This window comes from Achromobacter sp. FW305-C-30-7 (genome assembly GCF_058783105.1).
In genome coordinates this window covers 112892-226260 of sequence record NZ_JBYSYI010000003.1, presented here as the reverse complement: position 1 = coordinate 226260, position 113369 = coordinate 112892, and the positions used below count along the sequence as shown (strand labels likewise).

Below are 113369 nucleotides of genomic sequence, written 5' to 3'. Positions count from 1 at the left end.
GTCATCGACCTGCTCATGGAGCGGGCCACCCAACACCTGCAAGATGCGCTGGTCCGCGCGGACCTGGAGACGCCGCCCCATGCGGCAGCGCTCCAGCGCCTGACCGAAGCGATGGTCCTGGGCCGGGAGTACTACCTGTTCTGGAATCACGCCCAATGGGTCCGCGTGATAGATGCAAGAAACGAGGACGTCAACGCACCGATACCCTCGTTCTACGGGGATGCCTTGGAGACCTTCTTCCTGAGCGGTCAGAAGGCTGGCGTCTTTCGTATAGATGTGCCTTCCCTGTGGCTGGTCAGGGCGTACGACTCCCTGCTGTACGCGGCGATGGATGCCGCTCAGCGCGGGGAAATTGCGCCACTCGGCATGACTTCCATGGTGCAGAAGCTCTTTCTGGAAGGGGCGGCCAACGCGGCCTCTTGATCCGAGCCAGCACGATCTACTCATGCGTGCGAGCCGCTCAGCCCCCCCGGCTCCAGTATCGCGCCCTCCCGTCGCAGCGCCTGCTGCAACGCCCCGACTTCGACCGAGCGGCTGTCGCAGTTTGCCGACAGCGCCATGGCGGCGGCGATACCCGCGGCTTCGCCCATGGCCATCGATGGCGCGGATACGCGGATCGATGCTTGCGCCTCATGCGTGGACGACACGCAGCGCCCGGCCACCAGCACGTTGCGCAGCCCGGCCGGCGTCAGGCAGCGATACGGGATCCGACAGTACTCGCCGGGTTCCAGGAACTTCCACACGGTTTTCAGGCCCTGCGCATGGACTTCCACGGGCCAGGCGTTGCAGGCGATCCCGTCTTCAGGCTTCGCGGCGCCCAGGACTTCTTCCGCTGTCAGCACATGGTCGCCTTCGATCAGCCGCGTTTCCCGGATGCCGATCTGCGCGCCGATATCGATGATGCGCGCCCGCGAGAAACCGGGCATGTGCTCGCGCAGCACGGATTCGTACAAATAGGCCTGGCGGCGCCCTTCTCTTTCCGCCTCGGACAACTGCATCGGATCGGTCAGGTCGAATGGCTCGCCGTCGCTGCGGGCGACGCGGGTCGCGTTCAGGTGCACCACCCCTTCTATCGGGTTCGGATATAGCGCGACCATGGTGCGTGGCAACGGCGTGCCGGCCGCGACGATCGCGGCCATGCGTTCGCCGACCTCGTCCCGGCTCAATTTGCCGAACGTTTCCACATCCACGGGCGCCATGCGGAACATGCTGGAACCGAACTGCGTGATCCCGCCCGAACCCAGCTCGAATGGCGCGCCGGCACGCGCGGCGATGTCGCCGTCGCCGGTACAGTCGATGACCATGCGCGGCCGCACCGCATGGCGTCCACCCTTGTTTTCCACAAAGACGGTGGCGACCCGGCCGTCTTCGGCGGCAACGTCGGCCACCCAGGAATGGAACATGACCTCCACGCCATAGGCTGCCATCATCTCGTCGGCCACCAGGCGCACGCTGGTGGGATCGTAAGGCAGCGACGCGGCTTGGGACCAGCGTCGCGGAGCCGTCACGGCATCGCGCTGCTTGAGCCGGTCCACCAGTTCACCGAACAGGCCGTCGACGACGGGAATCAGGTCATCGGGCGTGACCGCCCAGACGCCGCAGAAGCCTCCCAGCGTGACAGCCGACACCGTGCCGCCCAGAAAGCCCCAGCGTTCCAGCAGCAGCACTTTGGCCCCCGCCCGGGCTGCGGCGGCCGCGGCGGCGATGCCCGCCACGCCGCCTCCGGCCACCAGCACGTCGGGTTCTCCCAGCACGGGAGTCTCGCGGGCCGGCTCCCTGACAGTCTTTGGGTTCATGCGAATTTCTCCCTCAGCGGACGCGCCTCGGCGCGCACGGGTTCAATACGGTTTCCGCTTTCCGCGTCGAACAGATGCACGCGGCTCCAGTCCAGGCTCAGGTTCACGCGGTCGCCGGCGCGGTAGCGCACCTCGCTGTCGAGCTTGACGCGCAATGAGACACCACAGGCCAGGAGGGTGACCACCTGTTCCGTGCCCAGGCGCTCCACCAGTTCGATCGCCGCTGGCAATCCCTCCTCCCCTATCCGGAGATACTCGGGCCGTATGCCCAGCGTCAGGCTGTTCGGCAACGGGCCGTATCCCGAAGCGGCGCGGTACCGGACCGATCCGGGCAGCACCTGTCCGTTGATGGCGAACCCTTCCCCCGCGGGCTGCGCCGTCACCAGATTGATGGCGGGACTGCCCACGAAACCCGCGACAAACGCGTTGGCCGGGGCGTCGTAAAGATCGTCCGGCGTGCCGTCCTGCTGGATCCTGCCCTGGTTCATGACGATGACGCGGGTGCCCATGGTCATCGCCTCGACCTGGTCGTGCGTCACGTAGATGAAGGTGCGCTTCAGGCGCTGGTGCAGCCGTATGATCTCGGCCCGCGTATGGGAGCGGAGCTGCGCGTCCAGGTTGGACAGCGGCTCGTCCATCAGGAAGACGGACGGATCGTGGATCATGGCGCGCGCCAGCGCCACGCGTTGGCGCTGGCCGCCCGAGAGTTCACGCGGTTTGCGATGCAGCAGGTGGTGCATGCCCACGGCTTCCGCGGCCTTGGCGGCCTGATCGCGATGCGAGCGTTTGCGTTCCCGCGCCGCAGGGATCAAGCCTCGCAACAGCGGTATCTCGTAGTACCAGGGCATGTCGCGCATGCGCAGCGGAAAGCTGATGTTGTCGGCCACGCTCAGGTGGGCATAGAGCGCGTAGCTCTGGAACACCATCGCGATGTCGCGGCGGCGCGGCGGGAAATCCGTCACGTCGCGCGCGCCGATGCGGATACGCCCGGCGCTCGGCTCCTCCAGGCCTGCGATCAATCGCAGCAAGGTGCTCTTGCCGCAGCCCGAGGGCCCCAGCAGCACCACGAACTCGCCGGGATCGATGGACAAGTTCAGGTCGTGCAGGACGGCGTTGTCGCCGAAGCGCTTCGCGATCCCGTCGATCTCGATCCGGGAGCTAGGCTTAGACAAGTGCATAACGGACATTTTTCACCTGCGTGTCGTCCAACATTGCCAACATGCCGCGCTCCTTGCCGATGCCGCTTTCCTTGTAACCGCCAAAAGGAGCATCGACGGCCGCCTTGGCGCCATGGTTGACGCACACCGTGCCGGCCTGGATCTTGCGCACCAGGCGCATGGAACGGGCCGCGTCGCGCGTGAAGACGGCGGCCGCCAGGCCAAACGGTGAATCGTTGGCGATCCGCACCGCGTCGTCCTCGGTGTCGAAGGCCATGACGGTCTGCACCGGGCCGAAGATCTCCTCACGCGCCACTCGCATGGTGTTGTCGGCCTCCAGGAACAGGACGGGATCCATGTAATAGCCTTTGCTCAGCTCCGGCCGGTTGGCGAGGTCCACGCCGCGCACGGTCCGCACGCCTTCCTCGCTCGCCACCTGCAGATAGGCCTGGATACGCTTGATCTGCGTGGCGTTGACGATGGGCCCCATTTCCGTGGCTTCGTCGGCGGGCCGGCCGATCCGGACCTGCGCGATCCGCTTGCCCAGCTTCTCGATGAATTCGTCGTGAACCCGCCGCTCGACGACCAGCCGCGTGCAGGCGGCGCATACCTGCCCGGTATTGCGCGTCATGTCGTTGTAGGCGGTGGTGACGGCGGCGTCGATGTCGCTGTCGGCAAACACGATCAAGGGCGACTTTCCGCCCAGTTCCAAGGTCAGGCGCTTGATCGAATCCGCCGCCGCGCGGAAGATCTTGCGGCCCGTCACCGTGCCGCCGGTAAACGAGATCTTGGCCACGCCCGGATGACGCGCCAGCGCGTCGCCCGCTTCCTCTCCCGTACCATGGATGATATTGATGACGCCCGGCGGAATGCCTGCCTCCAGGGCGGCCAGGCCCAGCTCGGTGGTGGACAGCGGGGTGACTTCCGAGGGCTTGATCACCACGGTATTGCCCGCCGCCAGCGCCGGCGCCAGTTTCAGGACCGCCAGGCTGACGGGATAATTCCAGGGCACGATCAAGCCGCATACGCCCAGAGGTTCGCGCAAGGTGAAGTCCATGATGGTGGGATCGGAAACATTGATCGTCTCTCCGCCCATGCCCAGCAGCACGCCCGCGTAATACTCCAGCGTCGGCGCCAACCCTGCCATCGACGCCCGCGATTGCTTGATGGGCTTGCCCACGTCCAGCATTTCGATCTGCGCGAGCATCTCGGCCCGGTCGTTCAGCGCGGCCGCCAGCCGCAACAACGCCTTGCTGCGCTCCTTGGGCGTCATCCGGCCCCACGCGCCCTCGAAGGCCAGGCGGGCCGCCTGCACCGCGCGGTCCACGTCCTCGGCCCCGGCCTGCGCCACCTGCGCCAGGATTTCCCCGTTGTCCGGATTGATGCTGGCGAAGGTCGCCCCGGAAGCCGCGGGCACTTCCTGGCCGCCGATCAACAAGGGGTACGGCTTCTGGCGCAAGGTCTTCGGCAATGCCTGATCCATTTTGGTCTCCTATTGCTAGCCCTTGACCGATCCAGAGGTCAGGCCGCTGATGAAATAGCGTTGAAAGAACAGGTACAGGAAAATGATGGGAATGGTGGTGATGGTTCCCATGGCCATCATCTGGCCGTCCGTGACCGAGTAATCGGCCGCCAGCAAGCCGACAGCCAGGGGCAGCGTGCGCATGCTGTCGGAGTTGATGATGATCAGCCCGAACAGATAGTCGTCCCAGGCCAGGATGAAACAGAAGAGAAAAGTCGCCACGATGCCCGGCAGGGCCACCGGCAGCACCACGCGCCACAAGGCGCCGATGCGGCTGGCGCCGTCCACGATGGCGGCCTCTTCGATTTCCGGCGGCACTTGCGCGAAGTACCCCTTGAGCACCCAGACCGAGAACGGCACGGCATAGGTCGCCACCGCCAGGATCAACCCCAACCTCGTGTCCAGAAGCCCGAGCTTGCTGAGCAGCAGATAGAACGGCAAGGCCAGCAGGATGACGGGCACCAGGTAGATCACCAGCACGAAGGCGCCCAGCACCCGCTTGCCCCTGAACTCGAAGCGCGACAAGGCGTAGCCTCCAAGTATCGCCACCACGGTGCTGAAGACCGCCGTGGCCGTCGAGACGATCAGGCTATTCAGGAAATAGACGCTGAAGTTCTTCTCCAGCCAGGCGGAGCGCAAATGCGACCAGTCGATCGTGGCCGGTATCCACGACGCTTGCGGAGAATAAATTTCGGCCGTGGGCTTGATCGCCGTCAACACCATCCACACAATGGGAAACAGCACCGCGAACGTGGTCGCGATCACGGCAGCGTAGGCAAAGAGCACGCCCGGAGTCGGCTTCCTAAGCATGGCGGTTCTCCCTCAGCGCCCTCGCATAGACCACGGCGACCGCCATCAGGACGATCAGCAGCAGCACGGCCAGCGCGGAGGCCTGCCCGAACTGATGCGCGCCAAAGGCTTTCAGGTACACCAGGATCGGCAGTATTTCCGTCGAGTCCGCCGGTCCGCCGCCCGTCAGCAGCCACATGAGCGAGAAGTTGTTCGCGATCTGCATGGTGCGCAACAGCACCAGGGTGGCGATGATCAGCTTCAGGTTCGGCAACGTCACGTACCAGAACTCCCGCAGCGCTCCAGCCCCCGAGATGCGCGCCGCCTCGTATTCGTCCTTGGGTATGCCCTGCAAGGCGGCAACCACCATGATCAGCACGAACGGCACGCCGCGCCACAGGTTGATCAGCAGCGCGCTGGCCATGGCGGTGTCCGGCTCCGACAGCCAGGGCAAGGTCGCGCCCCAGTCGAACCCCAGGTTCCGCAGCGTGACATTGACAATGCCCGATTGCGGATTGAGGATCCAGCGCCATAGATAGGCGATGACGGCCACCGGCATTACCCAGGGCAGGAACAGCGCCGCGCGGAAGAAATTGCGCCCGATGACGAGCCGCTCCAGGATCACGGCCAGCCCCACCCCCACGATGATCTGAGAAGAAACCGAGCCCGCCACCCAGACCAGGGTATTCCACGCCGCGATCCAGAACCGGGGCTCCTTGAGGACCGCAACGTAGTTGTCCAGGCCGACAAAGCGCCCCAACCCCAACCCCAGCTGGGCTTCGTAGAAGCTCAGGAATATGGAGTACAGCAGCGGCACCAGCGTCAGCGCCGTCAGCAGGATGAGCGCCGGCGCCATCAGCAGATAAGGCAGGCTGTGCCGGGCCAACCTGGGACCCGGCCGCCACGGAGATATGGCGGGCGCATTCATCACAGCATCCGCTGGTACATGGACTGGATCTCGCCGCGCGACATCTTGCGGCAGTTGATCAGGGTGGAGCGGCTGTTCTCCGCCAGTTCCGACAGGCGTTCTATCATTTCGGGCTTCACGCCCAGCGGCGCCAGCGAACGCGACACGCCGATCTCGTCGCGCAAGGCCGTCACGCGCTCCAGCAGGGCCCGGGCGGCGGCTTGGTCGTCCGCGTCCTTGCCTGCCGCGCCTATCGCCCGCCCTATCGTGGCGTAGAGGTCCGGCCGCGCCTCCAGGTTGAACGCCATGACGTGCGGCAGGATGGCCGACAGGCTCTCGCCGTGCGTCACATCCAGCAGGGATTCGACCGGCGTGGACAGTCCATGCACGGCATCGTTGCCCTTGCAGGAAATGGCGATGCCCGCCAGATGGCTAGCCAGCATCATGTTCTCGCGCGCCTCCAGGTCGTCTCCCTGCCGCACGGCGCGCGGCAGGTTCTCCATGACCAGGCGCATCGCCTCCAGCGCCAGGACATCGGCAATGGGATGCTGGCTGCTGTTCGTATAGGCGCCCATGGCGTGGATCAGCGCGTCCATCCCGGTAGCCGCGGTCATGCGCGCCGGGACGCTCGCAGTGATCTCGGGATCCAGCACCGACAGCACGGGCCGGCAGCGCAAGCTGCGGATCAGGTACTTCCGGCCATCGTCGTCCTTCACCATCGCCGCCGAGGTCGCCTCGCTGCCGGTGCCGGATGTCGTCGGCACGGCGAAGAACGCAACCGGTTCTCCTGGCAGATGGTCCACGCCGTGGGTCACCTGCTCCACGATCTCCTTGCCCGACAACAGGGTCGTGGCCATAGCCTTGGCGGCGTCCATGGAGCTGCCGCCGCCCAAGGCCAGCAAGCCGTCGAACGCTTCCGAGCGCCAGAGTTCGACGCCTCGCCGCACCTCGGTCATCGTGGGGTTGGGCTGCACTTCGCCGAAGATGCGCGCTTCGATGCCGTCCTTGGCCAGGGTCCGCGCGACACTGTCCGCCAGGCCGCACTTGACCAGCCCGGCATCGGTGACGATCAGCATGCGCCGCACATTCATGGCCTTCGCGCGCGCACCCAGCTGGCTCAACGCCCCGCGCCCGAACACCATGTCGCGCGGCCATACGGTGGAGAAATTCTTCATTTCGCGTTTCCTCGTGGGGTTAGCCGTTCCTGGGGCGCAGCAAGGCGCCGACTTCATTGATGTCCTGGACCTTTTCCAGCGTGCGCAGCGCTTGCGCGGCCTCGCAGGCCTGGGAATAGGACAGCACGTCCTCTGCGCCTTCCATGAATTTCTCGACGTGGTCGAAAGTCCGGTCGCGCGCGCCCAGCAGCTGCTTGCGCTCCTCATGCAGCACTTCGCCGTCCTCCATGTGCAGTTCGACCCGCGAGCCGTACTGGTAGTCCTTGTAATAGGCCTTCTGCATATCAGGATCGGTGCGGTATTCGACGATGCCGTGCAGCCGCGCGATCTCGGGGTCGAAGATCCGCTCTTTGAGGAACTGCTTGTAGGTGAGCTTGCCGTCGATCAGCGCGGCGGCCACGGCATAGCCCGCGTCAAAGCACAGGCCCATGTGGCTCAACCTGTCGTCGCGGATCAGTTCGCGGATGTCCGGTTCGAAGCCGTGGTAGCGGCCGCTGACGTAGATCGTGACGCCGGGGCATTGAATGACGATCTTGCGGATCCTGCGCATCGCCTGCGGCCCGAGCCGGGCGTTGAGCGTGATGGCCGATTCGATCGCCGCCAGGTTATAGGCGCAGGACGGATAGCGCTTGGTGTTCAAAGTCAGGGTGTACCAGTCCTGTCCCAGGCCCTTGAGCAGTTCGGCATGGTCCACCTCCTCGGACACCGTGGCCAGGTAGCCGGCCGGATGCTCGATCATGTCGAGATTGCCGATCAACCCTTCCTTGGCAAGATTCGCCGAAACGATGCCCCACATGGCCGGCAGACCGTTCACCAGCACCTTGGAATCGCTGGCCCAGCCCAGGAAGCAGTTCTCCATCGCCAGATAGGCCGAATGGCTGACCGACCGCGCCAAGGCAATGGGATCGAGCTTCATCAGATGGCCGGCGACCAGGGAGGCTTCGGCCTGATGGTTGGGCATGCCGTTGCCGAGATACGCGCCGCGCTGGATCGCCCGCGAGGTGCGGCCCGCGATCTCGTTGCCGATCACGACCGCCGTCACCACGTCGCGGCCGCTGCTGCGGCAGGCTTCGCCGCTGGCAAAGGCCGTGGGCACGACACAGGCGCCCGTGTGGCTGATCAGGACCCAGTCATCCCATTCGATGATCTGGCCCGTGCCCGCGTTGTAGAGCGCCGCGGCCGGCGCCGGCACCTTCTCGGGCAGGCCGAACAGGGTTGCGACCTCGCCGCTGCCCAGGATCCGACTACCCCTGCGCAAGGATTCCGCGCCCGGCATGCGTGAGCCGGCGAGACAGGAGCCTATCGTGGCGAGGATCTGGTCCTTGGCCGTCGTGGCGACCGCCTCGGGCAGCGCCTCATAGTTCAGGCCGGCTACGAACCTGGCGTATTCCATGGTGACCGGTTCGCGCACCAGTCCCTGCGCTTGCTGCAATTCCGACGCGCCCATTCATGCCTCCAGAAGCAAAAGTGCCTGCATCAGCATGGACAGCTGCATGATGTAGCGGCGTTCATGCTTGGGAAAATTGCTGCGGCCGCCCAGCACGACCGTCATCACCGACCACTTGCCGCAAAACACCTGCTTCCAGTCCGCGGCGCCCATGGCGATGGTCGCGTATGCGGGCTGCGCGGGGTCGGCCGGACGGATCTCGGCCGTGCTGGCCGTCAGCTTCACGCTCATGGCAGGTTCGCCGGCGCATTCGAAACGGAACTCGCGTCCCAGCGCCCCTTCCAGGCGGCGGCTCATCAATTGGTATCCATTGCGCTCCCAGCGTTGCGCGAGCGCGCGCAACCCCGTGCCAAGGATGGTGTCATCCTGCATGCTGTTTCTCCGATGGATGGAAAAGCGGGAGAGGAGTCCCTCTCCGGAACGTCAGTCGAATATTTCCTGCAGTTCGCGCTGTATGGCCTGGGCGGTCTGGGCCGAGTCCTGCTTCTTGGCCAGGTGCATGTTCAGGTTGCGCTCCACGATGCCCTTGGAGCCCACCAGCCCGCCCTTGGGATTCTGTCCATACCAATCGATGCCCGAGTAGTAGCCCGAATGATTGGAGAGCAAGGTCTTCACGACATCGGGGTACGCCTTCACCGAGCCGACCCGGTCGAAGTACATTTCGACGGCCTGCTTGTCGTCGTACAGCGCCAGCCCCCCCAAAGCGCTGGCCTCCAGTCCGCGGGCATACTGCTCTGTCTCATAGAGGAACTGCACGAACTTCTTGGCCTCGGCCTGATGCTTGGACTTCTCGAAGACCGACCAGCCCTTGTTGTTCTGCATGGTCAGGGCCAGCCCGGCGTCGGACGGTATCAGCGCCCCGACCTGCCCCGCCTTGCCCGGATTGGCGTCGTGGAACTGGCTCAGCGCCACGGGCAGGGAGATGGCCATCGCCGCGGTGCCGGTGGCAAAGCTGCGGTTCACTTCGGCGTAGGCCGCGTTCAGGGACCCCGGCGGCGTGTACTTGAAAAGCTCGGTGTAGATATCGATGGCCTTGCGGCCCACGTCGTTGTCGAACGCAGCCTTGCCGTCCTTGGTCAACAGATGGCCGCCATTCGAATACAGCACCAGCTCGAAGTTCTGACGTACCGTCCAATCGTTCTTGCCCGCGATGGCGATGCCGTACTCCCCTTTTTCCGGCTTGTGCAGCACCTTGGCGGCGTTGACGATGTCTTCCCAGGTCTTGGGATCGGGCAGCCCCGCCGCCGCGAACTTGTCCTTGCGCCAGAACAGATAGAACGGCTGGCGGGTATACGGCACGCCCAGGTACTTGTCCTTGTAGCGCCACGCGGACAGGCCGTCGGGATGGAACTTGTCCCGGCCCAGCGCGTTGACCACGTCGTCCATGGACGCCAAGGTCCCGCCGGGAATGTCATTTACCCAAGCGGAGAACGCGAAGAACATCCAGGTGATGTCCGGTTGGTTGCCCGCGGCGATCGAGGCTGGCCATTTGATGTAGGCATCGTTTGGAGACATCTGGACGATCTCGAAACTGACGTTTGGATTGGTCTTGCGGAACTCCGCGGCGGACTTTTCCAGCCAGGTCTTGTACTGCGCCCGCGAGTCGGTGAACCAAAGCGTCAGCTTCACCGGGTCCTGCGCATGGGCCATGGGCGCGGCAAGTGATACTGCAAACAACGCGGCCGTGAATGCGCGCCGGATGGAACCAAATAGGGTATGCATGCATGCCTCCTTTAGTTATCATCTTGGTTCATCTAATGAACCTTTGTATCGCTCTTTAAACCCATGCTAGTGGGCAAATCATGAACATGCAAGAACAAGTTGTTCTGCACCGCAGCGAAAGCATGGCCGCGGACGTCCTTGAAATCATTCGTTTTTCTATGCCGGCACCGGCGTGCCAGGACGGCGCGCCCTCCCATTTACACTAGGTGCCCACGCGTGGGAAGCATCAACACCAAGACGCTTATGCGATAGTCTTTGCGGCAACAATAAGTCCGCAAAATCGGAGATACCGTGACCGTTTCAAACCGCTCGCTTTCGCGAGGCCTCGCCATCGTCCGCGTTTTCAATGAAATCCCCTCGCCGTCTCTCACCGAGATTGCGACACGAGTAAATCTGACCAAGGCGACCTGCCTGCGCTTTCTGCGCACCCTGCAGGACGAAGGCTATGTCGGCCACGATGAGGAATCCAAGCGCTACCAATTGCGGCCGCTGGTGCTGGAATTGGGCTATGCGGCGCTATCCAGCCTGTCCCTGCCGCTGATGGCGGAGAGCGAAATGGAGGTGCTGGCCGACGCCGTTGGCGGCTCGGTGCATCTGGGGTTGCTGGATGGCGACGAGGTCGTGGTGGTGGCCCGCTCCATCGCGTCCCTCGAAACCCGCAAGCTGGTCACGATGAACATCCATGTCGGCAGCCGCCTGCCTGCCCACTGCACCGCGATGGGCCGCATGCTGATCGCGCAATCCGAGGACATCGATGCGCACGTCGCCGCCATGGACATCACGCAGATGACGCCCAAGACGCTGGTCCATCGCGGCAAGCTGACGAAGGAAATCAAGGAATCCAGGAAGCGCGGCTGGTCGCTGGTAGAAGAAGACCTGGGCCTGGGCTATTCCGCCATCGGGACGCTGGTGGAAGCAGGCGCCCAGCGGTATGGGCTGGCGGTGTCCGTGAACACAAAGGACTACACGCGGGACAGGCTGGTCGCCGAGGTTCTGCCGCTACTGGACGCCGCCGCCAACCGGCTGCAAAGAGCTTTCCGCCACGGCAAATCCTGATTGGGGCATGCGGCCCCGACGGCTTCAAGGCTGCGCGCCGGTAGCCTTGGCCACGTATGCCGCCAACGTCTCGATCTCCTTGTCCGACAGAGTCGTATATGCCGGCATCTGGCCAATGCCGTTGCGGATGGCCGTCTCCACGCGCGCCGCGTCGGGCTTGATCTCATCGAGCTTGGGGCCGATGGCCCCGCTGGATTGCGCGTCATTCAAGGTGTGGCAAAGCGCACAGGCTGGCGCCGCGCCGACGAACAAGGCGCGGCCCGCTTCCATGTCGGGTTCGGCCGCCCGCGCGCCGGCATGCAGGCTGGCGCCCAACAATGCAGCGCAAAACGCGTGCTTCCAGGGCAATGCCAGGGCTTTCGCCGTCATGCCTTGACCGCCACGGCCACGGCGTGATCGCGCCAGCCGTTGTTGATGTAGCCGCCGGAATTCTGCGGCCGTTCCTCGTCCTGCACCCTACCCTCGGTATCGGTCGCCCGACTGACCAGCACGTGTTCGCCGGCCGACAATTCGACCGGCAATGCGAACTGGCGCCAGGCATAGCGCCCGAGGTCCGGGCCGACCAGTTCCGCTTTCTGCCAGTTCTTGCCGCCGTCGGTCGAAACCTCGACCTGCTTGATACCGTTGGTGCCGCCAAACGCCACCCCCTGCACCACCACGCGCCCGGCCTTCAGAGTGGCAGCGGCCGGATTGGGCGTATTAATCCACGACTTCACGCCCATGGCCCACACCGAGGGTTGGCTGGGATCGCCCTTCTGGCCCGGCGGCGCAAGGCGGTAGCCGGTCTGCTGGATAGCGGCGGGGCTTTCCTTTTCGGTGAAGGCCAGCCGCTTGATGTACTTGACGCTGTTCACGCCGGTGTAGCCCGGCACGATCAGGCGCAAGGGGCCGCCGTGGGCCAGCGGAATCGGCTCGCCGTTCAGTTCCCACGCCAGGAGCGCATCCCGCATCGCTTCCTTGGGCACCGAACGCTCGACCATGACCATGTTCGGATCAAGGCCGTCCGGCAGCTTTTCGCCGCCGGTGCCGGTCATGTACACGGCTGCCGCCGCCAATCCGCCGCAATGCTCGACCAGCACGCTTACCGGCACGCCGCTCCAGATCACGCAGCCGGCCGCGCCGACCTGCCAGGGCGTGCCGCTGGGCTTGTTCGGGAAATAGCCGCGACCGTTGCCCGAACACTGCAGGACCATCGCCAGCGTCTGCAAGCCCATGGTCTTCAGTTGCCCCACGCTCAGGGACATGGGCTTGGCCACTCCCGCGATCTCGATGGTCCACGCGTCCCGATCGGCCACGATTGCCTCGTCCGGCGGCGGCAGGTTGTTGCGCACATAGAGTTGGCGCAAAGGCGTGACCACCCCGCTGCCGAATGCCTCGCGCCGCGTTTCTATGGTGTTGGCGCTGTGCACGATCATCGCGTCGGGCTGCTTCCACGCCGCGTAGGCGGGCAATGGCTTGGCAGCGGAGGCCGGAGCCGGTGGCGCAGCCGCGCCGGGGGCCGCCTTCTGTTCCGCGGCCAAGGCCGCGCGTCCCAAGCTTGCTGCGGCCAAGGCACTCGCGCCGCCGGCCAACAGGCGCCGGCGCGCCGCGCTCTCGATCAGGGATGAACGCATCGCAGTCTCCTCGTTGGGGTCGGGAATCGTTGTTGTTCCCGAACCCTGCCGGCCTGCTTCAACGTGGCTGTTTACCCCGCACCCACGTGTCCCAGGCCGCCAATAGTTATGCCTGCGATGTTGGTTGAGCGCCCCTTTCGTGTCAATTAGTTATTTGCAATACGCGGCCCTAGTTCATTTGGCTAGGGCAAGCCGCGAGCCTGCCGGGCCGCCCTCTAGACCTGCCGGGCCAGGCTGTACACCGAGGCCGGCGGCAGATTCAGCGGCACGAAACCGACCTTGCGCGCCCGCAGGCCGCAAGCTTCGAGCACGCCCGTGGATATCGGGCAGCGCACGCCATAGGTGAACAGGGCCATCGATCCCTCGGCAGGCAAGGCATCGAACACGGCGGCCAGCAATTGGTGATGATGCGCCTGGCTCATGTTGCGCAACGGCAGGCCGCAAATCGCGGCGCCGATCCCTTCAAGCTCCGGATGGCTCTTGCGGGAAAGATCCTGCGCCGCCACCTGCAGCACCGCTGCGTCAGGAAACTGCGTCCGCAAGCTGGAACTCATGGCCGAGTCCTGCTCGACCAGCACCAGCCGGGCCGGGTCCACCCCGCGGCGCAGCATTTCACGCGTGAAAACGCCCGTGCCGCAGCCCAGTTCCAGGACTTTGCCCGCGCTGGGCGGAATGCAGGCGGTAATGGCCGCGGCCAGCGCCGGGCCGGACGGCGCCACCGCCCCTATGGCGGCGGGATTGGACAATAGCGCCCGGACGAACTGCGTGCGCTCCCGTAGCCAGCTGATCGGTGAGCTGGCTGCAGGTTTGTGCGGAACAACGGTTTTGTAGGATTGCGTGGAATGCATGGGGGCCTCAGTCTCCTGGATCGGGAATTCCGTGCGACCCCGAAACCTTAACTGCGCCAGGCCATGCACGCACGCAACCGTCGGTAAGCACCCTTGTCAATTCGACCAGGGGCGGTCTCGCCTGAATCAGCGCGGCGCTGGACGCAGATTCAAGGTATCGGCCTTCTCGCTATCCACCTTGGCGCGGCTGAACGCCATGGGGAAATACTCGCCGGTCGCCCAGTCCTTTAGCAGGTTCTGGTAGTACGGGCTGCGCGGATCGGCCGACTGCCCGGGCACGTTCTGCACGCGCGAGTTATCCCAGTCGGCCACGTCGATCACCTGGCGGTAGGACGAGCCGCTGATCTGGCGGAAGTCGCTGGCGCGGAAGGTGCCGCGATGCACCGTGTCGTTGTCGCCGCCGACCGGATAGCGCGGTGTGCCATAGGCATTGGCGGTAGCCGGGGGCAGGAAGCTGGCCAGGCTGTGCTCGAACTGGATGTGGTGCAGCTTGCCCCACTGCCATTGCGATGAGTCCGGACCCAGCTTGGCGCGCAGCTTCTGCATGCCGTCGTTCAAGGCCTGGAGCAGCAAGGCATCGCGGCCCTGCTGCGGTTGCGGGCCAAAGGCGCTGTCCGGCGTCGCCAGCTTCTCCAGCGTTTTCGCGGTGGACAGATTGCCGAACGCGGCGCGGCCGTTGGCAGGCACGTACAGCTCGGTCACGCGCTTGACCACTTCGGGCAGCCAGAACTCGTAGACCGTCGCCGCGCGCGACTCGGTGCCGACCCGCGCATCCCAGTCCTTCAACAAGCTCAAGGCCTGCGAGGTTCCGGAATCGGCCGAATTCAGCGATTTCGCGTAGCCCGTCAGGGTACGCGCCGGGATGGACAGATTGTCATACTGCAGCGCCTGCGAAGCCTGCACCGTCTGGCCCTTGCTGTCGGCAAGCACTTCGCGTATGCGCTGCACGCGGTAGGGTTCCGCCCAGGTGCGCGCGGACATGTCCTTGTAGCGGTAGTCGGCCGGCAGGTTGTACTCGTTGGCGGTGGCGACGTAGCCTTCCGGCGGGTTGTAGGCCCGCGGCAGCGCATTGCCGGGCAGGACGCCGCGCCATTCGAAATCGCCGTTGCCCGGCACGGGCAGCATGCCGGACCAGTCGGCGCGCGGACGTATCGGCGCGATGCTGCCGCCGAACCAGCCGATATTGCCGTCGACGTCGGCGTAGACCATGTTCTCGCTGGGCGTGTAGTGCTTTTCCATGCCGGCGACGAACTCGTTCCAGTTCTGCGCCTGGTTCAGCCGCAGGCTGGCCAGATAGGCCGCGGTTCCGGGGAATTCCAGGTAGGCCGCGCGCAAGGCATAGGCCTTGTGGCGTACAGGATCCACATGGATGACCGGGCCGTGGCGGGTGAATTTCAGCTGGCGCACCGCCGCGCTCTGTCCGCGCACCGGGATGGATTCGTCGACCTGCCGCATCTTCTCCCAGCGGCCCTTATAGCGGTATTCGTCGGGCCTGGCCGGATTGGTGTCGTAGACGTACAGGTCTTCCTCGTCGCCGAAGGCGAAGATGGTCAGCCCGAAGGCGATGCGGTCGTTGTGCCCCATGGACACGCCGGGCAGCGCCGGCTCGCCGGCGCCGATCACGTTCCAGCCGGGCGCGTTCAGGTGCACCATGTAGCGCAGCGACGGCATCGTGATGGAACGGTGCGGATCGCCCGCCAGGATGGGCTTACCTGTGGCCGTGTGCTGCCCGCCTATGGTCCAGTTATTGCTTTCATAACGGGTCGCCATAGGATCGAAAGCCGGGTCCAGCGAGGCCAGCATGCTGGCCGACAATTCGCGCGCGAGCTTATCGCGGTCGGCGGCCGCCAGCGGGCTGCGCGGGAAGTCGGCGGCGACGAACTTCTGGCCGTTGCGCGCCAGGTTGTAGTTGGCCAGGACCGTGTTGTCGATCTGGCGCACGTCCAGGCCGGCCGGCACCTGCAGGGCCAGCGGCGGCTCGAAGGTGCTGAGTCCCTGCACGGCGTTCAGGCCCAGGGCGGCGACCCGTTGCGCCATCCTGACCTCTTCGCTGAGGTTGCGCGTCAGGCCGTAGATGCGGATGAGCGAAGTCTCGGGGCTCCAGTAGCCGGGTTCGGTGCCGGTCAGCTTGAATTCCGGCGGCATCTGCTCGGGATGCGCCTTGACCCAATCGACATAGGCGTTGATGCCCGCAGCGAACGACGTGAGGATGGCCTTGCCCTGCGGATGGTAGCTGGCGAATTCAGCCTGCATGTCGCCGCGATACAGGAACAAGCGCGCCGCGCGGTCCTGCTCGACAAAGCGCGGGCCGAACTGTTCGGCCATCTTGCCCTCGCCCTGGCGGCGCCACAGGTCCAGTTGCCAGAGGCGGTCGCGCGCCGCGCTGAAACCCTGCGCAAAGAACAGGTCATCCTGGTTCTGCGCGTAGATGTGCGACACCCCATGCCGGTCGCGCACGATCTCCACGGGCTGGGACAGCCCCTTCATGTCTACGGTTTCTTTCTTGCCTCCGGGCGATGCGCAGCCTGCCAGCACTGCAATCAGCCCGCTCGCCAGCCATGCGGCGGCCCTGCGATTGAACGTACGCATTGACTCCTCCTCGGATTTATTTATCTTCTATCTGCCTGCCGGCTTCGAGGGGGCCATGCCGCCCGAAGCGACCGCCAACAATATGTACAGCCAAATCACGGGTTCGTGGAACGCTGTTTCATTTGATCAGCTTAGTCAGAATATGTAACCAGTGCCGGACCGCGTCGCGGTTCAGGTAGACGTAAACGCAGGGGCAGAGAATGGACCGCATAAGAACTTGCAGGAGACATCATCATGTCTCGGAGACTATTGCTCGCCCTGCCCGTCCTGGCGCTGGCCCTGCACAGCGCCGCCTCGGCAGCGGCACCGGCGCCCGATATCCTGCTGGGCGCTTCCGTTCAACTGACCGGCCCCGTCGCCAATACCGGCCGCTACTACCGCGATGCCTACCAGATGGCGGTGGACCAGATCAATGCCGCAGGCGGCGTCAAGATCGGCGGCGCCACCCACAAGCTGGCGCTGAAGATCTACGACAACCAGTCGGACGTCAACCTGAGCGTGCGGCAGTACACGCAACTGGTGACGCAGGACAAGGCCAATCTGCTGCTGGGCCCTTTCGCCAGCAATTTCGCGCTGGCCGATTCGGCGGTTTCGGAAAAGTACAAAGTGCCCATGGTCCAGGGCGGCGGCGCCTCGGACCAGATCTTCTCGCGCAAATTCAAGTACATCTTCGGCACCTTGGCGCCGGCCAGCAACTACTTCGGCAGCACTGTGGAGATGTTGAAGGCGCTCAAGCCCGCGCCCGCCAGCGTGGCGCTGCTGTATGCGGATGACGCTTTCGATGTCTCGGTGGCCCAGGGTACCCGCCCGCTGCTGAAGGCGGCGGGACTGCCCGTGGCGATGGACGAGCGCTACAGCACCAACGCCACCGACTTCAACTCGCTGCTGTCGCAGATCAAGAGCAAGAACGTGGACGCGGTGCTGGTGGCGGGGCACGAGACCGAGATCCTGAACTTCGTGCGCCAGGCCAAGAGCCTGGCCGTCGCACCCAAGATGTATTCCTTCACCGTGGGCGTGCCGTCGGAGGATTTCCGCAAGGCGCTGGGGCGCGACGCGGACTACGCTTTCGGCATGACCGCCTGGCTGCCCTCGGCCGCGCTGAAGGACCGCTGGTTCGGCGATGCCGAGCAATTCGCCCGCGCCTACAAGGCCAAGTACGGCTATGACCCGGACTACCATGCGGCCTCCGGCGTGGCCGACGTCGAAGCGCTGGTCTATGCCATGGAAAGTGCCGGCAGCGCCAAGCCGCAGCCAGTGCGCGATGCCCTGGCCAAGATCAAGTTCGACAGCTTGTATGGCCCGGTCGCCTTTAACGCGCAGGGGCAGATCGACCTGCCTCAGGTGGTGATCCAGGTGCAGGGCGATCAGTTGGCCGCGGTCTACGGCGCCAAGGGCTTCATCACGCAGCCCAAATACCCGATGCCGGCCTGGAACGCGCGCTAGGGCCGGCCGGAGGACAGGATGGATCTGCTCGCGCAAATCCTCGTCAACGGCATACTGCTGGGCGGACTGTATGCCGTGATGGCGCAAGGCCTGGCGCTGGTCTGGGGCGTGCTGAACATCGTCAACCTGGCGCATGGCGCGTTCATCATGCTGGGGGCGTACGCGTCCTGGTACCTGTACAACGACGCGGGCGTCGATCCCTTCCTGGGCTTGCCATTGACGGCGGCCGCCATGTTCCTGCTGGGCTACGCCCTGCAGCGCGGCCTGCTGAACCTGGTGGTGCGCGCGCCCATGTTCAATACGCTGCTCATCACCTTCGGCCTGGAGGTCGTACTGACCTATCTGGCGCAGTTGGCATTCTCGGCCGACTTCCGCACCATCAACCCGCCCTACGCCGGCGACAGCTACGCACTGGGTCCCGTCACCTTGCCCATGGCGCGGCTGGCCGCCTTCGGCGTAGCGCTGGCGATCACGCTGGGCATGTGGCTGTTCCTGCTGCATAGCCGCCTGGGCCGCGCCATCCGCGCCACCGCGCAGAACCTGGTGGCGGCCAGGCTTTATGGGGTGGAGCCGCGCCACCTCTACGCGGTGACCTTCGGCCTGGGCCTGGCGTTGGCGGGCGCGGCGGGCGGGTTGTACGGCACGGTCTCGCAGATCAATCCCTACATCGGCGCCACGCTGACCGCAAAGTGCTTCGCCATTTCCATCATCGGCGGATTGGACAATCCGCTGGGCGTGATGGTGGGCGGCCTGTTCCTGGGCATCGTGGAATCGCTGACCACCTTGTACATAGGGCCCACCTACGCCGACGTGGCCAGCTTCGGCATCCTGGTGCTGGTGCTGCTGGCCAAGCCCAGCGGCCTCTTGGGCAGAGCGGCATGAAGGCGCCGCGCCTGCTGCTGGCATTGCTGGCGCTGGCCGTGCTGGCCGGCGTGCCCTGGTATGGCTCGGACGTATTGGTGCAATTCGGCATCAATACCCTGCTGCTGGCCGTGCTGGCCCAGGGCTGGAACATCATCGGCGGGTACGCCGGCTACGCGTCCTTCGGCAACTCTGTCTTCTACGGCCTGGGCAGCTACGGCGTGGCCATCGCCATGGCGCAGTGGGAACTACCCTTCGCGGCCGGGCTGGCGCTGGGCGCCGCGCTGGCGGTGGTCTTCGCCGTGCTGCTGGGCGTGCCGGTGCTGCGGCTGCGCGGCCATTACTTCGCCATCGCCACGCTGGCGCTGGCGCAGGTCATGACGGCCATCGTCTCCAACATCGGCTTGGCCGGGCAGAACATCGGCCTGGTGCTGCCGCCGCTGAACAACGATCCGCTGTTCTATGAACTTTCCCTGGGCCTGCTGACGCTGGCCACGCTGACCGTCGCCTGGCTCACGCGCAGCCGCTTCGGCTTCGGACTGATCGCGATCCGCGAGAACGAAGAAGGCGCGGCGGTCATGGGCGTGAACACCACGCTGTACAAGGTGACAGCGTTCGCTATCTCGGGGGTGTTCAGCGCCCTGGCCGGCGGCATCCATGCCTACTGGATCACCTTTCTCGATCCGGAAAGCGCCTTCGACATCAGCCTGAACGTGAAGATGATCATCATGGCGGTGTTCGGGGGCGCGGGTACCGTGCTGGGTCCAGTAGTGGGCGCATTCTCGCTGTCAGCCATTTCCGAACTGCTGTCCAGCGAGATCACCAGCGTGGCGGGACTGTTCTTCGGCGCGGTGATCGTCGCGGCGGTGGTGCTGATGCCGCGCGGATTGGCGGACTTGCTGCGGCACGCGCGCAAGTCGGGCTGGCGCTACTTCATCGACAACATACGGGCGCACCGGCTATGAGCGCGATCCTGGACCTGCGCAATGTGACCCGGCGCTTTGCCGGGCTGGTGGCCGTGAACCAGGTCAGCTTTACGCTGGCCGAGGGCGAAATCCTGGGCCTGATCGGCCCCAATGGCGCGGGCAAGACCACGCTGGTCAGCCTGATCAGCGGCACGCTGGCGCCCAGCGCAGGCGAAATTTTCTATCAGGACCGGCCGATAGGCGGATTGCCGGCCTATCGCCGCGCCCGCCTGGGCATAGGCCGGACCTTCCAGATCATGCGACCCTTTCCCGGCCTGTCGGTGCTGGACAATGTGGCGGTGGGCGCCTTGTTCGGCCACGGCGGAGGCCAGCCCAAGCTGGCGCTGGCGCGCGAGCAGGCCCGCGCCTGCCTGGACTTCGTCGGGCTGGGCCGCGCGGCGGAACAGCGTGCCGAAGAACTGGGCGGCCCGGGCCGCAAGCGGCTGGAACTGGCCAAGGCCCTGGCCATGCAGCCCAAGGTGCTGCTGTGCGACGAGGTCATGGCCGGGCTCAACCTGGTCGAGATCGACGAAGTCATCGAGGTCATCCGCAAAGTCCGCGACAGCGGCATCAGCGTGCTGGTGATCGAACACGTCATCAAGGCCATCAAGAGCCTGTCGGACCGGCTGCTGGTGCTGCATCACGGCGAAAAAATCGCGGACGGCGCGCCCGACGCGGTGCTGGCCGATCCCGCGGTGGTGCAGGCCTATCTGGGCAAGAGGCGCGCATGAGCGACGCCGCCGCCCCGCTATTGAAGGTGGAAGGGCTGAGCGCAGGCTATGGCGAACTGCCTGTGCTGCGCGACATTGCGCTCGAAGTCCGCCGCGCCGAGATCGTGGCGCTCGTCGGCAGCAATGGCGCCGGCAAGACCACCTTGCTGCGGGCGCTATCGCGGGTGCTGCCCTGCACCGGCAGCATCGTGATGGACGGCCGTCAGCTGTCGCGCGCGGCGCCGGACGAGGCTTTTGCCTGCGGCATGGTGCAGGTGCCCGAGGGACGCCAGCTGTTCGACCGCATGACGGTGCAGGACAACCTGCTGATGGGCGCCTACCGCCGCAGCGGCAAGGCGGATGTCGCGCGCGACCTGGAGCGCGTCTACGCCTACTTTCCGCGGCTGTCGGAACGGCGCCGCCAGCTTGCCGGCAGCATGTCCGGCGGCGAACAGCAGATGTGCGCCATGGCGCGCGCCCTGATGGCGGCGCCGGTGCTCATGATGATCGATGAAATGAGCCTGGGCCTGGCGCCGGTGGTGGTCGAGCAGTTGATGGGCGTGCTGGCCGACATCCGCCAGGAAGGCGTCACGGTGCTGCTGGTGGAGCAGGACATCCATCTGGCGCTGACGGGCGCGGACCGCGGCTATGTGATGGAGACCGGCCGCATCGCGCTTTCCGGCCCGGCGCAATCGCTGCTGTCCGATCCCAAGGTGCGGCAGGCCTATCTGGGAATCTGACCCGCCCGCCGCGCCCCTTGCGCCGGCCTGCTTTCGAGCCTAAATTGATTGATGTCGCCCGCCGTCTGGCCCTTGCAAGCGTGCGGCGCGAATGGCGTCATTGGGTTGTTTTTCTGTCTTTTGTTCCACCAAGGAGCGATGCGATGAAAGTGAAACACCTGTTAGGTCCGGCAGCGCTTGCGCTGTCATTGCTGGCCGCCGCGCCGGTGGTGGCCGCGCCCACTGAGCCTGCGCCCATCATCACCGGGAAGCAATGGACAGAGTCCGACGCAAACCTGAAAAAGGCCTACCTGCTGGGCATGGCCAATATCATTCAAGTGGAGCAAGCCTATCAGCAACGCCGCACGCCGGCGGCCAACCAGACGCTGATCCCGCGCTTCGCCCAGGGCCTGCAAAGCCACACGCTGGACTCCGTGCGCGAAAGCCTGGATAGCTGGTATGCGGCCAATCCAAGCAGGATGGACCGGCCCGTGGTGGAAACGCTCTGGTTTGAAATCGTCGCGCCCGCGGCGCCAGCCGCTCCCGCCACTCCCGCCAAGCGCGCCCGCTAGGAGTCAGCCATGAAAGTCATCCGATCGATTGCCATAGGCCTCATGATGGGGTCGCTGGTTGCCTGCACCAACATGAGTTCCAAGCAACAAGGCACGCTGTCGGGCGCGGCCATCGGCGCCGCCGCCGGCGCGGGCATCGCCGCCATCGCGGGCGGCAGCGGCTGGACCGGAGCCGCCATCGGCGCCGCCGCCGGCGGCATCGCCGGCAACATCTACGGCGACAAGCACTAAGCCTCCAGCGCCTGCGTCTGGACCAGTCCCGGGCCGCCGCCCGGGACTGCGGCTACAGATTGCCGGTGGACTTGCCGATCCGCCAGTACACGCCCCCGCCCGTCATGCCGCCGTCGACCGGCAGGTCCGCGCCGGTGATGAACGAAGCCTCCGGCCCCAACAGGAACATCACCGCCGCCGCGATCTCGTCGGCGTCCGCGCCGCGCGACAGCGGCGTCGCATCGCGGTTGCCTTCATAGAACAGGCGCGCCCGTCCGGCGTCGTGCACCGCATTGGGCTGCATGATCATCGGCGTTTCCACCAGGCCCGGGCATACCGTGTTGACGCGTATGCCCCGCCCCGCCAGTTCCAGCGATGCCGCCCGCGTCAGCCCGCGCAAGGCCCACTTGCTGGCGGTATAGGCCGCGCTGAAATAGCCCGTGAGCCCGGCCGTCGACGAGGTATTGACGATGGCCGCGCCCTCCGGCATCAATCCAGCCAGATTGCGGATCGCGAGGAACGGCCCGTCCAGGTTGATGTCCAGCAGGCGCCGCCATTCGGCGTGCGTGGTCTCGGTCACGGTCTTGCGCAGGGTCACGCCGGCGTTGTTGACCAGGCCGTAGAGCGGCACGCCCGCCTGCGAAATTTCTTCGGCCAAGGTCAGCCAATCGGATTCGCGGGCCACGTCCGCCACGCGGATGCGCAGCCGTTCGGCATCCGCGCCCGCCGCCGCGCGCAGGTCTGTCCAGGTCGAATCGCTATCAGGCAAGACGTCCAGCGCGTAGACGGTTGCGCCGGCCTGCAACAGGCGCAGCGCCTCGGCAGCGCCCTGCCCCCGCGCCGCGCCCGTAACGACCGCCGCCTTTCCGGTCCAATACGATTCCACGCCGTTCCCGGTCCTCATGTCTTGGAGACTCCGCCGTCAACCATCAGCACGTGGCCCGTGACATAGGCCGACGCCTGCGAGGCCAGGTACAGCGCCGCATCGGCGATCTCCGACGGCTGGCCGACGCGCTGCACCGGCAGGCGCTCGACGTATGCGGCATAGGTGGCGGCATCGCCGTGCATCCAGCTGCTCATCGGCGTTTCGATGAATCCGGGCGCGATGGCGTTGACGCGCAGCCCCTTGGGACTCCATTCCAGCGCCAGGCACTGGGTCAGATGGGCCACGCCGGCCTTGGCAGCGGCATAGTCGGCGCAGTTCGGGCGCGGCTTGACGCCGGCATAGCTGGACAGGTTGATGATGGCGCCGCTGCCTTGCGCAATCATGTGCCGCGCGGCCGCCTGGGCACCGAAGAACGTGCCCTTGAGATTGATGTCCATGGTGCGCTGCCATGCGGCCTCGTCCAGGTCCAGGGCGGGCATGCGGGCCATGAAACCGGCGTTGTTGACCCACACGTCCAGCGCGCCGTATTGCGCGGCCACCGCGTCGGCCAGCTCGCGCACCGCTTGCGCCTGGGTCACGTCCAGGTCGCGGCAATCCGCGTCCACGCCGGACAGCGCTTCCAGGTTCAGGTCGGTGGCAACCACGGTCGCTCCCTGCTGGCGGAACGCCGCCACCATGGCGCGCCCGATGCCGCCCCCGGCGCCCGTGACGACCGCGATTTTTCCTGCCAGATCCGGATAGTTCATGTTGCTCATGTGATGATGGATGTATGAAAGTTCAGTTGAATGCCGCGCGCTTGGCGGGTTTGTTGCCAGTGGCGGCGTCCGCCTCATCGCCTGGCAGGCGGATGTCGTTCAGGTCCATGCCCGCCGTTTCCTTGATGAGGAAGGCGCCCGCGAAAGCCATCAGCCCCAGCGCCCCCACGTAGGCCGTATAGACCCAGTCCAGTCCCTGGGCGCCCAGCCAGGCATTGATGTAGGGCGCCGTGCCGCCGAAGATCGCGACCGACAGCGATGAAATGAAGCCCACGCCCATGGCGCGCGCGCCGGTCGGCACCTGCTCGGCCACGACGGCCGGGAAGATCGCGGCCAGCAGCGCCCAGACCAGCAGGCCGATCAGTTGCCCCACGAACAGGGTCCAGGGCTGGTCGGTCACGATGTGCGATACCGGGAACACCGCCAGCGCCACGCCCAGGCCGAAGGCCATCACCATGGGCTTGCGGCCATAGCGGTCCGCCAGCCAGCCGCACACCGGCAGCCACAACAGGCACACCAGCTGCGCGATCAGGCTGGCCGTGTAGGCGCCCGATGGATCCATGCCCTTGGTCGCGATGGCCGTGGCCGGCGCGAACGTGACCCAGGTGTAGTAGGTGGCGTTGGACGCGGCGGCGATCATCACGATGTTGCGGGCGATCTTGAACGCCTGACGGGCCGAGACCTTTTGCGCGCCACCCTGCTCCGTCCTGTGTTCGAACACCTCGCTCTCGCTGGCGCTGCGGCGCAGGAACAGCGCGTAGACGCCCAGCAGCGCGCCCACGCCGAAGCCCACGCGCCAGCCCCAGGCCTCCATCGCCGGCTTGCCCAGCCAGGAGGTCAGCAACGCCGCCAGCGCGGTGGCCGCCATGACGCCGATGGTGACGCTGACGAACACCGAGCTGGACCACAATCCGCGCTTGGCCGGCGGCGCAATTTCCGCCACATAGGTATAGGCCACGCCGGACTCGCCTCCATGCGCCAAGCCCTGCATCAGGCGGCAGATGAACAGCAGCACCGAAGCCATCACGCCTGCTTGCTCATAGGTGGGAAGCAGCGCGATCGCCAGGCTGGTCAAGGCCAGCAGGCACATGGTCAGGACCAAGGTGAACTTGCGGCCGTAGCGGTCGCCGATGCGGCCGAACAGCCAGCCGCCGATCGGCCGCGCCAGGAAACCGCCGGCGAACACCGCCAGCGTCGCCAGCAGCGCCGAACCGCGGTCAGACGGATCGAACAGGTTCATGGCCAGATAAGCCGAGAACGTGCCGTACAAGGTCCAGTCGAACCATTCCAGGGCATTGCCCACGGCCGCCGCGCGCAGCGAAGCGTGGCGGCGTTGGCGGTCCTGTGTCTCCATCATTATTGTCGTCGTCATTTTTTTTATCCGTGCTTGTCTCAACCCAGATGCTGCGCGAACCAATTGGCCGCGGCGCTGCTGGTGCGTTCGAAATGTTCCGTGTAAACCGAGTAGTGGCCGCCAGGCAGCAGCAGCAACTCCTTGGGCTGGTGCGCCGCGTTGAACGCGTCCTGCTGCAGGTCGGCCGGCGTCAGGCCGTCGCCGGTGGCGACGATCATCAGCAGCGGCGTGGGCGCGATGCGGCGCACATACATCCCGGGCTCATAGGCGCGAGCCAATTCCAGCGAACGCAAGGTGACTTCGTTGACCCATGCCGGGCAGCGGCGCGCTTCACCGGTCATGTAGTTGTAGGAATCCGGACCCGGATAGGCGACCGCCGCGTCGGGGTCGGCGTCGACCATGCGCAGCGTGGCCGGCGGCTGGCCCGCGTCGCGGGCCTCGCGATCCGCTTCGAACGCGGCCTGCAGCGCCTGCGCCTTGTCGTAGCGCACGCGCCGTTGCGCGGCCGAGAAGCCGCTGGTGGTGGGGACCTGGCTGACTACGCATTTGACGCGACGGTCTATGGCCGCAACCGTCAGGGCATGGCCGCCGCTATAGCTGCTACCCCAGATGCCGATGCGTTCGCGGTCCACTTCCGGGCGCCGGCGCAGATAGGAAATGGCGGACCGGAAGTCCTGGATCTGCCGCTGCGGATCGATCTCCTGGCGCGGCATGCCTTCGCTGCGGCCTAGATGACGGAAGTCGAAAGTCAGCGCGGCCAGGCCCTGGGCCACCACGGCGGCTGCGTACTCCTCCAGGTCTCCGCCCGCCACCATGGACCAGCCGTGCGCGAGCGCGACCGCCGCCACGGGACCAGCGGCATTCGACGGCAGGTAGAAGGTGCCGCGGACCAGGTCGCCTTCAACCATGAATTCAATCGGCTCTGCCGATCCTTTTGGACCTGACCTGTTTGGCATAGATGGACTCATGCCTGTCTCCTTGTCGCTCATCAATGAGCTAAGCTTTTATGAACAGGTCGAATTCTGCCCATCGGGCCACGCGCGAACAAGCGCTATTATTCACGCCATCAATCGTTATTTCCGATTAATAGAAGAACTGTCAATTTCCCCTCAGGTGCCCTGAAGCCATGGATCTACGCCAATTCGATTGCTTTCTGGCCGTCGCGGACAAACTGCATTTCGGCCGCGCGGCGGAGGCGCTGCACATGAGCCAGTCTTCCGTGTCGGAGGCGGTCAAGGCCTTGGAGAAAACGCTGGGCGCCCCCTTGTTCGAGCGCAGCAGCCGCCGCGTCGCGCTGACGCCGCTGGGCGAAACCCTGAAGCTGGGCGCGGGGCCGGCCGTCGTCATGTTGAAAGCCGCGCTGGACGACTGCAAGCGCCAGGCCGCGGGCAAGCCGCGCCATCTGCGCATCGGTTTCCTGGGCGGCGGCTTCTACGAGCTATACCGGCCCCTGGTCTCGGAATTCAAGGCGGCGCATTCCAACGTGGAGCTGGAGTTCGTGGAACTGACCTACGTCACCCACTACGCGGCGGTGGCCGACGGCTCGGTCGACGTGGCGTTCTGTCGCTTGCCGCTGGGCGCGGACGGCCTGTGCCATGGGCCGATAGTGCTGCGGGACCAGCGCATGCTATGCGTTCCGCTGGACCACCCGTTTGCCGCGGCGACCTTGCTGGACCCCGAGCTGCTGGCCGAGGAACGGCTGGTGCGCATGGTGCCGGGATCGGTCAACCAGGAATGGCAGGACTACCACTTTCCGCGCCATACCCCCAAAGGCAAACCCATCGGCGACGGCCCCGTGGTGCGCACCATCCGCGAAGGCATCGCCGCCGTGAACACGCGCGAGGGCCTGCTGATGCTGACCAAGCGCGCCGCCAGCTACTACGCGACGCCCGAGATCGCCTTCGTGGAGATAGACCTGCCCGCCATGCCCTCGGCCCTGGTGCGGCGGGTGGACGACCACCGGCCCATCCTCCAGGAACTGGAAGCCTTGCTGCTGCGCATTGCCGAGCGCCATGGCGTGGCGGCCTGATCCGGACCCTGAGGCCCGGATGGCCGCCAGGTTTCGAAGCGGATCAGCGTTGCGAATCCAGCGTTTCGTTGTTCTTCACCACTTCCTGCGCCTTCGCATAGCTTTCGATCAGCAGCTGGTAGGCCGGGAACACCTTGGTGTAGACCTCGGCCCACTGCATGGCGTCTTCGCGGTTCCAGGTCTTCTGCAGCTCGGAGGCCACGGCGGCCGTGTCCATGGGCACGACGCCAGCCTGCACCACGCGCGCCAGCGTGATTTCCTGCGCCATCTTGGTGTAGGTGCCCGAGGCGTCGATCACCGCGAACACTTTGTAGCCGTCGGCGACCGCGCTGATGGCCGGGAACGCCATGCACACGCTGGTAATGGTGCCGGCGATGATGAGCGTCTTGCGGCCGGTGGCCTTCACGGCGGCGACAAATTCGGGGTTGTCCCAGGCGTTGATCTCGCCCTTGCGCGCAATGTATTGCGCATGCGGCGCGTTGGCGTGGATCTCGGGAATCAGCGGGCCGTTCGGGCCTTGCGGCACGGAGGCGGTGGTGATGACCGGCATCTTCGTCAGCGTGGCCATCGAAGCCAGCGCGCCGGCGCGGGCGCGCAGCTCGGGCATGGGCATGTCGCCCACGGTCTGGAACAGGCCGCTTTGATGGTCGATCAGCAGCATGACGGCGTCGGCGGGATCGATGACGGGACGCTGGCCGTTGAAGTTGGCGGGTGCGGACATGGTGTACTCCTTGATTGAAAATCGACGGCGGTGTGCCGAATCAGAAGCCTTATGGCTGCACAAATAATAAAAATAGAACAAAATTGGCGAAAGACCCGTTTTTTGTTATCAGAGTCCTATTTTTGGATGTAAAGGAACGCGATGCAGGACCTCAACGATCTTTTCTATTTCGTGCAGACCGTCGAGCACCAGGGCTTCGCGCCCGCCGGACGCGCACTGGGCATGCCCAAGTCCCGCCTCAGCCGCAGGCTGGCCCTGCTGGAAGAACGCCTGGGGGTGCGGCTGATCCAGCGCTCCACGCGGCACTTCATGGTCACAGACATCGGCCAGACCTATTACGAACGCTGCAAGGCCATGCTGGCCGAAGCCGAGGCCGCGCAGGAAGTGATAGACGCGGCCCAAGTCGAACCGCGCGGCGTCATCAAGCTGACCTGCCCCATCGCCCTGCTGCATACCCATGTGGGCGGAATGCTGGCGGACTTCATGCTGAAGTACCCGCGCGTGGTGATACAGCTGGAAGCCACCAACCGCCGGGTCGACGTGCTGGGCGAAGCCGTGGACGTGGCGATACGCGTGCGGCCGCCTCCCCTGGAGGACAGCGACCTGGTCATGCGCGTGCTGGCGGATCGCGGGCAGAGCCTGGTCGCGAGCCCCGCGCTGGCCGCCGAATGCGGGCAACCGGCAACGCCGGACGACCTGGGCGCCTGGCCCAGCCTGGCGCTCGGCTCGCCCAACCAGGCCTATCGCCTGGAGCTGTACAAGCAGGACGGCCAACAGGCCACGGTCTCGCTGGCCCCCAGGATGATCACCACCGACATGATCGCCTTGCGCAACGCGGCGATGGCGGGCGTCGGCGTGGTGCAGTTGCCCACGCTGATGGTGCGGGACCAGCTGCAGGCGGGACAACTGGTCCGGCTGCTGCCGGACTGGGCGCCACGCCGCGAACTGATACACGCCGTGTTCCCGTCGCGGCGCGGCCTGCTGTCGTCGGTTCGGGCGCTGGTGGATTACCTGGCGGAGCGCTTCGGGCGGCTGCAGGAGGACTAGCCCGCTTCATTCATCGTTCCGATTTCAGGACAGCAAGGGCGAAAAACGCCGACTACCGGCCCCATCGTCCTTAATCTATCTTCCTCGCCTGGTCACTACTCCCGCTTTCGGCGTCCGCACGCGCCGGCCGCAGCCCAGGCAACTTGAACTTCCACCATTTCGCACTCATCCTGCTGGCCGCGCTGGCCGTCGGCACCGCGCAGGCCGCCGCAACCGCGCTGCCGCCCATCGACCCCTGGCGCTATTCCGAGGACTACAGCTACCTGGACGATCCCGCCCAGCGCAGCGGCGCCTGGGACGAGGCCGGCAAATGGATCCGGCTGGGAGATTCCGCAGTGCTGACCTTGGGCGCCGAATTGCGGGCGCGCTACGAGCGCTACCGCAACAACGAATTCGGCGATGCGCCGGTACCCGACGAGGGCTACCCGCTCTATCGTTTCCTACCCTACGCGGACCTGCGGCTGGGCTCGCGGGTCCGCGCCTTCGGCCAGTTGAGCCTGACCCACGCGCAGCGGGATGCCGGTTCCATTGGTCCGCCGGATGACACCGGCAACGATGTGCTGCAGGCTTTCGTCGACGTCTCCTTGCCCGGCGATGCGGGAACCTGGACTGCGCGCGCGGGCCGCCAGGTCCTGGCCTATGGCAGCGAACGGCTCATCTCGGCTCGCTACGGGCCGAACGTGCTGCGCTCGTTCGACGGCGGCGCGCTCAGCTGGCAGGGCCAGGACCTGCGCGTGGACGGTTTCTACGTGCGTCCGGTGCGCAACGACCCGGACGACTTCAGCGACCGCGCCGATCCGCAGCGCAAACTGGCCGGCCTTTACGGCACCTGGTCCGAGCCCGCAGGCGCCGCCGGCCTGGACGCGTATCTGCTGTCGCTGTCCAGCGACTCGGCCCGCTACAACCAGGGCAGCGGCCCCGAGACCCGCAACGCGCTGGGCACGCGCTACTTCGGCAAACGCTCGGACTGGCGCTGGGACTTGGAAGCGGTGTACCAGTACGGCAGCTTCGCCGGCGCGCCGGCGCGGGCTTGGTCACTGGCCAGCGACGTCAGCTACACCTTCCGCGGCGCGCCGTTGCAGCCGCGCCTGGGCCTGAAAGCCAACATCATCAGCGGGGACCGCGACCCGGACGATCCCAAGCTGCAGACCTTCGCCGTCTTCTTCCCCAAGGGCAAGTACTTCGGCGAAGCGGGCCTGATAGGCCCTTCCAACCTGATCAATCTGCACCCTTCGCTCACGCTGGACCTGGGGTCCGGCTGGACGCTGGGAACCGCGGCCATCTTCTACTGGCGCCAGAGCCTGCGGGACGGCGTGTACGGCGTGGCCGGCAATCTGCTGCGCCCGGCCGGCTCCAGCCGTTCGCGCTACATCGGCACGCAGGCCGACGTGGTGCTGGGCTGGGAGGTGTCGCGCCACCTGAGTTTCGAAGCTGCCTACTCGCTGTTCCGGCCCGGAAGCTTCATCCGCGATACGGGCCGCGCCGAGACCGTCCATTTTCTTGGCCTGGAAGCGCTATGGCGCTACTGAGCCCCATCGATGACCGGAGACCACCCATGAAAATAACCAACACCCTCGTCCTCGCCCTGGCCGCCGCGCTGCCCTACGCCGCCCACGGCCACGATGCGGACCTGGTGCTGCGCAACGGCCACATCATCACCATGGACGCGGCAGCGCCGCGCGCGACCGCCCTGGCGATCCGCGGCGAACGCATCGTCGCGGTGGGCGGCGACGACGCAGTGGCAGAGCACATCGGCCCGGCCACCCGCGAACTGGACCTGCAGGGCCGCACGGTGATACCCGGCCTCATCGACACGCACATCCACGCCATCCGCGGCGGCCAGACCTATGCATTCGAAACCTATTGGTACGACGCGCCCAGCCTGGTCGACGCCCTGGGCCGGCTGACGCGCGACGCGGCCCAACGCCCGCGCGACCACTGGGTCGCCGTGGTCGGATCGTGGCATCCGCGGCAGTTCCGCGAACGCCGCGCGCCCACGCGGGCCGACTTGGACCAGGCGGTTCCGGGCCATCCCGCCTATGTGCAGTACCTGTACGACTACGCCCTGCTCAACAGTCGCGGCATCGAAGCCCTGGGTCTGGACCGCGTCGAGCCGCCGGAATTGCACGGCATCACGGTCGAGCGCGACGCGCAGGGCCGCGCCACCGGCAGGCTGCTGGGCGGCATTGGTCCGTTCAACGCGCTGTTCGCCCGCCTGAGCAACACGGCCGACCGTGCCGCCGGGCTGCAAGCCTTTCTGCGCGCCATGAACGCGCGCGGGCTGACGGGCTTCATCGATCCGTCGGCCGGCGCCGCCGAGGCCTACGAGCCGCTCTACGCGCTGCGCGACCGCGGCGCGCTCACCGTGCGCGCCGGCTACCGGATCTCGGCCATGCGCGCGGGCGGTGAGGCGCAATGGTTCCGCGAGATCATGGCGTTCCGCCCGCCGCGCCATGACGATGGCCAGCTTGCCTTCCTGGGGCTGGGCGAAAACCTGGTGTCCGCCATGAACGACGGCGTGCGCATGGGGCCGGGGTTCAACCCTCCGGCAGAAGCGCGCCAGGAACTCGCCCGCATCGCCCGCTACGCCGCCGAACGCCGCATTCCCCTGGAGATCCACGCCTACACCGATGATGCCGCCAGCGCCATCCTAGATGTGTTCGAGGAAGTCGGCCGCGACCACGACCTGCGGCCGCTGCGCTGGTCGATCGCCCACCTGAATACCGGCTCGCGGCGCACGCTGGAGCGCATGGCACAGCTGGGGCTGGCCTATACGGTGCAGATGGGTCCGTACTTCGAGGGCGAGGCGATACGCGCCGCCAATCCCAAGGGCGCGGAGCAGGATTCGCCGCCGGTGCGCACGGCGCTGGACCTGGGCCTGCCCGTCGCCGGCGGCACGGACTCCACCCGCATCGGCGTGGCCGGCGTCTGGCAGGCGGTCGAGTACCACGTCCACGGGCAAGCCATCGGCGCCACCGTGCAGCGCCAGCCGGACAACCTGCTGACGCGCGAAGAAGCGCTCGCTCTCTATACGCGCCAGGCCGCCTGGCTGGCATTCGACGAAGACGACCGGGGCCAATTAAACGCTGGCAAGCTGGCCGACCTGGCAGTGCTGGACCAGCCCTATCTGACGATGCCTGCCGACCAGATCCACGCCATCAATTCCGTCCTCACGCTGCTGGGAGGCAAGGCGGTGCACGATACCGGCGCGCTGCCGGCCGCGTCCGCGCGAGCCGGCAGGTAATCCGCAAAAGTGCGGTCACGCTGCCGACGCGGAGCCGCGCATCGTTTCATACCGGTTCATGGTTGAGCGCGGGAACCGCCTCCGCCTTCTCGGAGGCTTCGCCCAAACGCTCCCAGATCGCCTCGGCCACCGTTGCCGGCGCGATGGCGGCCATGTCGCCATCCACGGTGGATTGAAGAGGATGGAGCCAAGGCACATAGCGCATCGCAGGGGTAGCCCCGAACAATCCTATGGTCGGCAATCCGTGGGCCGCTGCAATATGCATGCCCATACTATCGTTGGACACAAATACCGAACAGCGCGCGATCAATGCCTGACTCTCGCATATGTCCGAGGCCTGCCGTGTCGCGTCCAGCACGACCATGGACTCCGGCAGCAAGGCGCAAATCTCTTGCGCAATATGCTGGACGTCGCGGCCGCCCACCAACATGAAACGCAGCCCGTTGTCCCGCGCATGCAAGATCCGCGCCACCTCGGCGAACGCTCGGCCGCTATAGCGTTTGCATGGCACTGAGCCATTCAAACCGAATCCGATCATCCGCGACTGTGTCTGACACAATTGCATGGCCTTGCTGCTGGCCGACGCGGTACAGAACAGCGAAGGGTAACGCGGCTCATACTGGTAGCCCGCCTTGGCATACAGCAACGGCAGCCATGTATAGAAATCAGGATGCGGGGTCCCTTTGCGGCGCACCCAGATCCGATGCGTAAGCAGCGCCCCAAGATGCGGTTGATGCATGCGCACGAAACCGATGCGCTGTGGAATCCCCGCCAAGCGGGCCGCCAAGGCAACGTGAGTACGGAAGGTAAAGAAAAACAGGGTGTCGTAGGCGTGGTCCGCCAATACCTGGCTCAGCCGTGTTACACGTTCCCAACCTCGTAGTCGATGCTCTGATCGCACCGATACGACTTCCCGCACGTAGGGCTGAGCGCGAAACAGTTCCTGCGCCGACTCGTCCTGAGTCATCAGCAATGAAACAGTCCCTCCAGTTTGCTCGGCGAGCGCCCGGACAAACACCATGCTGAGCACACCGTCGCCGATACCGCCGGAAATATAGATCGCACAATTGCGCGCGGAGCTGCACGAGACGGAGGGGGTTCTAGACATAACATCCAAAAAATGTACCCACTGCTGCGGGGCCGTGCGCAAACGGTGCTCGTTCGTGCACGGAATATCGTGTCTGTGAGAGCCCTTGAGAGGTCCGGGGCGCGACGGCACGGTTCAGCTGAGAGTCAGCCAGAACACTGTGACACGTCATGGTTACAGGAATAGCGTGCAGACCCTCTCGAGAAGAGAAAGTTGGCAAGGAATTGTGAGCGGCCCGACGCCAAGGATCAGGCCGCCAGTGCTGTCCGGTTCGACGAAGACGGCCGCGGCCCCGCAGTACACGCGGGGCCGCGCGGCGCCACGGTCAGAACGAGTGGCTGATACCCACCTGGAACCCCTTCGAGTTGGCGCCCGGCACGCCTTCCGGCGCGACGTCACCGGTCACGAAAGCGGCGTTGCCGTCGTTCTTGATGAACGAGGCCGCCGTGTACAGCACCGTGCGCTTGCTGAGCGCGTAGGTGTAGCCCAGCGCAAACTGCTGGGCGTCGTCGCCTTCGTATTGGCCGCTCTGGGTGGAACGCGAATACGACAGCTTCACATGACCGCCGCCCACGGGCACCGACGCGCCCGCCAGGGCCACGTGCTGCTTGTCCGGCCCGATCTTCTGCAGCAGATAGTTGGCGAACAGCTTCACCACGCTGAAGTCATAGCTGGCACCCAAGGTTGCCGTTTCGTAGTGGTCGCCGCCGCCCATCGAGGTTCTGCCATAAGCCGCCGCAACGTTGAGCGGACCGGACTGGTAGCCCAGCCGCCCGCCCGCATAATCGGCGCCGCGCAGATCCTCTTCGCGCGCATAGTTCAGGTGCCCATATATGCCGCCGAGCTTCTTGGGCAGGAAGTACGCCACCATGTTGCTGGCGCGCGAGAGCGTGGTGGCGCCTTCCAGCCCCAGAGGCCAGCCCTTGATGATGTTGCTGCTGCCGCCCACGCCCACGGTGCCGAAGGGCGAGAACGACGACACGTTCCAGAATGCCGCCGTGTAGTCCCGCCCCAGCCGCAGCTCCCCATAGCGGTCGTTGCTCAGGCTGATGGTCGAGCGCCGGGTCCAGTTCAAGCCTTGCGGGCCGCCCGAGGCCGGTAGGATCGGCGCCTCCAGCCAGAAGCCGACCGAGTTGCCATTGCCCAGGCTCTCCGTGCCGCGCATGCCGATGCGGCTGGGCAGCATGTAGCCGCCCTGGTCCATGCCGATCTTGGACGTGCTGCCCGCCGAGGCGCTGGTCACGTTCAGATCGATATGGCCGAACAGCGTCAGCGACGACGATTGCGCAAACGCCGGACCGGCCAGCGCACAGGCGCCCAGCAAGCCGATTTTTCTAAGTATTGACATATCCCCCCTACCCCCCGCCTCAGTTGCCTACGCGTATGCCAGCGCCGCGGATCAGGCTGCCGGTGCTTTCCATTTCGCGGCTGATCAGCTCGGCGAATTGCTGCTGCGGCATCGGCGCGGGCTCGGCGCCCAGGTTCTCGAAGCGCTCGCGCGTGGTCTCCGAGCGCAGCGCCTGTTCGGTACCGGCATGCAGCTTGGCCAGGACCCCCGGCGGCGTCGCGGCCGGCGCGAACATGGCTACCCAGAACTGCTGATCCACGCCGCGGTAGCCCGCTTCCGCGGTGGTCGGCACGTCCGGCAGCGCCGGCGTACGGCTGTCGGCGCTGATCGCCAAGGCGGTCAGCTTGCCGGCCTTGACCATGGGCAGCGCCAGCGGCAGCGGCAGGAAGAACCAGTCCACCCGGCCGGCGATCACGTCGTTGACCGCCTCCGGCGTGCCACGGTATGGCACGTGGATCGCCTGGATGCCGGTCGCCGCCCGGAACTTCTCTCCGGCGATGTGCGCGCCGCTGCCGCTGCCGGACGAGCCGTAGGTGTACTGGTCGGGTTCCGCGCGGGCACGTTCCACCAGGTCCTTCAGCGATTTGAAGTTGCGCGCGTTCGACGCGACGATCACGTTCGGCATCGACGCCAGCATGGTCACGGGCGCGAAGTCCTTGAGGGTGTCGTACTTGAGGTTGGCGTAGAGCGACTGGTTCGCCACATGGGCGGCGGAATGCACCAGCACGGTGTAGCCATCGGCCGCGGCGCTGGCCACCATGGTGGCGCCCAGCACGCCGCCCGCGCCCGGCCGGTTCTCCACCACCACCGGCTGACCGAGTTTTTTCTCCAGCTGTTCGGCCACCGTCCTGCCTATGACGTCGGTGGTCGATCCCGCCGTGAACGGCACCACCATCCTGATGGGGCGCGCCGGATAGTCCGGCTGCGCCAACAGCGTGGAGCTCAGCCCCACCGTGCCGACCAGCGCGGTCGCGTATTGAAGGAAATGCCTGCGATGCAGTGTCATGGTTTGTCTCCTGATGTTCTTCTGCTGCGCGAAAAAAAGCCGATCGCCCAAGACGGACAGGCGATCGGCCAGATAAGACTTGCGCCGGATCAGGGCGCGAGCACGGGCCTGTCCTGCGCGCCCTCCAGCACCTTGACGTAGGCCTCGCGGGCCTGCGCCAGCGGCACCACGGCGTCCGGGTTCACCGGAAAGGACTGCAGGCTGCCGTCCTCGAAGCCGGGCAGCAGCGCGCGGAACACCTCGGCGCAGCGGGCCGAGTCCAGCTTCAGACTGTCCACGCCGATCAGTTGCAGGTCGCGGCGGTAGAAGGCCTGGATGTCGAAAGGCACGTTGCGGTCAGGCGTGGAAATGACGATCTGCCGGCCGCCCACCTTGAGCGATTCCAGCGCCGCGGCGAAGTACGGCGAGCCCACCGTGTTGTAGGCAATATCGGCGCCCACCTGGCCGGTCAGTTCCATGACGCGCTGGGCGATCCCGTCGCGGCTGCCATCGATGACCGACACGCTCGACATCGCGTGGCCGACATAGCCTTCGCCGCCGCGCTCCACGCCGATCACCCTGGCGCCGACGCGGCTGGCCAGCTGGATGGCGGCCTGCCCGACCTTGCCGTTCGAGCCGAACACCACCACTGTCTGGCCCGCGCCGGACAGGCCGGCGCGGCGCAAGCCTTCGTAGGCGGTGACGAAAGGCACACCCGCCATGGCGGCGCTGGCCGCGGGTATGTGCGCGGGCCTGCGCACCAGCGCCGCAACCGGCAGCAGCAGGTAGCGCGCGTGGGTGCCGTCGCGCGTAATGCCCAGGTCGCCGCCCGTGCCCCAGACTTCCTGCCCGATCCATTCGCCGGGGCCGGCGATGACCTTGCCCGCGTAGTCGCGTCCGGGCGTGCGCGGCCAGATGGCGTAAGGCATCATGCCCATCGCCGCCTTGACGTCGCTGGGATTGATGCCGGCGGCGCTGACTTCCACCACGGCGTGGCCTGCGGGCGCCTGCGGTACGGAGATGTCGACCAGGGTCGGCTGCAGGTCGGCGACGGCTGAGACGCGTTCGATCACGCGCAGGGCTTGGGTTTTCTGGCTCATGTCTGTCTCTGGATTCTGGTTGTTGCGGGCAAAGGCTGCCCTGGGCGCGGCATGCCGCACCGGGGTTGAGGACTGATGGGAAAGGCGCAATCAGGAGAGCGGCGGCTTGGGCATGCGGGTTTCGCCCGGTTCGAGCTTGAGCTCCACCTCCAGGCGATAGCTGCCGTCGCCCGACGGCTCGAACTTCCGCAACAGCGAACCGACCGCGCCGAACGCCGCGTCGCTGTATGCGTAGGCGTCATTGGCGTCGAAGATCTGGGTGGTAAGGACTTTATGGCCGGCGGCCGATGCAATGAAGTGCAGATGCGCGGGCCGCATGTGGTTGCGCTGCTGCAAGGCCAGCAGGTCGCCGCAAGGGCCATCGATGGGTATTCCATAACCGGCCGGCTTGACGCTGTCGAACCAGAAGCGGCCGTCCTCGTCGGTCAAGAAGACGGCCCGCAGGTTCATGTCTTCCTGGTGCGGATCCTGGTTCTCGTAAAGGCCGCTGGGCGCGGCTTGCCAGGTTTCCAGGCGGGCGCCCGTCAGCGGCTTGCCGTCAAGCGTACAGATGCGGCCCGACACCAGCAGCCGGTCCCCCGTCGTATCTTCGGAGGCGATCGTCGCGCCGTTCTCGAGTATGGGCTGGTTGGCGCGCCAGAATGGCCCGATCAGCGCAGGCTCGGTGCCGCCGGCCTCGAGCACGCCCTCGGCGTCCATCAGCAACACCAGCGTGGCCACGCCCAGGATGTCGGCCAGCAATATGCCTTCGTGCCGCAGCGCATTGGTGGCCTGCCCCACCCGCACCATGAAGTCCAGGCCCTGGTGCAGTTCCTCGTAGCTCAGCTTCACGTCCGCCGCGAACGCGTGCAGGTGGCGGATCAAAGAATCCAGGACTACGCGGGTGCGCGGGTCCTGCGCCTGGTTGGCCGCCAGCACGGCTGCCAGCAGCGCTTGCGGCGTGGCGGGAATGGCGCGCGGCTCGCCGGGGGCGCGCGTCTGCGCGGAGGAATTGGCATGACTCATATACGTTCAATCCTGTAGTCTGACTAATGAAATTTGCGGGCCGCGCTTCAGTCGGCCGATATGCCGGCCTGGGATGCAACGGCTGCCCATTTGGGGACTTCCTGCGCCACCCGGGCCTGCAGTTCCGCGGCGGAACTGGCCACCACACGGAATCCAAGTCCGTCCAATTGCTTGCGGACCGGCTCCTTGCCCAGTACGTCGGCCACAGCCTTGTTGACGCGCTCCACCGTGGCGGCCGGGGTGCCCGCCGGCGCGAACAGGGCCTGGATGGTTTCGGAGCGGAAGTCCGCAAACCCGGCTTGCGCAATCGTCGGCACGCCGGAAAGCGCCGGCCAGCGCTCTTCGCCGCCCACCGCCAAGGCCCTGAGCTTGCCTTCCGCAAGAAAGGCTTGCGCCGCGGGCAGCGCGGAAAAAGCGCAGTCGACCTGGCCCCCCAGTGCTGCCACCACGGCGGGCGCGGCACCCGAGTACGGCACGTGCAGAGCCGTTACGCCCGCGCGCCGCCACAGCAGTTCGGCCGCCAGATGCACGCTGTTGCCGTTGCCCGGCGTGGCGTACGTGAGCGTGCCGGGGCTGCGGGCCGCAGCGTCCAGCAGGTCCTTGAGCGTGGCCAAACCGCTTTCGGCGCGCACCACGATGACGTCCGGCGAGCTGACCGCCAGGCTGACCGGCGCAAAGTCGCGCATGGGGTCGTAGGCGGGCCGCTCCCGGGCGATGGCCGGATTGGTGACGAATGACGAGGACACCAGCAGCAGCGTGCCGCCATCCGGGTCCGCCTTCGCGACCGAGGCGACGCCGATATTGCCGCCGGCGCCCGGGCGGTTCTCGACGATCACGGTCTGGCCCAGGTAGGCGGGCAGGTGCGCGGCCAGCAGACGGGCGACGATATCCGTAGTGCCGCCAGCCGCAAACGGCACCACCAGGCGCACCGGCTTGCGCGAACTCCTGCCGAAGAAGGGAACGAGCTGCTTGGCCTGGCCGAGCGCGGGGACCGCGCAAAGCGCGCCCGTACAGGCGACAGCCCGCAGCACGCGTCGTCTGGCCATCAAGCGGGACAGGCCGTCGGCATGGTTCATTCCTTGATCTCCTCGATGTTTTTTTGATCGATGGCGTCACGCGCTGGCCGGTGTACGCCATCCGCGGACATCAGCTGTCCGCTTTTTCCTTCAGGAAGCCGTCCGTGCCGTAAACCAGGCCGGTGTTCTCGGCAGCCCGCACCACGTCCGGATGCCAGGCGATGCGGCCGCATTCCTCATCGGTGCCGCCGACCACGGAATACACCACCAGGGCATGCGGGTTGGGATTGCGGAATCCGCGCATCACGCCGATGGGGCAGGAAATCACGTCCCACTGATTCAACATGACCGAGTGTTCGCCCTTCTCGCCCCAGATCACTTCCATCTGGCCGTTCAACGGGCAGAAGACTTCCTCGGTCTTGTGGGCATGCAGGCTGGCGCCCTGTCCCACGGGGATTTCGATGAAGGTCACGCCAAAACGGTGGTTGCCGGGAATGGCCGGCTCCACGCCTTTGTTCTCCAGCACGCCGCGATTCATGATCTTGTAGATGTTCTTCTTCATGCCCGGCAGGCGGCTTTCGATGAAGGTCTCGCGGTAGGGCTCGACCTTGCCCCAGCGCGCGATGCGGGTGGCTTCCATTTCTTGGACGTTGATATCCATGTCATTCCTTTTTTAGATGAGCTTCAAACAGAGATTTCGCTGCGCTTTTCTCGCGGCTGATGCAAGTTAAAGCTCTGCTCCATACAGCGTCCACTACCATTTTCTTACCACTCTCATATAATTTTGTTATGACTCGTCCTGGCACTGGGAGCACGAACAGAAATGGATCTGCGGCAACTCCGCTACTTTGTCGTTCTGGCCCATCAGAGGCATTTCGGCCGGGCCGCAAGCGTCCTGCACGTGGCGCAGCCCGCGCTCACGCGCCAGATCCAGCTGCTCGAGGAAGAGCTCGGCGTGCAGCTCTTCGTGCGCCATTCGCGCGGCGCGTCCCCCACCGAGGAAGCCGCCTTCCTGCTGGAACGCGCCTCCTTCCTGCTGCGCTACGCCGAACAGCTCAAGCAGGACATGTCGGCCCTGCAACGCCATCCCAGCGGCCCCATCGTCATCGGCCTTTCCCCCGGACTAGCCATGACCCTTGCCGTACCCCTGACGCGCGCGGTGCATGAACAACTGCCGGAAGTCAGGCTGCGCTTCGTTCAAGCCTTCTCCCCCGCCTTGCACGAGATGCTGCTCAAGGGCCAGGTGGACCTCGCCGTGCTCAATGGTCCGGTTCCCCTGGCCAACCTGCTCACCTATCCCTTCCTGACCGAAGGCATATGTCTCATCGGCCCGCCCACGCCGCGCAAGACGCGGCCCGCCAGGATCGGCGTGCGGGACCTGGCCGAACTGCCCCTGGTGATGACCGGCCTGGCCAAGTCCGGCGTGCGGCTCGAACTCGAGGCCCAGGCGGCGCACGCGGGCGTGCATCTGAATCCGGTGGTGGAAGTGGAAACCATGGAAGTCGCCAAACGCCTCATCAGGGAAAAGGTCGGCGTGACCGTGCACTTCGCCGCGACCGTGCAGGAAGACATCGAGGAAGGCCGCCTGTCCGCCCAGCCCATCGAAGGCCTCAGCCTGCGCCGCATACTGGCTCACCCATCGGACCGGCCGGCCTCGCGCGCCACCAAGGCGGTGGTCGAGATCCTGCGCCAGGTCGCCCGCGAGCTGGTGGCGCAGAAGCGCTGGCCGCACGCCACGCTGGACTTCTGAACCTGCCGCCGCAGGTCTCGGCATTTTTATCATCGTCCCGCGTTCCAGACGCAGGACGCAGCGTACGGTTGCCGTGTCTTCCAAAAGACCCTGCGATCGGGCAGGCATGAGCCAGCGCCGTCGCGCTCCCGGCATACACTGCTACGCGCTACGCCACACCCCGGACTCCGCCATGCAGACGATCCATCCATGATGTACCTCCTGTGGTCCTTGCCCGCCCTGGCCGTCATCGGCGCCATCGCCAGCGGGCGCGTGAACACGACCGCCGCCGCCGTCCTTGGCCTGCTTGCCGCCATACCGATCGCGCTGTACACGGCGCCCGCGTCTTTTGGCGTCGGCCAACTCGGGCTGGCGCTGGAACGGGGTCTCTGGATAGGCTGGATCATCACCCCATACATTCTGGGGGGGCTGCTGTTCTGGAACATGGCGGCGCAAGGACGCGCGACACGCGATGCGGCGGACGGCGGCAAGACCACCTTGGCCCATCCCCTGGCACGCCGCCGGCTGCTGTTCTTCGCCTGTTTCCTGGTCGGCCCCTTCGCCGAGTCGGCCACCGGCTTTGGCGTGGGCATGCTGGGCACGGTGCTGCTGATCCGGCCGCTGGACCTGAAGCCGCGCGAGACCATGGTGTTCGCACTGCTGAGCCAAACCCTGATTCCCTGGGGCGCCATGGGCAGCGGCACGCTGCTGGCCTCGGCCTATGCGCGCGTCCCGGCCACCCAGCTGGCGTTGTACGGCATGGTGCCGGTGGCCTTGCTGACCGTGCTGTGGATGCTGCTGTACTGGCGCACCGCAAGGCGCGCGGGCTTGCGGGCCGAGCCCGCCGAGCATGTGCGCGAGGCCACGTGGATGATAGCGAGCCTGGCCGCGCTGAGCGCCGCGACGGCGCTGCTGGGACCAGAAACCGCGCTGCTGTCGGCCTATGGCCCGCTCATCGTGCTGCGCTTCCTGCTGGACCGCCGGCCGGACCGGCCCCGCATGAAGGCCGCGGCGCGCAAGGCCCTGCCCTACATCCTGATGATTGCATGGCTGGTCGCCACGCGCCTGCTGCCGGGCCTGAACAGCGGCCTGGGCGGACTGGCGGCGTTCCGGCCGTTTGTGGACCTGCCAGGCTGGATGCCCTTGCTGCATGCCGGCAGCTGGCTGATCATCGGCGCCGTGTTGATCGCGGCAGCATGCCGTCAGCGCGGCCTGCTCGTTACCCAGGCGCGCGCGGCCTGGACCACCGGACGCCACGCCGTGTACTCGGTATTCCTGTTCGCCATGATGGCCGAGGTGCTGGCGGGCGCGGGTATTTCGCAAGCCTACGCCGACGGCCTGTTCGCTGGCCTGAAGGACTGGACCATCCTGATCACGCCGGTGCTGGCCGGCGTATTCGGCATCCTGGCCAATAGCGGCAACGCGCCCAACAGCCTGTTCATGCCTGCGCAGCTGTCGCTGGCCTTGAACGCGGGCCTGAGCGTGCCCGCCGCGGCCGCGCTGTTGCATGTGTCCGGCACGTCCATGGGGATTTTCTCGCCGGTGCGGATGTCGATCGCGGCGGGACTGGCCCATGGCCGCGGGGAAGAGCGCGGCGTGTATGTGCAGTTGCTGCCGTACGCGCTGGCGGCCTTCGGCCTGCTGTTGGGCCTGGCAGTACTGGTGGTGCTGGCGGGATCCTGAGCCAGGCCGGCTTGCGGCCGGCCGCAGGTTGCCGCCTCAGGCGTTGGCGTACATCCTCAGGATTCCGTGTCCGATCACGCCCTGGCTGAGCGCGTATTGGCGGAACGTGTCCAGCGGCATCGGCCGGCCGTGGAAATAGCCTTGCGTCACCTGCACGCCCAATGCGCACACCATCTCGAGCTCTTCATGGGTTTCGATGCCCTCGGCCACCACCGTCATGTCCAGCGACCGCGCCATTTCGATGGTGCAGGCCAGGATGCTTTGGGCATGCCCCTGCCGGCCGGCACGGGCGATCAGGTCGCGGTCGATCTTCAGTTCGTCGAAGGGCGCGCACAGCAGGCGGTCGAGCGACGAATCCCCGGTGCCGAAGTCGTCGATCGCGCAGCTGAAGCCGCGCAGGCGCAATTGCGTGATGGCGCCAGCCAGCGCCCCGTTGGAGCGCGCCCCGCCGTCCTCGGTGATTTCGATGACGACGCGGTCTGGTTCCACGCCCGCCTGTTCCGCGCGGTCGGCCACATCCTGGGCCCAGCTGATGGAGCTGGCGACAACCGCCGGCACATTGATGCCGATGACGCAATCCGGGCGGCTGCCCAGTTCGCGCTGCGCTTCGAAAGCGCGCGCCAGCATGTAGCCGGTCAGGGGTTCGAGCAGGCCGGTGGCCTCGAATGCTGGCAGAAACGCCGCGGGTGGCACCATCGCGCCGCCATCCCCGGCCCAGCGGGCCAGTGTTTCCGCGCCGCGTAATTCGCCGGTCGTCGCACAATGCTGCGGCTGGAAATATGCCGTGATTTCCCGCTGCGCCAGGGCGCGCAGCAGGCGTTCCCGGTTCAGGCCGGCCAGGACCGCGCCGCTGCTCTCGGCCGCGGCACGTACCGTGGCCGCGCCGTCGGCCAACGCCGAACGGGCCAGCGACTCGATCAATGAAATCAGGCAGGCCGCTTCCAGAGGTTTGCCCAGAGCGGCGATGATGGGCACGCCGCGGTTCCTGGCATAGCTTGCCGCGGCCTGCAGGATGCGGGACGGATGGCTGCTGGCGATGGCGATGCCGCCGCAGCCGCCGGCATCGGCCAGCGCGTCTATCATCTGCAGCCCGGTGCGGTCGGCCATGTCGAGATCGACGATGACCAGATCCCACTGCCGCTGCCGGATCGCCGCCACGGCCGACGCGCCGTCATGCGCCATTGCCACCTCGGGTACGCCGATCTTGGCCAGCATCCGCACCAGCGCGCAACGTTGGATTTCGTCTTGATCGACAATCAGGGCGGATTTGAGCATGATGTTCCAGATGAACGGAGGACCAGCGGCTGGGCCGTGGCACGCAGAAGGCCGGCGGCAGAGGCGGTGAGTTGCCGGCCAATTCATTGTTCCACCGGTCGCCATGAACCGAAATCAGCCCAGTCCTATTTTGCCGATCGCAGCGCGAAGCATTGCGTCGCAGCGATGCCGGCCATTCCGTTGCTGCCCACCTCATCCTGCTTTCGTTCCTGTCGCGGCCGCCGTATAACGACGTCTTGGCCGTCTGCCCAGGACAGCAAGCCCGGCCGGCGCGGCGTCAACCCCCAACCAGGTGTCATCCAGCATGAAGGCATATTTCCACGACGATCAGAAACTGCACCACCCGCAGACCTATTTCTCGCGCGGCAAGATGCGCACCCCCCAGGAAGTGCCCTCGCGCCTGGACGCGCTGGCAGAGGCCGCGCGCAAGCTGGGCTTCGACGTTCAAGCCCCGCCCGACCAGGGCGCCGGCGCGATTTCGGCAGTGCACACGCTGGACTACCTGCGTTTCCTGCAAGGCGCGCACGCCGCCTGGAAGCAGCTGCCCGACGATTGGGGCGACGAGGTCGTCTCCAACGTCTTCGTGCGCGAGCCCAACGCCCTGCGCGGCGTACTGGCGCAGGCCGCGCGCTACCTGGCCGACGGCAGCTGCCCGGTCGGCCAGCACACCTGGCATTCGGCCTACTGGTCGGCGCAATGCGCCATCGCCGGCGCCGACGCGCTGCTGGCCGGCGAGCGCCACGCCTACGCCATCTGCCGCCCGCCCGGCCACCATGCGCGACGCGACGCGGCCGGCGGCTTCTGCTACCTGAACAATGCCGCCATCGCCGCGCAGCGCCTGACCTCGCGCTATCCGCGCGTGGCGATCCTGGACACCGACATGCACCACGGCCAGGGCATCCAGGAGATCTTCTACGAGCGCAGCGACGTGCTGTACGTATCCATCCACGGCGACCCCGAAAACTTCTATCCCGTGGTCGCCGGCCATGCGGACGAGCTCGGCGCTGGCCCAGGCTATGGCTACAACATCAACCTGCCCATGCCGCACGGTTCGCCGGAGTCGGTGTTCTTCGACAAGCTGGCCGAAGCGCGCCGCGCCATCGAACTGTTCCAGCCCGACGCCCTGGTGCTGTCGCTGGGCTTCGACATCTTCGAAAAAGACCCACAAGCCATGGTCGCCGTCAGCGAGAACGGCTTTGAACGCCTGGGCCGGGAAGTGGGCGGCCTGAAACTGCCCACCCTGGTCGTGCAGGAAGGCGGCTACTACATCGAAGGGCTGGAATCGAACGCCTCGCGCTTCTTCGGCGGACTGGCTTCGGCCTGAACCCGTACCTGGCCGGCGTCCCGCTGCGGACGCCGGCCGCTCGCCACCGCCGCAGGCAAACGCCTCGCTAGTGGTTTTCCCTAAAAATGGAAAAGCCCGGTTCACAAGCCGGACCGCCTCCGGTACATTTCGTCCAGTGGCCTGACCACTGGGCCACCAGATATCCGGACACTCCAGGCCATACCGGGAGTGCGACGCAAGACAAGCCTGGGCAGAGCCTTTACCCTCTACATCCCGATCATCCACCCGAACGCCACAATGACCTCTCTCCAGGCCGTCGCCTCCACCCGCCTCTACCGCATGATTGCCGACCAGATCGCCGCGCGCATCAAGGCGGGCGACTTCCCTGCGGGCGGGCGGCTGCCGGCCGAGCGCGAACTGGCCGAACAGTTGCAGGTCAGCCGCGCCTCGGTGCGCGAAGCGCTGATCGCGCTGGAAATCGAGGGGTATGTGGAGGTTCGCGTGGGCACCGGCGTGTTCGTGAACCAGGCGCGCGAAGACGGCCAGTACCAGTCGCCGCAGCCTGCCCCGGTCGCCGCCAACGGCGTCGAAGCCACCGACATCGGCCCCTTCGACCTGCTCGAAACCCGCTTGCTGCTGGAGCCCGAGTGCGCGGCCCTGGCGGCGCAGAAGGCATCGCCCGCCCAGATCGCGGCGATCCGCGCGGCCCATGAAGGCATGTCCCTGACCGAATCGCCCAGCGTGCACGACCGCGCCTTCCATAGCGCGATCGGCGCGGCCTGCGGCAACGCCGCGCTGGCCGCGGCAATCTCCCATATCTGGCACCTCAGCACCTTGAGCCCGGTGTTCACCCGTCTTGAAGAACACTTCGTGACCACCAAGGTGTGGAGCGAAGCCCAGCAGGAACACGAACGCATCCTCGCGGCCATTTCCGACCGCGATCCGATCCGCGCGCGCCACGCCATGCACGACCACCTGGTCGGCATCCTGGCCCGCCTGCGGGAAGACTTCGGCAGCGCTGGGATCCGATGATTTGATGAACGCCTGAACCCCGGCCTGAGAACCAGGCCCCTTCCCTTACCGACCGTGCAAGCACCGCCAGCGCAAAACGCGCCGCCCGCGGCAAGGGGAGCGGCTTGCCTGCCGATACGCACGCAGCAGTTCCGCAGCACCCGCAATACCCGTAGGCCCCATACCTAAAACACATCAAGGTGAAAACATGCAGCTGACCCGTACCGTGAAGCTTTTGAGCGCGGCGCTATTGGCGCTTGGCGCCCATGCCGCCCAGGCCAATAAGGCTGACAACTCCCTCAACATCGCCTTCGATGCGGCGCCCGCCACGCTGGACGCCTACAAGGAATCGGACCGCCCCGGCCTGGCGCTGGCGCGCATGGTGTTTTCGGGGCTGCTGCAGAAAAACCAGGACACGGGCGAATTCGGTCCGGCCATCGCCACCGGCTATAAGTTCGTGGACGACACCACTATCGAACTGCCTATCCGCAAGGACGTGAAGTTCCACGACGGCTCGCTGCTGACCATCGACGACGTGCTGTACACGCTGAACCTGGTGTCCTCGGAAGGCTACAAGGCGCGGTTCCAGAACCAGGTCGCCTGGATCGCAAAGGCCGAGAAGGCTTCCGACGACACCGTGCGCATCAAGATGAAGACGCCCTACCCGCTGGCGTTGGAGATGCTGTCGGAAAACCTGCCGATCTATCCGCGCAAGTACTACGAGGCCAACCAGTCCGACATGGGCGCCAAGCCCATCGGCACCGGCCCCTACCGCCTGGTGGAAAGCCAGCCCGGCAGCCGCTACGTATATGAACGCTTCGAAGACTACTTCGGCGCCAAACCGGCCGTGCAGAAGCTGGTGGTGCGCGTGTTGCCCGACGCCAACACCCAGTACGCCGAACTGCTCTCCGGCGGCCTGGACTGGATCTGGCGCGTCCCGCCCGACGTGGCCAAGCGCATGGAAAAACAGTCCGCCGTCACGGTCAAGAGCAGCAGCATCATGCGCATCAGCTACATCTCGCTGAACCCGCAATTTGACGGCGGCAAGTCGCCGCTGGCCAAGCAGGAAGTGCGCCAGGCCATCAACTACGCCATCGACCGCGAAGCCATCCGCAAGGCCCTGGTAGGCGGCGCGTCCAAGGTCATCAACGCGGCCTGCAACCCGGCCCAGTTCGGCTGCGCCGCCGAGGTGCAGTCCTACAAATTCGACCCGGCCCGCGCCAAGCAGCTGCTGGCCCAGGCCGGCTACCCCAACGGCGTGACGTTGGACCTGGTGATTTCGGCCCCGCCGCGCGCCATCCTGGACGCCGCCGCCGCCCAGATGGCGCAGGCCGGCATCAAGCTGAACCTGGTCGAACAACAGTACGGCACCGCCATGACCAACTGGCGCGAAGGCAAGATCGCCATGCTGTCGTCCAACTGGGGCTCCTACGGCATCGCCGACGCGGCGCTGTCGACCAGCAATTTCTTCCGCGGCGGCCCGGATGACCAGGCGCGCAATCCGGAAGTCATCAAGTACCTGGAAACCGCCGACACCTCCGTGGACCGCGAACTGCGCGCCAAGAACTATGCCGCCGCCCAGAAGATCGTGGCCGACCAGGCCTACTGGGTGCCGCTGTGGAACCACTCGCTCAACGCCGTGCAGGCCAAGGACCTGAATTTCTCGGTCGACGGCGACGAATTCCCGCGTTTCTACAAGGCCCGCTGGAACTGACCGGCCCCGCCGGCATGGCCCCGTTCCCAGGCCCAAGCGGGCGGGAACGGCGGTCCTCCGGCGCACACCGTCATAGGTAGCCCCATGATTGCATTCCTGTTCCGTCGCCTGGTGGTGTCCGCGCTGCTGGTGGTGTTCGTCTCGCTGATCAGCTTCTCGCTGGTGTTCGCTTCCGGCAATCCGGCGGCGCGCCTGGCTGGCGAAGGCAGCGCCGCCGACGCGGCCCGCCTGGCGCAGCTGCACGGTTTCAACGACCCGATCCTGGTGCAGTACGGCCGCTGGCTGGCCGGCGTCGCCCGCGGCGATTTCGGCGACAGCTTGTACTTCAGCCGCCCCGTGGCCGAACTGCTGACCCAGCATTTCCCCGCCACCGCCAAGCTGGGCCTGGCCGCGATGCTGTTTGCGCTGCTGCTGGCGATACCGCTGGGCGTGCTGGCCGGATTGCGCCGCGGCTCGCTGATCGACCGCGGCACCATGCTGCTGTCGGCCTGCGCCCAGGCCATGCCGCCGTTCTGCCTGGCTTTCCTGCTCATCATCGTCTTCAGCGTGCGCAACCAATGGCTGCCGGCCTCCGGATTCGACAGCTGGAAGCACTACGTCATGCCGGTGACCGCGCTGGGGCTGTTCGCCATGCCAGCCATGTTGCGCCTGATGAAATCCGAAATGGAAACCGTGCTGGCCACCGATTACATCCGCACCGCCCGCGCCATGGGCTTGGGCGGCCCCAGCGTGGTGTTGAAGTACGCGCTGCGCAATGCCTTGCGGCCGCTGGTGTCGCTGGCCGCAGCCCAGATGGGCACCTTGCTGGCCGGCTCCGTCGTCATCGAGACCGTGTTCGCCATCAATGGCGCGGGCCTGCTGGCCTGGACCTCGATCCTGCGCGGCGACTTTCCCACGATGCAGGCGCTGATCCTGATCTTCGCCTTGATCTACATCGTCCTCACCCTGGTCGCCGATCTGGTCAACGGTTGGCTCGACCCCCGCGTGCGAGTTTCATCATGAGCAGCGTCATCGCCTCCTCTCTTCCCGTCCGCTCGCGTGGCGAACGCGCGGCCCGCTATGGCCGCAATTTTGGCCTGGCCATGCTGGCGCTGCTGGTGCTGGCCGGCCTGCTGGGTCCCTACCTGGTCCCGCATGATCCCTACACCCAGGATCTGCTGGCCCGTCTGCAGGAGCCCGTCTGGAGCGAGGACGGCAGCTGGAACCACATCCTCGGCACCGACCAACTGGGCCGCGACGTGCTGGCGCGAGCGCTGTATGGCGTGCGCGTGTCGGCGCTGATCGGCCTGTCGGTCGCGTTGATGGGTGGACTGATAGGCACCACGCTGGGCGTGGCGGCGGGCTACTTCGGCGGCGCGGTGGATCGCGCCGTGTCCTTCCTGATCACCGCGCGCCTGGCCCTGCCCATCATCCTGGTGGCGCTGGCGGTGGTGTCGGTGGTGGGCGCCTCGCTCACCGTGGTGGTGCTGGTGCTGGGCTTGCTGCTGTGGGAACGCTATGCGCTGGTGGCCCGGACCATGGCCGCGGGCCTGCGCAACGCCGAGTTCGTCACCGCATCGCGGCTGCAGGGCTGCACCCATCTGCAGATCATCTGGCGCGACATCCTGCCCAATCTGGTGGGCAACCTGCTCATCATCGGCACCGTGGACGCGGCCATGGCGATCACGCTGGAGGCCTCGCTGTCATTCCTGGGCCTGGGCGTGCCGGCGCCGATGCCGTCGCTGGGCCTGATGATCGCCGAGGGCAAGGAAAACATGCTGTTCCAGCCCTCGCTGGTGGTGATCCCCAGCGTGGTGCTGTTCGTGCTGGTGCTGTGCGTGAACCGCGCCGGCGAATCGCTGCGCGCCGTGCAAATGAAGAAAGGCTGATCCCATGACCGACACCAGCCACCCCCTGCTGCGGGTCCAGGACCTGCACATCGACATCCAGACGCCCACCCACGTCAAGCACGTGGTGCGCGCGGTGGACTTCAGCCTGCAGCGCGGCAAGACGCTGTGCATCGTCGGCGAATCGGGCTGCGGCAAGTCGCTGACCGCGCTGGCGCTGCTGGACCTGCTGCCGGCGGCCGCACGCCGCCGTGTGGCCAAGCTGGAGTTTGCCGGCCAGGATTTGGCCACGCTGACACCGGCCGCCCTGGCGCAACTGCGCGGCGCCCGCATCGCCATGATCTTCCAGGACCCGATGACCTCGCTGAACCCGGTGTTCCCCATCGGCACCCAGCTGGTCGACGTGCTGCGCCGGCACAAGCGCGTCAGCCGCCGCGCGGCCGAGGAGCGCGCCGAATACCTGCTGCGCCGCGTCGGCATCGCCAATCCCCGCGACCGCATGCGGCAGTATCCCTTCGAGTTGTCGGGCGGCTTGCGCCAGCGCGTGATGATCGCGATGGCCCTGATGTGCGGCCCCGAACTGCTGATCGCCGACGAGCCCACCACCGCGCTGGACGTGACCGTGCAGGCCGAGCTGCTGGACCTGCTGCGCGACATCCAGGCCGAGTTCGGCCTGGGGATGGTGTTCATTTCCCACGACATGGGCCTGGTGGCGCGCATCGCCGACCACGTCATCGTCATGTACGCGGGCGACATCGTCGAAGGCGGCAGCGTGCGCGAGGTGCTGGAGCACCCCAGCCATCCGTATACCGCCATGCTGCTGAACTGTATCCCCCAGCCCGGGCGCACCGCGCCGCGCGCCGACCTGCCCACCATCGCCGGCGCCGTGCCCTCGCTGGACACCGCTATTCGCGGCTGCGCCTTCCGCGAGCGCTGCCCGGTGACCGAGGCCTGCTGCGCCCAGCCCTTCCCGCCGCGCGTACAGGGCGGACACCGCTGCCTGTGCGTCAAACCCGGCGCCTTGCGCCTAGGAGCCACGGCATGAGCAGCCCGACCGCCACATCCGCCAGCATCAGCCTGAATTCGCTGTGCTTCCAGTACGGCCGCGCCAGCCTGTTCTCGCGTCGTCCCGCCCCACGCATCCTGCATGACATCGACCTGCACGTGCCCGCCGGCCAGACCATCGGCCTGGTGGGGGAATCCGGCAGCGGCAAGTCCACCATCGCCAAGCTGATGCTGGGCCTGCTGGCGCCGACGCAGGGCCAGGCGCTGCTGGACGGCAAACCACTGGCCGCGATGCCGGCGCGCGCCCGCGCCCGCCGCATCCAGATGGTGTTCCAGGATCCGTACTCCTCGCTCAACCCGCGCCGCACCATCAACGAAATCCTGACCGCGCCGCTGCGCACGCATGGCATCGGCAATGCGGCCTCCCAAGCCGCCGCGGTGCGCCGGATGATGGACGCCGTGGGCCTGGTGCCGGCCTTCGCCGCGCGCTATCCGCGCGAACTATCGGGCGGCCAGCGCCAGCGCGTGGCAATCGCCCGCGCACTGATGCTGGAGCCGCAGCTGCTGATCTGCGACGAGCCCACTTCCGCGCTGGACGTGTCGGTGCAGGCGCAGATCCTGAACCTGCTGATGGAATTGCAGCGCGAGCGCGGCCTGGGCTATCTGTTCATCAGCCACAACCTGGCCGTGGTGCAGCACATCGCCGATGAGATTGTGGTGCTGCAAGGCGGCCGCGTGGTCGAGCGCGGCTCCGCCAGCCAGGTCTACTTCGAACCGGTCCATCCGTACACGCGGCAACTCATCGGCGCCACCCTGGCGGTGCCGCAAGCGCAGGAGCTCGCGGCATGAGCCCTCAGAACGCACGCCACCTGCTGCTGGTCGGCAACGACCAGAAGGTCACCTGGGACGACGGCCAGATCCGTTTCCTGGCGCCGGGCAATGACAGCCTGTGCGTCTACGACGCCGGCGCGAATCCCGCCGCGCCCGTACTGGTCGCCACCCTTTCCCTGCCCAACTCGCTGTTCGGCCCGCCGGTCAACCTGGCCGTCACGCCGGACCAACGCCTGGGCCTGATCGCGGATTCCATGGACTGGCGCGCGCGCGCCGATGGCGCCGGCTGGCAGCCCGAGCCTGGCCGCGGACTGTACGTGATCGACCTGGAAGCCAATCCGCCGGCCATCGTGCAGCGGCTGGAGGTCGGGCTGCAGCCTTCGGGCCTGGCCATCAACCGCGCCGGCACGCTGGCGCTGGTGGCCAACAAGGCCGGCCGCTCCGTGTCGGTGCTGCGCATCGCCGGCAAGCGCGCCGAAGTCTGCGGCGAAGTGGATATGGGCACCTCGGTGGTGGCGGTGTCCTTTGCCGCCGACGGCCGCCGCGCCTTCGTGGTCAAGACCGACAGCCATCGCCTGGGCCTGCTGCGCATAGACGAGAGCGGCGCAAACCCCATCGTGACCCACGATCCCGCCGAGGACCTGACCACCGGCCTGGTGCCGTTCAACCTGGTGGTGTCGCCCGACGGCGCGCTGGCGCTGGTGGTGGACATGGGCAGCCCGACCGCGTCGGACGGCCACGCGGACTCGGTCAGCGTGGTGGATCTGCGCGCCGATCCGCCGCGCGTGATCGACCGCGTCATGGTCGAGGACGGCCCGGAAGGCATCGCCATCAGTCCCGACGGCCGCTACGCGGCGGTCGCCATCGTGCAAGGTTCGAACAACCCGTCCAGCGCCTGGTTCCACCATCCGCGCGGGCAGATCGTATTGCTGCGTATCGACGGCCAGTCCGTGACCCGCGCCGGCGCCATCGAGGTCGGCGCGCTGCCCGAAGGCGTGGCCTTCAGCCCCAACAGCCGCTATCTGTACGTCGGCAACTTCCTGGATGCCGAAATGCAGGTCCTCGCCGTGGGCGATCAGGGCCTGCGCGACACCGGCACCCGCATCGCCCTGCCTGGACGGCCCGCGTCGATGCGCGCGCAGTCCTACTGACCCTATCCATCCCCCCCGCTCCCGGAGTTCCGCCATGACCACCGCTCCTCAAAAGAAACAGACCCTGCTGGCCGCCGCCCTGCTCGCCCTCGCCGGCCTGGCGCCGCTGTCGGCCCACGCCCTGGACATCAAGCTCGGCCACGTGCTGGCTCCCAGCCACAGCTGGAACAAGGCCGCCGAAGGCTTCGCCGCCGAGGTCAAGGAAAAGACCGCCGGCCGCGTCAATTTCGTGCTGTTCCCCAGTGGCCAGCTCGGCAACGAGAAGACCATGCTCGAAGGCCTGCAGATCGGCAGCCAGGGCGCCGCCATCATCGGCTCGGGCTCGCTGCAGCCCATCGAACCCAAGTTCGGCGTGGTCGAACTGCCCTATACCTGGTCGACGTCCCAGCAGGCCTACAAGGCCTACGACGGCGAGCTGGGCGAGGCGCTGGCCAAGCTGGCCGACAAGAAGAACCTGACCATCATTTCCTGGTGGGAAAACGGCTTCCGCCACGTCACCAACAACCGCGGCGCGGTCGCCAAGCCCGCCGACCTGGCCGGCCTGAAGACTCGCGTCACGCCCGACAAGATGCGCCTGGACACCTTTACCGCGCTGGGCGCCAACCCTGCGCCGCTGGCCTTCGGCGAACTGTATTCGGCGCTGCAGCAGAAGGTGTTCGACGCCCAGGAGAACCCGCTGTCCATCATCTACACCTCGTCCTTCTTCGAAGTGCAGAAGTACCTGTCGCTGACCGGCCACGTCTGGGGCCCCGCCAACCTGATCATCTCCAAGCCGGTGTGGAACCGCATCTCGGCCGACGACAAGAAGATCGTGCAGGCGGCCGCCGACAAGTGGCGCGACGCCCAGCGCCAGATGATCACCGATGGCGACCAGCAGTTCATCGCCCAGCTGAAGGAAAAGGGCATGCAGGTCAATGAGGTCGACAAGCCCGCCTTCGCCGCTGCGGTCGCGCCGGTGTGGAAGACCTACTCGGTCACCTACGGCCCCGAGCTGATGGCGCTGGTGCAGAAGTACCGCGAGGCCAAGTAATGCTCAACCGACTGTCCGCGATCCTGTCGGGCATCAGCAAGGCCTTCGCCGCCGTGGCGGTGGCCTTGCTGGCGATCCTGATCTCCTACGTGGTGTTCGCCCGTTTCGTCACCCACACCACGCCGCATTGGGCCGAGGAACTGCCGCGCCTGGTGCTGGTCTGGTCCGCCTTCATCGGCGGCGTCGTCTGCAGCTTCGAGCGCTCGCACCTGATGGCCGGACTGCTGCCCTTCGTGGTGCGCAATCCCCGCATCCTGAACGCCTTCGAACGCATCAACCAGGCGCTCATCATCGTCGGCCTCGCAGCCCTGGGCTATGCCGGCTGGCAGCTGGCCGAACTGACCATGGACCAGACTCTGCCGGCGCTGGACGTGTCGGCCGGCGTCGTGTATCTGGCGCTGCCCTTCGCCTGCGCCATCACCATCGTGGTGCATCTGGCCCAGCTGTTCTCCGCCGCTCCCGCCGCTGCAAAGGAATAACAAGATGTCTACGGGTGCTCTCTTCCTGATGGGCGTGTTCACGATCACGGTGCTGATCGACATGCCCATCGCCTTCGGCCTGGTGCTGTCCTGCCTGGCCTATCTGGCGGTCTACGATTCCGCCCCCATGATGGTGGCGGCGCAGCAGTACGTGGTGGGGCTGGACAGCTTCACGCTGCTGGCGATTCCGCTCTTCATCCTGGCGGCCCAGCTGATGAACGGCGCCGGCCTGACCCAGCGCATCGTGCGCCTGTGCGCCGCCATCGTCGGCGACATCAAGGGCGGCCTGGCCGTGGTGGCCGTGCTGGCCTGCCTGATGTTCGGCGCGCTGTCCGGCTCCGGCGTGGCCGACGTGGTCGCCATCGGCAGCCTGCTGCTGCCGGCCATGGCCCGCAGCGGCTACGACAAGGGCTTTTCCTGCGCCCTGGTCGGCAGCGCCGGCGCCACCTCCACCATCATCCCGCCCAGCATCGTGCTGATCGTCTACGGCACCATCACCGACACCTCGGTGGGCAAGCTGTTCGTGGCCGGCATCATTCCGGGCATCCTGCTGGGGCTGTCGCTGATCGGCGTGGCCATTTGGCAATCGCGCAAGCACAACTGGGCCGGCGGCCAGCCCTTCAGCTGGTCCGAGCTGCGCGCCGCAGCCATCGACGCCCTGCCCGCGCTGATGGTGCCGGTGCTGATCATCGGCGGCATCCGCTTCGGCATCTTCACCGCCACCGAGGCGGCCTCCAGCGCCATCATCTACGCCTTGCTTATCGGCTTTTTCTGGTACCGCACGCTGAGCCTGAAGTCGCTGTGGGACAACTTGAAATCCACCGGCGAAAGCAGCGCGTCCATCCTGCTCATCATCGGCGCGTCGGGGCTGTTCGCCTGGGTGCTGGTGGCCGAACAGGTGCCGCAGGCCTTGTCCACGCTGCTGGTCGAATGGACCGACAGCAAGACCGCCGTGCTGCTGGTGCTGACCGTGGTGCTGTTGCTGCTGGGCACCTTCATGGAGGCGATCCCGGTCATCATCATCGTGGCCCCGGTTGTGATGCCGGTGCTGGCGCACTACAACATCGACCCGGTGCACTTCGGCATCCTGCTGTCGATCAACATGGCCATCGGCGCCAACACGCCGCCGGTCGGAGTCGACCTGATGGCCGCTTGCAAGATCGGCGGCATCAACATGATGCAGACCCTGCGCCCGCTGTCCTGGATGATGCTGGCCATGACCGCGGTCATGCTGCTGCTGACTTTCGTACCCGAACTGGTGCTGTTCCTGCCGAGGCACGTGCAATGACCCCTATCACTCCCTCCCGCCGTCCCCCGTTCCTGCGTCGCAGCTGGATGTTCGTGCCCGGCCTGGACGCCGACGCCCAGGCCGACGGCCTGGCCAGCGGCGCCGATGCCCTGGTGGCGGACCTGGAAGAGTTCACCGCCCCGGCGGACCGGCCGGCAGCGCGCCCGCGCATCGCCGACTTGTTCGCCCGCTGCCGCGCCCAGGGGGTGGTGGCCGCGGTCCGCATCAACAAGCTGGAAGAGGACGGCTTGGCCGACCTGCGCGGCGTCATGCCCGGCGCCCCGGACGCGGTATTCCTGCCGCACGCCGAGAGCCCGGCGCAGATCGCCGCCCTGGACCAGGCGATCACCGTGCTGGAGGCCGAACTGGGCCTGCCCGCCGGCAGCACCGAGATCGTGCCCACGCTGGAGTCCGCGCTGGGCGTGCACCGCGCCTACGACATCCTGACCGCCAGCCCGCGCGTGTCCGCCTGCCTGCTGGCCGCCGAGGACCTGACGGCCAGCCTGGGCGCCGAGCGCGGCAAGGACGGCATCGAGCTGCATCATGTTCGCGCCCGCTTCCTGCTGGATTGCACCGCCGCGGGCTGCCTGCCGATCGACTGCCCGTTCAACTACCGCGACATGCCGGCGCTGGAAGCCGACGTGCGCTGGGCCCGTCGCCTGGGGCTGAAGTCCAAGTGCGCGACGGTGGCCGACCAGGTCAAGCTGATCCACGCCGTGTTCACGCCCGCCCCGGATGAAGTCGCGGCGGCCGAGGATTGCGTCGTCCGCTACGAAGCCCAGCGCGCCGGCCGCCATGACGCCGAGCGCATCGATCCGCCTGTCTACAACACCGCGCGCCGCCTCTTGGCGCGTCATCACCAATTCGAACGATGGGCCGCCGAGCGCCGCGCGCAGGCCGTCCCGCAACAAGGAGACTCCGCATGACGTCAGCCGCAATTCCCGAACGCAATGGCGGTCAGATCCTGATGCAGCAACTGCGCATCCATGGCGCGCGCCGCGTGTTCATGATCCCCGGCGAAAGCTATCTGCCCTGCATCGACGCGCTGAACGACCACACCGATGCCATCGAGGCCATCGTCTGCCGCCAGGAAAGCGGCGCGGCCTACATGGCCGAGGCCTATGGCAAGCTCACCGGCGAACCCGGCATCTGCTTCGTCACGCGCGGCCCGGGCGCCACCAACGCCAGCATCGGCGTGCACACCGCCTTCCAGGACTCGACTCCGATGATCCTGTTCGTGGGCCAGGTGGGCAACGACTTCATGGAGCGCGAAGCATTCCAGGAGATCGACTACCGCCGCATGTTCGGCCAGATGGCCAAGTGGGTGGCGCAGATCGACCGCACCGACCGCATTCCCGAATACATCTCGCGTGCCTTCGCCGTGGCCACCAGCGGCCGGCCCGGCCCCGTGGTGCTGGCGCTGCCCGAAGACACGCTGTGGGGCCGCGCCCGCGTCGCCGACCTGCCGCGCTACCCGCGCGTGCACAGCCATCCGGGCGCAGCCGACCTGGCCCGCATGACCCAATTGCTGGACGCTGCCGAACGCCCCTTCCTGCTGCTGGGCGGCAACGGCTGGCACCAGACCGCGATCGACCAGATCGCCGGCTTTGCCGAGCGCTTCGAGCTGCCGGTGGGGACCGCCTGGCGCCGCCTGGAGTGCTTCGACCAGCGCCACCCCAACGCCGCCGGCCACGTCGGCTGGGCCATGACGCCGGAACTGCGCCAGCGCCTGCGCGACGCCGACCTGGTGCTTGCCGTGGGCACGCGCATGGGCGAGGCCACCACCGAAGGCTATACCGTAATCGAGAGCCCGCTGCCGCGCCAGCAACTGATCCATGTGTATCCCGACGCCGCCGAGCTGGGCCGCGTGTTCTCGCCGACCCAGGCCATCGTGGCGGATGTGGCCAGCTTCGCCGCCAGCGTGGCCCAACTGGTCCCCGGCCACAAGACGGCACGCGCCGCCGCCGCGCGCGCAGCCCACCAGGAACTGGTCGACAGCCTGGAACCGCTGGCCTCGCCCGGCCCCATGAGTCTGGACCAGGCCGCCGCCTACGTCGACGCGCATGTGCCGGCAGACGCCTGCATCACCGTGGGCGCGGGCAACTATGCGCTGTATCCCCACCGCTACCGCCGCTACGCCGGGCCGGGCACCAGCCTGACGCCCACCGTGGGCTCCATGGGCTACGGCCTGCCGGCGGCCATCTCGGCCAAGCTGGAAGACCGCAAGCGCACGGTTGTCTGCTACGCCGGCGACGGTTGCTTCCAGATGAATATGCAGGAGCTGGGCGTGGCGCTGCAATACCGCCTGGGCGTGGTGGTGCTGGTGTTCAACAACGGCATCTGGGGCACCATCCGCGCCCACCAGGAACGCGAATTCCCGGCCCGCACCATCGCCCTGTCCTTCGAGAACCCGGACTTCACCCAGATCATCCGCGGCTACGGCGGCTATGGCGAAGCCGTGGAAGACACCGCCAGCTTCGGCCCTGCTTTCGAGCGCGCGCTGGCCTTTGCCGAGCGCGAGAACCTGCCGGCCCTGCTGGAAATCCGTTACGACGCCAATGGCATTTCGCCGGGCGAAACCCTGATGGGCATACGCGAGGCCGCGCTGGCCCGCAGTGCCGCCGCCAGCCACTGACACAGAGGGACTCCAACATGACGACGACTATCTCGATCAACGGACAGCGGCTGTGGCAGTCGCTGATGGACCTGGCCCGGATCGGCGCCACCCCCAAGGGCGGCAACTGCCGCCTGGCCCTGACCGCGCTGGACGGCCAGGGCCGCGACCTGGTCACCGGCTGGATGCGCGATGCCGGCCTGACGCTGCGCGTGGACCAGGTGGGCAACATCTTCGCCCGCCGCGCCGGTCGCAACAATGAGCTGCCGCCGGTCATGACCGGCAGCCATATCGACACCCAGCCCACCGGCGGCAAGTTCGACGGCTGCTACGGCGTGCTGGCGGGCCTGGAAGTCATGCGCAGCCTGAATGATCATGGCGTGGTCACGGAGGCGCCGCTGGAAGTGGCCATCTGGACCAACGAGGAAGGCTCGCGCTTCGTGCCCGTGATGATGGGTTCCGGCGTGTTCGCCGGTAAATTCCCGCTGGAAGTGGCGCTGTCCGCCACCGACCGCGACGGCAAGTCGGTGGCCGACGAGCTGGCCGCCATCGGCTACGCCGGCGCGGATCCCGTGGGCGGCCGCCCGGTAGGCGCCTACTTCGAGGCCCACATCGAACAGGGCCCGATCCTGGAGCACGAAGAAAAAATGGTCGGCGTGGTGACCGGATCGCTCGGCCTGCGCTGGTATGACGTGACCGTGACCGGCATGGAAATGCATGCCGGCCCCACCCCGATGCCGATCCGGCGCGACGCGCTCTACGCCGCCAGCTACCTGCTGCAGGCGGTCGTCGAGATCGCCAACGACAACCAGCCGCACGGCCGCGGCACCGTCGGCGAGATCCACGCGCATCCCGGCTCGCGCAACGTCATCCCGGGCCAGGTGCGCTTCACGGTGGACCTGCGTCACGAAGACGAAGCCACGCTTACCCGCATGGACCAGCGCTGGCATGAAATCTGCGCGGAAATCGCGCAACGCCACAACGTGGACGTGGACGTGAAGCACGTGCAGTACTTCCCGCCCACGCCGTTCGACCTGGACCTCGTGGGCAAGGTTCGCGACGGCGCCGCCCGCCGCGGGCTGGCCGCCATGGACATCGTCACCGGCGCCGGCCACGACGCGGTCTACATGGCTGCCGTCACGCCCACCGCCATGATCTTCGTACCCTGCAAGGACGGCGTCAGCCATAACGAAATCGAGGACGCCAAGCCCGCCGACCTGGAAGCTGGCTGCAACGTGCTGCTCGACGCCATGGTGGCGCGCGCCAACGCCCAGGGGGTCCGCTCATGAACCAGGATGCCGCTTACTGGCGCGCCCGCGCCGCCGCGCTTGCCTTCAACGGCCAGGCCTATATCGACGGCGCCTACTGCGGCGCGGCCGATGGCGCCACCTTCCCCGCCACCAGCCCGATAGACGGGCGCAAGCTGGCCGACGTGGCCGCCTGCGGCGCGGCCGACGTGGACCGCGCCGTGCAGGCCGCCCGCCGCGCCTTCGAGGCCGGCGTCTGGAGCGGCCTGGCGCCGCGCCAGCGCAAGCAGCATCTGCTGCGCCTGGCCGCCCTGATCGACACGCACCGCGAGGAACTGGCGCTGCTGGAAACCCTGGACATGGGCAAGCCGATCCGGGATGCGCTGGCCTTCGACGTGCCGGAGACCGCGCGCTGCTACGCCTGGTACGCCGAAGCCATCGACAAGATCTACGACGAGATCGCCCCCACCGGCCCGGACGCGCTGGCGACCATCACGCGCGAAGCCCTGGGCGTGGTGGCAGCGGTGGTGCCTTGGAACTACCCCTTGATGATGGCCGCCTGGAAGGTCGCGCCGGCGCTGGCCGCGGGCAACAGCGTCATCCTCAAGCCGGCCGAACAGGCCTCGCTGTCGGCCATCCGGCTGGCGGCGCTGGCCGAAGAAGCCGGCATCCCCGCCGGGGTCTTCAGCGTGGTGCCCGGCCTGGGCGCGCAGGCCGGCCAGGCGCTGGGCCTGCATCCCGACGTGGACTGCATCGCCTTCACCGGCTCCACCGCCACCGGCAAGCGCTTCATGGAGTATTCGGGCCAATCGAACCTGAAGCGCGTCTGGCTGGAATGCGGCGGCAAGTCGCCGCACATCGTGTTCGAGGACTGCCCCGACCTGGACCGCGCCGCGCAGGCCGCGGCGCTGGCCATCTTCTCCAACCAGGGCGAAGTCTGCATCGCCGGTTCCCGCCTGTACGTGCAGGACGGCATCTACGACGCCTTCATGGCCAAAGTTGCGGACTACGCTGCCACGCTGCAGCCGGGCGATCCGCTGGACCCCGCCACCGCCATGGGCGCCATGGTCGACGAGCGCCAGATGCGCGGCGTGCTGGCCCGCATCGAAGCGGGCTCCGCCGAAGGCGCGCAACTGCGCATGGGCGGCCGCCAGGCCCTTGGCGCCACTGGCGGCTACTACATCGAACCGACGATTTTCGATTGCCCCAGCCAGGACAGCAGCCTGGTCCGCGAGGAGATCTTCGGCCCGGTGCTGGCCGCGCAGCGCTTCGCCACCGAGGACGACGCGCTGCGGCTGGCCAACGACTCGATCTACGGCCTGGGCGCAGGCCTTTGGACCGCCAACCTGTCGCGCGCCCACCGCCTCTCGCGCCGCCTGCGCGCGGGCCTGGTGTGGGTCAACTGCTACGCCGACGGCGACATTACCGTGCCGTTCGGCGGCGTCAAGCAGTCCGGCTTCGGCCGCGACAAGTCGCTGCATGCGCTGGACAAGTACAGCGACCTGAAGACGACCTGGATCAGCCTGACGGCTTGATCCCCCGGCGGACGCCTACGCGGCGTCCGCCATCCATGCCATTTCGCGTTATCTGCTTGGCCGCTGGAGTCATTGAAGGCGGTGGGTCCTTGTGCGACCTTGAACGGCGACGGGCTGCCCACCGCGGTTCCGTTGCGGGCAGGCGCAGGCGCTCTCCCGCCATCAGAACAATGACTGGAGACGACGATGCGCAATGCGACAAGGCGAGCCGCGCTGGCCGCCATGCTGGCCGCCACGGCCTGGGCTGCGGCCGGGCCGGCCTGGGCGCAAGCCCCCTATCCCTCCAAACCCGTCACCATCCTGGTCGGATTCCCGCCCGGCACGGCCACCGACACCGTCGCCCGCATGGTCGGCGACCGCCTGGCCCAGCGCCTGGGCCAGCAGTTCATCGTCGAGAACAAACCCGGCGCGGGCGGCTCCATCGCCGCCGGCCTGGGCGCGCGCGCCAAGCCCGACGGCTATACCTTGATGATAGGCGCGTCCGCGCCGCAGGCCATCAACCCGCACGTCTATCCCAACCTGAACTACGACGCGCGCAAGGACTTCGCGCCGATCGGCCTGCTGACCTGGTTGCCCTACCTTTTTGTGGTCAGCCCGGACAACCCGGCCAACAATCTGAAGGACTTCCTCGCCGCCGTGAAGGCCAAGCCGAACCAGTACACCTACGCCACCACCGGCGTGGGCACCACCAGCCATCTGGTGACCTCGGTGCTGCTGGCCAAGGCTGGCGCCAGCATGATCCACGTTCCTTACAAGGGCAGCAGCCAGGCGCAGACGGACATCGTCGGCGGACGGACCTATGCCACCTTCGACACCATGGTGTCCTCGCTGGCCCTGGTGAAGGCCGGCCGCCTGAAAGCGATCGCCGTCAGCACGCCGCAGCGGGTCGCCAGCCTGCCCGACGTGCCTACCGTCGCCGAACAGGGCTACCCCGGCTTCGACATGGGCGCCTGGCTGGGCCTGATCGCGCCCGCCGGCATCCCCCCCCAGATCCAGCAAAAGCTGGCCGCCGAGGTCAATACCGTGCTGGCGGACCCCGCCGTGCGCGACAAGCTGGCGGACCTGGGCGCCCAGGTCCGCACCACCGCCACGCCGGCGGAATTCGGCGCACTGATGAAGTCCGAGTACGAGTCGTGGGGCAAGGTGGTGCGCGATTTCAACGTCAAAGCCAGCGACTGAACCGGAGACCCGAACCATGCATAGCGCCATGAGCCCCGCCGAACGCGACACCCGCATCCAACTGGCCGCCTGCTACCGGCTGGTGTCCCACTTTGGCATGAGCGATCTCATCTACAACCACATCACCGCGCGCATACCCGGACCCGAGGGCCATCTGCTGATCAACCCCTACGGCATGATGTATGACGAAATCACCGCATCCAGCCTGGTCAAGATCGACCTGGACGGGAACGTGCTGGACAATCCGGGCGAGTACGGCATCAACGCCGCCGGCTACGTCATCCACAGCGCGGTGCACGGCGCCCGCCACGATGTGCACTGCGTCATCCATACGCACACACGGGCCGGCATGGCGGTATCGGCGCTGCAATGCGGCTTGCTGCCGCTGACCCAGACCGCCATGCGCTTCGCCAAGATCCCGTACCACGACTACGAAAGCGTGGCCATCGACCTGGACGAGCGCGCGCGGCTGGTGGCGGACCTGGGCCAGAGCGAGGCGATGATCCTGCGCAACCACGGCCTGCTGGCGGCAGGCCCCAGCATCGCGCAAGCGTTCAACACGCTGTACTGGCTGGAGATGGCGTGCAAGGCGCAGGTCGACGCGCTGGCCGCCAACCGCGAACTTTGCCTGCCGCCTCCGGAAGTGATCGAGAAAACCTGGCACCTGTACCAGCCGACCACCCGCCGGCCCTTCGGCGAACTGGAATGGCCGGCCATGCTGCGCCTGATGGACAGGAAGGATCCCGGCTACCGCGAATGAGCCGCCGGCTGGCCGCGCCCCAGCAGGTCGATGCCTGCGCCGCTGTCCGCGCCGTCGGGCAGGATCGCGGCGAGGCTGGTCTTGACCTCCAGGAAGTACGGGACGGGCGAGGCCAGCCCGCGGGCGATGGCGCCGGCCACCTGGTCCGCGCGGGTGACGTGCTCTGTCTGTATGCCGAAGGCGCGCGCCATCATCGTGAAATCGGGGCTGGCCAGATTGGTGCCTGCGTAGCGCCCGGGATAGGTGCGCGCCTGATGCAGGCGGATGGAGCCATAGCAATTGTTGTTGGAGACGATGAAGAACACCGGCAGTCCGCGCTCGGCCGCGGCCATCATCTCGTTGCCCGTCATCATGAAGCCGCCGTCGCCGACCAGGCATACCACCTTGCTTTGCGGGTTGCGCAGCTGCGAGGCAATGGCGGCCGGCGTGCCATAGCCCATGGCGCCGGACTGCGAGGCCATCAGCCTCTGCGGGTAGGCAAAGGGGAAATGGCGGTACACCGGCGCGGCGAAGGTGCCCGCGTCCAGGCAGACCATCAGGTCGCGCGGCGCCTGCTCGGCCAGGGCGCGGACCACGGACACGAACGGCACGCCGTCGTCCGCCTTGGGATCGGGCCAGGCGGATACGCGCTCCCGGATGGCCCGCAAGGAAGCCGCCCAATTGCCGCGCGCCGCGCAGCCCGTCGCGGGCAAGGCCGCCAAGGCCTGCGCGGTGGCCACCGGATCGGCAACGATGCCGACGTCGGCCGCGAAATGCTGGTTTACGAAATGCGCGTCGGCATGGCAGTGCACCAGCGTCTGCGAGGGTTTGGGATAACCGGGGAATGCATAGCCCTGCGTGGTGATATCGCCCAGGCGCGTGCCCAGCGCCAGGATCAGGTCGCTGGCGTCAAACGCCGCGACCTGGGCCGCCTGCGTCGCCAGGTCCAGGTCGCCCGCGTACAGCGGGTGCGTGTTCGGAAACAGGTCGTGCTGGCGGAACGATACCGCCACCGGGATGCCGTGCCGTTCCGCCAGCCCCAACAGCGCCTCGCGGCCGCCTGGCGCGTTGAAGGCGCCGCCGGCGATGATCAGCGGCTTGCTTGCGGCATCCAGCAAGGCCTGCAGCCGCGCCAGTGTGGCGGGCGCCGGCTGCACCGGGCTGACAGGCTCGGCCACCCAATCCGGTTGCGGCACCAGCGCCTGTTGCACGTCTTCCGGCACCACCAGCACCACCGGCCCGGGCGTGCCGGCAGTCGCCACCCGCAGCGCCTTGAAGGCGGCCCAGGCCAGGTCTTCCGGCGCCGCCACCTCATGCACCCACTTGGCGATGGAACCGAACATCTGCTGATAGTCGATCTCCTGGAACGCCTCCTTGCGCAGGTCCTTGCGCGGCACCTGTCCGATCAGCAGGATCATGGGCACGCCATCCTGCTGCGCGGCATGCACGCCGATGGCCGCGTTCGCCGCGCCTGGCCCCCGAGACACCATGACCACGCCCGGCCGGCCCGTCAACCGGCCGTCGGCGCAGGCCATGAAGCTCGCGCCGCCTTCATGCCGGCAGGTCACCACGTCGATGCCCGGGAAATCATGCAAGGCGTCGAGCACCCCCAGATAGCTTTCCCCGGGCACGAGGAAAACGCGGTCGATGCCGTTGCGGGCGAAGATGTCGAGCAAGGCGTGGGAAGACGTGTTCAGTTCGGAAACAGGTGTCATGGATGGCCGGAAACCAAGGGCAAGCGCTCAGGCGCGGGGCGGATACGCAGGAATTCTAGGATGGCTGGCGGGATGCCATGTAGGCATACTGTGCCTATCAGATATACAAGAAACGCACACAAGGAGCGCCTGCCCGCAAGCAGGCGGCGAGACATTGCGATGGACTTACGCAAGATCGAGAACCTGATCCACGTGGCCGACTCGGGCAGCTTCTCCAAGGCCGCGTCGGTGCTCGGCATCGCGCAATCGGCGCTGGGCCGGCAGGTCAGGAAGCTGGAAGACGAATGCGGCTGCGCCCTGCTCTACCGCAACGGCCGCGGCGTGTCCCTGACGCCCGAGGGCGAGAAGCTGCTGGATAGCTTGCGCCCCTTGCTGGCGCAAATGGCGCGGGTCGTGACCGAATTCCACGACGAGCAGAAATCGCCCTCCGGCCAGGTCACGCTGGGACTGACGCCCACCTTGTCGCACATGGTCGGCATGCCGCTGGTGGCGGAAGTATGGAAACGCCATCCGCGCATCCAGCTCAACGTCATCACGGGCTATAGCGGCTATGTGCACGAATGGCTGGCCAACGCCCGCGTCGACATCGCCGTGCTGCACGACGCGCGGCGCTCGCAGCACGTGGTGGTCGATCCCCTGGCCGAACTGGACCTGGCGCTGGTATCTCCCGCGCAGAACCTGTCGCCCGCCGCGCGGGCCTTGTCCTCCATCGACTTCTCGCAGCTGGCTGATCTGCCGCTGGCGCTGCCCACGCGCAGCCACGGCCTGCGCCGCACGCTCGAACAGGCGGCAGCGCAGGCGGACGCGCCCTTGAACGTCGTGTTCGAAATGGACGCGCTGGAACTGATGAAGGAAATCGTGCTGAACGGACTGGCCCACACGGTCCTGGCCCTGCCCGCGGTGGTGGGCGAGTTGCACAGCGGCCAGCTGGTCGCCCGCAGGATCGTCAATCCCGCCTTGTCCACGCGCCTGATGCTGGCCACCGCATCCAACCGGCCGCTGACGCAGGCGGTGAAGATCGTGCAGGACGTCCTGCGGGAGTTGCTGGAGGGGATGGTTCAGGCGGAGCCTTATCGGTCGTATATGCGGATGGCGGGGGGGCGTTCGGGACTACCATGAGCTTGCTGATCGGGAGCCTGCCTGCCGGTTGTCTTTCGGACTCTCGACTCGACCTACGTTGTTGATATCAAAAAAATAAATCCACCATCTGGGTGGATTTATCTGCTTAATTTTTCCGGTTTTTTTCCGGTCTTTTCGCCGTCTCCTATCCAATACCCACTTACCTAGGCACCGGCAGCGGCGGCGCCGGTGTCAGCGGCCCGGCCGGCACGCCGCGCTGCGCCGGCATTGGCGGTAAACGGGACGGCGTCGGACTCATCCAGCCCGGCTGGCGGCTGGGTCCGCTGGAAGGCGGCGCGGGCGGGCCGGGCGGCCGGCCGGCGGTGGCGCAGCCAGTGCCCAGGCAGGGTTCCTGACTGGCGCCCGGATTGACGAGCCGGGGGCATGATGTACCGACGCAGGCATCAGGGATGACGCGGGCCGAAGGCGGGGGCTGGGGAACGGAGGGGCCGCCGCCTTGCGCGGCGGCGGATCCCCAGAAGGCTGCCAGCAGCGCGGCTGCCCAAAGGATTTTCATGGCTGCATGCCCTGCCCCTGAGCCGCGACCGCACGCGGCCTGGCCCCGCGTCGCACCGGGGCCTGAGCGGGCGCGGGACGGTTCCAGTGTGCTCCCGCGCCTTGCAAGCTGTCCAGGCGGCCCCGACCTCAATCCAGCCGGATGTCCGCGCTTTTCACCACCGAGGCCCAACGCGCGCGTTCGCTGTTGAAGAACTGCGCCAGTTCGGCGGGATTGCGGGTGACGATTTCCGCGCCCTGTTCGTTCAGTTGCGCCTTCACGTCCGGTTGGTTGACGATCTGCGCCATCAGTTCCGACAAGCGGATGGCAACAGGATCGGTCGTTGTCACGGGCGCCATCACCCCTTGCCAAGTGCCGGACTCGAAGCCGACCACGCCCTGTTCGGAGATAGTCGGAATGTCCGGCACCAGCTGCATGCGTTCGCGCTTGGAGATCGCGATCGGCCGCAGCTTGCCGGCCTTGATGTGGGGCAGCGTGGCCAGCAGGCCGTTCATGATGACCTGGGTCTGCCCGCCTATCGTGTCCGTCACCGCCTGCGAGCCGCCCTTGTACGGCACGTATTCCCATTTCGCACCCGTAGCCTGCTGCACGGCCACGGCGGCCAGGTGCGGCGCGCTGCCGATGGCGGTCACGGCGAAGTTCAGGCGCTGCTGCTTCGACAAGGCCACCAGCTCCTGTACCGTCTTTGCGGGCACGTCAGGATGCACGGCCAGCACATGGGGCGAATAGGCCAGCATGCCGACCGCGCGCAGGTCCTTGGACGGGTCGAAGGACAACTTGGTGTACACGGACGGGCTGATCGCCAGCGCCCCCACGTCGCACAACAGCACCGTATGGCCTTCCTGCGCCGCCTGCACCACCAGGCCGGCGCCCAGATTGCCATTGGCTCCAGGCTTGTTCTCGACCACCACGGTCTGCTTCAGGGCGTCGGCCAGGCGCGGCGCCAGGATGCGGGCAATGATGTCGGATGAGCCGCCAGGCGGGTAAGGCACGATGATGCGCACCGCGCGCGTCGGCCAGTCGCCGGACTGGGCCCAGGCCGGGAGCCACGGCGACAGGCAAAGCGCCGCGGCGCCGCCCAGGAACTGTCTCTTGCTCGGGTTCATGGAGTCTCCTCTGGATGGTCTGGTGGACGGCCGCGAGCGCCGGCGTCCGCGCCAATTCTTCGAACTGACCCGACACGCCCCCTTCGAACTGCGTCCAACTCTGCGCTAGTCATCGTACAACTAAGAAAATATTTTTGAAAAGCGGAATCTCTTTCCATCGGGTATGCACCTATAAAGCACCGATTCCATAGAAAATTCCACTTTGAATCGACATATTTGATGTTGTACGATGACTTACCTCTTTCACCAGGCAGCCGGCCGACTCCTACCCTCGATGGCGCCCCACACGGATCAACGCGACATGACCACCCCGCAGGAACTCAAGCAGATCGTTTCGGAAGGCTTGCTGTCTTTCCCCGTCACCGACTTCGACCAGAACGGCGACTTCAACGCCAAGTCCTACGCACAACGCCTGGAATGGCTGGCGCCCTACGGCGCAACCGCGTTGTTCGCCGCTGGCGGTACGGGAGAGTTCTTCTCGCTGGCGGCTGAAGAGTACGCCGACGTCATCCGCACCGCGGTGCAGACCTGCGCGGGCAAGGTCCCCATCCTGGCCGGAGCCGGCGGCCCGACCCGCACGGCCATCGCCTATGCGCAGGAGGCCGAACGCCTGGGCGCCAAGGGCATATTGCTGCTGCCCCATTACCTGACCGAGGCCTCGCAGCAAGGCATTGCCGCGCACGTCGAACAGGTCTGCAAGTCCGTCAAGATCGGCGTCATCGTCTACAACCGCGCGCAATCGCGCCTGTCGGCCGACAGCCTGGCGCAATTGGCCGAACGCTGCCCCAACCTGGTGGGCTTCAAGGACGGCGTGGGTGACATCGAAGCCATGGTGCGCATCCGCCGCAAGCTGGGCGACCGCTTTTCCTACCTGGGCGGCCTGCCCACGGCCGAGGTCTATGCCGCCGCCTACCGCGCGCTGGGCGTGCCGGTCTATTCGTCGGCGGTGTTCAACTTCGTGCCCAGGACGGCCATGGCGTTCTACCGCGCCATCGCCGCCGGCGACGACGACACCACCAACCGCCTGCTGGACGATTTCTTCCTGCCTTACCTCGACATCCGCAACCGCGTACCCGGCTATGCGGTCAGCATCGTCAAGGCCGGCGCCAAATTGGTCGGCCACGACGCCGGCCCGGTGCGCGCGCCGCTGACGGACCTGCGGCCCGATGAACTGGACATGCTGGACGCCCTGATCCGCAAGCTCGGCCCGCAGTAAGGGCCGCACCCTGGCGGTGGTATATATAGACCCCTCCAGCCACCCCAGGGAGCCCGCCGATGGCGCGTCGACGCAGTCTCGCGTTTCTGCTCAGCATGCTTGCCGCGCCCGCGGGCGCGGCCGTGGTCTACGACAACCATGGCCTGGTAGTCGAAGCCGCCACGGGCAGCCGCAGCGACTGGAACACCGGCCAGCGGCAGACCACCCGCGCCACCACCATCACTTATCAGGGCAAGCCGCTGTGCGGCAAGGACGTCGGCGCCCTGCTCTATCCCGATGGCCAGAGCATCGAGGCCCGCGCCTTCTTCTGCGCATCCACCGCCAAGGCACTGGAAACGGACGCCGTGCTGGCCTACTTCACCAGCTCCAGCGCCAATACCGTGCTGGCTCAACTGCGCGTGGTCAACAACGCGCTGCGGGTCCAGCGCCTGGTCTTGTCGACCAAGCCGGACCGCGACCGCATCTCCACCACCCGCTTCGAGGACGCCCGCCTGCCGGGCTGGACGCGCGTCCAGACGTCCTGGAACGAAACCGTGATGATCCGCCACGCACCGCTTGGCGCCTTGAACCTGGGCCCGGGCAAGCTGCTGGACGTGGCCGATGGCGTGGCCTATCTGGCCCTGCCTCCGGGCAGGGACGCGGTAGAGATCGAGCCTACCAAACGGGTCAAGGACGCCGACGGCTACTTGCAGATCGTCCCCGCCATCACCAAGTTCGTGGACACGCCGATGGCATTCCGCGCGGTGCGCATGAGCGACGGCCGCGAACTTGCGCGGCTGGATTTCAAGGACGTCTGCCTGCGCCTGCCGGCCATCCAGTTCGACCGGCCGGACGCGCAGTCCAAGTCTTCGGCTGCGCCCGACGTGGCCTTCGACGACGTGCCGGCCTGGCGTGCCAGCACCTTGCAGCTGACGCAGCCGGCGCAAGGACACGCCACCTTGCGCCTGCAATCAGGCGTGGCCTTGCCGCGCAAACCCGGCTGCGCACCGGGCTGAATCCAGGCGCGCTCAGATCAGGAACTGGCGGTAGGCCTCGTTGCCGGTTTCCTCGGTATGGGCGTAGCCCAGTTGCCGCAGGAACGCGTCCAGCGCCGCGCTGTCCGCCAGCGGCGCCTGGATGCCGACCAGCGCCGAGCTGAACTCCGTGCCCTGATTGCGGTAGTGGAACAGGCTGATGTTCCAGTTGGGCGCCATCTCGGACAGGAACTTCATCAGCGCGCCGGGACGCTCCGGAAACTCGAAGCGGAACAGGCGCTCGCCGGCCGCCAGCGGCGAGCGTCCGCCCACCATGTAGCGGATGTGCTGCTTGGACACCTCGTTGTTGCTCAGATCACCGACGGAGAAACCCTGCTGCTGCAACGCCGCCATGATGTCCGCCGCGTCGCCGCGCCGGGAAATCTGCATGCTGACAAAGATGTGGGCAGTGTGCGCATCAGCGATGCGGTAGTTGAATTCCGTCACGCTGCGCTGGCCGATCACGCTGCAGAAGCGGCGGAAGCTGCCGCGCTCCTCGGGCACCGTCACGGCGAAGACCGCCTCGCGTGCCTCGCCCACTTCGGCACGGTCCGCGACGAAGCGCAGGCGGTCGAAGTTCATATTGGCGCCCGAGGTCACTGCCACCATGGGCTGGCCTTGCACGCCTTCGCGTTCCACGTACTTCTTCAACCCCGCCACCGCCAGCGCGCCCGCCGGTTCCAACACGCTGCGAGTGTCCAGGAATACGTCCTTGATCGCCGCGCAGACCGCGTCCGTGTCCACCAGGATGATCTCGTCCAGGTACTCCCGGCACAGGCGGAAGGTTTCCTCGCCCACCAGCTTGACCGCCGTGCCGTCCGAAAACAGGCCCACCTCGGGCAGGTTGACCCGCTCCCCCACCTGCATGGACAGGGACATGGCGCAGGAATCCTCGGTCTGCACGCCGATGACCTTGACGCCCGGATCGACCGCCTTGATGTAGGTCGCCACCCCCGCCGCCAGCCCGCCGCCGCCGATCGGCACGAAGACGGCGTGCAAGGGGCCGGCATGCTGGCGCAGGATCTCCATGCCCACCGTGCCCTGGCCGGCGATCACATAGGGATCGTCGAATGCCGGGATGAAGGTCAGGTCCTGTGCGCTGGCCAGTTTCTGGGCATGGCCAAAGGCGTCGCTATAGGAATCGCCCGCCTGTACCACCGTCACCGTGGGACCGCCGTGCGCCTTCACCGCATCCACCTTCACCTGCGGGGTCGTCTGCGGCACCACGATGATGGCGCGCACGCCCATCTTGGCGGCCGAGATTGCGACGCCTTGCGCATGGTTGCCGGCGGACGCCGTGATCACGCCCCGCTCCAGCGCCGCCTGCGGCGTGTTGCGCATCTTGTTGTAGGCGCCGCGCACCTTGAAGGAAAAGACCGGCTGGTTGTCTTCGCGCTTGAAGTAGACCGGGTTGCCCAGCCGCGCCGACAGGCCGCGGGCGCGATCCAGCTCGGTCTCGCGGGCAATGTCATAGATCCGCGCGGTCAGGATCTGCCTCAGGTATTCCATCGGCGAGGCACGGCCGTCCTGGAATGCGGTCGGCGTGACGGTTTGCTGGCTGGCTTGCGGGGCGTGGTGCATCTGGCTCTCTGCTTCGGTGTGCTTGCCCGGCAGAGGCGGCCACAAAAAACCCGCCTCTTGGGGCGGGTGGCTGTGACTGTTGCGGTCGCGCGCTAACCCACCATTCCAGGAATGATGGTAATAATCAGCGAAATGCGAACGGCGCGGAAATTCATGGGGACGTAGCTTCCTCCTTGTGCGGCGCTTTGTCAAACGAGGCGCGTCCGATTTTATGTGTCCCCATTTAATTTGGCGCCATTATGGCCATATCCCGATCGAATCCGCGGGATTTTGCTGCGCAGCAGGCGTAGCGCGGTATTACAATGGAAGGTTAGTGGCGATCGCACTTCCCCAGATCAAAAAAGGGGCAGGCGTCAGCCATGTTGGGCATACGCGTGCCCAAACGAACCCACTCTCCGACAACATCTACCGGCTTCCGGCCGCATAGCATGTTCGGGTTTGCGCCTAGCGCCTGCCGAACAGATTCAAGGATCATGTCTCTTACTCCGAAGATTATCTATACCCTCACCGATGAAGCTCCGGCGCTTGCAACCCGTTCGCTGCTGCCCATCGTCCAGGCTTTCGCCAAGCCCGCAGGCATCACGGTCGAGACCCGCGACATCTCGCTGGCCGGCCGCATCATCTCGGTCTTCCCCGACTACCTCGAAGACAGCCAGAAGCTGGGCGATGCCCTGTCGGAACTCGGCGCGCTGGCCGTCCAGCCCGAAGCCAACATCATCAAGCTGCCCAACATCAGCGCCTCGATGCCGCAGCTGAAGGCCGCCATCAAGGAACTCCAGGACCAGGGCTACAAGCTGCCCGACTACCCGGACGCCCCCGCCAACGACACCGAACGCGACGTCAAGGCGCGCTACGACAAGGTCAAGGGCAGCGCCGTGAATCCGGTCCTGCGCGAAGGCAACTCCGACCGCCGCGCCCCCCTGTCGGTCAAGAACTACGCCCGCAAGCACCCGCACAAGATGGGCGCCTGGTCGGCTGACTCCAAGTCGCACGTGGCCCACATGAGCGAAGGCGACTTCTACGGCACCGAAAAGTCGGCCCTGATCGCCGAGGCCGGCGACGTCAAGATCGAGCTGACCGCCGCCGACGGCGCCAAGACCGTCCTGAAGGAAAAGACCCCGGTCAAGGCCGGCGAGATCATCGACGCCGCCGTGCTGTCGACCGCCAAGCTCAAGTCCTTCCTGCAGGCGCAGATCGACGATGCCCGTGCCAACGGCGTGCTGTTCTCGGTGCACCTGAAGGCCACGATGATGAAGGTCTCCGACCCGGTCATCTTCGGCCACGTCGTGTCCGTGTTCTACAAGGACGTGCTGGCCAAGCACGCCGACGCGCTCGCGCAAGCCGGCTTCGATCCCAACAACGGCATCGGCGACCTGTACGCCAAGATCCAATCCCTGCCCGCCGACAAGCAGGCCGAGATCAGCGCCGACATCGACGCCGCCTACAAGGTCCTGCCGCAGCTGGCCATGGTCAATTCCGACCGCGGCATCACCAACCTGCACGTGCCCAGCGACGTCATCGTCGACGCCTCCATGCCCGCCATGATCCGCGACTCGGGCAAGATGTGGAATGCCGAAGGCAATCTGCAAGACACCAAGGCCGTGATCCCCGACCGCAGCTACGCCGGCGTCTACCAGGCCGTGATCGAAGACTGCAAGCGCCACGGCGCCTTCAACCCGGTCACGATGGGCAGCGTGCCCAACGTCGGCCTGATGGCTCAGGCCGCCGAGGAATACGGCTCGCACAACAAGACCTTCGTCATTCCCGCCGCCGGCACCGTGCGCGTCACCGACGCCTCGGGCAAGGTGCTGCTGGAGCAGGCCGTCGAAGCCGGCGACCTCTGGCGCATGTGCCAGACCAAGGACGCCGCGGTGCAGGACTGGGTCAAGCTGGCCGTGGCCCGCGCCCGCGCCACCAAGACGCCCGCCGTGTTCTGGCTGGACGAGAACCGCGCCCATGACGCGCAGATCATCGCCAAGGTCAAGCACTACCTGAAGGACCACGACACCAGCGGCCTGGATCTGCGCATCCTGAGCCCGGTCGAGGCCACCAAGTTCTCGCTCAAGCGCATCCGCGAAGGCCTGGACACCATCTCGGTGACCGGCAACGTGCTGCGCGACTACCTGACCGACCTGTTCCCCATCATGGAACTGGGCACCAGCGCCAAGATGCTGTCGATCGTGCCGCTGGTGGCCGGCGGCGGCCTGTTTGAAACCGGCGCCGGCGGCTCCGCGCCCAAGCACGTGCAGCAGTTCGTGGAAGAAGGCTTCCTGCGCTGGGACTCGCTGGGCGAGTTCATGGCCCTGGCCGCGTCGCTGGAACACCTGGGCCGCAGCTACGACAATGCCCGCGCCCAAGTGCTGGCCAAGACCCTGGACCTGGCCACCGCCAAGTTCCTGGACGAGAACAAGTCGCCCGAACGCAAGGTCGGCGGCCTGGACAACCGCGGCAGCCACTACTACCTGGCCCTGTACTGGGCCCAGGCCGTGGCCGCGCAGACCGACGACCGCGCACTGGCCACCCTGTTCGCGGCCCCGGCCCGCGCGCTGGCCGACGGCGAGGACAAGATCCTGGCCGAACTGAAGGCTGCCCAGGGCAAGCCCGTCGACATCGGCGGCTACTACCAGCCCAACGAAGCCCTGGCCAGCCAGGCCATGCGCCCCAGCGCCACGCTGAACCAGGCCCTGGCCTCGATCGGCTAAACGCCTGCCGCGCAACACGGCGGCAACGAAAAGGCCGGCAACCCCAAGGGGCTGCCGGCCTTTTTCATTGGGCGGGCTCTTACTGCTGCGATTCCCCATGGCGCAGTTGACGCACCTGCAGGAACTGCAGAGCGACCGGAATCAGCGACAGGCCGATGATGATGAGCGACACCCAGTGCAGATTCGACCGCACCCAGGAGATCGAGCCCAGCCAATAGCCGGCCAGCAGCATCGACGAGCACCACAGGACGCCGCCGATGAGGTTGTAGGCATAGAACGTGCGGCGCGGCATCTGCGACAGGCCGGCGACAAAAGGCGCCAGGGTACGCACGATGGGCACGAAGCGCGCCACGGTGATCGTCATGGCGCCGTAGCGGACGAAGTACGCCCGGGCGCGCGCCATATGTTCAGGCTTGACCCAGCGGCTGCGGGCAAGCCGCTGCCCCCACGAAGACGACCCTATCGTGTAGTTCAGCGCATCGCCGGCAATGGCCGCGGCAGTGATCGCCGCCAGCGATATGGCGGGATCGATGCTAGCCAGCCCGAGGAACGCCCCCGCGGCGAACAGCAGCGAGTCGCCCGGCAGGAACGGCATCACCACCAAGCCCGTCTCCACGAAGATGACGGCAGCGATGATTGCGGTGCCCAGGACCCAGTTCTGCGCCAGCAAGGCCATCAGCCCATGCTCGCTGGTCAGCCAGGAAAATAGTTCGAGAATGCTCATGATCGGATCCACGATGCTTGATGGTTTGCAGCCATTCGGAGGTGGGGCGGCACGTCGCGGCCCCGCGCTTGGTCAGGGTTTGGGCGCCAGCGGAGCGGCCTGGCCCGCGGCCGGCAGGCCGCCGCACATGCGCTGGCGGAACGCCGCGTCGATATCGATGCGCCATATCGTCCGCCTATCGCTGGAAAGCCGTGGCGTCACGCCATTGAGCACGGGGTATCTGGCGGCATCGTCGTCCCGGCCCCAGATCCAGAAGCGCGCCCCGTCCGCCGCAGCGCACATGCGCACAGGCATGTCGTCGGCGCCGATCAGCACGCGCTTGCCCATGACGGGATCGAACTTCGCCGCGTCGTACAACTCCTTGCGCCAGTTGTCCCGCGTGGGAATCTCGGGATTGTTCCAGTCGTCGACCATCCAGGCGGGCTCCCGGGCCTGGGTATAGAAACCCAGGTCGAAGGGCAAGGTATGCAGCGCCATGTGGATGTCCTGCGGCTGCATTTCCTTACGCAGATCCGCCGCCAGCGGCCCCGCGCTGCCGCGCGGATTCGACGCGGCGACGATGATCGCGGCCAGGCAGATGACGACAGCCGCCCCGGCGGCGATCCAGGCGCCACGCCGCTTGCCGGCTACCCATGCGGGCGCCAGCCGTTCGCTGATCAAAAAAGCCAACGGCGGGAACACTGGCAACACATAGCCGATGAGCTTGGAATGCGGAATCGAAAAGAACACGATCACGACCGCGATCCAGATCGCCGCCAGGCGCCGCAGGCCTTGCGGGTCGGACTCGCGCCAGTACGCCGGCTTGAAGACCGATACCGCCCAGATCGACCACGGCAGCGCCAGCCCCGCCACGATAGGCAGGTAGAACCAGACCGGCTGCGCGTTGTTGAAGCCGCCCTGCGAAAAGCGTTCGAACTGCTGGTAGACGAAGAAGTACTGATAGAAGCCCGGATAGCGCAGTTCCATCAGCCAGAACCACGGCACCGCAACCGCCGCGAAGGCCAGCAAGGCCGGCGCCCACAGCAAGGCGCGCACGCCCGGCCAATCGCGGCGCAACAGCAGCCACGCCAGCACGATGGCGCCCGGCAAGGCCAGCCCGATCAGCCCCTTGGCCAGCACCGCCAGCGCCGCCAGCACGCCCGTGGCCACCGACATGGCGCGGAACGGCCGTCCGGCGGCACGCCGCAAGGCGGTATCGGCCGCGGCCAGCACGCACAGCGTGATCATGCTGGCCACCAGCATATCCATGTTGGCGAACTGGGCCGCGCCGAAGAACAACGGCATCAAGCCCAGGATAACTACCGCCCAGCGCGCCTGCGCGGCATTGCGGTAGCGCGACACGAAGGCATAAAGTCCCGCGCCCGCGCTCCAGGCGCCCAGCAGCGACGGCAGCCGCGCACTGAATTCATGCACACCGAACAGCACGTAGCTGATCTGGGCCAGCCAGTAGTACAGCGGCGGCTTGTGGAAGTACGGCATGCCGTCAAGCAGCGGCACCATGGGTGAGCCGCTGCGCAGCATTTCCCAGGCCACGCCCGCGTAGCGGCCCTCGTCCGGCAAGGTCAACCAGCGCGCCCAGGCCAGCGCGCCCAGCCACAAGGCCAGACACGCCAGCACCAGCCACCCAGGCCAGGCCGTGCGCCGCGCCGGCAGGCTCATGGAAGTTGCCATGGACGCGCTCATGCCCGGCGCTCCCGCATGGCAGGCGTCGGGAGGCGGCGCGGAAAGGAAGCAAGGCGCTGCGGGGGTACTGCGGCACTGGGCACAGGCGGCATGGAAGTCCGGAAAGAGTTCAGGAAAATGCAAGATTGCGCGCAGTATCGCCAAGCGCGCGTCAAGCTTTCATGAAATTTCCGGAAAAAAGCGCCTGGAATGGCTATCCCGGATGCAGCCGGTCCAGCCTGAGCCTCCCGCGCTCATCCGTCAGCCGGCGCATCGCGCCGTAAGCCGCCGCCATCGCCGCCATGGCGCTGGCGCCGCACAGCAGGAACATCAGCAGGATCTGGTACTTCGCGGCCTCTATCGGATCCATGCCGGCAATGATCTGGCCGGTCATGATGCCCGGCAGCGTGATGATGCCGGCCGCCGACATCTGGTTGATGCTGGGCACGATGCCGCGCCGCACGGACTCGCGCAGCAGGGACGAAAACGCCTCGTGCGCGGTCGCCCCCAGGGCCAGCCGCGCCTCGATCGCCAGCTTCTCCCGCCGTGCGCCCGACAACACGCCGTCCAACGCCAGGCTGGCGGCGTTGAGTACGCTGCCCAGCACGATGCCGATCAGGGCGATGGTGTAGCGCGGGTCGTACCAGGGCTCCGGGCGCAGCGCCGTATTCAGGATGAACAGCACCGTGATAACCGTGGTCCCCGCCACCGCCATCGCGCCCACCCAGCCGTTGCCGCGCTGCGTCAGCCGGGCCTTGGGTCGCGCAGCAACCTCCCTGGCCGCCAGCGCCATCATCACCGCCACCACCAGCGCTGTCAGCCAGGGCGCCGCGTGCGCGAACACGATGCGCAGGATATGGCCGACCAGCAGCAGCTGCACCACCGTGCGCAGCGCCGCCCACAGCACCTGGCGCTGCAGGTTCAAGCGCAAGGCGAAGGAAATACCAGCGCTCAGCAGCACCAGCAAGGAAGCGATGGCCAGATCCGTGGCCTGCAGCTTGATCACGTCCATAGCGGCTCCATCCTGCCTTGCTCCATGCGCCAGGAACGGCGCGCCATGCGCTCGGCCTGGGCCGGACTGTGGGTCACCATCAATACCGCGGCCCCACTGCCCAGGTAACGCCGCAATTCCTCTTCGACCCGGTCCGTAGCCGTCTGGTCCAACGCCGCCGTGGGCTCGTCCAGCAGCAGCACGCGCGGCTCCTGCGCCAAGGCGCGCACCAGGCCCAGGCGCTGGCGTTCGCCAGTGGACAGCTCGTGCACCAGCGCGTCCAGCTTGTCCGCCGGCAGTCCCAGGCGCTCCATGATGGCCAAGGCCCGCGCGCGGTCCGTGAAATGCGGCGCGACCCGGTCGTCCCACCAGCCTGCCTCGGCCTGGCAATAGATGACCTGGCGGCGCCATTCGTGGCCCCGCATGCCCGAGCGCGGCCTGCCGTCGAGCAAGGCTACGCCATGCCCGGGATCGAGATCGGCCACCTGGCGCAGCAGCAGGGATTTGCCCGAGCCCGAAGGGCCCATGATCGCCGCGCATTCGCCCGGGGCCAGATCCAGGCTTACGGGGGAAAGGCGTTCGCTATACAGGCCGCGCAGCGTGAGCAGCGGGCGCGGTTCGGAGTTGCGGATTGGCATGGGTACGGATCTTAGACCGCAACTGCTCAAACACCGGCATGCAGGTGCGCACGCAATTCCGCGAAGAGGTGAGAAAAACTAAATCCATAACGGAGAACTTATCGTTTCCCCAAGGGAGACAGCCTCCCTACCATTGCGAGTCTTGCCATCTGCGCATTTAGCGCAGCTACATTGACTCTACGTATGGGCCTCATGTCTCAGATCCCGAACCCAGCGCCGCCGCGCACTGCCCGCCGCAAACTGGCCCTGACCGCCACGCTCGTTCTTGCCGCCATTGGCGGCCTCTACCTCTACGACACGCAACGCAAGGCCGCAGCCGCCGCCCAAGCCGCGTCGGCAGATGACGCCGCACCCGTTCCTGTACTGGTGGCACCCGCCCGGGTCGGACCGCTGTCCGCCGCCTTGCAGGCGATCGGCACCGTCGTGGCGGACCAGCAAGTGCTGGTGGCGCCCGAGGTCGCGGGGCGCGTCACCGCCATCCATTTCGCCAGCGGCCAGCAGGTCGCGGCAGGATTGCCGCTGGTGCAGATCAACGATGGCCCGGTGCGCCGCGAGCTCGAGCGGCATCGCGCATCGGCCGCGCTGGCCCAGGCCAACCTGGACCGCGCCAAGCGCCTGCTCGGACAAACCCTGTCGCGCGCCGAGTACGAACAGCACGCGGCGCTGCACGCCGAAACCAGGGCCCAGGTCGCACAGGGAGAAGAAGACCTGGCCCAGCGCCTGGTGCGCGCGCCGTTCGCGGGCACGCTGGGGCTGCGGCTGATCAATCTGGGCCAGTACGTCGAGGCGGGCACGCCCATCGCCACCCTGACCGACACCCGCCTGCTGCATGTGGATTTCACCCTGCCGGACCGGCACGCCGCCGCATTGCGGCTGGGACTGGACGTGTCTGTCGCCAGCGACGGCGGCGGACAGGTTCCGCTGGCGGGCAAAGTCTCCGCGATCGATCCACAGATCGACGCCGGCAACCGCGCGCTGCGGGTCCGCGCCACGCTGGCGCCGGATGCGGCTGGCCGCCTATGGCCCGGCGCGTATGCCCGGGTCAGCGTATCGCTGCCCGCCGACACCGCCACCCTCACCGTGCCGGCCGAAGCCGTTCAAAGCACCCTGTCCGGCGAGACGGTCTACGCCGTGCGCAATGACGACCCCGCGCGCGTCCGGCTCGTGTCCGTGCAGACCGGCGCAACCCGGGACGGCCAGGTCGCGCTGTCGGATACGGATCTGCGCGACGGCGATCTGGTGGTCATCGCCGGCCAGATCAACCTGCACGACGGCGCCGCCGTCCGTCCGCGCCTGGCGGGAGAGTAAGACGCCATGTCATTCACCGACTTCTTCATCCGCCGCCCTGTCCTCACCACCGCGTTCGCCCTGCTGATCGCCCTGGTCGGCCTGCGCGCGCTGCTGGACCTGCCGCTGCGCCAGTATCCGCGCATCGAAAGCGCCGTGGTCACCGTCACCACCGAATATCCGGGCGCGTCCGCGGACCTGATGCAGGGCTTTGTCACCGCCACGCTGGCGCAGGCCGTCGCCACCACGCAAGGCGTGGAATACCTGACCTCCTCGTCCGAACAAGGGCGCAGCACCATCAACGCCTACCTGCGCCTGAACGCGAACTCCGACACCGCGCTGACCGAGGTCCTGACCAAGGTCAACGAAGTGCGCTATCTGCTGCCAGAGGGCGCCTACGACCCGGTGGTCGTGCGGCAGTCTCCCGGCGCCATCGGGGTGGTCTATGCCGGATTCACCGCGCCCGCCGGCCAGCCCCTGACGGGCATCACGGACTACCTGATGCGCGTGGCCAAGCCCATGCTGAGCACGGTCGACGGCGTGGCCGCCGTGAACGTGCTGGGCGGACAGGCGCTGTCGATGCGCATCTGGCTCGACCCGCTGCGCATGGGCGCCCACGGCATCACGGCCGCTGATGTCGAATCCGCGATCCGGGACAACAACTACCAGGCCGCGCCCGGCCAACTGCGCGACGCGCTCGTGGTGACGAACGTGCGCGCCGACACCAGCCTGGATAGCGTCCAGGGCTTTCGCGAACTGGTCGTCAAGCGCGGCCCCAGCCTGGTGCGGATGGAAGACATCGCCACCGTCGAGATCGGCGCGCAAAGCCGCAACCAGGTCGCGGGCATGAACGGCGAACCCGCCGCGTACCTGGAAGTGATGGCAACGCCCGGCGGCAATCCGCTAGATATTTCCCGCGAGGTCCGCCGGATTCTGGCCGGATTGGACCTGCCCGACGGCGCAAAAATGGCGATTCCGTATGACGTCACCGTCTTCATCGACGCCGCGATCGGCAATGTGCTGGGCAAGTTCGGCATTGCCAGCCTGGAAGTGGTGCTCGTGATCTTCATCTTCCTCGGCTCGCTGCGCGCGGTGGCCGTGCCGGTGCTGAGCATTCCGCTGTCGCTGCTGGGCGCGGCGGCGGCCATGCTGGCGCTCGGCTTCAGTCTGAACCTGCTGACCCTGCTGGCCATGGTCCTGGCCATCGGCCTGGTGGTGGACGACGCGATCGTCGTGGTGGAAAACGTCCATCGCCGCATGGAAGAAGGCGAATCGCCGCTGGATGCCGCACTGAACGGCGCGCGCGAAATCGTTGGGCCCGTGCTGACGATGGCCGCGGTGCTGGTTGCGGTCTACGCCCCGCTGGGCCTGATCGGCGGCCTGACGGGCGCGCTGTTCAGCGAATTCGCCTTCACGCTGGCCGCGGCTGTGATGGTGTCCGCCATGGTGGCGCTGACCGTGTCTCCCATGGTGGCCTCCAGGCTGATGCGCCAGCAGGCGCCCAGCCGCTACGCGCGGGCGGTGGAACATGCGACCGCCAAGCTGGTGGGCGCCTATGAGCGCGCGCTGGCGCGCATGCTGCGCGACACGCGGCCGGTGCTGCTGGCCGGCGCTGGCGTGCTGCTCAGCCTGCCCGTCCTGTTCAACGGCTTGCAGTCGGAACTCGCCCCCGCGGAAGACCAGGGGGAAATCATCGTCGACATGAAAGGCCCCCAAGCCAGCAGCCTGGAATTCCTGGAGGCCGAGGCCAAACGGGTCGAGGCCGCGCTGCTCGCCCTGCCGGAAGCCGCTACCGTCTATATGGTGTCCGGCGCGGGCGGCGCGCTCAACAAAGGCTGGGCTGGCGTCATGCTGAGCCCGTGGGAAACGCGGGACCGCAGCGCCGAAGCCATCATGGCTGATCTGCAGGCGGCCTTGCCGGGCATCGAAGGCATTGCGGGCTCCGCCTTCCTGCCGCCGCCCCTGCCCGGCTCCGTCGGCGGCTTTCCCGTGCAGTTCGTGCTGTCGTCCCCGGCCGGCCACCGGGCGGTCCACGACGCGATGGACAAGTTGAAAACCGCGGCGCGCGCCAGCGGCCAATTCGCCTTCGTGGATTCCGACCTGACCTTCAGCAACCCGACCACGCTGGTGCGGATCGACCGCGCCAAGGCGCACGACCTGGGCCTGAGCATGAAAGAGATCGGCGACACCCTGGCGCGTCTGGTCGGCGAGTCCTATGTCAATCGCTTCGGCGCCCAGGGCCGCTCCTACGACGTGATCCCCCAGGCGCCGCGCAACCTGCGCCTGAACGCCGAGTCCCTGGACCTGTTCCATGTCAGGACCGCCACCGGCGGACAGGTGCCGCTGTCCACCGTGGTCTCGCTGGAGAAAGGCGTCGAGGCCAATGCCCTCACGCAGTTCAATCAGTTGAACAGCGCCACACTGGTCGCGATCCCCGCGCCCGGTGTGCCACTGGGCCAGGCGGTCGCCTTCCTGCAGGCCGAAGCCGCCAGTCTGCCGGCGGGATTCCAGACCAGCTTCCTGGGCGAATCGCGGCAGTATCTGCAGGAACAAGGAGGCTTTGCCCTGACCTTCGCCTTTGCGCTGGCCTTCATTTTTCTGGTGCTGGCCGCCCAGTTCGAGAGCGCCCGCGATCCGCTGCTGATCCTCACCACGGTGCCGCTTGCCGCCTGCGGCGCGCTGGCCGCCATGTTTTTCGGCTACGCCACGCTCAACATCTACACCCAGATCGGGCTGGTGACGCTGATCGGCCTGATCACCAAGCACGGCATCCTGATCGTGGAGTTCGCCAATGTTGAGCAGCGGCTCAGGGGGCTGGACCGCGTACAGGCCGTGCGCGCGGCCGCCGCCACCCGCATCCGCCCCATCCTGATGACCACGGCCGCCATGGTCGGCGGCCTGATGCCGCTGCTGTTCGCCAGCGGCGCCGGCGCGGGCAGCCAGCGCGCGATCGCCACGGTGCTGGTGGCCGGCTTGCTGGTGGGCACGCTGTTCACGCTATTCGTGCTGCCTGCCGTCTACGCGCGCTTCGGACGCAATCTGGTCGCAGCCCGCGCGCCAGCCGGACCGGCCCGCGACGCGGTTCAAGCTTCCGCCTTGCAAGGAAACCCATAACATGACCTACGCATTGAATCATCGCGCCCTGCGCTTCGGGCTGACGCTGCTGACGCTGGCGCTGGCCGGATGCGCGCTACGTCCGGCGCACGCGCCCGACTCCGGGCCCATCCCGCCCGCCTACAAGCAGGCGCAGGCAGAACCGGCGGGAGCCTGGTCCACCGCCCGGCCGACCGACGACGCGCTGCGCGGCGCCTGGTGGACCCTGTTCCAGGATCCGGCCCTGAACGCATTGCAGGTCGCCGCGCAGGACGCCAATCCGACGCTGCACGCCGCCTACGCGCGCTTGCAGCAGTCGCGCGCCCAGCATCGGCAGGCTCGCTCGGCGCTGTTTCCCCGGCTGGACGCGGGCTTCGGGCCGACCCGCCAGCGGGAGTCTCCAGCTTCGTACAGCGGACGCGACAACGGGCCGGCTTCCACCACGACGCTGTGGCGGGCCGACGCGGCGGTGGCGTATGAGGCCGATCTGTTCGGCCGCGTTTCCTCGACCATAGGCGCGGCATCGGCGGAACAGGCTCGCAGCGGCGCGCTGTACCGGCTGACACTGCTGGCCTTGCAGGCCGACGTCGCCGACACCTACTTCCTGATCCGGGAGCTGGATACCCAGCACCAGATCTATCAGCAAACGCTGGCCTTGCGCGAACGCGGCTTTGCGTTGAGCCAGATGCGCCTCGAGGCGGGCGACGGCGGTGAGCTGGAACTCGAGCGCGCCCGCGGCGAACTTGAAGCGGCGCGCGCCGATGCCTTGGGCGCGCAACGCCTGCGCGCCAGCGCCGAACACGCGCTGGCAATCCTGCTGGGCAAGGCCCCGGCCGATTTCTCCCTGCCGCCTGAGCCGCTGCGCCGCATCGAGCTGACCGTTCCACCGGGCTTGCCTTCGGAACTGCTTGAGCGCCGTCCGGACATTGCCGCGGCCGAACGCGCCATGGCCGCCGCCAACGCCCGCATCGGCGCGGCCCGCGCCGCCTTCTTCCCGAGGCTGGAACTGACCGGGGCGGCCGGATTCGAGTCATCCAGCCTGAGCCAGCTGTTCCAGTGGTCCAGCCGGACCTTTCTGCTGGGCCCCTTCCTGGGTACCGCGCTATCGCTGCCCATCCTGGACGGCGGCGCCCGCCAGGCGGATCTCGATGCCGCCCGGGCCGCGCATGACGAAGAAACGGCGCGCTACCGGGAAACGCTGCTCAACGCGTTCAGGGAGGTCGAGGACAATCTGATGCATCTGCGCATCATGGCGGCCCAGCAGACCGCGCAGGACCGCGCGCGGCTGGCTGCGCAACGTTCGGCCGAGCTGTCCCGGCTGCAATACGAAACCGGCACGCACACCCAGCTTGACGTCATCGATGCGGACCGCGGCCTGCTGCAGCAGCAGTTGGCCTCGGCCAGGTTGGACGGAGATCAGGCGCGGACCACCGTAAGGCTGATCCGCGCCTTGGGCGGCGGTTGGGACACGCCGCTGCCCGGCAATTCCCTCAGCGCGCCGCAAGCGTCTGCGGTGCCTGCTCCATCGCTGCCGCTTCCGCCTTCACCCAATCGATGAACGCCTGCACTTCCGGCCGCAGCAGCGCGTCCGGCCGGCTGACCACGTAATACGCGAAGCGCGCGGGCCAGGGCTGGTCCAGGGCAATGGCCAGCCGGCCCGATTCGATATCCTCGCGCGCATGCGTGTCCTGAACCAGCGCAATGCCCTGCCCCGTGGCAGCCGCCCGCAGCAGCAACAGATCGTCCTCGAAGCTGGGGCCGCGCTGCGCTTCCTGCCCCGCGTCCACGCCGTGCGCCTGCAGCCACAAAGGCCAGTCCGCGCGGTCGGAATCCTGCAGCAGCGGGTACTTCAGGCAGTCCCCGGGCCGCTCGATAGCGGGGCCTTGCGCCAGCAAGGCCGGACTGGCCACGGGCAGCAGCACCGGCGCCATCAAGCGGAAGGCCGACAGCCCCGGGTACTGCCCCAGCCCGTGCCGCAACGCCACGTCGATGCGGTCGCGCTTGAAATCGACCAATTGCGAGGAGGCTTCCACCCGCACCTCGATGTCCGGATGCAAAACCGAAAACCGGCCTATGCGCGGCACCAGCCAGGACGAGGCGAACGAAGGCACCGTGCTGACGGTCAGGGTCCGCTGCGCGGCCTGGGATTCGAGTAGCGCCAGCGATTTTTCGATCTGGTCGAAGGCGCGCATCAGCCCCGGATACGCGCGTGCGCCCGCTTCCGTCAGCCGCACGCCGTGACGCTCGCGCACGAACAGCGCCAGCCCCAGCCGGTCTTCCAGCAGGCGTATCTGCTGGCTGACCGCCCCCGGGGTCACGCCCAGCACTTCGGCAGCGGCTTTCAGGCTGCCGAGACGGCCGGTTTCGGTGAACGCTCGCAGCGCAAGCAGTGGCAGCACGGCGCCCATAAACATCCTTAATTTAGAGAAACTAACTTCTATATCGCGACTATCCGCGGGTAGATGTCAATCATAGAACAGCTTTTTCATCTGATCCTGCCTACACCTGAAAATAGCTGCACTTATTCCAAAAATCCCAATCCGGTGATTGCGCCTATGCGATACGCCACGCTGCATATGGGCGCTGCCTGCAACTCACTAGCAAGACACCGCAACAAATCGCCATTTGCTAGAGTGCCCATATTGAAAATGATAATCATCCCAAGACGAGAATCATGTTCACGCAATGCCGCCCCGGCAAAAGGCAGATCCCACATGAACCGTGAAATCCATGACTTCGCCGCCATAGGCTTAGGCCCGTTCAACCTGAGTCTTGCCTGCCTGGCGGCGCCGCTATCCGGCGTACGCGCCGTGTTTCTCGACCAGAGGCCCGGGTTCGATTGGCACCCCGGCATGCTGATCGAGGACTCGACTTTGCAGAACCCCTTCCTGGCCGATCTCGTGAGCCTGGCGGATCCGCGCAGCGAGTACAGCTACCTGAACTACTGCAAGCAAAGCGGCCGCATCTATTCCTACTACATGCGCGAGAACCACTACTTGAATCGCGCCGAGTACAACCGCTATTGCAAATGGGTAGCGGCCCGCCTGCCGAACCTGCGCTTCAATCACGACGTCCAGAGCGTGCTCCACGATCCGGACAGCCGCAGCTACCTCGTGACCGGCCAGCATGGCGTCAACGGCGAGCGCTTCATGATCCGCTGCCGCAAGCTGGTGCTGGGCCTGGGCACGCAGCCCCAATTGCCGGACTGCTGCGACCGGCGCGCCGCGCCCTACATCCACAGCGCCGACTACCTGCGTCACAAGACGCAGTTGCAGCGCAAGCGCGGCATCACCATTGTCGGCAGCGGGCAGAGCGCGGCGGAGGTGTTCCATGACCTCCTGCGAGACAGCGACAAGCACGCTTACAGCCTGGCTTGGATCACCCGCTCTCCGCGCTTCTTCCAGATGGAGAACACCAAGCTCACGCTGGAACTGATCTCTCCCGACTACACGGACTATTTCCACGACCTGCCCGAAACCCGGCGGCGCGAGATGCTGCGCCTGCAAAGCAGCCTTTACAAAGGCATCAACGCCTCCCTGATCAATCAGATATATGACCTGCTGGACGAAAAGATCCGCGCAGGCGACCGCCGCTATACCCTTCTGACGAGCGCGGAGCTGCGCGCCAGCCGCCATGAGCGCGCCACGGGCCGCTATCACCTGGACTTCATGCATGTCGATAGCGGCCAGCCGTTCACGCACGTCACGGACGGCCTGGTGCTGGCCACGGGCTATGCCCCTCGCATCCCGGCTTGCGTCAATCCCATCAGCGACCGCATCGCCTGGGACGAAGACGGCGGCTACCGCATCGCCCGCAATTACTCGGTGGACCATGCAGGCGCGGAAATCTTTGTGCAGAACACGGGATTGCTCAGCCATGGCGTCACCAATCCCGACCTGGGATTCTGCTGCTACCGCAACTCGCAGATACTGCGCGACCTGACCGGCGTGGAGCACTACGCCATCGAGCCCCGCACCGCACTGCAGGATTTCCGCCCGCCGGAAAACGGCGTACTGGCGCATCGCCTCTGCGCACCGGAACCGATGCCCATGATGGACGGCCACCGGGCCGCCACTATCTGACCTTGCCGGGAGCCAGCATGCTCACCATGACAGCCACCTTTCTGGGCGAGGTCGTGCGCCAGTCGCGCGACCACTACGACGAAGGCCCGGGGCTCGCCTTGCGCCCCCTGGTTCCGGACGCGGACGCCGCGCTGCTGCGGCGATGGTTTTCCATGGATTACGCGCGCTTCTGGTCCATGCAGCAGCACAACGAGGATCAGGTGCGCGACTTCTATGAAGCCCTTTGCGGTAGCGGGCACGCCAGCGCCTGGCTAGGCAGCCATGACGGACAGCCGGCCTTTCTAGTTGAGTGCTACGACCCGGCCCGCGACGAAGTCGGCGAACACTACGCGGTCCGGCCCGGCGACCTCGGCATGCATCTTTTCATCGGCCCGCCCCGCGTGCGGATCCCCAACTTCAGCCGGCAGGTGTTCGCCTTCGTCATGCGCTTCATGTTCGACCGCCTGAACGCCAGGCGCATCGTGGTCGAGCCCGACGCGAACAACGCCAAGATCCACGCGCTCAATCTGGCCATGGGATTTACCTACGCCGGCCAGGTCCCTTTCCGCGAGAAGACCGCCAGCCTGGCGTTCTGCACACGCGCACAGTTCGAACAGACCCGATACCAGGAGCCGCCCCAATGAACCCACATGCCGCCCCCCACCCTGCGCAGGTCGCCAGCCATCTGGAACCGCAAGCCTGGGCCAAGGTCAACCGCCTGCTCGTGCGCAAGGCCATCTCCGAATACACCCATGAGGGACTGCTGCAGCCCGAACGCCTGGGCCCTGCGGATACGCCGGGTTTCGACCGCTATCGCCTCGCGCTCGCGGACGGCCGGGTCGAATACCGCTACGACGCGCAACTGATGGCCATGCGCCACTGGCGCATCCGCACGGAATCGATCGCCAAGACCACGGCCGGCGCGCCCGCGCCCCTGGACGCCCTGCAGTTCGTGATCGAGATCCGCGACAAGCTGCGCATTCCGGAAGACCGGCTACCCATCTATCTGGATGAAATCGCCAGCACGCTGCACGGCGCCGCCTATAAGCACACGCGCCCTTGCCTGCCCGCCGCCGAACTCGCGCTGGCTGACTACCAGGCCATAGAAACCTCGATGATCGAGGGCCACCCCAGCTTCGTCGCCAACAACGGCCGCCTGGGCTTCGACGCCGAGGACTACCATCTCTATGCGCCAGAGGCCGCGACTCCCATCCGCGTGATGTGGCTGGCAGTGCACAAGGACAACGCGCATTTCGCCTGCCTGTCCACGATGGACTACGCCAGCCTGTTGCGCGGCGAACTGGGCGAGGACGCCGTGGCGCGCCACAGCGCCACCTTGCGTGACCAGGGTCTGGACCCCGCCGACTACTACCTGATGCCGGCACACCCATGGCAGTGGTTCAACAAGCTGTCATTGGCATTCGCGCCCTATGTGGCCCAACGCAAGATCGTATGCCTGGGCTACGGCGCAGACGACTACCTGGCGCAGCAATCGATACGCACCTTCTTCAACATCAGCCAGCCTGGCAAGCACTACGTGAAGACCTCGCTGTCCATCCTGAACATGGGTTTCATGCGGGGGCTTTCGCCCTACTACATGTCGGGCACGCCCGCCATCAACGAATACATCCACGGCCTGATCGCGTCGGACCCCTGGCTGAGCGCCAACGGCTTCACCATCCTGCGCGAGGCTGCCAGCCTGGGTTTTCGCAACTATTACTACGAAGCGGCGATTGCCGCCGACACGCCCTACAAGAAGATGTTCTCCGCGCTATGGCGCGAGAATCCACAGGCGCTGATCGGTCCCGACGAACGGCTGATGACCATGGCCGCGCTGCTGCACGTGGATCCGCAAGGCCAGGCCCTGCTGCCCGCGCTGATCCGCGCCTCGGGACTGAGCGCCGAGACATGGCTGGAACGCTATGTGGACGCCTACCTGACGCCGCTGGTGCATTGCTTCTACGCCCACGACCTGGTGTTCATGCCGCATGGCGAGAACGTCATCCTGGTGATCCGGGACCATGTGCCCGTGCGCGCCTTCATGAAGGACATTGCCGAGGAATCGTCCATCCTCGATCCACAGGCCGACCTGCCCGAGAACGCGCGCCGGCTGGCGGCGGACGTGCCCGAGGAATACAAGCTGCTGACGATCTTCGTGGACGTGTTCGAAGGCTACTTCCGCCATCTTTCCCAGATCCTGGCGGACACCGGCCTCATGCAGGAGGACGATTTCTGGGAATTGGTGGCAGGCCGCATCGCCGCGTACCAGCAGGCGCATCCGCAACGGCTGGAAAAATATCGACGCTACGACCTGTACGCGCCGGACATGATCCACTCGTGCCTGAACCGCCTGCAACTCGCCAACAACCTGCAGATGGTCAACCTGGCCGATCCCATCGGCAGTTTCCAGATGGCGCCCAGGCTGCCCAATCCCGTGGCGCCTTACCGGCCGCAATGGCTGGACCGGACCGCCGACGCCGCGCAGGCCCTTGCGTGACCCGCGAACTTGACGATCTGCTCGCGCTGGCGGGCCGCCTGGCGCCCGGCCTGGATGGCCGCGTGGGTCCACCGGACGCGCCCGGCATCCGTCCCGGCGCGTGCAATGCCGATGCCATTGCACGGCTGCGCGACTGGTGGCGGGAGCGCCATCCGGAAGCCGGCCCGCATTACCTGGCGCTGCGCTGCTGGGGCCTGCTGATCTGGCAGCCCGTCTACCTCAGCGTGATCGCCGCGCACCGCAGCGGCATCGTCCCGGACCTGACCCGGCTCAGCCAGCCGGTCGCCAACGGCTTCATCGCCGGCTACACCATGGAACGCCATGAACCCGTGCACGGCTGCCTGGAAAAAAGGCTGGATGCGGCCGCCACGCAACTGCGCGAGATCGGCGCCATGTTCTACCGCGAACTGGGCGCGACGCTGCGCCTCAATCCCCGGGCGACCGCCTGCATGCAGGCCGACTGCATCCTGTCCGCCCTGTTGGCAGCCCGCGCAGGCATGAGCGCGGCGGACAACGCCTGGGCAACCGCAGCCGCGGCCGATTGGCTTGCGCGCTTGGGCATCGCCGGCGGCAGCGGCTATCTGACCTATCAGCGGCGGTCGCTGCCGGCCATCGCAGTCGACCGGCAGGTCTGCTGTCACCACTTCCGCAGAAGCGACGGCGACTATTGCAGTACCTGCCCCAAACTGGATATCGCCGAACGCATCGCCCGGCTCGACGCCGAGAGCGCCGAAGCCGCCTGACAGGCCGCGGCCTTGCGGAAGGCACAAGGAGTCGGACATGACGGATGTAGGCCGCCTTGCACACGTGAAGCAGGCGTTCAGCCCGCTGCACGTGCGGGCATATTTCGACGAAGCCCTGTTCGCCCGCGAACAGGAAGTGATATTCAAGCGCACGCCGCTGTATGTCGGACATGAGAAAACCGTACCCGAACCCGGCGACTGGCGCAGGCTGCCGCATGAAGACGGCGGGCGCGTCCTGGTGCGCGGCGCCGCCGGGGTAGAGCTGATATCCAACGTATGCCGCCACCGCCAGGCGCTCATCCTGGGCGGCGAGACCGGCGCTGTCGCCGGGCCGGGCAAACCGGCAGGCAACCTGTCCGCCAGCGGCGGCAACATCGTCTGCCCTCTGCACCGTTGGACCTACGACAATCGCGGCCAGATTCTGGGCGCACCGCAATTTCCCAGCACGCCATGCCTGAACCTGCCGCGTTTTCCCCTGAAGCGCTGCCACGGCCTGCTGTTCGAAGGCCCTGGCGACCCGCAGGCGGATCTCGGCGGACTGTTCGCCCGACCGGAATTCGATTTCTCGGACTATGTTTTGGACCACGTCGAGGTGCACCAGTGCAACTACAACTGGAAAACCTTCATCGAGGTCTATCTGGAGGACTATCACGTCGGGCCGTTCCACCCCGGCCTTGGACGCTTCGTTACCTGCGATGACCTGAGCTGGGAGTTTGGCGAGCGCCACAGCCTGCAACGCGTGGGCGTGCACGATTCCCTGGAAAAGCCTGGGTCCGACGTATACCGCGACTGGCACGGCACATTGATGCGCTACCGGGACGGCGCGCCGCCGGACTTCGGCGCGATCTGGGTGACGTACTTTCCCACCCACATGATCGAGCTCTACCCGCACGTCCTGGTGCTGTCCACGCTGTACCCCAAAAGCCCGCAGGAAACCGTCAACGTCGCCGAGTTCTACTATCCCGAGGAAATCGCCCTGTTCGAACGCGAGTTCGTCGAGGCGCAGCGCGCGGCCTATATGGAAACCGCGATCGAAGACGACGAAATCGGCGAACGCATGGACGCCGGCAGGCGGGCGCTCCTGCGACGCGGGGTGAGCGAAAGCGGTCCATATCAATCGCCTATGGAAGACGGGATGCTGCATTTCCACGAGTGGTACCGCGACATCATGGGCGACCAGCTGGGAGATTGCGCCGCGCCCTGAGAGGCTCCGCGATGCCGGCGGATCAATGCGAATATATGCTATTCTCATTTGAACCCCGCCGCCTCCCCGTGCCAACGCCCGAGGACTCAACCCGCAGCGCGAGTGACGCCATTGAATCCTTCCTCCCCCACTGTCCGATTCACCGTCGCCGACTTCAACCGCCTGGGCGGCCATAACGGATTCCACTACCAGTTGCCGGGGTTCGACCCCGCAGGCGCCGATCCGGATACCGTCTGCATCGCCGAGGGCCGCGTCGAAGAACATACGATCCGGCCCGGCCTGACGCTGGTTATGTCCGACGTGCTGGTGCATCACCATTACGAATCGACCTCCGTCATGACGCCCCGCTTTTCGGCCATCGTCATGCTGCAAGGACAGGCCCAGGCGCGCGTGGGCGGTCATGACGACCTGCAGCTCGTTGCCCAAAGCGGCGTCAGCGCCGCGTACGGCGATACGGTCGCCATGACCGGCATCCACCATGCAGGCCAACGGCTGCGCAGCGTCAATCTGTCGCTGTCCGAACCGGACGGCGCGGACGACGACCCGTTCAGCGACCAGATCCGCAAAGTCTTGCGCACCCCCGCCTTCCGGCTGAGACGCTGGCAAGTGCAGGCTCACCTGATGCAGGCCATCGAACATCTGCTGGAATGCCGCTGGGACGATCCGCTGCGCGCCATGCTGCGCGAGGGCGTCGGCGCGCAACTTCTGGCGCATGCGCTGGCATCGCTGGACCAGCGGGAGCCCGAGGTCGGCGCGGTGTCGCGACGTGACCGGCAGCTGCTGGAGCGGGTCCGGGAACGGCTGCACAGCGCGCCCGGCGAGGAGCACACGCTTGAGGATCTGGCAAAGCTGGCCTGCATGAGTCCCAGCACCCTGCGCGCCAAGTTCCGCGCCGCCTACCAGTGTTCCGTCTTCGCCTGGTTGCGCGAACGCCGCCTGGAAGTCGCCCGCGAGCAACTGGCGCGGGGCTGCAGCGTGCAGCAGGCAGCGCATTGCGTGGGCTACCGGCACGCCACCAACTTTGCCACGGCGTTCCGCGAGCGCTATGGCGTTGCCCCCAGCGAACTGAACTGAGCGGGCCGCCGTGAGCGCCTTCGCCCGCGGCTTTCGGCAGCACCCATTGCTCTTGCGGCGTTGCCCATTCATCCCGCCGCGCCTGGCGCGCGACCATGGGGCCATGCTTTCCGCCCCGGAAAGCCCCTGCCCCGGACGCCCACGTGCCTCGCCCCGATCTCCCGACTTCCTTTCCCATGATGGTGCTGATGCTGGGCCTGCTGGCCTGCGTCGCGCCGGCCACGGTCGACGCCTATCTGCCCGCCTTCGCCGCGCTGGAGCGGGAGTTCGGCGTACCCCAGGAAACAGTGCAGCTGACCCTGGGCGTTTACATGTTCTGCTACGCGGCGATGCTGTTGCTGCATGGCACGCTGTCCGACTCGCTGGGCCGGCGCCGCGTCATCCTTGCGGCGCTGGTCTGCTACATCGGCGGCAGCGCGCTGGCCGTCGCCGCGCCGAGCTTCGATTGGCTGTTGGCGGCGCGGGCGCTGCAAGGCCTCTCGGCCGGCGCCGGCATCGTGGTGGGCCAGGCCATCGTGCGCGACTGCTACGAAGGACCGGCGGCGCAGCGCGTCATGTCCTATCTGATCCTGGTGTTCAATCTGTCGCCGGCGTTGGCGCCCATCATCGGCGGCCAGTTGGCGGCGTACCTGGGCTGGCGTGCCGTCTTCCTGATGCTCGCCGCGCTGGCCGCGACGGCCTGGGCGTTGTGCGCCTGGAAGCTTCCCGAGACGCTGCCCGCCAGCCGGCGCAGGCCACTGTCGTGGCGCTCACTGGCTTCCGGCTACGGCATGGTTCTTGCGGACCGACGGTTCGCTGCACTTGCCATCGCTTTCAGCCTGATCTTCGCGGCCCAGGGTTTCCTCATCGGCGCCGCGCCGGACTTCATCGCCAACGTCCTGGGCCTGCCCGAAACGGATTTCGCGTATCTGTTCGTGCCGCTCGTGATCGGGGCCATGGCAGGCGCGCTGTTCGCGGCGCGCAAGGCCGGGCGCTGGAGCGACCACCGCATCACCTGGCTCGCGTATGCCTTGATGGGCGGCAGTTGCCTCGCGAGCGTCATATACGCCGCGGGCGCCGGACGGCCCGCCCTGCCCTGGGCGGTGATCCTGCCCGGCCTTTATACCTGCGGCCTGGCCATGTGCGTCCCGGGCATGACCCTGCAGATTCTCGCCCGTGCGCCAGGGCTGTCCGGCACCGCCGCCTCGATGCTCGGCTTCACCCAGATGCTGGCTTTTTCGGTAGCCAGCGGCTGGGGCGTACCCATGATCTACGGCCGGCCCCTGGCCCTGGCGCTCGCGATGTTGGCCTGCGTCGCCGCGAGCGCGGCAGGCTGGGCCTGGCTGCAACGGCAGTCCACGCCTTTGGCGAACGCCCGATCGGGTTGATCCGGCGGCGTTCAGCATACGCATCGCATCCTCCGGCATACGTTCAAGTCTCCAGCAAAAACAATAATTCTCATTACCAAATCTTTCAGCTGGAGCTTGTGTTCATGTCCCCCGCACTGTCCCCGCCGCACGCGCCTACGCGCCGGGCGTATCTGCTTACCCTGGCCGTCCGGACGGCCTTGCTGTGCTCTGCCTTGCCCTATCACGCAGCCAGTGCGCAATCCAGCTCGTCATCGGGCGCCGACCATCCCGCCGAACTCCCCGCCGTCACGGTCAGGGGCGCCGGCGTCGCCGGCACCACCGAAGGCACCCATGCCTACAACACCGAGGCCATGAGCACCGCAACCGGCCTGACGCTGTCGCCGCGGGAGACGCCGCAATCGGTCAGCGTAGTGACCCGCCAGCAAATCGAGGACCAGGGTTTGCAGGACACCGGTTCCATCCTGGCCAGCGCGCCAGGCATCTCCGTCACGCGCAGCGACAGCAACCGCCTGTCGTTCTCGGCGCGCGGCTTCGCGATCGACAATTTCCAGTTCGACGGCCTGAATGCGCCCATCCTCAGCCAATGGAACTACGGCTCCACCGACATGGACGCTGCCATCTACGACCGCGTGGAGATCGTGCGCGGCGCCACCGGCCTGATGACCGGCTCGGGCAATCCCTCCGCCGCAGTGAACTTCATCCGCAAGAAGCCGCTGCGCGAGTTCGCGCTGTCCGGCAGCGCCAGCGCCGGCAGTTGGGATTACGTGCGCGGCGACGCCGACCTGTCCGTGCCGTTGACGGAGAACGGACGCATCCGCTCGCGCTTCGTCGCCGCCTACAGCCAAGGCGACGACTATGTCACCTTCCTGGATACGCGCAATCGCACGCTGTACGGCGTCATCAGCGCCGACCTCACTCCCGATACGCTGCTCACCGTCGGCGTGGAATATCAGCGCAACCAGAGCAACGGCTTTGGCAGCGGCTTTCCCCTGTTCTATTCGGACGGCTCGCGCACCGATTTCAACCGGTCCGTGGCCAACAACACGCGCTGGGCGCGCATCGACACCGAATCGACCACCACCTTCGTGGACCTGAGCCACCGCTTCGCCAACGACTGGAAGGCGCGCGCCGCCTATAGCCACAATGAGGGCGAATACCGCATGAAGCAGCTCTATCGCGGCGGCTATCCGGACCGCGCCAGCGGCACGGGCATGACCAGCAACTTCAACAACTACGATGGCGATCGCTCGCGCGACGACATCAACCTGACGCTGTCGGGCCCGTTCCAGCTGTTCGGCCGCAAGCACGAACTGGCCCTGGGCTGGATGAGCGTGAACGACCACAGCGACATCGGCCAATACCTGATGACGGGCGCCAAGCCCGCCATCGGCAGCTTCTTCGACTGGCGCCAGGACCATATCGCCGAACCGACCTGGTCCAGCCGCAAGACGCCAGCGGACGACATGCGGGTCAAGCAGACCGGGACCTACGCGGTGGGCCGGTTTTCGCTGGCCGATCCGCTGCACCTGATCGTGGGCGGACGCTGGAGCAATTGGGAGACGAACCAGACCTACTTCGGCAGCAAGCGCGAGTACAAGATCAACGACCAGTTCACGCCCTACGCGGGCCTGATCTACGACATCGACAAGACCTACACCGCCTACGCCAGCTACACCGAGATCTTCCAGCCACAGAATGCGCGCACGCCCAGCGGTTCCATCCTGCCGCCGATCGACGGCAAGAGCTACGAGATCGGTCTGAAGGCGTCTTACCTGGACGGCCTGCTGGACGCGGCCGTGTCGCTGTACCAGACCCGCCAGAACAACCTGGCGCAGGCCATTCCCGGCGAGTCGGTCATAGGCTTGCCGGGCACGCAGGCCTATCGCGCGGCATCCGGCGCCAAGGTCGAAGGTTTCGAGCTGGAAACCACCGGGCAGATCATGCCCAACTGGAACATCGCGGCCAGCTACACGCACTTCACCGCCAAGGACGCCGACGGCAAGCCCATCAACACCAGCCATCCGCGCAGCCTGTTCAAGCTCTACACAACCTATCGCCTGCCTGGCGACCTGAACCGACTGACGGTGGGCGGCGGCATGGACTGGCAAAGCCGCATGTACCAGTCCGCTCCCAGCCCGCGCGGCAACGTAGACGTGGAGCAAGGCAGCTACATGCTGGTCAACCTGATGGCGCGCTACGAGTTCAGCAAGCAAGTCTCGGCCACCCTCAACGTGAACAACCTGTTCGACAAGAAGTACTACGACCAGATCGGCTTTTTCAGCCAGGGCTGGTGGGGCGCGCCCCGCAACGTCATGCTGACGCTCAGGGCGCAATATTGATCGGGGGATTTGCCGGCACGATGCGTCTTGGTTTCGCAAGTTTCAAGCGTGTGATCCTGCGGGCCGGCGCCGCCTGCCTGGCCTCGCTCGCCCTGGCGGCCTGCGATCGCGCTGCCGATGCGCCGGACGCGCCAGCGCCACAGGCGGCCCGGGTCGATGGCTTTCCCGTCACGATAGACAGCGCTCTGGGTCGGGCCGTCATCGCGGCGCCGCCCAAACGCGTAGTCACGCTGGGCCTGGGCGCCGACGATCTGGCGCTGACGTTGGGGGTGGTCCCGGTCGGGGTGGGCCGGGCCGACTGGGGCGGCGACGCCGACCACTACTGGCCCTGGGTACGCGCCGCGATCGAAGCCCGCAGCGCGCCGCTGCCGCGGACCATCACCATGTTTCCGGAGCTGGACGTCGAAGCCATCGTCGCGCTGCGGCCGGACCTGGTGCTGGCGCCTTTTTCCGGCGTCAGCGCCGAGGCCTATGCGCAACTGTCGCGGCTAGTGCCGGTGGTGACCTATCCGGAACAGCCATTCCTGACCCCGGTGGATACGCAGATCGACCTGGTCGCCGCCGCGCTGGGCCAGCGCGAACAGGCCGCGGCGCTCAAGGCACAAATCCGCGGCGCACTGGCGCAGGCCTCGCGCGACCACCCCGTGCTGGCCGGCAAGACCTTCGCCTATGTGCGCGCCGACCTGGGGTCGGGCAATTTCGCGGCCTATGTGGCGGGAGATCCGCGCGTGGACACGATTGCCGCCATGGGCCTGAAACTGGCGCCGTCCATGCAAGGCCTGCACGCCAGCGCCGGCCATTTCGCCCATTATCTGGGTTTCGAGCATGCGGACGCACTGGGCGACGCCGACGTGCTGGTGGCCTGGTTCTATACCCCCCAGGAGCGCGACCGGACCGCGGCGCTGCCGCTGTTCGCCGCCATCCCCGCCGTGAAGCGCGGCGCCTACGTGGCGCTGAGCGACCCGGCGCTGATCATGGCCTCGTCCTCGGGCACGCCGCTGGCCGTGGACTGGATGCTGGGCAGGCTGGCGCCGGCGTTGGCCGCTGCTGCCCAGCGCGCCGAAGCAGGCCCCGGCGTGCGAAATGAATAAGTCCGCCCGCGCCGCCGGCCTGGGCGCTGCCTGTCTGTTGCTCGCCGCCGCGACCCTGGGCAGCCTCTGGCTCGGCTCACGCAACCTGTCGCCCGCCTCGGTCTGGCAAGCCCTGTTCCAAGCCGATGACAGTTACGCCGCGCTGGTGGTTGCGTCGCGCGTGCCGCGCACCTTGCTGGCCTTGCTGACCGGCGCGGCGCTGGCCGTCGCTGGCGCGCTGATCCAGGCCCTGACCCGCAATCCGCTGGCCGAACCCGGACTGTTGGGCGTCAACGCCGGCGCCGCTGCCTCCATCGTGACCACCGCCCTCGTGCTCGGCGGCCTGCCCGCCCATCCGTTCTGGGCGGCCCTGCCCGGCGCGCTGGCCGCGGCCGTGGCCGTGTACATGATCGGCGCCGGCGGCCGCGGCCTGCAGCCAGTGCGCCTGATCCTGGCCGGCGCGGCAGTCAACGCGGTGCTGTTTGCCTACGTGCAGGCTGTGGCCCTGCTGCATGAGGACATCTTCGACGCCTATCGATTCTGGGCCGTCGGCTCGCTGGCAGGACGATCCCTGACCGAAGCGGCCCGGGCCGCTCCCTATATCGGTGCCGGCCTGCTGCTGGCGCTTGCACTGGCCCGGCCCTTGAACGTCCTGGCGCTGGGACAGGCGCTGGCCCAGGCGCTCGGGGTGCGCGCCGGGCTGTACCGCGCGCTGGGCCTGCTCGGCGTCGCTGTCCTGGCCGCTGCCGCCACCGCAGCCGCGGGCCCTATCGCCTTCGTCGGTCTGGCGGTTCCGCATATCGCCCGCCGCATCGGCGGTCCCGACCTGCGCTGGCAACTCGCCTACTGCCTGCTGCTGGGTCCTCTGCTGATGCTCGCGGCCGACATCCTGGCGCGCCTGCTGCGGGCGCCGGCAGAACTGCTGACCGGCGTGGTAGCCGCGTTCCTCGGCGCGCCGTTCCTGCTGGCGGCCTTGCGCCGCCAGCCCGGGAGCCGCTCTTGAGCGGCCGGCGGCGCATGCTGCGCGTCGGCGCCTGGCTGTCGCTCCCTTACACGCCACGCGCGCTGGCCTACGCCTTGCTGCTGGCCGCGCTGGCCCTTGCCTCGATTGCGGGCGCCCTGTTGACGGGAGAGCAAGGACCAGGCTGGCCCCGTCTTGGACGGATCCTGGCGGGCGGCGGTACCGCAATCGAGCACTGGCTGATCTATACGGTCAGACTGCCCCGCGCCCTGGCCGCGTTGGGCGCCGGCGCCGCGCTGGCCCTGTCCGGCGCGCTGTTCCAGAGCATTACCCGCAACCCGCTGGGCAGCCCCGACATCATCGGCCTCACCGCAGGCGCGTCGGCAGGCGCGGTGGCGGTGACAATGGTCTGGCCGGGAGCGATGCCGCTGGCGTGGGGCGCCGCAGGCGGGGCGCTGCTGGCGACGGCGGGGGTCTGGTTTGGATCCGGCGCGGGTTTCTCCGCGCCCCAACGCATGGTGGTCGCGGGCATCGCGGTGGCCGCCATCGCCTTCGCCTTCGTGCAGTACGGTCTCTCCAATCTGCGCCGCGAACAGGCGCATCTGGCCGCGACCTGGCTCAACGGCAATCTGGCCGGCAAGACCTGGAACGATGTTGCGCTGATCGCCACGGCCTGCGCGCTGCTGCTGCCCTTGGCACTCGGGCTGAGCGCGCGCCTGCGGCTGCTGGAAATGGGCGACGACGTCGCGCACGCCTTGGGCGTCGCCCCCGGGTCCAACCGCCTGGCGGCGACGCTGCTGGCCGTGCTGGCCGCGGCCGCCGCCGTCAGCGTCGCCGGCCCCATCGCCTTCATTGCGCTTGCGGCCCCGCAGATTGCGCGGCGCTGCGTCCCTGCCGACGGCCCGCAGCCCCTGCTGGCCGCATTGACCGGCGCCGTGCTGCTGGCAGGCGCCGACCTGCTGTCGCGTTCGGCTGGCGCCAACGGCTTGCCGGTGGGCGTGCTTACTGCAGGCATTGGCGGCCTCTATCTCGCATTTCTGCTCATGCTCGAATGGCGCAAGGTTTCAACGTGATTGCCACAACGCCCACACCCGTCCTCCAACTCCGGGACGTCAGCCTGTCCTACGGTGCCCGCCGCGTACTGGACAGTTTGACGCTGGACATCGCGCCGGCCTCGTTCACCGTAATCCTGGGCCCCAACGGCTGCGGCAAATCCACGCTCCTGCGCGTGTTGGGCGGCGCCTTGACTCCCAGCCAGGGCCGCGCCCTGCTCGACGGCGCCGACCTCGCCAGCCTGCGCCGAAAAGCGGTAGCACGCCGTCTGGCCTACCTGCCGCAGCAGCCGATTGCGCCCGAGATGGTCGCCGTCCGCGACCTTGTCGCCCGCGGCCGCTATCCGCATCAGTCCCTGTTGCGGCAATGGTCGGCGGCGGACGCCAGCGCCGTCGACGCCGCCCTGGCGGCCACGGATCTGGAAGGAATTGCCGGGGATCCCGTGCATACCCTCTCCGGCGGCCAACGCCAGCGCGCCTGGCTGGCGCTGGTGCTGGCTCAGGAAGCCGGCATCATGCTGCTCGACGAACCCACCACTTTCCTCGACATCCGCCACCAGCTCGACTTGCTTGAGCTGTGCGCCCGGTTGCACCGCGCCGGACGCACCTTGGTGGTGGTGCTGCACGATCTCAACCTGGCCTTGCGCTACGCTGAAAGGATCGTGATGATGCGCGATGGGCGGATCGCGGCGCACGGCGATGTCCGTCCGGTCGTGACCGAGGACATGATGCGCCAGGTCTTCGATCTGGATTGCCGCGTCATGCCCGACCCCGAGACCGGCAGCCCCATGGTCGTGCCCCGGCGCTTTCGGCAGCCGCTGACGGGGAGTGAAGCCTTCGAAAAATGAAGAAAGCCCGCCATAGCGGGCTTTCTTCATGCGACGGCGGCGCATCCTCAGAGCATATGCGCCAGGAACTCGCGGCTGCGCGCTTCGCGCGGAGCGCGGAAGAAGTCGGCCGAAGGCGCTTCCTCGACGATGCGGCCTTCGTCCATGAAGATGACCCGGTGCGCGACTTCGCGCGCGAAGCCCATTTCATGGGTCACGACCAGCATGGTCATGCGTTCGTCGGCCAGCTGCTTCATGGTGCGCAGGACTTCGCCGGTCAGTTCCGGATCCAGCGCCGAGGTGGGTTCATCGAACAGCATGATGTCCGGCTCCATGGCCAGCGCCCGGGCGATCGCCACGCGCTGCTTCTGGCCGCCGGACAGGCGCGTCGGATAGTTGTCGCGCTTGTTCAGCAGGCCGACCTTGCGCAGCAGCTCTTCCGCCTTGGGAACGATCTGGGCGCGCGTCATGCCCTTGACGGTGATGGGCGCCTCGATGATGTTCTGCAGCACGGTCATGTGCGGGAACAGGTTGAACGACTGGAACACCATACCCATCTTGCGGCAAATGCGGCGCACGTCGGCGTCGCTGGCGTACTGGCTGCGCCCGCCCGGCACGGCGCGGGCCATGGCTTCGCCTTCGACCTCGATGCTGCCCTCGTCGATGGTTTCCAGGTGGTTCAGGCAGCGCAGGAAGGTGCTCTTGCCCGAGCCCGACGGCCCGATCACCGCGACGACCTCGCCCTGGCCCAGGCTCAGCGAAACCCGGTCCAGCACGCGGTTGGGCCCGAACGACTTGATGATTTCGCGGGCCTCGATCATGACGGGACGCGCGGACGAAGAATTACTGGTCATATTTGGCATAGCGCTTTTCCATGTGCTGGAAGAACCACGTCAGGATCAGCGTCATGATGAGATAGAAGGCGGCGGCGACCAGGAACGGCGTGGTCGTGAAATCGCGCTGCACGATGCCGCGCGCGGTGCGCAGGATGTCGTTGAGCGCCAGCACGTAGATGAGCGAGGTGTCCTTGACCAGTGTGATGGTCTCGTTGCTCATGGGCGGCAGCACCCGCTGCACCATCTGCGGCAGCACGATGCGGCGCAGGGTCTGCAGATAGGTCATGCCCAGGACCTTGCTGCCCTCGTACTGGCCGCGGTCCACCGACTGGATGCCGGCGCGGAAGATCTCGGCGAAATAGGCCGCGTAGTTCAGCGCGAAGGCCACCACGGCGGCGGGAAAGTCCGGCAGGCGGATGCCGATCACGGGCACGAACGGCAGCGCGAAGTAGATGAACAGCATCTGCAGCATCAGCGGCGTGCCGCGCATGAGCCAGATATAGCCATTGACCAGGTTGCTGGCCAGCCGCCATTTCGAGATCCGCACCAGCGCCAGCACCAGCCCCAGGGGGACGGCCAGCGCCAGCGTGATGAAAAACAGCGTCAAGGTGACTTTCGCGCCTTGCGCCAATGGTCCCAATAGGGAGAGTACGTAGTCCATGCAGTGGGTTCGCGCCGTCAGCGTCCGTGGACGCCAAGGTTGGATCGATTCATGAATCAGCCCGCCTGGCGCGTCGGCGCCGCGGCGGGCTGTGGAACTTGGGTCTGGACGCCCGGGCGCGATGGCCGCGGGCGCCGCTGGCCCCTTACTTGATGATGTTGGCGCCGAACCACTGGGTGGCGATGCGGCCGGCGGTGCCGTCCTGCTTCATCGAATCCAGGGTCTTGTCCAGCTTGCCCAGCAGTTCGGTGTCGTCCTTGCGCACGCCGACGCCGTAGTCTTCGGTGCCGAAGTTCTCGTCCAGCACGCGGTACTCGCCGGCGCGCTTGCTGATCAGGTAGCGGCCCACCACTTCGTCCACCACGATGGCGTCCAGGCGGCCGGCGGCCAGGTCCATCAGCGCGGTGACGTTGTCGCCGAACTTCTTGACTTCCTTGATTTGCGCGGCGACCGGGTCCTTGGCGATGGCGTCGGTGGCGCTGCTGCCGTCCTGGGCGCCCACGACCTTGCCGGCCAGGTCAGCCTTGAGCTTCACGGGGGACGCATTGCCCACGATGATGATCTGGTGGTTGGCCATGTAGGGCGCGGTGAAGCTGATGTTCTTCTTGCGCTCTTCGGTGATGGTCAGGCCGTTCCACAGCACGTCGACGCGCTTGCCGTTGAGTTCGGCTTCCTTGGCGCTCCAGTCGATGGGCTTGAATTCCACTTCCAGGCCCAGGCGCTTGCTGGCTTCCTTGGCCATGTCGATGTCGAAACCGACGATCTGGTTGTTCGAGTCGCGGAAACCCATGGGCGGGAAGTTGTCATCCAGGCCAACCACGACCTTCTTGGCGGCGGCAGGCGCCTGCGCACCGGCGGCGGGCGCATTGTCGCTGGGACCGCAAGCGGTCAGCAGCGCGGTGGCGGAAGCGAGGAGTACAGCTGTCAGTTTTTTCATCGTTATGGATGCGCCGGGCGCAAGAATGAAGAATGCCGGAATGGCCAGTCAAAAAGCCGCGAGCCGGTATTTTATCCTCTTGCGGGGGCGCGATCCGTCCCCCCTGACAGATACCGCAGAAAAGCCCGGGCCACCGCCGCCCGGAACCCGCCTCAATCCTGCTTGATGCCCGCGGCCTTGATCAGAATTTCATAGCGGCCGGCCTCCTCCTTCATGGCGGCCAGGGTGGCCTCGGGCGTCGAACCGCGCACCAGCAGGCCGCGCGCCTCATAGGTCTGGCGGAAGGAAGGATCCGCCGTGACCGCCGTCACCGCCTGGTTGATCCGCGCCACCAGGGCGTCGGGCGTCTTGCCCGGAGCCAACAGCGTGAAGACCGTGGACGGAATGCTGCCGGCCTTGCCGCCGGCCTCCTGCAGGGTCGGCACGTCGGGCAGCATGGCGGCGCGCTGGGTGGCGCCAGCCACCAGCACCCGGATCTTGCCGGCCTTGTACTGTTCCGACACCGCCAGCCCGCCAGCCATGACACTGTCCACGTCGCCGGCCATGGTCGCGGTCATCGCCGGCGCCACGCCCTTGAACGGCACGTAGGTGAATTGCACCCCTTCGGCGCTGGCCAGCATGGCCATGCCCAGATGGTTCACGTGGCCCTGGCCGCCGGTGCCGACGTTGATGCGCTGCGGATTGGCACGGGCGTAATCGATGAATTCCTTGTAGGTCTTGGCCGGAAAGGCATTGCTGACCGCGACGTACAACTGCACCTGGCCCAGGTCGGTGACGGGTTTGAAGTCCTCTTGCCAACGGTATGGCACCTTGGCGTACAGGAAGGGATTGGTCTCCAGCGCCAGCCGGTCCACCATCAGCAGGGTGTTGCCGTCGCCCGCCGCCTTGGCGACGTAGTCGCTGCCGATGATGGCGTTGGCGCCGGGCCGGTTCTCCACCACCACGGTCTTGCCACTTTCCTTGAAGAGGCGGTTACCCAGGTCGCGCGCCAGCACGTCGGGCTCGGTGCCGGGCGGATACGGCACCACGATCTTCACGGTGTCCGACGGCCAAGCCTGGGCCGCGGCCTGCCCGGCCGGCAGCAGCGCAAGCGCGGCCCACAATACAGGTTGAAAACAACAACGGTACGGCGATCCCATGGTACTTCCCCTTGTATGTGTCGTTCCGGTCGGAGCCGGCGACTGAATTGCCGCCCGGAGCCAGAACGGCCCCGCACGGCTGGAAACCCAGATCAGGACCGGCGCGCTTCACCAGCGGCCGATCAGAATGCCCATCATCCGTTCGTGCGCATGCGTGCGCTCGCGCACCTCCTCGTCGGTTTCGCTGGCGCGGCGCTTCAAACCCTGGTGCCAGTCCAGCAACGCCGAGCGCATCCGGGCCGCGACCGGCGCCATGCCTGGATCGGCGCCCAGATCGTGCAGTTCGCCCGGGTCGTCGCGCAGGTCGAACAACTGGCTGCGATAGCCTTGCCAGTGCAGGTACTTGTAGCGCTCGTCGCGCACCATCAGGCCGGTGCATTCCCGCTCGCCGCGCCCCAGGAACAAGCGCGCCTCGCGGTAGGCGTAGTCCAGGCTGCCGATCACGTACTCGCGCGCGGGCGGCGCCGAACCGGACTCCCCGCGAATCCCGGGCAGCAGCGACCGGCCCTCGATGCGGTGCGCCTGGGGCGGCAGGTCGAGCGCGTCCAGCACCGTGGGGACGATGTCTATGCATTCAACGAAAGCGTCGCTGCGAGTGCCGCGGGTCGCATCCGCCGCGGCCGCCGGGTCATAGACCAGGCAAGGCACACGCATGGCGCTGTCGTAGAAGTATTCCTTTTCGCCCAGCCAATGGTCGCCCAGGTGGTCGCCGTGGTCCGAGGTGAAGAGGATCAGCGTGTCCTGCAGCCGGCCGCTGCGCTCCAGGAAGTCCAGCACCCGGCCGATCTGGTCGTCGATCTGCTTGACCAGCCCCATGTAGACGGGCCGGATGCTGCGCCAGACCTCGTCGCGGGCGAAGGACTCGGACTCCTCCAGCCGCTGGTAGGCGCCGTGCACCGGATGCGGGCGTTCCCGCTCCGCCTGCGAGCGCACCGGCGGCGCGCAGTCTTCCGCGCCGAACAGGGCGTGGTAAGGGGCCGGCGCTTTGTAGGGCCAGTGCGGCTTGATGTACGACAGATGCAGCGCCCAGGGCTGGTCGCCCTGCTCCTGCATGAAACCCAGAGCACGGTCCGTGAGGTAGGCCGTTTCGGAATCGGCTGCGTCGACCCGGGCCGCCAGCGGCGCGTTGCGCATCAGCCAGCCGCTGGCGAGGCTGCCGTCGGCGGCCTGGCTGCCCACCACATAGTCTTCCCAGGGCCGCTCGCTGTCGTAGCCGCGTTCGCGCAGGTAGCGGCGGTACGGGCTGTCCTGGGCCAGTTCGAAATGGCCGTCGTAGCGTTCGATCGGCACGAATCCGCCCTGCAGGAAGCGTTGCTCGTCTTCGGCGGCGTAGCCCTTGGCGCGCAATCCGGCGCGGTCCGGCACGAAGTGCGTCTTGCCCAGCAGGTGCAGCGGCAGCCCGGCCTGGGCCAGGTATTCGCCCAGGCACCATTCGTCCACCGGATGCGGCACGCGGTTCCAGGTGACGCGGTGCGACAGCGGATAGCGGCCGGTGTAATACGACGCGCGCGACGGGCCGCAGACCGCGGACGTCACGTAGGCGCGGTCGTACTGCACGCCCATGCGCGCCAGCCGGTCGATGTTGGGCGTGCGCAAGGCGCCGGCGCCGCCGTAACAGGACAGGTGATCCGCGCGCAGCTGGTCGCACATGATGAACAGTACGTTGCGGACCTTGGGGTTCGTGGCCGGGGCGGACGCGTTCATGGCTGCGCTCCGTTCAGGATGGCCCCGGGCACGTGTGCGGCGTTGTCCGCCGGCTGGGTTGTCGCCTGAGTTGCGCCAGGCACGAAGCGGGCGGCAAAGCGGCCCAGGGCGTCGGCCGCGTCCTCGCTGCGGCCCAGCGCCGCCACGTAGCGGTCGGGACGCACCAGCACCCAGTCGGCGCGCGTGCGCTGGAACCAGAAGTGCAGCGCGTTTTCCGTGTCCTGCAACACCGGCAAGGCCCCGGCTTGCAACGCCTCGGGATCGCAGCCGCTGCGCGCGCGCTGCGCCGCCACGTAGCGGCAGCCCAGCTTGTCCAGCTGCGCCCGCAGGGCCGGCGGCAGCCCGGCGCGCGGATCGCGGCGCCAGCCTATCAGGGCGAAGCCGGCGCCCAGCGCCTCGTCCAGGCGCAGCGTGGCGCCGTCCTCGCCTTCCACCAGCGGCTGGATGAACATGCGGCCGATGCACTCGCGCTGCGCGCGGTCCGCGCTATCGCCCACCACGCCGCGGCTGTAGCGCGGCATGGGCTTGAATTTCATCTGCAGCACATAGTCCCGGATTTTCGGAATATTCCGGATCGACAGGAAGAACGTGTCGCGCAACGCCGCCAGCACCGGGTTGGTCTGCGACAGCATGGCGCCGAACATGTCGGCCAGCGAGATCATGGCGCGCGCGTGGCTGTGGCGTTCGTCGTGATAGCTCTGCAAGGCTGTGGGATCCAGGCGACCTTGCACGATCCAGGCCACCTTCCAGGCAAGGTTGAAGGCGTCGCGCAGGCCGGCGTTCAGGCCCTGGCCGATCCAGGGCGGGGTCAGGTGCGCGGCGTCGCCCGCCAGGCAGACGCGGCCCGACACGAAGCTGCGCGCCACGCGGGAATTGTGGGTATAGACGCGGGCGCGGATGACGTTGAGCTTGCCCGGGTCGGCCACGTGGTGGCGCAGCAGTTCCTGCACTTTTTCCGGCTGCAGCATTTGTTCGCCGTCCTCGCCGGGGAACAGCATGAACTCCCAGCGCCGCAGGCCGTAAGGCAGGCGCAGGCAGACATAGGGGCGGCGCGGCTCGCAATGCAGCGCGGTGTAGGGGGCGTCCAGCGGATCTTGGTCGCATTCGATGACCACCCACTTGCGCGGATGGGTGTTGCCATCGAACGGCAGCTGCAAGAGGCGTTCGCGCACCGTGCTGCGCCCGCCGTCGGCGGCCAGCAGGTACTGCGCGCGGATCTCGCGCTCGGCGCCGTCGGCCTGGCGCACCCGCACCGTGACGCCGCGCTCGTCCTGCTGCAGCGACTGCAGCTCGCTGCCCAGCTCCAGCGTCACATGCGGAAAACGCCGCAGCCCGGCGCGCAAGGTGCGTTCTCCCAGCGGCTGCGAGAACAGGTTGCGGCGATACCAGCCGAACTCGCGCGTGGCCGGCAGGATTTCGGCGAAGCAGCGCTTGGTGCGCGTGTACATGCGCATGGGCACGTTCTGGATCATGTCGCGCAGCATTTCGTCGGCCAGGCCCGCGCTCTGGAAGGTGCGCATGGCCTCGTCGTCCAGGCCCACCGCGCGCGGATAGTCCAGCACGTCCTGGTTGCGCTCCAGCACCAGCGTTTCCACGCCATAGCTGCCCAGCAGGTTGGCCAGCGTCACGCCGACCGGCCCGGCGCCCACCACCAGCACCGGCACTTCTACGATATGCGCCATATTGGCTCTCCCTTGGATTCTTGTTGTTGGCCTTGCGGGCGGCGGGTCAGGCGCGCCGCAGGAACCCGCCCACGGCCTGATTGAAGACCTCGGGCTGGTCGTCGTGGATGTAATGGCCGGCGCCGGCGATCTCGATCCACTCCACGTTGGGGTTGCGCGCCGCCATGTCGCAGGCGGTCTGGGCTTGCAGGTAGTCCGAGCGCCCGCCGCGCACCACCAGCGTCGGACAGGCCAGCGCCTGGACCTGCGGCCACAGGTCCACCACGCGCGCCGGATCGGGATCCAGCCGGGTGGCGGCGATGCCGGCGTGGTCATGACGCCAGGTCCAGCCGCCCGATCCATCCTCCTTCAGCATGTGGCGCAGCCGTTCCTCGCGGGCGGCCTCGGTCACGCTGGGCCGCAAGGCGCGCAGGTACTCGCGGGCCGCGCCGATGTCCGGAAAGGACGCGGGCGTCTCGCGCAGTTCGCGCTGGATGCGCGCCGCCCCCGCGCTGCCTTCGAACGCGGCGGGTCCGGCGTCCTCGACGATCAGGCGCCGCACGCGCTGCGGATAGCGGGCGGCGAAGACGATGGCGGCAATGCCGCCCATCGAATGGCCCAGCAGATCGAAACTGTCCAGGCCCAGGGCGTCGGCCACGCCCGCCAGGTCGTCCACGTAGGCGTCGGTGTAGTAGTTGCGCCCCGGATCCCAGCTGCTGGCGCCGCGGCCGCGCTGGTCATAGGCCAGCACGCGGAAGTCCGGCTGCAAGGCCTGCGCGATGCCGGCAAAGGTCTCGGCGTAGCCGCGGATGCCATGCAGCATGAATAGCGGACGCCCGTCCTGCGGGCCCCACTCGGTCAGATGCAGGGTCATGCCGTTGACGGCGATGTCGGTGTCGCGACGTTGCATGTCGGGTTCCTTCAGCAGAGTCCGTCTTTGCCCTGGATTTCGCTGGCGGGGATGCCGCCCAGGCGCGCATGCAGGCGGCCGCGGGTGGCGAAGGCGAAGGCGATCAGCACTTCGTCGCGGTTGGGCGCGTCGCCGAACAGCGCGCTCACGCTGTCGTAGTGCGAGCGGACATAGAGCGCGTCCTTATGCGCCAGCGGAATGTCGATGACGGTGCCAGGGCCGCCGCGCTTGCCGGTGGACGGGACCCAGGCCTTGCCGCCACCGAGCGCCGCACGCACGGGTTCGGCGAAGATGGTGGTCAGCAGCGCGTTGCCGTGCTCGTACTCGCCGTCCGTGCCCACCACGCAAGCCTTGCCGTAGCTTTCCAGCGGCTGGCCGCCGGCCGCTGCGATGACGCGCCGCCCGAATTCCTCGCCCAGCATGCCCGAAGGTTCGACGTAGGCCGACAGGTCGCGCTCGAAGCGGCCCGCATAGGGGTTGTGCAGCGCGGCCGCGATGACAATCTTGCGCAGCGGTTCGCCGTCAGCCGGTTCGCCGGTCTCGGTGGCCAGGGTGTCTTCAATCTGCAAATACCATTTGCGGATGCGGTAAGGGCCGAAGTTGGTGTTGCTCATGGATGCTCCAGAAAATGTCGGGTCGGGAATGGATGCGCCGCGCGGGCGCTCAAAGCGGTTCCAGCGTCATAGGGACGCTGGGCGCGTTGTGGTCGTGCAGGACCTGCTTGCCCTCTTCGTCGCCGTGCACGGTCTCGCAGAAGAATTCGAAGCGGTGGCCGTCGGGATCGGTGAAATACAGCCCGTAGCCCACCTTGTGGTCGGTGATCTTCACCACCTCCACGCCCTTGGCCAGCAACATGCCGTACAGGCGGCGCAGTTCGTCCACGTCGCCCTCGATCTCCAGGCCGTAGTGCTGCATGTTGACCGGGCCGCGGGCGGGCTCGCCTTCGGCCGCGCGGATCAGGGCGATGTCGTGGTGCTTGCGCCCGAAGGACAGGAACACCCATTGCTCGCCGCGCGCGGTCTCCTGCATGCCCAGCACGGATTCGTACCAGGGCGCCGAAGCGAAGGGGTCCCGCACGAACAGGGCCAGGTGGGTGCGCGCGATGCGCGGCCGGCGGTCTGCCGGCGCAAGCGTGGTATTCGTGGACATGGCGGTCTCGGGCTTGGGTATCAGTTGATGGACTGGGGATGCGCGGTCACGGGCGCGGCGTACGGCGTCCAGGCCACGGCGGTGATTTCGCTGAAATCGCGCCATTCCTTGAACCAGCTGCGGCCGCCGTCGGTAGAACGGAACAGATGGCCGTACTTGGTGCCGGCAAAGGCCAGCCGCGGATCCGCGGCGTGCACGCCGAAGGCCCAGAAGGTGGAATTGGGCGCGGTGTGCAGCAAAGCCGGCTGCCAGTTGCGGCCCCGGTCGGACGAGCGGTAGATCTTGCTGCGGGTGCCAGGCGTGCCGTCGCCGATGGCCAGCAGCAGCGTGTCGGGATCGTCGGGCAGCGCCTGCACGGTACGGGTGTAGTACATGCCATCGAAGCGCGACTTCGACGCCACGCCGTCCCAGCGCTGGCCGTCCTCGCTGAGGTAGACGGAGTTCACGGTCAGCACCATGGCGGTCTTGGGCGCGCTGGCCGTGGCCGGCAGCACCGCGACGCAATGGATGTCGGGGTTGGCAATGGCATCCGCATTGCCCTCCTCGTCCTGGCGCGACCAGCTATCGCCGCCATCGCGGCTGTGCCAGAGGCCCCCTTCCTCGACCCCGAACCAGACTTCGCGGCCGTCGTCCGGATCGACGCAGACCGACAGGATGCGCGGGCGGTTCACGCCACGGCAGAACTCGGGCAGTTCCGGCGACAGCCGCTGCCAACTGGCGCCGCCGTCCACCGAACGGAACATGACGGCGCGCGACGGCGCGCCAGTACCCGCGTACATGCGCCGCGGATCCTTCGGGTCGATGGCGATGGCCCAGACGGTCATGCCGTTCATGGGGCTGTCGACCCGGGTGAAATGCGCGCCGCCGTCGGTGCTGACGCACATGCCGACGTCAGCGCCGGCAAACACGCGGCGCGGGTCGGCCGGGTCCACGGCCAGGCTGCGCACCGTGCCGTCGAACTCGATCGCTTCCTTCAGCCCCAGGCGATGCCAGGTGGCACCGTCGTCCACGCTGCGCAGTATTCCTTGGCCAGCCGTGCCGACCAGTATCGTGCCTTGCATATCCAGACTCCCGAACAAGAATCAGCGGTTCAAAGAAAGATGCCGCGCGTGATGCCGCCGTCCACCCCCAGCGATTCGCCGGTAATGGCCCCTGCCCTCGGCGACGCCAAGAACAGCACCGCGTCGGCGATCTCCGCCGACTGCAGCACCCGCCGTATGGGTGTGGCCTTGGCATAGTTGGCCTCGACCTGGGCGGCAGTCAGTCCCTGCTTGGCGGCTTCCTTTTCGTACAGTTCGTGGATGTGGGGCGTCTCGACCACGCCCGGATGGATCACGTTGACCGTGATGCCATGCGGGCCCAACTGGTCCGACAGGGTCTTGGTCATGTGGCAGATGGCCACGTTGCGCATGCCCGAGAGCTGCTTGCTGCCGCGCCCGGTCAGGCCGCCGATGTTGACGATGCGGCCGAAGCCGCCCTGGCGCATGTGCGGCGCCGCGGCCTTGGCGCAGCGCATATAGCCCACCACCTTGATATTGATGTCTTCCAGCAGGCCTTCGGGATCGGCCTCGTCGATCTCGCTGCGCACCAGGCCGCCGGGATGGGCGGCGCCGTTAACCAGGATGTCGATGCGGCCGAAGTGTTCGGCCACGCGCTGCATCATGGCGTTGACCTGGGCCGTGTCCGACACGTCGGCCGCCACGCCCAGCACTTCCACGCCCGTGGCCTTGGTGATTTCCGCCGCCACCTCGTCCAGCTGCGCCTGGCGGCGCGCCACGATGGCCACGCGCACGCCCTCGGCCGCCAGCGCTTCCGTCACCGCGCGCCCGATGCCCAGGCTGCCGCCCGTGACCACGGCGACTTTCCCCTTGAGTTGCAAGTCCATGCTTTGAAGCTCCTTATATATATAGCGGCGCCTACAGCGCCATCTCGATCAGGACCGGTCCCGGCTGGCGCAGCGCCGACGCCAGCTGCGCGGCCAGTTCTTCCGAGGTGGCGGCGTGGCTGGCCTGCACCCCGTAGCTGGACGCAAGCCCGACCCAATCGATGCGCGGGCGGTCCAGCGACGTCAGCTCGGCGGCGCGTTCGCCCAGCACGGCATTGCCGCGGCGCAACTCGTTGCGCAAGATGGCGTACTGGTGGTTGGCGGCGATCAGCACCGTGACCGGCAGGTTTTCATGCGCCAGCGACCACAGCGTCTGGATCGTGTATTGGGTGCTGCCGTCCGACAGCACGGCCACCACGCGGCGCTCCGGGCAGGCGATCGCCGCGCCCATGGCGACGGGCAGGCCCTGGCCGATGGCGCCGCCGGTATTGGTCAGCACCGTATGCGGCGCGGCGCCGGCGGACGCCGCGTACAGCGGATAACCGCAGGTGCCGCCCTCGACCGAGACGATGGCGTCATCCGGCAAGGCGCGCGCCACCACGGCGGCGATCGATTGCGGCGTCAAGGCGCCCGGGGCGGGTTCGGGGAGCGCCGCGGCGGCGGGCTCGAAAGCCGGCGCGCCCGCCAGCTCGGCCAGCGCCTCCAGGCGCGACGCGGCGTCCTGGCCGGGCGCCGCCAGTTCCAGCAGGCGCTCCGCCGGCACCAGCCGGCTGGGGTGGCCGGCATAGCCGAAGTAGGTCACCGGCGGCAGCGCCCCCACCAGCACCACCAGGTCGGCGGCGTCCAGCGCGGCGCGCGCGGGTTCCGGGAAGTACGGCAGCCGGTCGAAGTCCGGCAGGTCCCGGCCGCGCTCAGATCTGGCGGGGAAAGTCTCGGCGTAAGCCTTGCCGCCCAGCGCCGCGCACAGGCGGGCGGCGGCAATCTGCGCGCGGCGGCCCAGGCCGCTGGCCGGCCCGCCCCCGCCCAGCAGGAACAGCGGGTTTTGCGCCCGGCTCAGCCGCTGCCATGCGCTGGCGGCGTCGAAGGCAGCAGGTTCCGAAGCGGCCTCAACGGCAGCGACATCCGCGGGTTCGTCCACGACGCTTTCCGCCTGGAAGTCCGCCGGAAAGATCAGCGTCGCGCCCTGGCCGCCATCGGCCAGGCTGGCCCGCACGGCGGCGCGCGCCGCGCTGGCGGCGTCCTGGGCGGACGCGATGCGTTCCACCCAGCCCGATACCGGACGGGCCAGCGACTCGATGTCCGAGGTCAGCGGCGCGTCGCACTCCAAGTGCCAGCTGGCGTGGTCACCGATGATGTTGACGATGGGGGTACGGGCGCGGCGCGCGTTGTGCAGATTGGCGATGCCGTTGGCGAATCCCGGCCCCAGATGCAGCAGGGTCGCGGCCGGCTTGCCGGTCAGGCGGCCGTAGCCATCGGCCGCGCCGGTGCAGACGTTCTCCTGCAGGCCGACGACGCAGCGCATGCCGGGCACCTCCTCCATGGCCCGCACCAAGTCCAGCTCGGTCGTGCCGGGATTGGCGAAACAGACTTCCACGCCCTGCTTGCGCAAGGCCTCCAGCAAGACACTGGCTCCGCTCATGATTACCGCCTCCTTTTTTTGCTACTTTATCGTAATTTGATAAATGTGCAATTTCTTTTGGCGGATTGATGCCTGATAATTTATTAGAATTATCTATTTGATAGTTCTGCGCGGATCTTCTATACGCACGCATGCGCGCCGCGCGCGGCGCGGCGATTTGCCAATACGCGCCCCTTGGTGCACCCTCGCAGCACATCAGCTTTCCCCACACCTCGCACCCATGAACAGTCTTCGCCGCATGCTCGATGTCCTGGACCTCTTTCAGCCCGACCGGCCGGTCCTGGACGTCGACGCCATCTGCCAACTGCGCGGCTACGCGCCCGCCACCGCCTACCGCTACGTGCGCGAACTGTGCGCCTGCGGTTTGCTGGTGCGCCTGCCCGCCGGCTATGCGCTGGGACCGCGCATCATCGCGCTGGACCTGCAGATGCGGGAATACGACCCCATGCTGACCGTGAGCCGCGACCTGATCGAGGAACTGTCCGGCCAGACCGGGCTGGACGTGCTGCTCAGCGCGCGCTATGACGACAAAGTGATCAACGTGCATCAGCAGCCGGGCCGCAATACCCAAGCCTTGAATTTCGGCCGCGGCCGCTTCATGCCGCTATTGCGCAGCGCGACTGCGCGCGTGATCCTGGCCAATCTGGGGCCGCGCCAGCTGCGGCGCGTGTACGACGAACATGCGCAGTCGCCCGATATGCAGCGGCTGGGCCCCGACTGGAAAGCGTTTTCCCGGGCCATGCTGCAGGTGCGCAAGGCCGGCTACTGCGTATCGTCGGGGGAGCTGGATTCCGGCAAGACCGGCATCGCCGCGCCGATCTTCGATGAAGAGAACCATGTGCTGGGCAGCATCACCATCATCGGTGCGCAGGACGCCTACGCGGCGTTCCGCGAGGACTATCTGGCCGGCCTGATACTCCGCGCCGCCACGGAAATTACGCGCCGCATCGCCCAGGCGCCGGCCAAGCTGCAACATGCGGCCTGATCCTCAACGCCATTCCCAAGTTCACGCATGACGCCCGCGATCCGCATCGGTCCCCTCGTCTTTCCCTCGGAACTGCTGGTCCTTATCGTTGCCGCCGCCATCGGGCTGCTCGCCGCCCGGCTGTTCACCCGCAAGCAGGCCGGCGCAACCTCCGCGCCGCCCGACACCGGCGCGGTGCTATGGCGCGCGCTCATCATCGGCCTGATCGTCGCCCGGCTGGGTTTTGTGTGGCAGTACCCGGCGCACTTCCTGGAGAACCCGCTGCGCATTCTGGACCTGCGCGACGGCGGCTGGGCCGGCATGGCCGGGCTGGCCGCGGCCTGGCTTTATACGCTGTACGCAGCGCTGCGCCGCAAGGCGCCCCGGCCCGCCCTGCTGGGCGCGCTGACGCTGGCAAGCGTGGTCTGGATAGGCGGCGGACGCTGGCTCGCGCCCACGCCCCAGGCGCAACCCGAACTGGCCGAGCTGGTCCTGCATCAGTTGGACGGCGGGCCGGCCGGACTGGCGGCCTATCAGGGCAAGCCCACCGTCATCAATCTGTGGGCGAGCTGGTGCCCGCCCTGCCGCCGCGAAATGCCCGCCTTCGCCGCGGCGCAGGCGGCGCATTCCGGCGTGAATTTCGTCTTCCTGAACCAGGCCGAGGCCCCGCCCGCCGTCACGAAGTTCCTCGCACAGCATGCGCCGTCCCTACGCAACGTGCTGCTGGATCCCGCAGGCGCGGCCTCGCGCCAGATGAGCAACCGCGGCCTGCCCGCCACGCTGTTCCTGGATGCCCAGGGGCGGCTGGTGGACCTGCGCGTGGGCGAGCTGTCGGCCGCCTCGCTGGCCCAGCGCCTGGATGCGATCCAGGAGCCGGCCAGCGGCGATTGAGGGGACACCCTTCAGGTTTGCGGCTTGGCCGGGACACGGGCCCAGGGCAAAGCCTGCCCATCCATATCCCGTTCGAACAGCGACAAGCGCTGGCCCGCCTGGACGGGAGATTCTTCCAGGCGCACAACCAGCACCGGTCCCGCAGGCAGTGCCCGGACGGTCGCGACTACCGTGGCAGGCGCGCCGTCCCTGGACGGCAACACGGTCCAGGCC

General features: G+C 67.1%; 102 protein-coding genes and 1 pseudogene (2 of these 103 running past the window's edge). 54 read left to right on the top strand and 49 right to left on the bottom strand.

Going from position 1 to position 113369, the window contains the following annotated elements; translation table 11 throughout:
- Positions 1-423, top strand: partial view of a TetR/AcrR family transcriptional regulator gene (locus AC3WOB_RS11765; protein ID WP_492275110.1) — the 3' portion only. 144 nt of this gene lie to the left of the window's left edge; the window shows 423 of its 567 coding nt (coding positions 145-567); the start codon falls outside the window, past its left edge; it ends in the stop codon at positions 421-423.
- Positions 424-443: 20 nt separating this feature from the next.
- Here AC3WOB_RS11765 and AC3WOB_RS11760 read toward each other — a convergent pair whose 3' ends face one another.
- The 10 genes and pseudogenes from AC3WOB_RS11760 to AC3WOB_RS11715 form a co-directional block, all read right to left on the bottom strand.
- The gene (locus AC3WOB_RS11760) at positions 444-1796 is read right to left on the bottom strand and encodes an FAD-dependent oxidoreductase (RefSeq protein ID WP_492275109.1); all 1353 of its coding nucleotides are present in this window, start codon (positions 1794-1796) and stop codon (positions 444-446) included.
- Positions 1793-2284 (bottom strand): TOBE domain-containing protein, encoded by a 492-nt coding sequence (locus AC3WOB_RS11755; RefSeq protein WP_492275347.1) that lies wholly within the window; start codon positions 2282-2284, stop codon positions 1793-1795. The genes AC3WOB_RS11760 and AC3WOB_RS11755 overlap by 4 nt, the downstream gene beginning before the upstream one ends.
- Before the next feature lie 195 nt (positions 2285-2479).
- A pseudogene (locus AC3WOB_RS11750) lies at positions 2480-2857 on the bottom strand (ATP-binding cassette domain-containing protein); the annotation flags it as partial.
- A 103-nt stretch (positions 2858-2960) separates the two neighbouring features.
- The gene (locus tag AC3WOB_RS11745; RefSeq protein WP_207464801.1) at positions 2961-4436 is read right to left on the bottom strand and encodes an aldehyde dehydrogenase family protein; all 1476 of its coding nucleotides are present in this window, start codon (positions 4434-4436) and stop codon (positions 2961-2963) included.
- A gap of 15 nt (positions 4437-4451) precedes the next feature.
- Positions 4452-5285: a carbohydrate ABC transporter permease gene (locus AC3WOB_RS11740; protein WP_207464799.1), complete on the bottom strand. Its 834-nt coding sequence runs from the start codon at positions 5283-5285 to the stop codon at positions 4452-4454.
- Positions 5278-6192: a carbohydrate ABC transporter permease gene (locus AC3WOB_RS11735; RefSeq protein ID WP_492275108.1), complete on the bottom strand. Its 915-nt coding sequence runs from the start codon at positions 6190-6192 to the stop codon at positions 5278-5280. Before AC3WOB_RS11735 ends, AC3WOB_RS11740 begins: the two co-directional genes overlap by 8 nt.
- Positions 6192-7346: an iron-containing alcohol dehydrogenase gene (locus AC3WOB_RS11730; RefSeq protein WP_492275107.1), complete on the bottom strand. Its 1155-nt coding sequence runs from the start codon at positions 7344-7346 to the stop codon at positions 6192-6194. Before AC3WOB_RS11730 ends, AC3WOB_RS11735 begins: the two co-directional genes overlap by 1 nt.
- A 19-nt stretch (positions 7347-7365) precedes the next feature.
- Positions 7366-8793, bottom strand: coding sequence for an MmgE/PrpD family protein (locus AC3WOB_RS11725; protein WP_492275106.1), 1428 nt, complete (start codon positions 8791-8793; stop codon positions 7366-7368).
- Positions 8794-9165: a hypothetical protein gene (locus tag AC3WOB_RS11720; protein ID WP_492275105.1), complete on the bottom strand. Its 372-nt coding sequence runs from the start codon at positions 9163-9165 to the stop codon at positions 8794-8796.
- Positions 9166-9216: 51 nt separating this feature from the next.
- A complete protein-coding gene (locus AC3WOB_RS11715; protein WP_492275104.1) occupies positions 9217-10515 on the bottom strand; it encodes an ABC transporter substrate-binding protein in 1299 nt (432 codons plus the stop codon).
- Between the two features lie 291 nt (positions 10516-10806).
- On the opposite strand from AC3WOB_RS11715, the gene AC3WOB_RS11710 reads away from it, so the two are divergent.
- On the top strand, positions 10807-11571 hold the full coding sequence (locus tag AC3WOB_RS11710) for an IclR family transcriptional regulator (RefSeq protein WP_492275103.1): 765 nt from the start codon (positions 10807-10809) through the stop codon (positions 11569-11571).
- Between the two features lie 24 nt (positions 11572-11595).
- Here the strand turns inward: AC3WOB_RS11710 and sorU are convergent, their stop codons facing one another.
- The 4 genes from sorU to AC3WOB_RS11690 all read right to left on the bottom strand — a co-directional run bounded on the left by sorU (position 11596) and on the right by AC3WOB_RS11690 (position 16621).
- Complete coding sequence (gene sorU, locus AC3WOB_RS11705) at positions 11596-11940, bottom strand: SorU family sulfite dehydrogenase c-type cytochrome subunit (RefSeq protein WP_492275102.1); 345 nt, start codon at positions 11938-11940, stop codon at positions 11596-11598.
- On the bottom strand, positions 11937-13184 hold the full coding sequence (sorT, locus tag AC3WOB_RS11700) for a SorT family sulfite dehydrogenase catalytic subunit (RefSeq protein WP_492275101.1): 1248 nt from the start codon (positions 13182-13184) through the stop codon (positions 11937-11939). Before sorT ends, sorU begins: the two co-directional genes overlap by 4 nt.
- Positions 13185-13399: 215 nt before the next feature.
- Positions 13400-14032, bottom strand: a complete 633-nt coding sequence (locus AC3WOB_RS11695; RefSeq protein WP_492275100.1) for a class I SAM-dependent methyltransferase — start codon at positions 14030-14032, stop codon at positions 13400-13402.
- 126 nt (positions 14033-14158) lie between these two features.
- Entirely contained in the window at positions 14159-16621 is a 2463-nt protein-coding gene (locus AC3WOB_RS11690) for a penicillin acylase family protein (protein ID WP_492275099.1), read from the bottom strand.
- Here AC3WOB_RS11690 and AC3WOB_RS11685 point away from each other — a divergent pair.
- The 8 genes from AC3WOB_RS11685 (at position 16518) to AC3WOB_RS11650 (ending at position 22122) form a co-directional block, all read left to right on the top strand.
- A complete protein-coding gene (locus tag AC3WOB_RS11685; protein WP_492275351.1) occupies positions 16518-16769 on the top strand; it encodes a hypothetical protein in 252 nt (83 codons plus the stop codon). The genes AC3WOB_RS11690 and AC3WOB_RS11685 overlap by 104 nt on opposite strands.
- Positions 16770-16855: 86 nt before the next feature.
- Positions 16856-18064 carry an amino acid ABC transporter substrate-binding protein gene (locus tag AC3WOB_RS11680; RefSeq protein ID WP_492275098.1) on the top strand — a complete coding sequence of 403 codons (1209 nt, stop codon included), beginning with the start codon at positions 16856-16858 and terminating at the stop codon, positions 18062-18064.
- An 18-nt stretch (positions 18065-18082) separates the two neighbouring features.
- Positions 18083-18946, top strand: coding sequence for a branched-chain amino acid ABC transporter permease (locus tag AC3WOB_RS11675; RefSeq protein WP_492275097.1), 864 nt, complete (start codon positions 18083-18085; stop codon positions 18944-18946).
- Positions 18943-19890, top strand: coding sequence for a branched-chain amino acid ABC transporter permease (locus tag AC3WOB_RS11670; protein ID WP_207464774.1), 948 nt, complete (start codon positions 18943-18945; stop codon positions 19888-19890). The genes AC3WOB_RS11675 and AC3WOB_RS11670 overlap by 4 nt, the downstream gene beginning before the upstream one ends.
- On the top strand, positions 19887-20621 hold the full coding sequence (locus tag AC3WOB_RS11665; RefSeq protein ID WP_492275096.1) for an ABC transporter ATP-binding protein: 735 nt from the start codon (positions 19887-19889) through the stop codon (positions 20619-20621). The genes AC3WOB_RS11670 and AC3WOB_RS11665 overlap by 4 nt, the downstream gene beginning before the upstream one ends.
- A complete protein-coding gene (locus AC3WOB_RS11660; RefSeq protein ID WP_492275095.1) occupies positions 20618-21340 on the top strand; it encodes an ABC transporter ATP-binding protein in 723 nt (240 codons plus the stop codon). The genes AC3WOB_RS11665 and AC3WOB_RS11660 overlap by 4 nt, the downstream gene beginning before the upstream one ends.
- A gap of 143 nt (positions 21341-21483) precedes the next feature.
- Positions 21484-21891, top strand: coding sequence for a hypothetical protein (locus AC3WOB_RS11655; protein ID WP_492275094.1), 408 nt, complete (start codon positions 21484-21486; stop codon positions 21889-21891).
- Positions 21892-21900: 9 nt separating this feature from the next.
- Positions 21901-22122, top strand: a complete 222-nt coding sequence (locus AC3WOB_RS11650; protein ID WP_013393765.1) for a YMGG-like glycine zipper-containing protein — start codon at positions 21901-21903, stop codon at positions 22120-22122.
- Positions 22123-22174: 52 nt separating this feature from the next.
- On the opposite strand, the gene AC3WOB_RS11645 is transcribed toward AC3WOB_RS11650, so the two are convergent.
- Genes AC3WOB_RS11645 through AC3WOB_RS11630 form a run of 4 tightly spaced genes read right to left on the bottom strand, consistent with a single transcriptional unit; the run spans position 22175 to position 26004 of the window.
- Entirely contained in the window at positions 22175-22987 is an 813-nt protein-coding gene (locus tag AC3WOB_RS11645) for an SDR family NAD(P)-dependent oxidoreductase (RefSeq protein ID WP_492275346.1), read from the bottom strand.
- A gap of 14 nt (positions 22988-23001) precedes the next feature.
- Positions 23002-23742, bottom strand: coding sequence for an SDR family NAD(P)-dependent oxidoreductase (locus tag AC3WOB_RS11640; protein WP_492275093.1), 741 nt, complete (start codon positions 23740-23742; stop codon positions 23002-23004).
- A 22-nt stretch (positions 23743-23764) separates the two neighbouring features.
- Positions 23765-25096 carry an MFS transporter gene (locus AC3WOB_RS11635; RefSeq protein ID WP_041655598.1) on the bottom strand — a complete coding sequence of 444 codons (1332 nt, stop codon included), beginning with the start codon at positions 25094-25096 and terminating at the stop codon, positions 23765-23767.
- A gap of 38 nt (positions 25097-25134) precedes the next feature.
- Entirely contained in the window at positions 25135-26004 is an 870-nt protein-coding gene (locus tag AC3WOB_RS11630; RefSeq protein WP_013393761.1) for an alpha/beta hydrolase, read from the bottom strand.
- Positions 26005-26222: 218 nt separating this feature from the next.
- Between AC3WOB_RS11630 and AC3WOB_RS11625 the strand changes: the two genes are divergently transcribed.
- Positions 26223-27125, top strand: coding sequence for a LysR family transcriptional regulator (locus AC3WOB_RS11625; RefSeq protein WP_013393760.1), 903 nt, complete (start codon positions 26223-26225; stop codon positions 27123-27125).
- A gap of 43 nt (positions 27126-27168) precedes the next feature.
- On the opposite strand, the gene AC3WOB_RS11620 is transcribed toward AC3WOB_RS11625, so the two are convergent.
- A complete protein-coding gene (locus tag AC3WOB_RS11620; RefSeq protein WP_013393759.1) occupies positions 27169-27846 on the bottom strand; it encodes a hydrolase in 678 nt (225 codons plus the stop codon).
- A gap of 141 nt (positions 27847-27987) precedes the next feature.
- On the opposite strand from AC3WOB_RS11620, the gene AC3WOB_RS11615 reads away from it, so the two are divergent.
- The 3 genes from AC3WOB_RS11615 (at position 27988) to AC3WOB_RS11605 (ending at position 32137) form a co-directional block, all read left to right on the top strand.
- A complete protein-coding gene (locus tag AC3WOB_RS11615; RefSeq protein ID WP_492275092.1) occupies positions 27988-28893 on the top strand; it encodes a LysR family transcriptional regulator in 906 nt (301 codons plus the stop codon).
- Positions 28894-29036: 143 nt separating this feature from the next.
- Positions 29037-30422, top strand: coding sequence for an alginate export family protein (locus AC3WOB_RS11610; protein WP_492275091.1), 1386 nt, complete (start codon positions 29037-29039; stop codon positions 30420-30422).
- Between the two features lie 26 nt (positions 30423-30448).
- Positions 30449-32137 (top strand): amidohydrolase, encoded by a 1689-nt coding sequence (locus AC3WOB_RS11605; RefSeq protein ID WP_492275090.1) that lies wholly within the window; start codon positions 30449-30451, stop codon positions 32135-32137.
- Positions 32138-32183: 46 nt separating this feature from the next.
- Here AC3WOB_RS11605 and AC3WOB_RS11600 read toward each other — a convergent pair whose 3' ends face one another.
- From AC3WOB_RS11600 to AC3WOB_RS11570, 7 genes are all read right to left on the bottom strand, one after another.
- Positions 32184-33245, bottom strand: coding sequence for a glycosyltransferase family 9 protein (locus tag AC3WOB_RS11600; protein WP_492275089.1), 1062 nt, complete (start codon positions 33243-33245; stop codon positions 32184-32186).
- Positions 33246-33549: 304 nt separating this feature from the next.
- Positions 33550-34572 (bottom strand): porin, encoded by a 1023-nt coding sequence (locus AC3WOB_RS11595; RefSeq protein ID WP_492275088.1) that lies wholly within the window; start codon positions 34570-34572, stop codon positions 33550-33552.
- Between the two features lie 19 nt (positions 34573-34591).
- Positions 34592-35578 (bottom strand): Bug family tripartite tricarboxylate transporter substrate binding protein, encoded by a 987-nt coding sequence (locus AC3WOB_RS11590; protein ID WP_492275087.1) that lies wholly within the window; start codon positions 35576-35578, stop codon positions 34592-34594.
- 89 nt (positions 35579-35667) lie between these two features.
- Positions 35668-36657 carry a quinone oxidoreductase family protein gene (locus AC3WOB_RS11585; RefSeq protein WP_492275086.1) on the bottom strand — a complete coding sequence of 330 codons (990 nt, stop codon included), beginning with the start codon at positions 36655-36657 and terminating at the stop codon, positions 35668-35670.
- Positions 36658-36747: 90 nt separating this feature from the next.
- Positions 36748-37662: a dioxygenase family protein gene (locus AC3WOB_RS11580; protein WP_492275085.1), complete on the bottom strand. Its 915-nt coding sequence runs from the start codon at positions 37660-37662 to the stop codon at positions 36748-36750.
- Between the two features lie 47 nt (positions 37663-37709).
- Positions 37710-38738 carry a tripartite tricarboxylate transporter substrate binding protein gene (locus AC3WOB_RS11575; RefSeq protein ID WP_492275084.1) on the bottom strand — a complete coding sequence of 343 codons (1029 nt, stop codon included), beginning with the start codon at positions 38736-38738 and terminating at the stop codon, positions 37710-37712.
- 70 nt (positions 38739-38808) lie between these two features.
- Positions 38809-39339 carry a cupin domain-containing protein gene (locus AC3WOB_RS11570; protein WP_013393743.1) on the bottom strand — a complete coding sequence of 177 codons (531 nt, stop codon included), beginning with the start codon at positions 39337-39339 and terminating at the stop codon, positions 38809-38811.
- A gap of 162 nt (positions 39340-39501) precedes the next feature.
- Between AC3WOB_RS11570 and AC3WOB_RS11565 the strand changes: the two genes are divergently transcribed.
- Both AC3WOB_RS11565 and AC3WOB_RS11560 read left to right on the top strand, forming a co-directional pair.
- The gene (locus AC3WOB_RS11565) at positions 39502-40428 is read left to right on the top strand and encodes a LysR family transcriptional regulator (RefSeq protein WP_492275083.1); all 927 of its coding nucleotides are present in this window, start codon (positions 39502-39504) and stop codon (positions 40426-40428) included.
- Between the two features lie 189 nt (positions 40429-40617).
- Complete coding sequence (locus AC3WOB_RS11560; RefSeq protein WP_492275082.1) at positions 40618-42090, top strand: hypothetical protein; 1473 nt, start codon at positions 40618-40620, stop codon at positions 42088-42090.
- Positions 42091-42126: 36 nt separating this feature from the next.
- On the opposite strand, the gene AC3WOB_RS11555 is transcribed toward AC3WOB_RS11560, so the two are convergent.
- Positions 42127-43365 carry an EAL domain-containing response regulator gene (locus AC3WOB_RS11555; protein WP_492275081.1) on the bottom strand — a complete coding sequence of 413 codons (1239 nt, stop codon included), beginning with the start codon at positions 43363-43365 and terminating at the stop codon, positions 42127-42129.
- Between the two features lie 304 nt (positions 43366-43669).
- Between AC3WOB_RS11555 and AC3WOB_RS11550 the strand changes: the two genes are divergently transcribed.
- From AC3WOB_RS11550 to AC3WOB_RS11470, 17 genes are all read left to right on the top strand, one after another.
- Entirely contained in the window at positions 43670-44689 is a 1020-nt protein-coding gene (locus tag AC3WOB_RS11550; protein WP_492275080.1) for a histone deacetylase family protein, read from the top strand.
- 258 nt (positions 44690-44947) lie between these two features.
- Positions 44948-45682 (top strand): FadR/GntR family transcriptional regulator, encoded by a 735-nt coding sequence (locus AC3WOB_RS11545; RefSeq protein WP_041653609.1) that lies wholly within the window; start codon positions 44948-44950, stop codon positions 45680-45682.
- A gap of 187 nt (positions 45683-45869) precedes the next feature.
- Positions 45870-47375: an ABC transporter substrate-binding protein gene (locus AC3WOB_RS11540; RefSeq protein WP_207464693.1), complete on the top strand. Its 1506-nt coding sequence runs from the start codon at positions 45870-45872 to the stop codon at positions 47373-47375.
- Positions 47376-47459: 84 nt separating this feature from the next.
- Entirely contained in the window at positions 47460-48377 is a 918-nt protein-coding gene (locus tag AC3WOB_RS11535; protein WP_492275079.1) for an ABC transporter permease, read from the top strand.
- On the top strand, positions 48374-49243 hold the full coding sequence (locus AC3WOB_RS11530) for an ABC transporter permease (RefSeq protein ID WP_492275078.1): 870 nt from the start codon (positions 48374-48376) through the stop codon (positions 49241-49243). Before AC3WOB_RS11535 ends, AC3WOB_RS11530 begins: the two co-directional genes overlap by 4 nt.
- A gap of 4 nt (positions 49244-49247) precedes the next feature.
- Positions 49248-50246, top strand: a complete 999-nt coding sequence (locus AC3WOB_RS11525) for an ABC transporter ATP-binding protein (RefSeq protein WP_492275077.1) — start codon at positions 49248-49250, stop codon at positions 50244-50246.
- The gene (locus AC3WOB_RS11520) at positions 50243-51055 is read left to right on the top strand and encodes an ATP-binding cassette domain-containing protein (protein WP_492275076.1); all 813 of its coding nucleotides are present in this window, start codon (positions 50243-50245) and stop codon (positions 51053-51055) included. The genes AC3WOB_RS11525 and AC3WOB_RS11520 overlap by 4 nt, the downstream gene beginning before the upstream one ends.
- A complete protein-coding gene (locus tag AC3WOB_RS11515) occupies positions 51052-52188 on the top strand; it encodes a YncE family protein (RefSeq protein WP_492275075.1) in 1137 nt (378 codons plus the stop codon). Before AC3WOB_RS11520 ends, AC3WOB_RS11515 begins: the two co-directional genes overlap by 4 nt.
- 34 nt (positions 52189-52222) lie before the next feature.
- Complete coding sequence (locus AC3WOB_RS11510) at positions 52223-53218, top strand: TRAP transporter substrate-binding protein (RefSeq protein ID WP_454694627.1); 996 nt, start codon at positions 52223-52225, stop codon at positions 53216-53218.
- Positions 53218-53697, top strand: a complete 480-nt coding sequence (locus tag AC3WOB_RS11505; protein ID WP_332015875.1) for a TRAP transporter small permease — start codon at positions 53218-53220, stop codon at positions 53695-53697. Before AC3WOB_RS11510 ends, AC3WOB_RS11505 begins: the two co-directional genes overlap by 1 nt.
- 4 nt (positions 53698-53701) lie before the next feature.
- The gene (locus AC3WOB_RS11500; protein WP_492275074.1) at positions 53702-54985 is read left to right on the top strand and encodes a TRAP transporter large permease; all 1284 of its coding nucleotides are present in this window, start codon (positions 53702-53704) and stop codon (positions 54983-54985) included.
- Positions 54982-55911 (top strand): HpcH/HpaI aldolase/citrate lyase family protein, encoded by a 930-nt coding sequence (locus AC3WOB_RS11495; protein WP_492275073.1) that lies wholly within the window; start codon positions 54982-54984, stop codon positions 55909-55911. The genes AC3WOB_RS11500 and AC3WOB_RS11495 overlap by 4 nt, the downstream gene beginning before the upstream one ends.
- Positions 55908-57620 (top strand): thiamine pyrophosphate-binding protein, encoded by a 1713-nt coding sequence (locus tag AC3WOB_RS11490; protein WP_492275072.1) that lies wholly within the window; start codon positions 55908-55910, stop codon positions 57618-57620. The genes AC3WOB_RS11495 and AC3WOB_RS11490 overlap by 4 nt, the downstream gene beginning before the upstream one ends.
- 17 nt (positions 57621-57637) lie before the next feature.
- Positions 57638-58888 (top strand): Zn-dependent hydrolase, encoded by a 1251-nt coding sequence (locus AC3WOB_RS11485; RefSeq protein ID WP_332015355.1) that lies wholly within the window; start codon positions 57638-57640, stop codon positions 58886-58888.
- A complete protein-coding gene (locus tag AC3WOB_RS11480) occupies positions 58885-60381 on the top strand; it encodes an aldehyde dehydrogenase (RefSeq protein WP_492275071.1) in 1497 nt (498 codons plus the stop codon). The genes AC3WOB_RS11485 and AC3WOB_RS11480 overlap by 4 nt, the downstream gene beginning before the upstream one ends.
- Before the next feature lie 186 nt (positions 60382-60567).
- Positions 60568-61560 carry a Bug family tripartite tricarboxylate transporter substrate binding protein gene (locus AC3WOB_RS11475; RefSeq protein WP_492275070.1) on the top strand — a complete coding sequence of 331 codons (993 nt, stop codon included), beginning with the start codon at positions 60568-60570 and terminating at the stop codon, positions 61558-61560.
- Between the two features lie 16 nt (positions 61561-61576).
- Positions 61577-62320, top strand: a complete 744-nt coding sequence (locus AC3WOB_RS11470) for a class II aldolase/adducin family protein (RefSeq protein WP_492275069.1) — start codon at positions 61577-61579, stop codon at positions 62318-62320.
- Here the strand turns inward: AC3WOB_RS11470 and AC3WOB_RS11465 are convergent.
- Positions 62308-64014: a thiamine pyrophosphate-binding protein gene (locus tag AC3WOB_RS11465; protein ID WP_492275068.1), complete on the bottom strand. Its 1707-nt coding sequence runs from the start codon at positions 64012-64014 to the stop codon at positions 62308-62310. The genes AC3WOB_RS11470 and AC3WOB_RS11465 overlap by 13 nt on opposite strands.
- 159 nt (positions 64015-64173) lie before the next feature.
- Between AC3WOB_RS11465 and AC3WOB_RS11460 the strand changes: the two genes are divergently transcribed.
- Positions 64174-65133, top strand: a complete 960-nt coding sequence (locus AC3WOB_RS11460; RefSeq protein WP_492275067.1) for a LysR family transcriptional regulator — start codon at positions 64174-64176, stop codon at positions 65131-65133.
- A gap of 645 nt (positions 65134-65778) precedes the next feature.
- Here AC3WOB_RS11460 and AC3WOB_RS11455 read toward each other — a convergent pair.
- The gene (locus tag AC3WOB_RS11455) at positions 65779-66756 is read right to left on the bottom strand and encodes a Bug family tripartite tricarboxylate transporter substrate binding protein (RefSeq protein ID WP_492275066.1); all 978 of its coding nucleotides are present in this window, start codon (positions 66754-66756) and stop codon (positions 65779-65781) included.
- Between the two features lie 301 nt (positions 66757-67057).
- On the opposite strand from AC3WOB_RS11455, the gene kdgD reads away from it, so the two are divergent.
- Complete coding sequence (gene kdgD, locus AC3WOB_RS11450) at positions 67058-67972, top strand: 5-dehydro-4-deoxyglucarate dehydratase (RefSeq protein ID WP_492275065.1); 915 nt, start codon at positions 67058-67060, stop codon at positions 67970-67972.
- A 59-nt stretch (positions 67973-68031) separates the two neighbouring features.
- Complete coding sequence (locus AC3WOB_RS11445) at positions 68032-68967, top strand: hypothetical protein (protein ID WP_492275064.1); 936 nt, start codon at positions 68032-68034, stop codon at positions 68965-68967.
- A 12-nt stretch (positions 68968-68979) separates the two neighbouring features.
- Here the strand turns inward: AC3WOB_RS11445 and ilvA are convergent, their stop codons facing one another.
- Entirely contained in the window at positions 68980-70566 is a 1587-nt protein-coding gene (gene ilvA / locus AC3WOB_RS11440) for a threonine ammonia-lyase, biosynthetic (protein WP_492275063.1), read from the bottom strand.
- Positions 70567-71039: 473 nt separating this feature from the next.
- Between ilvA and AC3WOB_RS11435 the strand changes: the two genes are divergently transcribed.
- Entirely contained in the window at positions 71040-73268 is a 2229-nt protein-coding gene (locus AC3WOB_RS11435) for an NADP-dependent isocitrate dehydrogenase (protein WP_492275062.1), read from the top strand.
- Between the two features lie 79 nt (positions 73269-73347).
- On the opposite strand, the gene AC3WOB_RS11430 is transcribed toward AC3WOB_RS11435, so the two are convergent.
- The 4 genes from AC3WOB_RS11430 to AC3WOB_RS11415 form a co-directional block, all read right to left on the bottom strand.
- Entirely contained in the window at positions 73348-73992 is a 645-nt protein-coding gene (locus tag AC3WOB_RS11430; RefSeq protein WP_492275061.1) for a VTT domain-containing protein, read from the bottom strand.
- Between the two features lie 72 nt (positions 73993-74064).
- Complete coding sequence (locus AC3WOB_RS11425; protein WP_492275060.1) at positions 74065-75663, bottom strand: ArnT family glycosyltransferase; 1599 nt, start codon at positions 75661-75663, stop codon at positions 74065-74067.
- Positions 75664-75868: 205 nt separating this feature from the next.
- A complete protein-coding gene (locus AC3WOB_RS11420; RefSeq protein WP_013393711.1) occupies positions 75869-76666 on the bottom strand; it encodes an ABC transporter permease in 798 nt (265 codons plus the stop codon).
- Positions 76657-77283 (bottom strand): ABC transporter ATP-binding protein, encoded by a 627-nt coding sequence (locus tag AC3WOB_RS11415; protein ID WP_492275059.1) that lies wholly within the window; start codon positions 77281-77283, stop codon positions 76657-76659. Before AC3WOB_RS11415 ends, AC3WOB_RS11420 begins: the two co-directional genes overlap by 10 nt.
- A gap of 192 nt (positions 77284-77475) precedes the next feature.
- Here AC3WOB_RS11415 and AC3WOB_RS11410 point away from each other — a divergent pair, with 192 nt between their 5' ends.
- Genes AC3WOB_RS11410 through AC3WOB_RS11400 form a run of 3 tightly spaced genes read left to right on the top strand, consistent with a single transcriptional unit; the run spans position 77476 to position 83221 of the window.
- A complete protein-coding gene (locus AC3WOB_RS11410; RefSeq protein ID WP_492275058.1) occupies positions 77476-78591 on the top strand; it encodes an efflux RND transporter periplasmic adaptor subunit in 1116 nt (371 codons plus the stop codon).
- 6 nt (positions 78592-78597) lie between these two features.
- Entirely contained in the window at positions 78598-81684 is a 3087-nt protein-coding gene (locus tag AC3WOB_RS11405) for an efflux RND transporter permease subunit (RefSeq protein ID WP_492275057.1), read from the top strand.
- Between the two features lies 1 nt (position 81685).
- On the top strand, positions 81686-83221 hold the full coding sequence (locus tag AC3WOB_RS11400; protein WP_492275056.1) for an efflux transporter outer membrane subunit: 1536 nt from the start codon (positions 81686-81688) through the stop codon (positions 83219-83221).
- Here AC3WOB_RS11400 and gcvA read toward each other — a convergent pair.
- Entirely contained in the window at positions 83154-84071 is a 918-nt protein-coding gene (gene gcvA, locus AC3WOB_RS11395) for a transcriptional regulator GcvA (protein WP_492275055.1), read from the bottom strand. The two genes, AC3WOB_RS11400 and gcvA, sit on opposite strands and share 68 nt — an antisense overlap.
- Before the next feature lie 113 nt (positions 84072-84184).
- Positions 84185-84379: a hypothetical protein gene (locus AC3WOB_RS11390; RefSeq protein ID WP_492275054.1), complete on the bottom strand. Its 195-nt coding sequence runs from the start codon at positions 84377-84379 to the stop codon at positions 84185-84187.
- Here AC3WOB_RS11390 and AC3WOB_RS11385 point away from each other — a divergent pair.
- The 12 genes from AC3WOB_RS11385 to AC3WOB_RS11330 all read left to right on the top strand — a co-directional run bounded on the left by AC3WOB_RS11385 (position 84378) and on the right by AC3WOB_RS11330 (position 98861).
- A complete protein-coding gene (locus tag AC3WOB_RS11385) occupies positions 84378-85745 on the top strand; it encodes a lysine N(6)-hydroxylase/L-ornithine N(5)-oxygenase family protein (protein WP_492275053.1) in 1368 nt (455 codons plus the stop codon). The two genes, AC3WOB_RS11390 and AC3WOB_RS11385, sit on opposite strands and share 2 nt — an antisense overlap.
- Before the next feature lie 17 nt (positions 85746-85762).
- Complete coding sequence (locus tag AC3WOB_RS11380) at positions 85763-86368, top strand: GNAT family N-acetyltransferase (RefSeq protein ID WP_492275052.1); 606 nt, start codon at positions 85763-85765, stop codon at positions 86366-86368.
- Positions 86365-88221: an IucA/IucC family protein gene (locus AC3WOB_RS11375; protein WP_492275051.1), complete on the top strand. Its 1857-nt coding sequence runs from the start codon at positions 86365-86367 to the stop codon at positions 88219-88221. The genes AC3WOB_RS11380 and AC3WOB_RS11375 overlap by 4 nt, the downstream gene beginning before the upstream one ends.
- Positions 88179-88964, top strand: a complete 786-nt coding sequence (locus AC3WOB_RS11370) for a siderophore ferric iron reductase (RefSeq protein WP_492275050.1) — start codon at positions 88179-88181, stop codon at positions 88962-88964. The genes AC3WOB_RS11375 and AC3WOB_RS11370 overlap by 43 nt, the downstream gene beginning before the upstream one ends.
- Positions 88965-89001: 37 nt before the next feature.
- Positions 89002-90168 (top strand): aromatic ring-hydroxylating oxygenase subunit alpha, encoded by a 1167-nt coding sequence (locus AC3WOB_RS11365; RefSeq protein ID WP_492275049.1) that lies wholly within the window; start codon positions 89002-89004, stop codon positions 90166-90168.
- Between the two features lie 102 nt (positions 90169-90270).
- Positions 90271-91242, top strand: a complete 972-nt coding sequence (locus AC3WOB_RS11360) for a helix-turn-helix transcriptional regulator (protein ID WP_492275048.1) — start codon at positions 90271-90273, stop codon at positions 91240-91242.
- Between the two features lie 176 nt (positions 91243-91418).
- Complete coding sequence (locus tag AC3WOB_RS11355; RefSeq protein ID WP_492275345.1) at positions 91419-92609, top strand: multidrug effflux MFS transporter; 1191 nt, start codon at positions 91419-91421, stop codon at positions 92607-92609.
- A gap of 104 nt (positions 92610-92713) precedes the next feature.
- A complete protein-coding gene (fauA, locus tag AC3WOB_RS11350; protein WP_492275047.1) occupies positions 92714-94930 on the top strand; it encodes a TonB-dependent alcaligin siderophore receptor FauA in 2217 nt (738 codons plus the stop codon).
- 20 nt (positions 94931-94950) lie between these two features.
- Entirely contained in the window at positions 94951-96021 is a 1071-nt protein-coding gene (locus AC3WOB_RS11345; protein WP_492275046.1) for an ABC transporter substrate-binding protein, read from the top strand.
- Positions 96014-97003: a FecCD family ABC transporter permease gene (locus AC3WOB_RS11340; RefSeq protein WP_492275045.1), complete on the top strand. Its 990-nt coding sequence runs from the start codon at positions 96014-96016 to the stop codon at positions 97001-97003. Before AC3WOB_RS11345 ends, AC3WOB_RS11340 begins: the two co-directional genes overlap by 8 nt.
- A complete protein-coding gene (locus AC3WOB_RS11335; protein ID WP_013393695.1) occupies positions 97000-98034 on the top strand; it encodes a FecCD family ABC transporter permease in 1035 nt (344 codons plus the stop codon). Before AC3WOB_RS11340 ends, AC3WOB_RS11335 begins: the two co-directional genes overlap by 4 nt.
- Entirely contained in the window at positions 98013-98861 is an 849-nt protein-coding gene (locus AC3WOB_RS11330) for an ABC transporter ATP-binding protein (RefSeq protein ID WP_492275044.1), read from the top strand. The genes AC3WOB_RS11335 and AC3WOB_RS11330 overlap by 22 nt, the downstream gene beginning before the upstream one ends.
- A 47-nt stretch (positions 98862-98908) precedes the next feature.
- On the opposite strand, the gene AC3WOB_RS11325 is transcribed toward AC3WOB_RS11330, so the two are convergent.
- From AC3WOB_RS11325 to AC3WOB_RS11270, 12 genes are all read right to left on the bottom strand, one after another.
- The gene (locus tag AC3WOB_RS11325) at positions 98909-99661 is read right to left on the bottom strand and encodes an amino acid ABC transporter ATP-binding protein (protein WP_492275344.1); all 753 of its coding nucleotides are present in this window, start codon (positions 99659-99661) and stop codon (positions 98909-98911) included.
- Between the two features lie 22 nt (positions 99662-99683).
- Positions 99684-100337 (bottom strand): amino acid ABC transporter permease, encoded by a 654-nt coding sequence (locus AC3WOB_RS11320; RefSeq protein ID WP_013393691.1) that lies wholly within the window; start codon positions 100335-100337, stop codon positions 99684-99686.
- Between the two features lie 145 nt (positions 100338-100482).
- Complete coding sequence (locus tag AC3WOB_RS11315; protein WP_013393690.1) at positions 100483-101274, bottom strand: amino acid ABC transporter substrate-binding protein; 792 nt, start codon at positions 101272-101274, stop codon at positions 100483-100485.
- A 152-nt stretch (positions 101275-101426) separates the two neighbouring features.
- Positions 101427-102377 (bottom strand): Bug family tripartite tricarboxylate transporter substrate binding protein, encoded by a 951-nt coding sequence (locus tag AC3WOB_RS11310; protein ID WP_492275043.1) that lies wholly within the window; start codon positions 102375-102377, stop codon positions 101427-101429.
- Positions 102378-102521: 144 nt separating this feature from the next.
- Entirely contained in the window at positions 102522-104117 is a 1596-nt protein-coding gene (locus AC3WOB_RS11305) for a sulfatase-like hydrolase/transferase (RefSeq protein WP_492275042.1), read from the bottom strand.
- A complete protein-coding gene (locus tag AC3WOB_RS11300) occupies positions 104114-105799 on the bottom strand; it encodes a bifunctional 3-(3-hydroxy-phenyl)propionate/3-hydroxycinnamic acid hydroxylase (protein WP_492275041.1) in 1686 nt (561 codons plus the stop codon). Before AC3WOB_RS11300 ends, AC3WOB_RS11305 begins: the two co-directional genes overlap by 4 nt.
- 46 nt (positions 105800-105845) lie before the next feature.
- Positions 105846-106688 carry an alpha/beta fold hydrolase gene (locus AC3WOB_RS11295; protein WP_492275040.1) on the bottom strand — a complete coding sequence of 281 codons (843 nt, stop codon included), beginning with the start codon at positions 106686-106688 and terminating at the stop codon, positions 105846-105848.
- A gap of 11 nt (positions 106689-106699) precedes the next feature.
- Positions 106700-107302 carry an amino acid synthesis family protein gene (locus tag AC3WOB_RS11290; protein ID WP_492275039.1) on the bottom strand — a complete coding sequence of 201 codons (603 nt, stop codon included), beginning with the start codon at positions 107300-107302 and terminating at the stop codon, positions 106700-106702.
- Between the two features lie 49 nt (positions 107303-107351).
- The gene (locus AC3WOB_RS11285; protein ID WP_013393684.1) at positions 107352-107837 is read right to left on the bottom strand and encodes a VOC family protein; all 486 of its coding nucleotides are present in this window, start codon (positions 107835-107837) and stop codon (positions 107352-107354) included.
- A 20-nt stretch (positions 107838-107857) separates the two neighbouring features.
- A complete protein-coding gene (locus AC3WOB_RS11280; protein ID WP_492275038.1) occupies positions 107858-108898 on the bottom strand; it encodes a WD40/YVTN/BNR-like repeat-containing protein in 1041 nt (346 codons plus the stop codon).
- Between the two features lie 29 nt (positions 108899-108927).
- Complete coding sequence (locus AC3WOB_RS11275; protein WP_492275037.1) at positions 108928-109722, bottom strand: SDR family NAD(P)-dependent oxidoreductase; 795 nt, start codon at positions 109720-109722, stop codon at positions 108928-108930.
- Between the two features lie 31 nt (positions 109723-109753).
- The gene (locus AC3WOB_RS11270) at positions 109754-111301 is read right to left on the bottom strand and encodes an acetolactate synthase large subunit (RefSeq protein ID WP_492275036.1); all 1548 of its coding nucleotides are present in this window, start codon (positions 111299-111301) and stop codon (positions 109754-109756) included.
- 238 nt (positions 111302-111539) lie between these two features.
- Here AC3WOB_RS11270 and AC3WOB_RS11265 point away from each other — a divergent pair, with 238 nt between their 5' ends.
- Both AC3WOB_RS11265 and AC3WOB_RS11260 read left to right on the top strand, forming a co-directional pair.
- A complete protein-coding gene (locus AC3WOB_RS11265) occupies positions 111540-112286 on the top strand; it encodes an IclR family transcriptional regulator (RefSeq protein WP_207467844.1) in 747 nt (248 codons plus the stop codon).
- 27 nt (positions 112287-112313) lie between these two features.
- Positions 112314-113156 (top strand): prolipoprotein diacylglyceryl transferase family protein, encoded by an 843-nt coding sequence (locus AC3WOB_RS11260; protein ID WP_492275035.1) that lies wholly within the window; start codon positions 112314-112316, stop codon positions 113154-113156.
- An 11-nt stretch (positions 113157-113167) separates the two neighbouring features.
- On the opposite strand, the gene AC3WOB_RS11255 is transcribed toward AC3WOB_RS11260, so the two are convergent.
- On the bottom strand, positions 113168-113369 hold the 3' portion of the coding sequence (locus AC3WOB_RS11255) for a zinc ribbon domain-containing protein (protein ID WP_492275034.1). Its footprint extends 122 nt past the window's final position; 202 of the gene's 324 nt are visible here — the last part of the coding sequence; the start codon falls outside the window, past its right edge; its stop codon occupies positions 113168-113170.

Coding starts and splice junctions, on each gene's coding strand:
- AC3WOB_RS11260 (WP_492275035.1), top strand. CDS start 112,314: ATGACGCCCGCGATCCGCATCGGTCCCCTCGTCTTTCCCTCGGAACTG.
- AC3WOB_RS11570 (WP_013393743.1), bottom strand. CDS start 39,339: ATGGATATCAACGTCCAAGAAATGGAAGCCACCCGCATCGCGCGCTGG.
- AC3WOB_RS11280 (WP_492275038.1), bottom strand. CDS start 108,898: ATGCAAGGCACGATACTGGTCGGCACGGCTGGCCAAGGAATACTGCGC.
- AC3WOB_RS11435 (WP_492275062.1), top strand. CDS start 71,040: ATGTCTCTTACTCCGAAGATTATCTATACCCTCACCGATGAAGCTCCG.
- AC3WOB_RS11630 (WP_013393761.1), bottom strand. CDS start 26,004: ATGGTTGAAGGCGACCTGGTCCGCGGCACCTTCTACCTGCCGTCGAAT.
- AC3WOB_RS11695 (WP_492275100.1), bottom strand. CDS start 14,032: ATGCATTCCACGCAATCCTACAAAACCGTTGTTCCGCACAAACCTGCA.
- AC3WOB_RS11540 (WP_207464693.1), top strand. CDS start 45,870: ATGCAGCTGACCCGTACCGTGAAGCTTTTGAGCGCGGCGCTATTGGCG.
- AC3WOB_RS11495 (WP_492275073.1), top strand. CDS start 54,982: ATGACCCCTATCACTCCCTCCCGCCGTCCCCCGTTCCTGCGTCGCAGC.
- AC3WOB_RS11605 (WP_492275090.1), top strand. CDS start 30,449: ATGAAAATAACCAACACCCTCGTCCTCGCCCTGGCCGCCGCGCTGCCC.
- AC3WOB_RS11445 (WP_492275064.1), top strand. CDS start 68,032: ATGGCGCGTCGACGCAGTCTCGCGTTTCTGCTCAGCATGCTTGCCGCG.
- AC3WOB_RS11490 (WP_492275072.1), top strand. CDS start 55,908: ATGACGTCAGCCGCAATTCCCGAACGCAATGGCGGTCAGATCCTGATG.
- AC3WOB_RS11345 (WP_492275046.1), top strand. CDS start 94,951: ATGCGTCTTGGTTTCGCAAGTTTCAAGCGTGTGATCCTGCGGGCCGGC.
- AC3WOB_RS11535 (WP_492275079.1), top strand. CDS start 47,460: ATGATTGCATTCCTGTTCCGTCGCCTGGTGGTGTCCGCGCTGCTGGTG.
- fauA (WP_492275047.1), top strand. CDS start 92,714: ATGTCCCCCGCACTGTCCCCGCCGCACGCGCCTACGCGCCGGGCGTAT.
- AC3WOB_RS11320 (WP_013393691.1), bottom strand. CDS start 100,337: ATGGACTACGTACTCTCCCTATTGGGACCATTGGCGCAAGGCGCGAAA.
- AC3WOB_RS11580 (WP_492275085.1), bottom strand. CDS start 37,662: ATGAGTCATGCCAATTCCTCCGCGCAGACGCGCGCCCCCGGCGAGCCG.
- AC3WOB_RS11290 (WP_492275039.1), bottom strand. CDS start 107,302: ATGAGCAACACCAACTTCGGCCCTTACCGCATCCGCAAATGGTATTTG.
- sorT (WP_492275101.1), bottom strand. CDS start 13,184: ATGCGTTCATCCCTGATCGAGAGCGCGGCGCGCCGGCGCCTGTTGGCC.
- AC3WOB_RS11415 (WP_492275059.1), bottom strand. CDS start 77,283: ATGCCAATCCGCAACTCCGAACCGCGCCCGCTGCTCACGCTGCGCGGC.
- AC3WOB_RS11565 (WP_492275083.1), top strand. CDS start 39,502: ATGGATCTGCGGCAACTCCGCTACTTTGTCGTTCTGGCCCATCAGAGG.
- AC3WOB_RS11430 (WP_492275061.1), bottom strand. CDS start 73,992: ATGAGCATTCTCGAACTATTTTCCTGGCTGACCAGCGAGCATGGGCTG.
- AC3WOB_RS11410 (WP_492275058.1), top strand. CDS start 77,476: ATGTCTCAGATCCCGAACCCAGCGCCGCCGCGCACTGCCCGCCGCAAA.
- AC3WOB_RS11275 (WP_492275037.1), bottom strand. CDS start 109,722: ATGGACTTGCAACTCAAGGGGAAAGTCGCCGTGGTCACGGGCGGCAGC.
- AC3WOB_RS11460 (WP_492275067.1), top strand. CDS start 64,174: ATGGACTTACGCAAGATCGAGAACCTGATCCACGTGGCCGACTCGGGC.
- AC3WOB_RS11545 (WP_041653609.1), top strand. CDS start 44,948: ATGACCTCTCTCCAGGCCGTCGCCTCCACCCGCCTCTACCGCATGATT.
- AC3WOB_RS11455 (WP_492275066.1), bottom strand. CDS start 66,756: ATGAACCCGAGCAAGAGACAGTTCCTGGGCGGCGCCGCGGCGCTTTGC.
- AC3WOB_RS11525 (WP_492275077.1), top strand. CDS start 49,248: ATGACCGACACCAGCCACCCCCTGCTGCGGGTCCAGGACCTGCACATC.
- AC3WOB_RS11505 (WP_332015875.1), top strand. CDS start 53,218: ATGCTCAACCGACTGTCCGCGATCCTGTCGGGCATCAGCAAGGCCTTC.
- AC3WOB_RS11590 (WP_492275087.1), bottom strand. CDS start 35,578: ATGACACTGCATCGCAGGCATTTCCTTCAATACGCGACCGCGCTGGTC.
- AC3WOB_RS11595 (WP_492275088.1), bottom strand. CDS start 34,572: ATGTCAATACTTAGAAAAATCGGCTTGCTGGGCGCCTGTGCGCTGGCC.
- AC3WOB_RS11555 (WP_492275081.1), bottom strand. CDS start 43,365: ATGCTCAAATCCGCCCTGATTGTCGATCAAGACGAAATCCAACGTTGC.
- AC3WOB_RS11370 (WP_492275050.1), top strand. CDS start 88,179: ATGGCTGGACCGGACCGCCGACGCCGCGCAGGCCCTTGCGTGACCCGC.
- AC3WOB_RS11665 (WP_492275096.1), top strand. CDS start 19,887: ATGAGCGCGATCCTGGACCTGCGCAATGTGACCCGGCGCTTTGCCGGG.
- sorU (WP_492275102.1), bottom strand. CDS start 11,940: ATGACGGCGAAAGCCCTGGCATTGCCCTGGAAGCACGCGTTTTGCGCT.
- AC3WOB_RS11655 (WP_492275094.1), top strand. CDS start 21,484: ATGAAAGTGAAACACCTGTTAGGTCCGGCAGCGCTTGCGCTGTCATTG.
- AC3WOB_RS11315 (WP_013393690.1), bottom strand. CDS start 101,274: ATGAAAAAACTGACAGCTGTACTCCTCGCTTCCGCCACCGCGCTGCTG.
- AC3WOB_RS11745 (WP_207464801.1), bottom strand. CDS start 4,436: ATGGATCAGGCATTGCCGAAGACCTTGCGCCAGAAGCCGTACCCCTTG.
- AC3WOB_RS11625 (WP_013393760.1), top strand. CDS start 26,223: ATGGATCTACGCCAATTCGATTGCTTTCTGGCCGTCGCGGACAAACTG.
- AC3WOB_RS11530 (WP_492275078.1), top strand. CDS start 48,374: ATGAGCAGCGTCATCGCCTCCTCTCTTCCCGTCCGCTCGCGTGGCGAA.
- AC3WOB_RS11720 (WP_492275105.1), bottom strand. CDS start 9,165: ATGCAGGATGACACCATCCTTGGCACGGGGTTGCGCGCGCTCGCGCAA.
- gcvA (WP_492275055.1), bottom strand. CDS start 84,071: ATGGGCGCCGTGCTGCCACTGCTTGCGCTGCGAGCGTTCACCGAAACC.
- AC3WOB_RS11615 (WP_492275092.1), top strand. CDS start 27,988: ATGCAGGACCTCAACGATCTTTTCTATTTCGTGCAGACCGTCGAGCAC.
- AC3WOB_RS11400 (WP_492275056.1), top strand. CDS start 81,686: ATGACCTACGCATTGAATCATCGCGCCCTGCGCTTCGGGCTGACGCTG.
- AC3WOB_RS11725 (WP_492275106.1), bottom strand. CDS start 8,793: ATGGGCGCGTCGGAATTGCAGCAAGCGCAGGGACTGGTGCGCGAACCG.
- AC3WOB_RS11520 (WP_492275076.1), top strand. CDS start 50,243: ATGAGCAGCCCGACCGCCACATCCGCCAGCATCAGCCTGAATTCGCTG.
- AC3WOB_RS11680 (WP_492275098.1), top strand. CDS start 16,856: ATGTCTCGGAGACTATTGCTCGCCCTGCCCGTCCTGGCGCTGGCCCTG.
- AC3WOB_RS11675 (WP_492275097.1), top strand. CDS start 18,083: ATGGATCTGCTCGCGCAAATCCTCGTCAACGGCATACTGCTGGGCGGA.
- AC3WOB_RS11390 (WP_492275054.1), bottom strand. CDS start 84,379: ATGTGGGATCTGCCTTTTGCCGGGGCGGCATTGCGTGAACATGATTCT.
- AC3WOB_RS11385 (WP_492275053.1), top strand. CDS start 84,378: ATGAACCGTGAAATCCATGACTTCGCCGCCATAGGCTTAGGCCCGTTC.
- ilvA (WP_492275063.1), bottom strand. CDS start 70,566: ATGCACCACGCCCCGCAAGCCAGCCAGCAAACCGTCACGCCGACCGCA.
- AC3WOB_RS11760 (WP_492275109.1), bottom strand. CDS start 1,796: ATGAACCCAAAGACTGTCAGGGAGCCGGCCCGCGAGACTCCCGTGCTG.
- AC3WOB_RS11355 (WP_492275345.1), top strand. CDS start 91,419: ATGATGGTGCTGATGCTGGGCCTGCTGGCCTGCGTCGCGCCGGCCACG.
- AC3WOB_RS11735 (WP_492275108.1), bottom strand. CDS start 6,192: ATGAATGCGCCCGCCATATCTCCGTGGCGGCCGGGTCCCAGGTTGGCC.
- AC3WOB_RS11365 (WP_492275049.1), top strand. CDS start 89,002: ATGACGGATGTAGGCCGCCTTGCACACGTGAAGCAGGCGTTCAGCCCG.
- AC3WOB_RS11300 (WP_492275041.1), bottom strand. CDS start 105,799: ATGGCGCATATCGTAGAAGTGCCGGTGCTGGTGGTGGGCGCCGGGCCG.
- AC3WOB_RS11690 (WP_492275099.1), bottom strand. CDS start 16,621: ATGCGTACGTTCAATCGCAGGGCCGCCGCATGGCTGGCGAGCGGGCTG.
- AC3WOB_RS11635 (WP_041655598.1), bottom strand. CDS start 25,096: ATGGAGACACAGGACCGCCAACGCCGCCACGCTTCGCTGCGCGCGGCG.
- AC3WOB_RS11295 (WP_492275040.1), bottom strand. CDS start 106,688: ATGCAACGTCGCGACACCGACATCGCCGTCAACGGCATGACCCTGCAT.
- AC3WOB_RS11380 (WP_492275052.1), top strand. CDS start 85,763: ATGCTCACCATGACAGCCACCTTTCTGGGCGAGGTCGTGCGCCAGTCG.
- AC3WOB_RS11550 (WP_492275080.1), top strand. CDS start 43,670: ATGAAGGCATATTTCCACGACGATCAGAAACTGCACCACCCGCAGACC.
- AC3WOB_RS11585 (WP_492275086.1), bottom strand. CDS start 36,657: ATGAGCCAGAAAACCCAAGCCCTGCGCGTGATCGAACGCGTCTCAGCC.
- AC3WOB_RS11485 (WP_332015355.1), top strand. CDS start 57,638: ATGACGACGACTATCTCGATCAACGGACAGCGGCTGTGGCAGTCGCTG.
- AC3WOB_RS11650 (WP_013393765.1), top strand. CDS start 21,901: ATGAAAGTCATCCGATCGATTGCCATAGGCCTCATGATGGGGTCGCTG.
- AC3WOB_RS11480 (WP_492275071.1), top strand. CDS start 58,885: ATGAACCAGGATGCCGCTTACTGGCGCGCCCGCGCCGCCGCGCTTGCC.
- AC3WOB_RS11510 (WP_454694627.1), top strand. CDS start 52,223: ATGACCACCGCTCCTCAAAAGAAACAGACCCTGCTGGCCGCCGCCCTG.
- AC3WOB_RS11475 (WP_492275070.1), top strand. CDS start 60,568: ATGCGCAATGCGACAAGGCGAGCCGCGCTGGCCGCCATGCTGGCCGCC.
- AC3WOB_RS11330 (WP_492275044.1), top strand. CDS start 98,013: ATGGCGCAAGGTTTCAACGTGATTGCCACAACGCCCACACCCGTCCTC.
- AC3WOB_RS11600 (WP_492275089.1), bottom strand. CDS start 33,245: ATGTCTAGAACCCCCTCCGTCTCGTGCAGCTCCGCGCGCAATTGTGCG.
- AC3WOB_RS11375 (WP_492275051.1), top strand. CDS start 86,365: ATGAACCCACATGCCGCCCCCCACCCTGCGCAGGTCGCCAGCCATCTG.
- AC3WOB_RS11270 (WP_492275036.1), bottom strand. CDS start 111,301: ATGAGCGGAGCCAGTGTCTTGCTGGAGGCCTTGCGCAAGCAGGGCGTG.
- AC3WOB_RS11500 (WP_492275074.1), top strand. CDS start 53,702: ATGTCTACGGGTGCTCTCTTCCTGATGGGCGTGTTCACGATCACGGTG.
- AC3WOB_RS11715 (WP_492275104.1), bottom strand. CDS start 10,515: ATGCATACCCTATTTGGTTCCATCCGGCGCGCATTCACGGCCGCGTTG.
- AC3WOB_RS11420 (WP_013393711.1), bottom strand. CDS start 76,666: ATGGACGTGATCAAGCTGCAGGCCACGGATCTGGCCATCGCTTCCTTG.
- AC3WOB_RS11470 (WP_492275069.1), top strand. CDS start 61,577: ATGCATAGCGCCATGAGCCCCGCCGAACGCGACACCCGCATCCAACTG.
- AC3WOB_RS11670 (WP_207464774.1), top strand. CDS start 18,943: ATGAAGGCGCCGCGCCTGCTGCTGGCATTGCTGGCGCTGGCCGTGCTG.
- AC3WOB_RS11285 (WP_013393684.1), bottom strand. CDS start 107,837: ATGTCCACGAATACCACGCTTGCGCCGGCAGACCGCCGGCCGCGCATC.
- AC3WOB_RS11740 (WP_207464799.1), bottom strand. CDS start 5,285: ATGCTTAGGAAGCCGACTCCGGGCGTGCTCTTTGCCTACGCTGCCGTG.
- AC3WOB_RS11560 (WP_492275082.1), top strand. CDS start 40,618: ATGATGTACCTCCTGTGGTCCTTGCCCGCCCTGGCCGTCATCGGCGCC.
- AC3WOB_RS11575 (WP_492275084.1), bottom strand. CDS start 38,738: ATGAACCATGCCGACGGCCTGTCCCGCTTGATGGCCAGACGACGCGTG.
- AC3WOB_RS11340 (WP_492275045.1), top strand. CDS start 96,014: ATGAATAAGTCCGCCCGCGCCGCCGGCCTGGGCGCTGCCTGTCTGTTG.
- AC3WOB_RS11405 (WP_492275057.1), top strand. CDS start 78,598: ATGTCATTCACCGACTTCTTCATCCGCCGCCCTGTCCTCACCACCGCG.
- AC3WOB_RS11515 (WP_492275075.1), top strand. CDS start 51,052: ATGAGCCCTCAGAACGCACGCCACCTGCTGCTGGTCGGCAACGACCAG.
- AC3WOB_RS11265 (WP_207467844.1), top strand. CDS start 111,540: ATGCTCGATGTCCTGGACCTCTTTCAGCCCGACCGGCCGGTCCTGGAC.
- AC3WOB_RS11640 (WP_492275093.1), bottom strand. CDS start 23,742: ATGAGCAACATGAACTATCCGGATCTGGCAGGAAAAATCGCGGTCGTC.
- AC3WOB_RS11685 (WP_492275351.1), top strand. CDS start 16,518: ATGTCTACGGTTTCTTTCTTGCCTCCGGGCGATGCGCAGCCTGCCAGC.
- AC3WOB_RS11465 (WP_492275068.1), bottom strand. CDS start 64,014: ATGACACCTGTTTCCGAACTGAACACGTCTTCCCACGCCTTGCTCGAC.
- AC3WOB_RS11730 (WP_492275107.1), bottom strand. CDS start 7,346: ATGAAGAATTTCTCCACCGTATGGCCGCGCGACATGGTGTTCGGGCGC.
- kdgD (WP_492275065.1), top strand. CDS start 67,058: ATGACCACCCCGCAGGAACTCAAGCAGATCGTTTCGGAAGGCTTGCTG.
- AC3WOB_RS11620 (WP_013393759.1), bottom strand. CDS start 27,846: ATGTCCGCACCCGCCAACTTCAACGGCCAGCGTCCCGTCATCGATCCC.
- AC3WOB_RS11325 (WP_492275344.1), bottom strand. CDS start 99,661: ATGATCGAGGCCCGCGAAATCATCAAGTCGTTCGGGCCCAACCGCGTG.
- AC3WOB_RS11425 (WP_492275060.1), bottom strand. CDS start 75,663: ATGGCAACTTCCATGAGCCTGCCGGCGCGGCGCACGGCCTGGCCTGGG.
- AC3WOB_RS11305 (WP_492275042.1), bottom strand. CDS start 104,117: ATGAACGCGTCCGCCCCGGCCACGAACCCCAAGGTCCGCAACGTACTG.
- AC3WOB_RS11660 (WP_492275095.1), top strand. CDS start 20,618: ATGAGCGACGCCGCCGCCCCGCTATTGAAGGTGGAAGGGCTGAGCGCA.
- AC3WOB_RS11755 (WP_492275347.1), bottom strand. CDS start 2,284: ATGAACCAGGGCAGGATCCAGCAGGACGGCACGCCGGACGATCTTTAC.